Consider the following 115,343-nt stretch of genomic DNA (forward strand, 5'->3'; position numbering starts at 1 on the left):
TCACCGGCAGCACCAACCAGGGTGCATCTATCGAGACCTCCATCGACCCGAAACTGCAGCAGGTTGCCTACGATCAGCTCAGCTCGCGCGATGGTGCAGCTGTTGTTTCGGAAGTCAAAACCGGCCGTATTTTGGCGATGGTGAGCACGCCGAGCTATGACCCGAACCAGCTGGCCACGCATGATGCCACCGCTGCTGCCAAGGCGTACAACGATTTGGCAGCAGGCGAGAACAGCCCGCTGATTAATCGCGCCACATCTCAGCTGTACCCGCCGGGGTCCACGTTTAAAACCATCGTGGCATCCGCAGCATTGGAAACCGGCCAATACCAGACCGATACTGAGATTCCTGCAGGCTCAAGCTATACGCTTCCGGGCACCAATACGCAGCTACCGAACGCAGTATGGCAGGCCAACGGCACTGACGGCAAAATCACGTTGCAGAACGCTATCGCATACTCGTCCAACACCGCATTCGCACAGTTGGGTGTGGCGCTTGGCGAAGAGAAAATCAGCGATATGGCCACGTCTCTGGGCTTTGGCAGCACGATTACCATCGATGGCACCACTGCAACCGGCACTCCGATGACGGCTACGGCATCCACCTTCCCCTCGGGCACCACGCCTGACCGACTGGCTCTGGCATCTATCGGCCAAGGCGATACCAAGGCCACGCCATTGCAGATGGCTATGGTGGCCCAAGCTATCGCTAACGATGGCAAGCTACTGCGCCCCACGCTGGTTGATCGTGTACGAGCTTCGGATTTGTCGGTAATCAGCGAAACCAAGCCACAAACCATGGCTAAAGTGTTCAGCAAGGATACTGCTGATAAACTCACCACGATGATGGAAAGCGTGGTCACCGAAGCCAATCCATCATTGGCCATTGATGGCATCTCCATCGCGGCTAAAACTGGTACTGCACAAATCGGTGTGGATAACAGCAGCATCGATGGCTGGATCATCGGTTTTGCGCCTGCGGATGATCCGCAAATCGCCGTGGCTGTGATGGTGCACAACACTGATCTGCTTGGTTCGCTCGCAGCCGGCCCGATTATGCGCGCGATAATTCAGGAGGCACTGCAACAATGAAACTGATTGAAGGACAGCTTATTCATCGTCGCTACCGCCTCGACTCGCGGTTGGCTCAGGGCGGCATGGGCGAAGTGTGGAAGGGCTATGACATTCAGCTCGGACGCCCGGTTGCTATTAAGGCGCTGCGCTCAGACGCTACGAATGCGGAAGCTAAGTTGCGCCGACTTCGTGCGGAAGCTCATAATTCCGCGAATCTTGCGCACCCGAATATCGCCGCATTGTTTGAATACTATGAGCATGATGGCATCGGCTTCCTCATTATGGAATATGTTCCGTCAAAATCATTGGCGGACTTGTTCCACGACAAAGGTGCGATGGATCCGACTGAACTGCTGCCGATTCTTATTCAGACTGCGCGCGGCTTGTTTATCGCTCATTCTCACGGTGTGATTCATCGCGATGTCAAGCCTGCCAACATTATGGTTTCAGACACTGGCGAGGTGAAAATCACTGATTTCGGCGTGAGCTATTCCACCGGTCAGGGTCAGATTACTCAAGATGGCATGGTGGTGGGAACCGCACAATACATTTCCCCAGAGCAGGCTCAGGGCAAGCAGGCCACACCGCAATCTGATATTTATTCACTGGGTGTGGTGGCATACGAGGGATTGTCTGGGCATCGCCCGTTCACTGGCGCAACCCCTGTGGATATTGCGGCCGCTCATGTGAACAATCCGGTGCCGCCGCTGCCGGATTCAGTAGACGTACAGCTTCGTGAATTCATAATGTCCATGCTGGCTAAGGATCCACTCGACCGTCCGAAAGACGCGCTCGTAGTATCCCGTACGCTGGCCCGTATTGAACGCCGTCTGCTTGATCAGCAGACTGAAATGGCGGATCAGACCATGGTGACTTCCGGAATGCGTGTGCCTCGCCGAGTGATGAGCACGCCACGCATCGTTTTGGAGACTCCTGTCTCAAGATTGGGAGGAAATAAGCAATGAGCAGCATGCCTAACGCACTGGCCGGTGGCCGTTACCAGCTGGGCCAGCTCATCGGACGCGGCGGCATGGCCGAGGTCCGTATCGCTCTCGATACTCGTTTGGGCCGTACCGTAGCCGTGAAGATTATGCGCGCGGAACTCGCCAATGACGAAATCTTCCTCGCACGTTTCCGCCGCGAAGCTCGTTCTGTCGCGCAAATGAACAACCCGAATATCGTCAACATCTACGATTCGGGCGAAGAAACCATTACCACGGACGCCGGCGATACCGAACGTCTGCCCTATATCGTGATGGAATACGTGAAGGGCCAGACCCTGCGCGACATCATCAAGGTGAATGGCGCGTTGAGCCAGCGCGATTGCGAACAGGTGATGCTCGGCGTGCTGAGCGCGCTTGATTATTCGCATCGCATGGGCATTATTCACCGCGATATCAAGCCCGGCAACATTATGATTTCCGAGCAGGGCGTGGTCAAGGTCATGGACTTTGGTATCGCTCGTGCACTGGATGATTCCGCCGCCACGATGACGCAGTCGCAGGGCGTGGTGGGCACTGCCCAGTATCTCTCCCCCGAGCAGGCGCGTGGTGAGACCGTAGACATGCGCTCCGACCTGTATTCCGCAGGCTGCGTGCTCTATGAAATGCTGACCGGCCGCCCGCCGTTCACTGGTGACTCTGCTGTAGCCATCGCCTACCAGCATGTGTCTGAAGTGGCAACGCCACCGAGTGCCGTGGTGCCCGGCTTGCCGAAGATGTGGGATTCCATCGTGGCCAAGGCTATGGCGAAGGATCGCCAGAACCGTTATGCCACCGCTGGCGAATTCAAGAACGATATCTTGACCTATATGAACGGTGGCGTGCCTGTGGCCGCTGCGTTCAATCCGTTGACGGATCTTTCCAATGTGAAGGCCCGCAAGGAGGCCGAGCGCGAACAGCCTACCGTGGCGGTACAGCAGCCCACTCAGGCGTTCAACCCGGTAACTGGTCAGTTCGAGCAGGTGCCGCCGAATGTGGCCGCGCAGAACGCCTTGAAGACGCGTGCTGAGCAGCGTGCTGCAGCAGCTAAAGCCAAAAAGAAGAAGCAGATTATTATCGGCTCGATTATTGGTGTTATCGCTGCTATTGCCATTGTGGTCGGCGTGGTGTTCGCTATGAACAATGCGCAGAAGAACGCTGTGGAAATGGTGACTGTGCCAGCTTGCACGGCTACTACGTCGAAGGATGGCTTAGAAGCTAAGCTCAACGCGCTTGGTCTGGAAATGGTGGAGAAGCAGGATACTGACTCCACTGAAGCTGCAGGCACGTGCACCAAGATGAGTCCGAAGGCTGGTTCTAAGGTGGCCAAAGGCTCCAAGGTGACTGTCTGGTTCTCTGCTGGACCGCAGTCGGTACCAGTGCCGGACGTGAAGAATATGAGCCAGGATGAGGCTCGTACCGAGCTTGAGGATGCTGGCTTCAAGGTCAGTTCCACGGTGAAGACCGAAGACAGTGCTGATATTGAGAAGGATATGGTGACCCGCACTGATCCTGCAGCTGGTTCACCAACGCCGAAGGGCACTACGATTACGATTTACGTGTCTTCTGGTATGACCAGCATGCCGAATCTGGTGGGTCAATCCAAGGATGCGGTTATTTCGCAGTACAGCAGCATGTTCAACTTTGTTGTGGAAACAGAGTCGTCTGATACGGTGGATGCCGGTTCCATTACCCGTACCGATCCTGTAGCTGGCTCGAATATCGAACAGGGCAGAACGATTACGATCTGGGTGTCCACAGGCAAAGAAAAGGTCACTGTGCCTTCTATTAGCGCAGGAACCGATTACGCTACTGCCAAATTGCAGCTGGAAGCCGTAGGCTTGGTGGCCGCTGCTAACGGCCCCACTGATAGTTCTGCCGTAGTGGTCAGCATTGATCCCGCTGCCGGCACTCAAGTGGATAAGGGCTCTACAGTCACCATCACCACCAAAGATGCAGGCACGAACGGCAACAACGGCAGCACTACGCCAGGTACCGACGAATAATCACATCAATCTCTCATAATCTAAGGGGCTCTGTGCGTCACAGTAACGCACAGAGCCCCTGTTTTTACTCCTGACTGAGAGGAGTACAAGTGTCGTTTACTTCGTCACCTTAGGCTGCAATCCAGCAGACTTGGCCACGGCATTATCCTGACCGCAAACCTTAAGCCAATTAGCGAGCAGACGATAGCCGTCCTGCGTCATCACCGATTCCGGATGGAATTGCACCGCGTACATGGGCTTATCCTTCACCTTCACACCCTGCACAATATGGTCACCCTGAGTCCATGCGGTTACCACCAAAGTATCCGGCACAGAATCAGGTTCCACAGCCAGCGAATGGTAGCGGGTAGCGGTCATCGGATTAGCGACGCCTTCAAAGATTTCATCATCAATATGCTCAACCAAACTGGTCTTGCCATGCATAATCGTGGGCGCATGATCCACTGTGCAGCCATACACTTCAGCGAGCGCCTGCAAACCAAGGCAAACACCAAACATAGGCACGTCATTGGCCGCGCACAGTCGAATCATATCTTCGCTGGCACCGGAATCAGCCGGAGCACCCGGGCCAGGGGAAATCAACACGCCGTCGTAGCCGTCAAGCACTCCCTGCGCGGCAGGATCAATGGCGTCGTTGCGTACCACGTCTACCGTGGCACCCAGCGTCTTTAAATATCCCACAATCGTGTAGACGAATGAATCGTAGTTATCCACCACCAGAATGTGCGCGGAATCGGTCATGCTGCTCTCCTTGAAGTCGACTTGCATGCCATACTACTTCAGCTTGGCCGGCTTTACTCCGGTACGGCCACGAAGTTCGACATCTGTTGCAGGAATGGGATATTTGCCGCGGCCCATGGGAAGGTCCATTGGAAGAGTGCGGCAGCAGCAGCAAGCAGCAGTAACAGCAACAACAGCCAGCGAATAGGCATAACGCCCGGTTGCAGTCGGAGCAGGGTGCCGTAGATGCTGGCGTCCGGGCGGCGGCGTTCGCCTAAGCGAATCGCACGCAGTACCGGCCAGCGCCAAGCTACTGCAGCAGCGATGAACAGAATCACCCATGCCACTAGAGCCAAATACACCACTTTGTCCAAAGAACCAATGCGCGAGGCGACGGACGGGGTTTCGGAAATGGCGAATTTCACAGCGCCAGAAGAATCAGTGGTCGCCAATTCCTTCGGTACGCCATCAGACACTTTGGCCCAGTACGAGAATTCGCCGTAGCTAATCCAACGATGAGTCGGCGTGGAGTACTTCGGCTCGCACGTGGTCATCGTAATCATGCGCTTGGTGGGTTCCACACTGGAATTCTCCGGGTTTGGCGCAATCACCCAAATATCCGTGGGCAGCACGATCTCGTAGCGCGTGTAATGGTATACGTACCAATAATCCTGCGTACGAACGATAATCGCATCGCCTTCTTGGAGCTTATCCACATCGCCAAGCGGCTGGCCATAACCATTACGGTGACCGGCGAGCGCAAAATTACCAACCTGACCCGGCATTTGCGAGCTCTGATAGTGGCCAAGGCCATGGCGGTTAATCTGCTCGAGCGTAGTGCCTTCCACCAGATTGCGGTGCCACTGGCTGCCGAATCGTGGAATGTATACCTGAGCGATCAAATCGCCGTATTTCGGATTTTCCGGCTGGACGGGCGGCTCGCCATCTTGGGCTTTGGCGATTTTCACCGTGCCGCCGTCAGCAGCAGGATCGGACCAGTTCACTGACTTCGTGGTTGCTTCCTGCGTTTGTTCCGCTTCCACGCCGGTCCACCACATCTGCCAGACGATGTACAGAGCGCAGATAGCGGCAGCGGTGAGCAGGATTTCGGCCACAATACCAAGTGCTTGCCACACTGGGCCACGGCGAGCGGCAACCGTACCGGAACCGCGTGTATATGCGGCGGACGAGGAGCGAGCGTGGCGGCTCCTACGCCGGCGCGGCTCGCTGGACTCATAGCCGGATTCATAGCCGCTCGGCTGCTGGGGTTCCTCAGGAACCGCAAAATCGTTTAAGCTGACCTCAGACTGAGTATTCGCATTCTCGCTGCTAGTATGTCTCATTGCTGATTCTGCTCCTCGTCTTTGGCCTTCGACGTATCGACTGTGGCGTATTTGAACTGCTGCAGCAAAGCCGTAGTGGCCTCGAACTGAAGATTATCCTTGTTTTCCACCTTATATCCGATGCCGAATGCACTGACGTACTGCTTCAGAATAGTGATGGCATTCGAATCGTTTAACGCCTTGCGCATCGAAGATTGATCTCCGATAGCGGAAATAGTGAACGGTGGTGCGTATTTCTTACCGTGAATGGATAGCACATTGCCTGAGCAAATCACGGCAGAATTGAACAGCACGCGCTGATCCATAATTTTCATGGCTTCAGCTCCGCCCGCCCACAATGCGTTCACCACAGATTCCACATCCTGCTGATGAATCACATAATCATTGATATTGGCTGTTGTGCCATTATCGTTCACCGCGTTTTCCCAAAGCGGCGAATCATCCAGGGTGACTGTAATGCCTTCTCCGGAAACAGCAGGAAGCATCAAACTGGAATCGCCACCGTCTGCCGCATCACTGCTATCGGTTGAATTATCCGAAGAATCCTTGGAATTGAGCGCATCAGTAAGATTATTGACCTGCTTCTGCAAATCATTGACGTCGCTTTGCAGCTGGGAAACCTCAGCCACACTGTGCTCCACAAGGTCGGCAGTGTCATTGTTGACTGTGGTGGTGCGGTTTACGCGCACATTGGTGCTCAGCAGGAAGCCAGTCAAGGCAATAAGCACAAACGCGGCGACTCCGCTGAGCAGAGAGCGACGTGCGCTATGTTTTCCTTGGTGCTTGGCCATAAAAATCCCGTCTTTTTACACGGTGTGTTCACCAGTTTCGAGTGTAGCCACTATTATGACTTTTAGCCTATTGAATGGAGAATACGCTGATGGCTGACGAAGAGCTGCACGAAAACGACTCGAAGGACCAGAAGGACTGGCAGGATGAGGTTGCATCCGATGATGCAAAGACCTCTGACACTGCTGAAAACGCTGAGACCACCGCTGAGGAGACCGCCGAAGAAGACGAGACCTACGGTGTGGATATGGATCAGGTGCAGGCTGTGCTGAACGCCACTGCCGACAAGGCCACGCTGACCCCGCAGATGCAGCGCATGATGAGTCGTCAGGCAGAGAATACGAAGCGCGTTGAGGAAACCATTAAGGGCACCAAGTCCAACCCACGTTGGTTTGTGCCGGTGTTCTGCGCGTTCATGATTATTGGTCTGATTTGGTGCGTGGTGTACTACCTCTCCCCGTCCGGCGCTTGGCCGATTCCGAACATTGGCGCCTGGAACTTGGCAATTGGTTTCGCTCTGATTATGATCGGCTTCCTTATGACTATGGGATGGCGCTGAGTTAGCGCGCTATTGCTGATTGTCTAAGGCCGGCTTCCTACTTCGGGAGCCGGCCTTTTTGTATTCGCTGCTGATATGGACACCGCACTTACCCACAGCTATCCACCACTTATCCACGAGTTATCCACACGCTTATCCACACGATGTGGATGAATTACATCGCTGTAGTTTTCCACAAAATGTGGAAAACCTTGTGGATAAGTAGTGGATAACCCGTGGATAAAGAGTATTCAGCGGTGTATAAGTCGTGGATAACCGTGAATTAGTGCAATCGAAGCGGCGATTGCACACAATTCGGCGCATAGAATGTCGAGTTATCCACAATGCACCGTCAATGACTTGTGCACAGTTATCGACATGAGTTCGTGAGTTATCCACATCGGCGTTGAGTTATCCACCGTCTTTTCCACAATTGTGCACAACTATCCACGAGCGTTTAGGGGAGACTTGCAGGCACCCCTATATATAGCGCCCGAGCTCTTCAACAGTTCCCATATCTCGTCCACAGCAGCAAGAGGACTGTGGATAACCCTAATGGCGGTAATAACTCAGCGGCGTATTTTCACGAACTCAAGGTTTATTTCGAGAAAAGAAGCCGCTCACACAGAGCGGCTCAACAAATAGGCTAAGAAAAAGCAGTTACATGGCGTATGGATTTGCCATATTGCACAGCAGAATGCCAGCCACTACCAGAACAGTGACGGACCAGCCATACACCTGCATACGCCAAGCGAGGCTTTTATGCCGCCAAACCGGCAGTCCACTCGTCAACAACCATGTCAGCAATGCTCCGACCACGAATCCGCCGACATGCGCCTGCCACGCTACGCCACCAACCACAAACGGCAACGCGAAATTAATCACCATCCACACCAGCATCGAACGAATATCCGCACCAATACGGCGATACACCACCAAAATCGCAGCAAACAAGCCAAAAATAGCGCCCGAAGCACCATACACAGCCATCTGCCAACCATTATTCGGCGATGCCACAGCCCACACCATAAGGCCCAGAGAACCTCCCAGGCCTGAAATCACATACAAGCCAAGGAATCGCCAGTGGCCCATCATCCGCTCCAGCGCCGCGCCAACCGAATACAGACCAATCATGTTGAACAGAATGTGCATGATCGTGTTCGGCGCATGCAAGAACATTGAGGTAATAGCAGTCCAAGGGCGATGCACTAACGTCATCGGGGAGAGCATGCCCTGATACACCAGCAATGACTGCAACAGCGGCGAAATGAAGCCCAGCAGCACTTCAATCAGCCATATCACCGTGCACACAGCAATCAGCGCCCACGTGATAACCGGACCGCCACGCTCCCACTCATATTTGATTTCTCGTTTTGTCGGCATATGCATGCAGACCACTGTATCGAAAGTTCTGGCATACGAGCGTCCCGGCAAATCGCCCGGGCAATTCAATCCACCCAATCGTCACAATCATCGGCATAGAATAGGGTGCAGGGTCGGTCGTGAATGGGCATGCCGACCAGACGATCCCTCACAGAAAGGAGCCGTCATGGAGAATCGCTCTTCTAACGGTTGGAAGTTCTTCGCGCTGCTGTTTGGCGCGGCGCTGGCTGCAGTCATCGGCCTGTACATCTACAAGCAGCAGAACCCGGATTATGATCCGTGGGAGGAGCCGTGGGAGAACAGCTCTTCGCCGGTGGATTTGGGTCTGAACAAGGCCGAGGATAAGGGCGATGAGGAGGAGCCCGAAGCCTCCCCAGCTGAAGCCTGATTCCCCCAACTGGTAGACATACGTAAAAAGCCTCTGTAACCGAAGTAGTTACAGAGGCTTTTTGCGTATTAAGCTGCTGACGCTGGAGGGTGGGGAGTACGGTACGCATCCCGACACACTCAAGGCCGTTCGGCCAAGCTTACGGTCGGGATGCGCACTCCCCACCCTCCAGCTGCGTTCTGGACCCGTCAGTCAGCGAGCGGACCGGTGTGCCAGATTCGCTCGAGATAATCCTCCATGGAGCGATCGGAGCTGAAGAAGCCGGAGTTGGCCACGTTGAGCAGGGCCTTGCGGTTCCACTCGAGCGGATCGCGGTAAAGCTTCTCGATTTCAGCCTGGATATCGGCGTAAGCGGAGAAGTCAGCCAGGGTCATGAACCAATCCTTGGTCAGCCAGTCGGCGACGAGCGGAGCGTAAGCGTTGCGGTCACCGTTGGAGAAGGTGCCGTTGGCAACCAGATCGATGGCCTGCTTCAGGCGAGGATCGGCCTCGTAGTACTTAGCCGGATCGTAACCGTCGGCGTACAGCTTATCGACCTCTTCCACAGTCATGCCGAAGAGGAAGAAGTTCTCAGCACCAACGCGCTCACGAATCTCAACATTGGCGCCGTCAAGGGTACCAACGGTCAGGGCACCGTTGAGAGCGAACTTCATGTTGCCGGTACCGGAAGCTTCCTTACCAGCCTGAGAAATCTGCTCGTCAAGTTCGGTGGCCGGAATCAGGTTCTGAGCCATCTCGATGTTGTAGTTCGGCAGCATGTGGACGGCCAGCTTGCCCTTGACGTCCGGATCGTTGTTGACCACGCGGGAGACGTTGTTGATGAGCTGAATGGTCATCTTGGCCAGGTAGTAACCCGGAGCAGCCTTAGCGCCGAAGAACACGGTGCGCGGCAGGATCTCGTCAGCGGAAACGGTGCCGTTCTTGATGGCAGCGTACTTGGAGATCACGGCCAGGATCTTCAGGCTCTGGCGCTTGTACTCGTGCAGACGCTTGACCATGGTGTTGAACATGGTGTTCTCGTCGATGTCGAGGCCGTAGTGATCCTTGGCGAAGCCCACGAAAGCGTGCTTGTTGGCGGCCTTGACGGCAGCGAACTTCTTGACGAACTCGTCATCCTTGGCCAGCGGAACCAGGCCCTCGAGCATTTCGAGGTCGGAGATCCACTTGTCAGTGCCGAGGCCCTCGGTGATGAGGTCGGAGAGAGCCGGGTTGGCGAGCTTGACGAAACGACGCGGGGTCACGCCGTTGGTCACGTTGGTGAACTTGGTCGGGTAGACGTCGGAGAAGTCCTTGAGGGTGACGTCCTTCAGCAGCTGCGAGTGCAGGGCGGCCACGCCATTGACGTGGGAGCCGCCGTAGGTGGCGAGGTAAGCCATGCGGACGGAGTCGCCAGTGTAGATGCGCATGCGTTCGATGGTCTCGTCGGCAACACCCTTGCCCTTGAGCTCGTCTTCAAACTGCTCGTTGATCTTCTCGATGATCTCGAGGTGACGCGGCAGCAGTTCGCCGATGAGGCTGGCCGGCCAAACCTCGAGGGCTTCCGGCAGCAGGGTGTGGCAGGTGTAGTTGAAGGTCTTGACGGTGATGTTCCAAGCGGTATCCCAGTCGTAGTCGTACTCATCGATGAGGATGCGCATGAGCTCCGGGATGCCGATCACCGGGTGGGTGTCGTTGAGCTGGAAGGTGATCTTGTCCGGGAAGGTGGTCAGATCAGGCTTGTCCTGGCCCGGGTAGAAGACGCGGATGGCGTCGTGCAGGGATGCGGAGACGAAGAAGTACTGCTGCTCGAGGCGCAGCTCCTTGCCGACCTTGGTGGAGTCTTCCGGGTAGAGGATCTTGGAGATGTTCTCAGCCTTGACCTGCGGCTTGACGGCTTCCATGTACTCGGAGCGGTTGAAGGCGAGCAGATCGAACTCGTCGTAGCTCTTGGCGGTCCACAGACGCAGAGTGTTCACGCGCTGGGACTTGTAGCCCGGGACCAGGTAGTCCACCGGGACGGCGCGCACGGACCAAGCCGGCTTCCACACCTTCTTGCCGTTCTCCTCAACGACTTCGCCGCCGAAGGAGACCTTCTGGTCGCGGTTGTAGTCGATGTGGCCCCACGGCTCTTCGTTGGTCAGCCAGTAATCAGGGGTTTCAACCTGCTTGCCGTTCTCATCGAAGGTCTGCTTGAAGATGCCGTACTTGTACTGGATGCCGTAGCCGAATGCCGGCACGCCCAGGGAGGCGAGGGAGTCGATGAAGCAGGCGGCGAGACGGCCCAGACCACCGTTACCGAGGCCCGGCTCGTATTCGGCGTCAATGATGTCCTTCGGCTGGAAGCCCAGAGCTTCAACAGCCTTGTCGAACTGCTCGGTCAGGCCTGCGTTCAGCAGTGCGTTCTCCAGCTGCTTGCCCATCAGGAACTCAGCGGAGAAGTAGCCGACGGCCTTAGTGTTGCCGTTGACGGTATCGGCCTGAGTCTTGAACCAAGAGTCGGCGAGGTGGTTACGCACAGCCTTGGATGCAGCCACGTACACGTCGGCAGCAGTTGCCTGCTCGGCGGTGACGTTCTGAGTGTATTTGAGTTGTTCACGAATCTCGTCGGCGAACTGGTCCGCCGTAACGGGAGACTTTGGTGCGGTAATTTCGGTCATTCTGACTTTCCTTCCGGGATAAGTGCCCGAGATTATTATGCCGCGCACTCGGTATCGCGGCATAAACGTAAGCATGAACTCTCCGTAACGTCATTGAGATCAGCGCGTGCATACGTTCTCATACTGAGGGTATCACACCGCCATACAGTACGCATACAACGGCGTATGTCATCGTTATCATCCTATGGTCAAGAGCTATCAAGTGCCATGATTGAAGACATGGCAGTCATACTTGAACGAGATTTAGAACGCGGTCGCATCGCGTTTCAACAATGGCATACAGCCGCGCAGCAATCATTGCAAACAGCGGCAGCAATCACCATTAATCCAACCTTGCCGCGCAGCACGTGGGCCATGGCCGTACGCTACTCACTGTTTCTATTGGAGCGGCGGGCTCCCGGCCCCGGTGTAGAAGTGCGCGTTGCCCCATGGGGCGCAGTCAAAATTTTGGACGGGCCGGAATCTGACCCGCATAATCTGACTCCGCCGGACGTCATCGAACTTGAGCCAGACGTTTGGCTACGGCTTGCCTGCGGCATCACCACGTGGAATCAGGAGAAGGATGCCGGCCACATCAGTGCAGTCGGCGAACGCGACGATTTGAGCGACCTATTGCCGCTCACGCGTTAGCGGCAGTCGACGGCAAAATAGCAAATAAAAAGGCACCTGTTATGCAACAGGTGCCTTATAAGGCTGTATTGCCACCGATCACTGCTTAGGCTTGAGGGCGCTCGGAATCGGGCGAGGCTTTGGCATCGGGATTGGCTTATGCGGAACTGCCGGCTTAGCCGCAGTCTTCGGGAATTCGCCACTGGTCGCCTTGGCTGCAGCTTCGGCAGCCCACTTGGCGTACTCATCCAAGTCATCGTCCGCAACAGGAGCAGCAGCGGAATCACTAGATTTCTCATCAGTGTCCACATACTGGTCTTCAACGTCGGCAAACGGGTCAACAGACCCTGTTCCCGGCTCCTGCTCGCTTAGCTCTTTGGCCAGCTCATCGTAATCAGTGTCGGTGGTCAGATACTTCAGCTTACGGGCAATTTTCTGCTGTTTTGCTTTCTGACGTCCGCGGCCCATCTGACCCCCTGAAATTACTGTGCTGTTCGATTCATCAACTTAAGAGAGTACCACCTAATATGTGCATGTTCGTTGTCGGCTCACACTTTTACCATAAAAGCGTTTATTTTACGGCTATTTCAAAGGAATCCGCATGACCGACGAGCAGAAACTGACAGCGGCAGGCAATGAAATGAGCGCGAGCTTCCTCGCAGCAAAGAAGCGTTCCGACGAGACGCTTGCCAAGCTCGAGTCGAATCCCTCGTCCTTCACCATGCTGACCGGCGATCGCCCGACCGGCCGCCTGCACTTGGGACACTACTTCGGCTCCATCAAAGAGCGTGTCGCCATGCAGGAGCGTGGCGTGAACACGAACATCATCATCGCGGATTACCAGGTCATCACCGACCGCGACACCACCGAGCATATTCAAGACAACGTGCTGAACTTGGTGCTCGACTACATGGCCGCGGGCATCGACCCGAACAAGACCATGATGTTCACCCACTCTGCAGTGCCGGCCGAGAACCAGCTGCTGCTGCCGTTCCTCTCCCTGGTCACCGAGGCTGAGCTGCACCGCAACCCGACCGTGAAGTCCGAAATGGAGGCTTCCGGCCACGCGCTGACTGGCCTGCTGCTCACCTACCCAGTGCATCAGGCGTGCGACATTCTCTTCTGCAAGGCCAATGTGGTGCCGATCGGCAAGGACAACCTGCCGCACGTGGAGATTACCCGCACGATTGCCCGTCGTTTCAACGAGCGTTACGCCAAGAAGAACCCGGTGTTCCCGGAGCCGGCCGCCATTCTGTCTGACGCTCCTGAGATTCCGGGTCTCGACGGCCGCAAGATGAGCAAGTCCTACGGCAACTCCATCATGCTGGGCGCCACCGCTGAGGAAACCGCCAAGCTCATTAAGAAGAGCCCCACCGATTCCGAGCGTCGCATCACCTTCGATCCGATCGCACGCCCGCAGGTCTCCGCACTGCTGACCACCGCAGGCCTCGTGACCGGCCGCGACCCGAAGGATATCGCCGAGGAAATCGGCGATGCCGGTGCAGGCGCACTGAAGGCTTACGTGATCGAGTCCGTGAACTCGTTCCTCGCTCCGCACCGCGAGCGCCGCGCCGAGCTGGCCAAGGACATGGATTCCATTCGCGACATTCTGCATGACGGCAACAAGCGCGCCAACGCCATCGCCGAGGAAACCCTCGACCAGGTGCGCGAAGCCATGGGCATGAAGTACTGAAACACTCAACGCATCAACGCACTGAGCGCCAAGGCCTGGGATTGTGAACACACAATCCCAGGCCTTTTGCATTCAGTATGTGCGCTTGCCGGCCAAGAACGTCATCTTGATGTGCTTCGGCATGGCACGCATGACTTCGGGTGTGGCAGCGGCATAGGGATCGGCATCGATAAGCACCAAATCTGCCGGGTCGCCAGTTTCGACGCGGTCTCTTCCCACTGCAGTAGAAGCAGCCAACGCCGTTCGCACGTCCAGGCACTGTTCGGGCTGGAATGGTTCGCGCGCGGAGCTCTCTGTGCCAAACACGGCGGCGGAGATGGCCAACCATGGGTCAAGCGGGGCAACAGGGGCGTCCGAGCCCATGCGCAGCTTGGCGCCCGCGTCATGCAGCGAGCGGAACGGATAGGGAATGCCAGCAGGATTAGCCCAGAAGCGGGTAATAACGTCGCGGTCATCCATGGCATGCTGCGGCTGAATGCTTGCGGTAAGCCCCAACTCGGCAAATCGTGGGATATCCACGGGTTTAAGCATTTGCGCATGCTCAATAGAACCATGGGCATGCGTGGCGGCAGCGGCGTTCAGCACAATGGTGTTCGCCTCATCGCCGATGGCATGGCAAGCAATATCAAAGCCATGTTCAGTGGCCAACCGCATATAATCCTCGATTTGCTGCGGCGTATAGCTCAACGTGCCGTAGGTCGGCGGCTCGATACCGGAATAGGGGGTGGAGCAATAGGCGGAGCGCGTGTTCAGCGAACCGTCCGAAATAAGCTTCATAGCCCCGACATGACCAAGCCCGTTACTCCCGGGCAGAGGCTTGCCGGTGTGCCAGCCTGCATCGATGGCGTCATGCAGACGCTCGGGATATACGCCGGCCTCCACACGCAGTCCATTGATGCCAGCGGCAAAGCGACTGATCCACGTGTTGATATTTTCGGCCATCTCATAGTCGTGAATGCCCGCAATGCCCTTGGACGCAGCATCTCGCTCGGCCTCACGCAGCAACCGGTCGGTTTCTTCGGCTGCGCCAGGAGCCTTATCGAACTGGGTATAAGCGTTGAACCATTCCAGCTCTCCTACAAGCCCAGTGCGCTCATCCACATGCACGCCAAGGCGGCGGGCGGCAGCAGAATTCACCCAACCGCAGTGCATATCCGCGCTGGAGAGCGCCACCGGCTGCTCGCCGGTTACCGCATCGATGGCAGCAAGCGTGGGCTGCTCGTCGTCAGTCCACAGCGAATGCCGGAAGCGCATACCCACTACGAACGTGTTCGGGTCGAGTGTCCCGGCCGCGCGGCGTTCCTCCAAATGGGCGCGCAACATGGCCATCGCCTCGCTGGCCGAACGAGCGTTAATCAAATCCAGTCGGCCCAGCGTTTTAGCCCATTGCGTGAAATGCGTATGACAATCCCACAAACCAGGGATAACCCATAACCCATCGGCATCGATGACAGTTGTATCTGTCGTATCCACATCTTCCGGCAAGACACGCGTTGCATCAACGGCGGCGTCAGTACCCGCGGGGGTTACGGAAGCAATAACGCCATCTCGCACAACGATATCAACACGGTCTTCAGACCCAGGAATGCCTGCATTGTCAATACGTACCAAGCTACTCATACCGCCATCATGCCACTGTTGTGTGAATGGCACCGCGCGCAATCTGCTCCAATGCAGCCATATGCCCCTCAAATGCGTGCCGTCCGGCCGGCAGCAGCATCACTTCAATCACCTTGTGTTTATTGAGCGCGCTATCGACCTTGCGCAACGCCACATATCCATGCTCCTGCAATGCTCTGAGCTGTTTGGAGCAGGCTGCGTCGCTGATGCCCAATGTGTCTCGGATAACAGCAAACTGCATGCAGGTCGTCGTCATCAGCAATCCACATATGCGCAATCGGATCGAGGAGTGGATAAATTCGTCAAAATGTGCTTCAGTCATGGCTGTGGCGCCTTTGCATCGCGTTCTGCGCTGTCCACGCCGCCGCTGATTCGCGATGAAGTTGTCTGAGGAACCACAGTGGACCACAATGCCGCGTTGCGTGCTGCCGCTGCAGACAGTGCAGTATCATGCATAGCCCTCACCATGCGATCCAAGGCGCGTTGATATAGCCAGCCAGCGAGGAACATGCCAATGCCCACAGCAATCGATAGCAATGCATGCCGCGCGATATCAATCAGCACAGACTCTGTTGGCAGGTAAGAAAATGTATAGTTCAGGGCAGCTCCCAGCACGATGATCACAGTTTGTACGCCTAGCAATGCCTGCATTTCACGATTACGCGGCATTGAGTCTATGTGACTGCCCCGCTGTTTGCGCGATGCAATATAGGCGGCAATCATGCATACGGCAAACAATGCCAGTAATACCAATGTCAGCGCATTGATTTCCTCGCCAAATAGGTTGACGGCAAGCCCCCAGCCGATTGCATAGATGATTTGACCCCACAGCGGCAGCGTGACCCTTGTGCTCAATTGAGTTCGGTCTGCACGCAACTGGTGCAGTGCGGCTGCGGCGTCGGAGGTTGACGGAATTGAGGATGGCGATACATGTGACTGCTTCATGATTGTTCCTTTCTTGGCTTATCGCTGCGTTGCGTAAACCATGGCCGATGAAGTACGAAGAAGATATAAGAAATGCAGTAAGGGCCGGAACAAACAAACTTTCCGTATGGAAAGCATAACAGTTTCCACATGGAAAGTAAATGACTCGGATCGGCGAAATTCAGCCTCGCATACTAGTGCTTTTCAATGGTCCTCTTGGTGCTTATCCACCGAGTTATCCACATTTATCCACTGAAAAATGGGGACTGTAGACAGTCTGTGGTTTAGCACCGTAGACTCCCGATATGCATGCTGCATCACGAAGGGGTGATTGGATGAACGCATCATATGCATTAACGGAATTGACCATGCTGAAATATCAACGAATGGATGTCTGCGCGGCAATACAACAACGAAGTAGTTGGCGACCGCCGTATGCTTTGACGACGGCACTTGAGTTACTGTCCGTCGAACTTCCGCGTATACCGAATAAGTATCGTCGGATCACTCAATCGGTAATGGTTGCTGTTCCTCATGCCAATGCCAAACGTCATATATCAGGAGTGGAGGCGGTCGTATGGCCGTTTCCAATCGATACGGTCATGGTTGAGGGGCAATTCTTATGCACGTCAGCGCCGTGTACTTGGGCGATGTTTTCAGCATATTTGGATCTTGAAGAGCTTGTCGTCCTGGCAGATTCCATGATGCGACGAGACAGGCGGCTACGCCGGACCACGCTAGAAGAACTCTCAGCGTATTTGGATCGTGCATACGGTCAAGTACAGGAAGCCAAGGCGATGGGGCGCAATGCGCGCCTTTTCCGCGGATACGAAAATTGCCGGCTGGCGTTACGTTTAGCCCGTGAGGGAACGGACTCTTCCATGGAAACGCGCACACGTTTTGTTCCGCCCCGGTATGGGCTTGACATGCCACAAGTCAACTATCCTATCTTTGTGGGCAACAGTGTCAGACCTCTTTACCTTGATCTCGCATATCCCGAATATCGTATCTGCATAGAGTATGAAGGCTCGCACCATGCAGGGCAGTGGCTCAATGACGTTAAGCGGCGGCAAGCCATTGAGGATGCCAAATGGAAGCATATCCAGGTCACGAAGCTGGACTTACGAAGTGCTGCAGACGAAGAGGCCCTCGCTCAACGCATTGCAGACCGAATCGAAGAAGTCACCGGCAAAACCGTACAGCTTATGGCGCGACGAACTATTCGACAAATAGCCGATGCCCGTACATTGCGGCGTGCGCCACTGTATGAACGATTATGTTTTGCGCCTCTTTCGCCGGTTGTTCCTCAGCTGTGATGTGCCGCGACATGGCACCTCATAGCCGAGAGGGATGCGTCGCACACTTCATGCGCGTTTTTTCGTTGAAAATAGACCTTGCTAAGGGCGGTTTCTTATTACGAAGAGGTGATTTGGGCCAGCGGAAAGGTGTTTCTGCGTTACGAGGGGCTGATTTGGACGGCTGGGGAGGTCTATCTGCCTTACGAGGGGCTGCTCACTGTGGTACATCACCCCAAAAATCGTGTCACGCCAACGTCATTTCGCCATTTCGGAGCACGGCTACTGTGACAGCCAGCCCCTCGTAAGGCAGATAGACCTCCCCGACCACGGAAATCAGCCCCTTGTAACGAAGAAAGCGCGCACAGAAACCGGCGAACGCAGCTTTCTGCGCCCAGAGCGCATCAAAGCACGCTACCTCGCATTATTTCTCGCCGCGAACTTCGGCCTCCATGGCTTCCATCGGCTCATCCACCAGTACTGAGCCGGAGGGCAGGGTGCCGGGCAGCGGATCGTCCATGTAGCGATCGAATTCGTAGAGCATCTGCTCGTTGGGGTTCTCGGTGAGCAGCGACACCACCACAATGAACAGCAGTGAAATCAAGAATGCCGGCAACAGCTCGTAAATGGCGAAAACACCGCCCAAAGGCTTCATGAGATTATGCCAAATCAGCACCGTTGCGGTGCCGGAAAGCATACCCGCCACAGCACCTGCCTTATTGGCGCGACGCCAATACAGCGAGCACAGCATCAACGGGCCGAAGGACGCGCCCAAGCCGGCCCACGCGTATGAAACCACTTGGAAAATCGAAGAGTTCTGATCGTATGCCACGAGAATGCCGAACAGGAACATCACCACCAGCGTGGCACGGGCCACAATCATCACCTGACGGTCCGTGGCCTTCTTGTGGAACAGGCCGCGGAAGATGTTCTCGCCCATGGCGGAAGCGCCAATGATCATGTAAGAGGAGCTGGAGCTCATCGAGGCGGCGAAAATACCAGACACTACCACACCGCACATGAAGCTTGGCAGCAGAGTCTGCGCCAGCACAATGAAAATCGTTTCCGCGTCTGTGGAGGTCAACAGTTCGGTCGGCATCATTGCGCGGCCGACCAAACCGATGCACACGGCGCTGGCCAGCGACAGCACGCACCACAGCGTGGCGATAATACGAGACTTGCGCACTTCCTCAACGCTGCGAATGGAAAGGAATCGCACCAGCACCTGCGGCATACCGAAGTATCCCAAACCCCATGCCAGCATGGACACGATGGTGATAATGCCGTAATCGCTCGGGGCACCGAATACCGCGCGGCCAGCCTCTACGAGTTGCTGACCCGTTGATGGGTCGAGCTTGGGAGCGGCCACCTGCACACCGGAAAGGTAACCAGGAATGGACTGCAGGAAGGCCACTGTATTATCAACGCCACCGGCATTGGCAACCGTGCCGATGAATACCACAGCGAGTGCGAAGAACATCAGCAAGCCCTGAATAAAGTCGGTCATAACCACGGACAGGTAGCCGCCCACAACGGTGTAGACGAACACCACCAGCGCGCCCAAAATCATCATCAGGTGATAGTCAAAACCGAACAAAGTGGCGAACAGTTTGCCCACGGTCACGAAGCAGCTGCCCACGTACACGCTGAAGAACACGAGGATGATGATGGCGGCGATAGTGGAAATCACGCCTTTGGTGTCATGGAATCGCTTGGCGAAAAAGTCTGGAATGGTGATGGCGTCGCCGGCCACGACTGAGTAGCGGCGAAGGCGGCGGGCCACGATTTTCCAGTTCATATAGGTACCGATGGCAAGGCCCAGCGCGGTCCACATCGGGTCAGCAGCACCGGTGAAGTAGGCGAGGCCCGGCAAACCCATGAGCAGCCAGCCGGACATGTCCGAGGCCTCAGCGGAAAGCGCAGTCAGCCACGGACCGACGCCACGACCGCCCGCGAAGTACTCCTTGGACGAGGAGTTGGAACGCTTGGAGTACACGAATCCGATGGACAGCATGGCCGCAAAATAGAGGACCATGGCCAAGAGAATCCAGAAATCGTTCGCCACGCTAACCGCCTTAAGCCGTAATTGATGGCCCTCCCCTATCGTGATTCCCCTGGAATAGGGAATTCCCAGCAATATGCCGTCTTATAGGGGCAGTCATGGAAAGATTGCCATGCACAAAGAGCCTTGAAAAACTTTCTCTTTGGCTGACCTTCGCGGAACGCACGGACAAAGCGCCACAAATGAGACGGTAATGTCTCATAGTGTGGCGCTTATTGTCGAATCGCTGGTGCCACCAGCAACCAAGTCGGCCCAAGCAGGCCTGCAAGCCGCTAAATGTCGTACCGCCAGGACTTATCGGTAATCACGCGCGCCATCGCCAAACCGATGGGCAGGCAGATAATCACCATGAACGCGCGGAATGCCCAGTCGAGCGCGGACTGCGTATCGAACGAACCCAAGTGGAACATGGCCTGGTACATATACATGCCCGGCACCATGATCACAATCGACGGCACGGTCAGGCAAATACGCGGGTAGCCCAAATGCGGGGCAAGCCACCCCTTGCGCACGGAGGAGCGCCAAGCCGTAGCCAACAGGCCGGCCAGTAGAGCGCCGATAAACGCGCCGGCCTCTGGCGGCACGCCTTGATCCACGATTTCCAGACGCAGCGTATCGGTGATAGCGCCAATCACAGCCGCCACCAAGCACATGCGCTGCGGCGAGTTGAACATCACGGAGAAGCCCCACACACCAAGGAACGCGAAGACGAATCGCAGACCGCCGTTCACCCACACGTTCAGGCCGAGCGGCTCGAATCCTTCTGGGTTCAAGTGCACAATAACTGCAACCATCCAGCCTGCGAGCGTAGCCATCAGCACAATGCACAGGAAGTACGCGAGGCGCTGAATGCCGGAGGGGAAGTCGATTTTCGCCATATCCAAGCCGCTGGTAATCAGCGGGAATCCGGGGATGACGAACAGCATGGCGCCAATGTACGCCGTGTCATGCTGCAGCGCCACAGGATCGAACAGGCCAATCAAGCGCAGAGTTCCAGTGCATGCCAGAGCCGCCAACGCCACGCACACAAAGGTGACGAAGAACTGGTTCAAATGATGCGCGAACAGCTTGCGCCGCAGCCAATGGCCCAAGCCGGCGCCCACGAATGCGCCGACCATGTCGTACGGGCCGCCGCCGAGCAGGAACACGAAGGATGCGCAGGCAATGGCGGAGGCCAAGCCTGCGAAGGCCGGCGAATACAGCGGCTTGCGATGCTCGATCATATCGAGTCGCTCGTGAGCCTGGCGCACGGTGATGCCTGGGGAATTCTTTGACTGCTGTTCAGCGCCGATGTAGTCGAAATGCTCGGCATATTCCTTGGGTGGTTTGCGGTCGGCAAGTTTGCGTTTGCGCGGCGCGGCATCTGTTTGGTTCGAATGTGATTGATTCGACTGATACGACTGTGCAGAAGGTGCCGCAGCAGCTTCTTGCTGATGCAGCTCAGCATCCGGGAAGTCGCTTTCCATAGCATCCGGATGCGCCTGCGCTTCAGCTTCGACTGCAGCTGATTGCGCGGCCTGCTCAGCCTCGCGCTCCTGCTCATCGGCGGCACGTGCTGCCAATGATTGCGCCATTGCCGACTGCGACCAGTCCGTTTCGTGCACGTGCAGTTGATGCGCGCGAGGGTCGCCTGGATCGCTATGCTCGCTGGCTACTTCAAGCGCATCAAGCACTGCGTCTTGCCCAGCCTGATGCGTTTCTTTTTCCTTTTCCTCTTCGCGCAGTTTCTTGGAAAGGTTCGCAGAAACTTGGGAGGCATCTTTGGTGTCGAGATGCTGCATCAGGCCTTGCGATACCTCAGGCTGGACGTGATACATCGACTCCTCGCCGAGATTCACGCTAAACCAGTCGGCGTAATGCTCAAGCAGCCAGATGCGCTCGGTGTTCACGCCGGTGGTGGGCAAATCGATGACTTCGGTAATGCGGTCCTTGCCGTCCGTGCAGGCAGCTTCGATGTCCGTCAGATTCACATCGGCGCGCACGTGCACACCCAGCGGATAGGCGATGCGATGCATCATTTCGCGCACGCGGAAGGAACCGGTACCAGCACTCAAGTCAAGCAGACCAACGCGCACAATCACGCTGGCTTTGGCTGCAATACCAGCTTCCGCGATGGGCTTGTCCCAATCGCGTTCGATGTCTTCCATATCCAGAGGAATGGAGTGGGTATGGAAATGCTGAACGGCAATAGCACCATGTTCATTGGGCTTATGGTGCTCCTGATGTGGTTCAGTATGGTTCGTCTGCTGTTCCATGTGATTCCCAATCCGGTTTGTACGGCATCTGCCGCAGATTGTGTTGATTGACGAGATTTCCCGAGGATTCAAGGTAGCGCGCCGCCTTCCCCGCGCACCCCAGCACACACTTCCATGTCCATTTTTCGGACATAAGTCAGTCGATATTTGAGCAATCTGTCGGCTGAAAATGGACTTCGTAACGTAAATGGCGAATACCCGGCGATACACTATTGCCCACACAACAACCACGTTGAATATGGGCTGTGGGCTCGCAACGATTGGCCTCAACAACCGCGGAGGAGCCGCGGACGACCAATAGACCGAGCAACCTAATATTCGGCAAAGGAGGTTATATGGCAACATCCGAAGAACAGATCACTCCGGCTGACGCTGCCATCGTCACCACCGGGACCGGCCGAAAGGGCCCGGAGGAGCATGATCTTCCCAAAAACCTCAAGTACGACATGGATTTGTGCTTGCGAATCCTGCGCGACGTACTGGGCGAATACAACCCTGAACTGCTCTCCACCTTCGATACCGTGCGCAACTATGCGGTCGAGGCCAGCGCTGAGCACTTCGGCGGCGTTGAGGATCCGAACCCCGGCCATGATGGGCTGAAGGCCGCCGTTGAGGTCATCGACAAGATGAACCTGCACGACGCCCAGCTGCTGGCCCGCGCGTTCGCCACCTACTTCCATCTGGCCAACCTTTCCGAGGAGAACTACCGCGTCTCCGTGCTGCGCCAGCGTGAAAACGAAGTCACCGACGATCAGGCCTTCGACCCGGTCAACGAAATGACTTCCGCCTACCACCAGCTCATCAACGAGATGGGCCCGGCCAAGGCCAAGGAGCTGCTCGACAGGCTCGAGTTCCACCCGGTCTTCACCGCCCACCCCACCGAGGCTCGCCGTAAGGCAGTGGAAGGCAAGATTCGCCGTATTTCCGAGCTGCTCGAAGAGCACAAGACGCTTGGTGGATCGGATAAGAAGGAGAACTGCCGCCGTCTCTACAACGAGATCGACGCCCTGTTCCGCACTTCCCCGATCGCATTGAAGAAGCCGACTCCTGTTGAGGAAGCTGACACCATTCTTGACATCTTCGACAACACGCTGTTCCACACCATCCCCAAGGTGTACCGTCGCTTCGACGACTGGGTCTTGGGCGATAAGGCTGGCTTAGTGCCGCCCGTGTGCCCGGCATTCTTCCACCCTGGTAGCTGGATTGGTTCCGACCGCGATGGCAACCCGAACGTGACCGCTAAGGTCAGCCGTCAGGTGGCCCGCAAGTTCTCCGATCATGTGCTCGCCGCTCTCGAGGAAGCCACCCGCACTGTGGGTCGCAACCTCACGATGGAGGCTGAGACCACACCGCCGAGCTCTGCACTGCGCATCCTGTGGAGCCACCAGAAGGAAATGAGCGAGCGTCTGACCGATAAGGCCGCCCTGATTTCCACCAAGGAACTGCACCGCGCAGTCATGCTGGTGATTGCCGATCGTCTGCACTACACCATCGAGCGTGACGCCGATCTGATGTATCACACTTGCGATGACTACATCGCCGATCTGAAGACCGTGCAGCAGTCCTTGGCCGATGCAGGCGCCAAGCGCTCCGCCTATGGCCCGCTGCAGGACTTGATCTGGCAGGCCGAGACCTTCGGCTTCCACATGGTCGAGATGGAGTTCCGTCAGCATTCCGTGGTGCACTCCCGTGCCCTTGCGGATATTCGCGAGCACGGCCTGCACGGCGAACGCGGCGAACTGCAACCGATGACCCACGAGGTGCTCGACACCTTCCGTGCCCTCGGTTCCATCCAGAAGCGCAATGGCACCAAGGCCGCACGCCGCTACATCATCTCCTTCACCAAGAGCGCGCAGAACATCAAGGATGTTTACGAGCTCAACCGTCTGGCCTTCGCTCACCCGGAGGACGTGCCCACCATCGATGTGATTCCGCTGTTCGAACAGCTTGAGGATTTGCAGAACTCGGTGGACGTGCTCGAGGAAATGATCAAGATCCCCGAGGTCCAGGCTCGCCTGAAGGCTACCGGCAACAAGCTCGAGGTCATGCTCGGCTACTCCGATTCCTCGAAGGATGCAGGCCCGACTTCCGCAACGCTGGCTCTGCATTCCGCTCAGGAGCGTATTGCCAAGTGGGCTGAATCGCACGATATCGACCTGACCCTGTTCCATGGCCGCGGCGGCGCCGTTGGTCGTGGTGGTGGCCCTGCCAACCGTGCAGTGCTGGCCCAGCCGGTCGGCTCCGTGAAGTGCCGTTTCAAGCTCACCGAGCAGGGCGAGGTCATCTTCGCCCGTTACGGCAACCCGGTGCTGGCCATCCGCCACGTCGAGTCCGTGGCTGCGGCGACCCTGCTGCAGTCCGCTCCGAGCGTGGAGAAGACCAACACCGACATGACCAAGAAGTACGCCGACATGGCTGCTCAGCTCGACGAGGCCGCGCACAACCGCTTCCTCGACCTGCTGAACACCGATGGCTTCGCCCCGTGGTTCTCGATCGTCACGCCGCTGACCGAAATCGGTCTGCTGCCGATTGGCTCCCGCCCGGCCAAGCGCGGCCTTGGCGCCAAGTCCCTAGACGATTTGCGTACGATTCCGTGGATCTTCTCCTGGGCTCAGGCACGCATCAACCTGGCCGCTTGGTACGGTCTCGGCACTGCATGCGAGAAGTTCGGCGATCTGGAGACCATGCGTCAGGCTTACGAGGAATGGCCGCTGTTCTCCACGTTCATCGACAACATCGAGATGTCCATCGCCAAGACGGATGAGCGCATCGCCAGGATGTACCTTGCCCTCGGCGACCGCGAGGACCTCAATGAGAAGGTGCTCAACGAGATGGAGCTCACCCGCAAGTGGGTTCTGGCCATCGTGGGCGACAAGTGGCCGCTGCAGCACCGCCACGTGCTCGGCCAGGCCATCCGCATCCGCTCCCCGTACGTGGACGCGCTGTCCGTCACTCAGGTGCTGGCGCTCAAGTCGCTACGCAAGAAGGTGGACAAGGAAGAGCTCTCGCAAAGCCAGCAGGCAGGATTCATCTATCTGATCCTCTGCACCGTTTCAGGTGTTGCTGCCGGCCTGCAGAACACAGGCTGATCTACACACCAGCGCATATGGGGAAGCCCCGCTCACATCGAGCGGGGCTTCCCCGTTTTGTGTGCATCTTTCATCATCTTGCAATAATTCTTACATGTAAACAGAGAGTTCTTACATGTAAGAATTATTGCAAGATGGTGAAAGGGGTAAAGAGCAATCCATCCTGTCATCTCCAGCAACTTAAATCCGATCATCGCTGCTTTCGGCATATCTGATATCAGCCGCTGGTGCCAGTCCAATCACCCAATTGAAGCTCAACACGGCCAAAGACTCTACGCCGCAGTGGATTCGCGCTCGATGAGCTTATAGCCCACATTCACGGTCTGCGGGAAGAACTCGTCGTCCAGGTTCTCGATACGCCGCATAAGCAAGGTCAGCGCGGTATCCGCCATGCCCTTGAAATCGGTGGCCACGGTGGTCAAAGTCGGCACGCTGTACATGCTCTGGCTCAGGCCGTCGAAGCCGATAACGCGCACATCGCCCGGCACACTTACGCCATCGTCCGCCAGACCACGCAGAATACCGAGCGCAATACCGTCGTTCAGGCAGTACAGACCGTCGTACTTGCACTTGCCTTTCTTGGCCAAGCCGCGCCCGGCCTCGATACCGCCGTCAATCGACCACGAGGATTTGATGAAATCACGGCGCTCGTCAAACGGCAGTCCGGCCGCGAGAATCGTCTCCTTGGCGGCCCGCATACGAATATCACGCGAGCCGGGAATGATGCTGGGATTGTTGGGATCGTGATTGTCGCCGACGATGCCGATGCGCGCACAGCCACGCGCGATAAGGTGTTCGATTGCCGCCCGTGAGCCGGCGTCGCTCGGCGCGTTCACGGTGTCGATAGGCAGGCTGGTGTCGTAGTTTTCCAGCATGACGGCCGGATGCCGCTTCAGGATATCGACCGCACGTGGCGCATTGATGGCGATGATGCCGTCCGAAAACGTGTACGACAGATCGTTGTCGTCGGTAAGATACCGGGACAGTTCGATGAGCATGTGCGAGTCGCGCTTGTGCACTTCCTCAGCCACACACATGGCCAGATGGGAGAAATAGTCGCCCTCGAGGCCCGAGGTAAGGAAGGTGATGGTATCGGACCGCCCAGAACGCAGGGACCGGCCAGACAGGTTGATTTTGTAGCCGAGTTTGCGGGCGGCGTCACGCACGCGTTGCGTGGTTTCGGGCTTGACGTAATCCTTGCCTCGCAGGGCCGCGGAGGCGGTGGTGGCGGTCACTCCGGCCAGTTCGCCGACATCCTTTAAGGTCACCATCGTTACCATCTCCGCATATCACGAACCTTATCGATAAGAATCCATAGTACCGCCCACATCTCAGCCGAGGATGAGACCCTCGGTCGAGGCCCTGCCCGGCGACTCGAACGCCGCGGTCACCGTGGTGAGCACCGACGCTGCAAACGAAAACATGTCAAACCAAGAAATGGACATGACGGAGTCATTGTTTTCCGAGAGGGATATGCCGCGTCCACGGGCAGACGTCACGTATCAATCACGCCGATACCGTCATATAACTGTTTTCGATGTGAGAAAGCTCATAGCTTCCGACCACAGAAATCAGCCATGGCAACCCCGTAACAGCGTTATAGTGCTGTTTGTCGGCGTCGACAAGAGCCAGCAGCGCCGATGAAATGCACACCAAGGATGTTTAGCGAATTGTTCGCAGTTCGCACGATTCGATTTGATTCGATTCGTGCAGCCCGGACGGTTCACGGGGCATGCCGCCGTGATGTGCGTGGATATGGGCGAGGCGACTCTCGTTCGGGCCGGCAGGCCATCGTACACCAGTTACGAAAGGATCCGCCCATATATGGCAAGGTTTACCGAGAATCGTTGGACCAGCGCGATTATCCCTGCACTGCTGATTCATATCCCAATCGGAACCGTCTATTGCTGGAGCGTGTTCAAGCAGCTTATCGCTGACCGTCTCCACGCCAGCCCCGCCTCCGTGGAATGGGGCTTCTCACTCGCCATCTTCTTCCTCGGCATGTCCGCCGCGTTTGCCGGGCCGATGGTGGAGAAAAACATCAAGAAATCCGCACTCGTCTCCATGGTCTGCTTCGTGGTCGGCTTCGCCGGCACGGGCGTGAGCATCGCCCTGAACTTCCTGCCGGGCGTGTTCATCTGCTATGGCGCGATCATGGGCATCGGCCTGGGCGTCGGTTATCTGACTCCGGTCAAGAACCTGATGCTTTGGTTCGCCGACAACAAGGGCCTCGCCACCGGCATCGCCGTCGCCGGTTTCGGCCTGGCCAAGGCCATTGCCAGCCCACTGATGGAATATCTCATCGGCACGGTTGGCCTGGTCAGCATGTTCTTCATCCTCGCCGCGGTCTACGCGGTGATGATGTTCGTCGGCTTCCTGCTCATCAAGCGTCCGGCCGGCTGGGTGTATGATCCCGCGACCTCACACGTCAGCCGCAAGACAATCCTCAAGAAGCCCGTGTTCTGGGGCATCTGGATAGCCTTCTATATCAACATCACCTGTGGCCTGGCCCTCATCAGCCAAGAGAAGGACATCCTGCACGATGTGCTCAAGGCCTTCCCGCAGTATGCCAACCTGAACCCCGCCAAGTTTGCCGCCGCCATCTCCGGCATCATCGGACTGGTGCTCGCCGTGGACTCCGTGTTCAACACGGCTGGCCGCGTGGGCTTCTCCACACTCTCCGACCACCTGAAGCGCCGCGAGACCGTCTATCAGGTAATCTTCATCATGTCGATTGCCGTGTGCTTGCTGCAGATCTTCACCAACAGCATCGGCAACGCTCTGCTGTGGGCCGTGCTGGCGATGCTGTTCCTCGTCAACGCGGGCTATGGTGGCGGTTTCTCGACGCTGCCCGTGCTGCTTGATCAGCACTTCGGCACCAAAACCGTCTCCACCACGCACGGTCTGACGCTGAGCGCCTGGGCGTTCGCCGGTCTGTCCGGCAACCAGTTGGCCTCGTTCGTAGTTGCCCACGCGCCTGATCAGGCCCACCGCTACGCCGCACTCATCCCGGTGCTCACCGGCCTGTTCGTTGTGGCCCTGATCAGCATCAGCCTGGTCAAGTACCTCGGCGACAGAAACGTCACGAAGGCCGTCGAAGACCGAGGCTGAGCTGCCGCAAAACAACGATTCTGCCGGAGTCGGGCGCATCGATCGCATCAATCGATGTACGTCACGATTTTGGCAGAATCGTTGTTGTTGCTGTTGAGTACCTGAGGCCGTGCGGCTTACGCGCCGACCAGTTCGAGCATTTGGGGGATGCTCTTTTTGCCGAATTCGACTTGCTGGGTGCCGTCGGCGTGGGTGATGACGATGCAGGGCACGCTCATCGCGCCGTACTGGTCCTTAAGTTCGGGGAAGTGCGAGACGTCGTAGGCTTCGGCGCGCACGGCCTGGCTCAGGGAGGCAATGCGCTGGGAAGCAAGCACGGTTTCCGGGCACATCGTGCAGGTGAGCGAGACGAGGATCATGATGTTCAGCGGGCCCGTGATGGACTTCGCGCGTTCGACCAGGTCATCGCCCAGCGGCTGGCCGGGACCGGCCGCGTTGTACAGGCCAAGCACGAACGAGTTGAACTCGTGGCCGGAAGGTACGCCGTGGAAGGCCAGACCGGTGAAGACCAGTGAACCATTGCCGTCCTTGCCGGCCTTGCCGTCGCCCTCAGCCGGCACGCAGATGCGCACAGTTGGGCGGGCGAGCGGCAGGACGCCGGCGACGTCGAATGTGGCGCGGCCGGAATCGTCCAACGAACCATAAGTGGGCAGTTCGGTGCCGTCCGGCAAAGTGACGGCCAATGGCTCGCCAACCACCAAAGAAGTAGGCGCAGAAGCACCATCCACCGCCGTGATCAGCCCTGCGGCATCGACGGCGACCGAGTTCAGCTTGCCATTCGACAACGCGACCATCTCGCCGATGAACCCCTGCAATTCCGCCGAAAGCGGGGTGCTGTCCAGCTCAAGGGCAAGGGTGACCGGGCGGGCCATGCGGCCGAAGACCACGCCAAGCTGCTGCTTGATGGCGGCGGAAAACAGTTCGCCGGACTTCTTGGCGGCGCTGGATGCGGCATCGGCACTGCGCTTGGCGGGAGCCGGGGTGGGCGTCGTGCCAGCGGCCGAGGCGGCGGAGGCGGCTTTGGCCTCGGACTCCTCATAAGCGGAAGCAGTGGGACGCGGCGGCACCAAGCCGGTTTTCTCGCTCATCTGCTTGGCATAACGCTCCAGTTCCACGGCGGCAATCGCGCCGTCGGCGGTGGCGGTGACCACCTGGCGCAGGTTCTTGACGCGCAGATCGCCGGCCGCGTATACGCCCGGCACCGAGGTTTCGAGGTAGTCGTGCGTGACCACGTAACCGTGATCATCGAGCTCCACTACGCCGCGCACCAGATCGGTGGCGGGCACATAGCCGGCGAACACGAAGACGCCGAAGGTGCCGGCGTCGGCGGGCTTCCACGTTTCGGTCTGGCCGGTGGCAAGGTTCAGGATCGAGGCTTCTCGCAGGCCGCCTTGGCCGGCGGTGACGCCCTTCAGCTCGACCTGATAACGCACGTCGATCTTCGGGTTGTTCTTGGCTTCGGCGGCCACTGCGGCGTCGCATGTAAAGTCCGGTTCGCGCACGAGCACGGTGACTTTGGAGGCGTATTTGGTCAGGAACACGGATTCCTCGGCCGCGGCGAATCCGCCGCCGACCACCAGCACTTCCTTGCCGGTGAAGAACTCACCGTCGCAGGTGGCACAGTAGGCCACGCCACGGCCGGCGTATTCGGCCTCGCCCTCGAAGCCCAGCTTGCGCGGGCTGGCGCCGGTGGCGATGAGGATGCCGAACGTCTTGAGGTCGCCGCGTGAGGTGTGCACGGTTTTGATGTCACCATCCACGTCGAGACCGGTGGCTTCGGCGGAGAGGAATTCGGCACCAAAGTCCTGAGCCTGCTGACGCATGGTTTGGGTGAGCGCGCGGCCCGTGGTGCGGCCCACGCCCGGATAGTTGACGACTTCGTTGGTGATGGTGATCTGGCCGCCGAAATCATCTTTTTCAAGAATCAGCACACGGTAGCGAGCGCGGGCCAGGTACAGGCCGGCCGTAAGGCCAGCAGGACCACCGCCGATAACCACAACATCGTAGAGGTTGTTTTGAGATTCACTCATGAAAAGTTCCTTACCGATAAAAGGCTCCCTCTGACGAGGGAGCTGTCGAACGGAGTGAGACTGAGGGAGAGACCGCGGCGCATTCGCCGAGCATATCGAATCGGCTTTTAGCCGATACCTTATTCAGCGGCTACGCCGCAGCTTCTCTCCCTCAGTCAGCTTCGCTGACAGCTCCCTCATCAGAGGGAGCCACGAAAAAACGTATTGATCACAGCTGGCCGACGAGGTCGAGGCTCGGCTCGATGGTTTCCTCACCCGGGGTCCAATTGGCCGGGCAGACCTGGTCGCCGTGCTCATAGACGAACTGGGAGGCCTGCACGCGGCGCAGCAGCTCCTCAGCGTTGCGGCCCACGTTGGAGGAAATGACCTCGTAGGCCACGACCTTGCCCTCGGGGCTCACGATGAAGTCACCGCGCTCGGCCATGCCATCGGCCTCGTTGTAGGTGTCGAGATCCTTGGCCAGCAGGGCGGTCGGGTCGGCAAGCATCGGGTACTCGATCTTGGCGATCTTCTCGTTGGCGTCGTGCCAAGCCTTGTGCACGAAGTGGGTGTCGCAGGAGACGGAGTAGATCTCGCAGCCGATTTCCTTGAACTTGGCGTAGTTCTTGGCCAGGTCTTCAAGCTCGGTGGGGCACACGAAGGTGAAGTCGGCCGGGTAGAAGAAGAACAGGGACCAGTGGCCCAGCACGTCTTCCTTGGTCACCTCATGGAAGTCGTTGTTTTGGAAAGCGTTCACCTTGAAATCGGTCAGTTCATGCTGCAGAAGAGTCATCATCGGTCCTTTCGGGAATCCGTTAGCATTGCCAATCTCTATCGTAACGTGGAGGTTTCGGTAGCGTATCGAAATTCCCTATGAGCCTTATCACAGCGCGCTTATGATTTTGCTCGATAGATATCGCCGGTTTCAGCGACCTATTTTCACGAACGTAGGCCAAATCTCGAAAAAATAAGCCGGTACCACCTCCCCCGCTACTATGAAGAGCTAGCAATAAGCCGATTATGGAGGTTTTATGACACAGTCGGACTTTGAACAGAACATGCAGGATATACAGAACAAGAACGAGAACGAACAGACGGCACCAGCCGCACCGGAGCAGCAGGCAGCACAGGAATCCCAGGCACAGCAGCCAGCACAGCAGGAACCGCCAACACCGCAACCCGCTGAGTCGGTTCCGCCAACCTCTCCCCTGCCCAGCGAATTGCACGAGTCCACCGCCAACGCCACGTGGAGCCGCATGCTCCAGGGCAACAAGCGCTTCGCCGAAGGCAAGGCCGAGCACCCTTGGCAGGATAAGGAAACCCGCCACATGCTCACTGACGGCCAGAAGCCGGATGCAGCCGTACTGTCTTGCTCGGATTCGCGCGTGCCTCCGGAGATCATTTTCGATCAGGGCTTAGGTGACTTGTTCACCGTGCGTACCGCTGGCCAGATGATTGATGACGCCGTCATCGCTTCACTGGAATACGCGGTGAAGAAGCTGCACGTCAGCCTGCTGTGCGTGCTGGGCCATGGCCGCTGCGGCGCGCTGGAAGTTGCCGAGCGCGAATACAACGAGCTACTGCGCACGATCACCGCCGAAGCCGAAGATTCCTCGGAAACTGCGGACATTATGGATGATTTGGACGAGCGCATCGCCCAGTCCGACTCCATTGTGCTGCGCCAGGCCGGCATTTCCGTTTGGCAGGCACGCGAGGCTGAGCTCGATTGCCTCGACGACATCGAGCGCGTGCATGTGGCGCATACCATTGAAACGCTGGTGGACCGCTCCCCCGTGATTCAGCAGGCGCTGGCTTCCGAACAGCTCATGATTGTGGGCGCCCGTTATCAGCTCGACACCGGCCGCATCGAAGTGCTGAGCTTCTAACGTTGCCACCGTTGCTACAAGCGCCGGCTCGACTCCGATGAATTGATCGTCCGGCGCTACAATGACTGCAAATACTGGCCTAAATGCGGCACTGTGAATTCCAACTGACCATGACCGGACGAGCGGATGAGTTTGTCTTTAATAAGGATTGCCCGATATTTGCTCACCCAGCTTCGACTTCTACGCGTACGGCCCACAATATCGCCCACCTGTGTAGGATTCGGAGCATCCTGAGCCATAGCCATAAGGAATAGCTTTTCTGCGCCGGTAATGCCATCCAGTGCCGGCGCACATACTGCATCGTCAAAGGCCAGTAATGCATCCGAAAAACCTACTGCCACATCATCGGCAGTAATCACACGTGAGCCTTGGCGCTGAGCCGATTGCCACATGTAGTAACCGATAAGCTGCACCATATACGGGTACCCCTCAGATTTTCGAGCGGCTTCAAGTGCATCTTCTTCGCTTATGGTCTTGCCTGAAGCGGCAACGGTCTCCAAAAACGCATTCTTCACGTCTGGCAATGGCACATTATCAAGCTCTCGACGTAGCGCGCGGCGTAGGAATGTGGTCACTTCGTTATCTAATAAGTCATTGACCATATACGGTAAACCAGCAAAAACAATAGCCACGCCTTTTTTATCGGCATCAGGAGTGTCACTTTCATCAGCATCCGTGATGATATGTTGCACAGCCGTGGCAATCGCCACCAAATCATCATGTGAGGCCGCCTGCGTCTCATCGATAGTGATGAGTATTCCTTTGCCCTTGCTGATTTTCTTGCTGGCAAGCCGCTTGTTCAATGCATTACGCAACGTTAATGGATTGGATTCCGCCGCAAAATGCATCTGACCAAGACTCGCTGTGGCGATACCAGAGACTCCAATAGAAGGGCTGATATTAGCTTGGTCCAAGTGAATTCCCGAAGGCGATAACGCGGCTATTAGTCTCGTCACTAGGCCAGTCGATGCGGTCTCCCCAATAACCTCCCAATGTTGCGCCTTAGCAATACGCCGAAACTCCGTCAACATGACCGTTTTTCCAAAACCACGTTGACCAGTAACCAACATGATGCGACCAGGAGCACCTACACCATTGGTCAACGCCTCGGAAAAATCATCGATGATGGACTGACGACCAATAAGAATCGGCGGCATTTTACCGGCAGTCGGTTTGAACGGGTTTACTACCATGACCATGCTCCTAGCCACAACGCATACTATGTGTCACGATTGCACACCATATTACACGAAATTACACTAATTTACACCAATGCATACTGTTGAGTATTGCTCATGGTCTAACCAGCAAATTGACTCCCCACTCCCCTAGAGTTGGAGTCATGTCACTTGGTTTGAACATCCTCCTGATTTTCGTTTTTCTCATCATCGGCTCCGTGTTTTCCGGCACCGAGTTAGCTTTGGTCTCACTACGAGGCTCGCAGATCGAGCAGATGGAACAGGAGGATGCACGCGGTGCCAAAGTCGCTAAAATCGCGCGCGATCCGAACACCTTCCTCTCCACTGTGCAGATTGGTGTGACGCTTTCCGGCTTCCTGTCCGCCTCGTTCGGCGCTTCCTCCATCGCCCCATATTTGATTCCTACGGTGGAAAACTGGGGTGTGCCGGTGGGTATTGCCGGCGGCTTGGTGAACATTGTGCTCACCTTGATTATTTCTTACTGCTCCATCGTGATTTCCGAAATGGTGCCAAAGCGTATCGCAATGCAGCGCACTGAGCAGATTGCGCGCGCGGTAGTGCCGGCTATTGATGCGTTCGCCACGATCTGCCGCCCGATTATTTGGCTGATTGGTAAGAATACGAACGGTATTGTTCGCTTGCTTGGTTTCGATCCGCAGCAAACTGAATCTGAGGTGTCCGATGACGAGCTGCGCGTGCTGGTGAGCTCCAATACCAATCTTTCCAAGGATGAGCGCACGATTCTGGACGATGTATTTGATGCGTCTGAAACTATTGTGGCTGAAGTGATGCGCCCGCGCGCTGATGTGGTGTTCATTGAGGGCGATCAGCCGCTGGCCGAAGCCGCCGCTTTCGTGCGTGATCAGCCGTACTCCCGTTACCCGGTGACTGGTAAGGATTTCGATGATGTGATTGGCTTTGTGCACGTGCGCGATTTGCTGGATGTGCGCGATCCGAACGCCAAGACCGTACGCGATGTGGTGCGCGAAGGCATTTCGCTGCCTGGCACGTCCAAACTGTTGCCTTCTTTGGAGCTGCTGCGTAAGCGCGGTATTCATTTGGCTGTGGTCATCGATGAGTATGGCGGCACGGATGGCATTGTGACGCTTGAGGATATGACTGAGGAGCTCGTGGGCGATATTCGCGACGAGTACGATCTGCCGAGTGAGAAGGGCGGCGAGCGCAAACCTCGTACAGTGTTCGTTGATGGTGTGGCCACAATTGATGCCAGCATGACCATTGAGGACTTCGCTGATCTGACCGGCATTGAACTGGAAGACGGACCGTATGAGACGGTGGCCGGCTACTTCTTAGCGCATACCGGCAAGATGGGTGCTGTGGGCGATGTGCTGCATTCGGACGACGGCTACGACATGGTGGTCACCAAGGTGGACGGCCGCCGCATCGAAACCATTGATGTGCGGAAAGCGGCCGAGGCGTGATGGATAGTCCGGTGGACTATCCATAGCGAGGCCTGAGCAAGGCGACAGCCGAGCGAAGGCAATGTTGAGTCTCGCCGCAGGCGAGTCAGTAATTGCTGCCCGACCATGCTCCGCTGAAGGATGATTCAGTCAAGGAGTGATTCTTCCCACGCTGGCTCCGGGCTTGTGGCAGCCTTAAAACGCCTATACTGGAATGACTGTTCCCAAGTAAGAAAGGAAGGAACATTATGACACTTGCATTTGTGGTCCCGGGCCTCGATGAGGCAATCAGCGAGAAGGCCATTGCTATTCTGCAGAATCGTCTGAGCCAGGAGCAGGAGGCTGCACAGGTTCTCAAGCACGCCCACTGGAATGTGACCGGCCCGAACTTCATTGCCGTGCACGAAATGCTCGACCCGGAGGTCGAATCCGTGCTGGCTCAGGCTGATGAGACCGCCGAGCGCATCGCCACTTTGGGCGGCACTCCTGATGGTCGCCCGGATGCCATTGTGCGCAATCGTACGTGGAAGCCGTTCGATGTGGACGGCCGCGCAGGCACTGAGAAGTATCTTGAGGCTTTGATTGAGTACTACGATGCCTTCATCGCTGATGACCGCAAGGCCATTGCCGAGCTGGACGAACTGGACTTCGTCAGCTCCAACATCATTCAGGACCACGTTCAGCAGCTCGAAAAGTTCCAGTGGTTCATGCGCTCTCACCTGGCGTAGGTAAGAGCTCTATGCTTTGGCTCACCTCGTTGAGGGGAGCTGGCCGCGAAGCTGACTGAGGGGAGTTACCAGCTCAATTGCCGGTAACTCCCCTCAGTCGTCTACGACGGAAGTCCGTTCCTTAATCCATACCAACTCAGTGGGTGGCGATTTCGTCTACCTTGGTGACGTGGCCGCCGAACTGGGCGCGCAGGGCGGTGACAACGCGCAGAATGTCATCGGCACCACCGCGGGAGGTCTGGCGCTGCCAGAGAGCTGCAGCCGTAGTTGGAACCGGCACGCCCAACTCGAGTGCCGCTTCGATCATCCACTTGGCCTCGCCAGATTCATTGGCCACAGCTGGAACGCTCTTCAGCTCAGGATCTTCCTTAGTGGCGTTATCCAGCAAATCGAGCAGCCAGCTGGCAACCACAGAACCGGTACGCCAGGAAGTCATGGTTTCGGCCGGGTTGGTGACGTATTCGCTGCGCAGCATGGTGGCGAAGCCTTCGCCGAATGCCTGCATCATGCCGTATTCGATGCCGTTATGCACCATCTTGGCGAAGTGGCCGCCGCCCACTGGGCCGGCATGAACCAGGCCGTACTCGCCTTCCGGCTTGAGACTCTGGAAGATCGGCAGCACGGTCTCATAATCCTTATCGGAACCGCCAATCATCAGCGCATAGCCACGCTCAGCACCCCATACGCCGCCAGAAACGCCGCAATCCAGGAAGCCAATGCCCTTTTCAGCCAGGGCGGCGGCATGGTCGCGGTCTTCGGTGTACTTGGAATTGCCGCCGTCGACCACGATGTCGCCTGGCTCAAGCAGATCACCCAGCTGCTCCACGGTGGAATCGGTGGGAGCGCCCGCCGGAACCATAATCCATACCACGCGCGGGGCGTCAAGAGCCGCCACCAGCGCTTCCAGAGAATCGACGTCACGGCCGGATTCCGGATTCATATCGAAGCCTACGATCTTGTGGCCGTCTTCACGCAGGCGCTTGACCATGTTGCCGCCCATTCGGCCGAGGCCGATCATTCCCATCTGCATTGTGTTGCCTTCTTTCAATGAAACGAATAACGAGTTGAGGTTAGGGGGATTGCTTACAGGTTCAGAGCCTCAGCCACGGCCATGGCTTCCTGGTCGGGATCGGCCAAACCGATGTGAACGTTGACGTGCACTTCGTCATCGCCCGGTTCTTCCAGGATGTCGAACTGGCTCTTGAGCATGCTCGGCTTCATGAAGTGGCCTTCACGGTGAGACAGGCGGTCCATCACTTCGTCGAAGGTGCCCTGCATGTACACGAACACCACACCCGGGCGGCGCAACTTGTCACGGTAAACCTTCTTCAGGGCGGAGCAGGTCACTACGGCGGCTTCGCCTGCAGCCACGCGCTCGTCAATCCAAGACGCGAGCGTGTCCAGCCACGGCCAGCGGTCTTCGTCGGTCAGGGGGATGCCGGCTGCCATCTTGTCGATGTTGGCCTGCGGGTGGAAGTCGTCAGCTTCGGCGTACTTCAGGCCGTAGCGTTCGGTCAGGTGAGTAGCCACAGTGCTTTTGCCGCAACCACACACGCCCATCAGCACGATGATTGGCTTGGTCTTGGCGAAGTAGTCTGCGGGGATGGTGTTGGCGGTGATGATGTCAGTAAGTTCGGCGGTAGCGATGGTCATGATGAGTTCCTTGAGTTAGCGATATGAGTGACAAGATATTGCGGTGGGTCTCTCCCCCAGTCAGCTTTCCAGCTGACAGCCCGAACGCAATTATGGACGGCCTCCGGCCGGCATCATCATTGCTCGCGGCTGCTCGCCTTCGCCTACAAACAGCCCACTGGGTTGTTTGCTTAACGGCTCAGCTCTTCAGAGGGAGGCCAACAGGAGCGGGGACTAGACCAGCGGCACGAAGATGCTGCAGACCATGACGAGGGCGAGCACCACGACGGACAGCAGGCATTCGAGCACGGTCCAGGTCTTGAAGGTTTCCCCAACCTCGAGGCCGAAGTATTCCTTGATGAGCCAGAAGCCAGCGTCGTTGACGTGGGAGAGGAACACGGAGCCTGCGCCGATGGCGATTACCAGCAGAGCGATAGCCGGAGCGGTGACGCCCATCTGATCGACCACCGGGCCGAGAATGCCGGCCGTAGTGATGATCGCGACGGTAGCGGAACCAGTGGCCACGCGAACGAAGGCGGCGATAAGCCATGCGAGCAGGAAGATGGAGATGGCGGAGCTTTCCACAAACTTGCCGATGATGTCACCGATACCGGTATCCACCAGCACACCCTTGTAGCCGCCACCTGCGCCGACGATCAGCAGGATGCCTGCGATAGGCGGCAGAGCAGCCTTAAGAGAATCGTTCACGGTCTTCCAAGACATGTGAGTGGTGCGGCCGAGCACAATCATCGCAAAGATCACGGCGGTGGCCAGTGCAATGGCAGGCTTGCCGAAGAAGGCGAGCACCTGAGCGTAAATAGCCTTGGAATCAGCCTGATCAGGAGCCACAATCTCGAAAATGGCGTTGGCGAGCATCAGGATGGCCGGCACGAGGATGCACAGCACGGACAGGGCGAACGGAGGCTTGGAGGTTACCAGGTTGCCATCGGCGTCGACGCGGCCCTTTCCGGTGTCGAAGTTCTCAGGAGCGCCGACCGGCACCCACTTGGCGGCAAACTTGGAGAACAGCGGGCCAACCAGAGCGGCGGTGATTACGGCGATCGGCAGGCCGAACATCATGGTGATGCCCACGGAACCGTTCTTGAAGCAGCTCAGTGCGGCGAGCGGGCCAGGCTGAGGAGGCATGCAGGCGTGCATCACGGACAGGCCGGCCAAGGTAGGAATGGCCACGCGCATCAGCGGGAGCTTGGAGCGGCGGGTGATAAGGATAATCACCGGCACGAGCACCACCAGGCCGACCTCGAAGAACATCGGCAGACCGATCAGGGCGCCGATCAAGGCCATAGTCCACGGAATCATCTTGGTGGAGGTCTTGGCAAGCAGGGTATCGACGATGCTATCTGCAGCGCCGGTGTCCATCAGCACACGGCCGAGCATGGCGCCGAGGCCGACGAGAATGCCCACGGATGCCATTGTGGAGCCGAAGGTGGTGGAGAAGCTTTCCACGGTGGCCACCGGGCCGTAACCGGAGCCGATACCGACCACGAGGGAGGAAATCAGCAGGGAGACGAACGGGTGCAGCTTCGCAACGGTAACCAGCAGAATCAGCACGACGATGCTGGCCACCACACTGATGCCGAGCTGGGTGCTGTTGAGCTGGACTGCGTTCGCGGCTTCAGCCAAAACAAGCGTATTCATAATCCATCTCTTCTTTGAGTAGTTGTATTTGAATGACGTTTCATTGTCACCGCATACATTTCGTATGTTGTTATCTAATATAACGACTGATTATGTAATACGCAATACTTTTTCACGCCGGCGTGTTGAATATGTATGCCATAACGGATCAAACGTGCCATACTTGTCTTATGACTTCTGCGACTTCTCCGAATACTGCAGCGACCGGCGCAACTACCGCCGACAACGCCGGCAATACTGCCGAGCTCTCCCTGCATGACCGACTCCTCGACGAATGGGGCATGGCCGTGGTCAGCGGGGCAGTAGCCACGGGGGAGCGACTGCCCGAGCCGAATATGGATGGCGACGTCACTCCCTCGCGCACGGTGACGCGCGAGGTGACGCGCGTATTGGAATCGATGGGATTGGTCAGCGTCAAGCGCAAGGCCGGCGCCACCGCGAACCCGATCGAGCAGTGGAACATTCTGGATCCACAGGTGATTCAGTGGCGACTGCGCGGGCCGCATCGCATTTCCGCGCTACACGAGCTCTCACAACTGCGCGCCGCCGTAGAACCTGTGGCCGCTCGACTTTCCGCCTCGCACGCCACTGCGGAGCACTGGGCTACGCTCACACGCGCGGCCATTGAGATGGTGGCACATTCCGATCACGCAGACGAAGCCGAGTATTTGGAGGCTGATATTCTCTTCCACCGCACGCTGCTGGAGGCTTCCGGAAATCTGATGTTCGCGGCCCTTGGCGATGTCATCGCCTCTACACTTACCGGCCGTACGCAGCATGAGTTGATGCCCAAGGTGGCTGATCAGACGGCATTGAGCTGGCACACCGAAGTCGCCGCTCTGATTCGCAAGGGCGATGGCGCAGCGGCCGAAGCCACCATGCGGCAGATCGTCGACGAATCCGATCAAGCCATCAGCCACATCGCCGGCAATAGCGAGCAATAGCTACAGCACCACGCGACGATTAAGTTCCCGGCGCAGCTCGCGCCAATTCGGCAGATAAGAGCCGATACGCCGCTGGAAGCCCACACCATGACCACGCTCCCATAAGTGCGTCATTTCGTGCACGAGCACGTACTCCAGGAACCGCGGCTCCATCAAACCCAGTTGCAGATTCAAACGAATCCGTCCGGTTTTCGGCGTACACGACCCCCAGCGCGTAGTCATCAATCGCAGTGTGATATGCGTGGGAGTGCGGCCAATCACCGGCCCCCACTTGGCCAATAGCCCCGGCAGCTGCGCATTGATATTGGCCGCAGCTTGCTTGCGCAAAACATCAGTCCAGACAAATCCAGTATGTTCCGGTTCAGATACCAATGACTGCTGCCTTGCACGCCGCATTTTGCGCACATTGCCGTCAACCCACGCCCTGCGCCCGCGCACAAAATCGATAATCGTCCGATCACTCATGCGCCGTGGAGCCGATACCACCACGTCTCCATTCGGCGGTTTGATGCGCAAATACATGTTCTTAATGGGCTTGCGCACCACCGTAATCGACAATCCGTCAACATTGAGATTGCTGCTGATGCCAGCTGCTGCGGAACTGCGGCGAGAGCGAGATGATGGACGATACGGCATGTGCGCCATTGTCACGCACGGAACCGACAGTCAGCCTACTCGCGCAGCAAATCGGCACAGCGCCAAACCACATCGGCAATGCGGCGCAACTCCGATTCGGCACTGACCGTACGCCATACTGCCGCATAGGTTTCAACCCATTGTTCAAGACCGCGAGCAACCCGCTGCGGCATCGAATCACTCGTAGCTTCAGCTTCAGTAATGACTCCATCGCGCAGCGCCAAGCACAAGCCCAGCTCATTGAACAAACATTGTCCCTCTGCCGCAATCAGCACCGGCTGCAGCACACTGCCCCGAACAGTGTCCACATCATGCGTTGTCATCTGTGCGGCAATAGCGCCAAGCCGAGCAATATCTGCACGCAGCGCCTTGTTGGCCTCAGCCCAGCGCAGTATGTCAGGTTTCAGCCAAGCGAGCAGATTCATGCGCGCTTCGCTCACAGTTTCGCTGGAATGGATGAGTTCGGCATGATTGACACCACTAGCACCATCGTGCGCGTCAGTGCGAATCGAATTACGCACATCAATGTTCAGCGAACCGTCGCCATAGTCAAGCTCCAGGTATCGGACGATATTCATCCAGTCAAACGTCACCCGATGGCTGGCATCGCGCAGCATGGCAACGAATTCGCCAGTGCTATCGCCATACTCAACCATTGAAATACGGCAATCGAGCTCAGCATGCGCATCATCACCCACCCTTGCGGCCCACTGTGGATCCCACGCACATTGCGCGCCATACATCATGCCCGGAATCGCCATACGCGGATCATTGACATGCCCAAAGTCACCCCAGTCGGTCACCAGGAATCCGGCAGCACGATAGCGCTGGCCATATTGCGCCAAACGAGAGATGTTTCCCCAAGCCCAGTCCAGTCGGGGCAGCAGCGCATTCCAGCACCATACTGCCGGACACACGTATTGCGTGGCACCGGATTCAGCCACAAGCCGCACTTTCTCATCGGTAATGTCTGGCTCATACAGCCAGTTGAGCAGCGTTACATCCTTCGGCAGGCGCTGAAGAATCTCGGGCATTTCTATCGCAATATCGCCCCAGAACAGTGGCTCTCGACCTTGTTCGGACAGGTGCTCGCACAGCCGGGACACATAATCGGCGTACATGGCGGCCACTCCGCGCTTATCAGCCTCCGGCTTTGAGCGGCCTTTGCCAAGATCGAACGTCTCGTCACCGCAGATGTTGAATTTACGACTGCGGAACAGCTGCAGATAGTCATCGATAAGCGTGCAGGAGAGCGCGAATGCGTCTGCTTCGGTGATGTTCAGCGTGTGATGCTCCATACGCTCGATCAGGCTGTACGGGCGATCGGCCTGCTCAGGGAATTCACCCAAATGGCGCAGTTCGCGTGTGCGCAATGCCATGTAGAGGTGACCGAATGTGGATACCGATGGTACGAGTTCGATGCCGCGCGCTGCACAGTATTCATCGAACGCAATGATGTCGGCTGGCTTGAGCGGGCTGGTTCCACGCCAGGTTTCGCTCATATTGTCGAAGGCGAAGGTGTGCTCAACGTAGAGCTGCAGCTGATTGTATTTGTAAAGGCACAGTTTGTCGGCCCAACGCTTCAACCAATCGAGCGTAGGCACACGGCCACGCGTGGCATCAAGATAATAGCCGCGGGTTTGGTAGGCAGGTTTGTCTGCGATAGTGAGCTCAGGCAGCACCGGGGCACATTGGCGGATGATTTGCCGCAATGTTTGGATGCCATCGCGCAGGCTGACTGCGTCACCGCCGACAACAGTGATGCCATCTTGCGCTATCGTTAGGCGATATTCATCCTGCCCCAGAACATCATCAGAGTCGATGGACAGCGTAATGAATGACTGCCACCGATCACCTTTCGCAATATCCCATCGCAGGCCAGTGGCTGCTTCGATATCGTCGGCAATCTGATTGGCCCACACATTGGCAATATCGGCCTTGCCCGCGTTTTCAACAATTCGGCCGACATATGGCAACACGACCGTTGCATTGGGATGAATATCAATCGCACAAGGCTCGGGAATCAGCTCGAACTCTTTCGTTTTGCCCTCGACGCAATACTGCATGACGCTCCTTTACCTCGTGCCGTGCTTGTAGTCGTTCCCTATTATGGTTCTTCCACTGCGACACGCCGAAACATGTTTCCGTTGACACCATCACATTCAGTGGTATTGTAATCACTTGTGCGCTTTTGAAGCGTGCGGATCGGGCCCATAGCTCAGCTGGTTAGAGCGCATCCCTGATAAGGATGAGGTCGGAGGTTCAAGTCCTCCTGGGCCCACGGAAAAATGAAGCGGCTCGCGAGCCGCTCTTTTTTTCAACAACTCAACATGGGGCTATAGCGCAGCTGGTAGCGCATCTGCTTTGCAAGCAGAGGGTCGCCGGTTCGAACCCGGCTAGCTCCACCATCAAACCCTTGGAATCAAGCCGATTTCAAGGGTTTTTTGTTTTCGTCTACCACGGCGCACAGCTCACCGCACAGCCTCGAATACAAGCCCTCCCCAGCGGCTACAATGCACCCCAGAGAGAACAGGCAGTTTGCAGAAAAGTGGTTCATCAATGACGAATCCTCGTCCGACGCGTATCGCATCATCGTCGCAGCATCATTCCGACAGCGAACCCAAGCCGGCCAGCACCCATTTTACCGCCATCGATGGCCTGCGAGCATTGGCCATCCTCGGCGTGGTCGACTACCACACTCGCCCCTCGCTATTACAGGGCGGATTCCTTGGCGTCACCATCTTCTTCGTCATCAGCGGTTTCCTCATCACCCGCAGCATTACCGGCGAGCTCAGCCGCACCGGCAGCATCTCCTATGGCACGTACCTAGCCAAGCGACTGAAGCGACTCGTGCCGCCAGCAGTCGTCATTATTGCACTCACCGCTCTAGCCGCATATCTCACGTCGCCGAGCCTCCTGCCCAAAGTTCAAGCCGACGCACTGCCGTCACTGTTCTTCGTCAGCAACTGGGTGAATATCTTCCGGCATGTTTCCTATTTCGCGGCCGCCGGCTTGCCTTCGCCGCTGACCCATCTGTGGTTCCTCGGCGTACTGATGCAGTTCTATCTACTGTGGCCATTGGTATTGTTGGCGCTTCACCGTGCCAAACTGTCACGCAAAGCGCAGCTTGGCATCATCGCCGCGCTTATACTCGCCTCCACGCTCGCTATGGCATTCCTCTTCGATCCGAATGCCACGGGCAGCCGTTCATACTATGGCTTGGATACTCGTGCCGCAGAGCTGCTGGCCGGCGCACTCTTAGCACTGCTCATCACCGGCAATCAGCAAGCGGCGTCAGACAGTTCCCAGCCTCACCATCTCAACTTCGGCGATGCGCTGGCACTAGTGCCTTTGATGCTGCTGATTGTGGCCTTTGTCGCTGCCAAATCAAGTTGGACTGTGCTCTACCGCGGCGGCTACCTGATTGTGGCGCTACTCACCGCGCTACTGCTGGCAGCGGCCATCGTGCCCGGCAATATGGTGGGCCAAGCACTCTCCGCGCGCCCGCTCAGGTACATCGGCTCGCGTTCGTTCTCGCTGTACCTAGTGCATTATCCGCTGCTGGAGATGATGAATCCGGCCACGCGCACTACCAAACTGGCATGGTGGGAGTGGATTGTGCAGGCCATCGTACTGTGGATTGCCACGGAAGTGTTCTATCAGCTAATTGAGCGCACGATTCGCTTGGGTGCCACAGCTGCGCAAATCAAGTACCGGCACCGCGCTCAGGCCAAGCATAATGCGCGCGCTATCGCTCTTCGTGTGCTGCAACTTTGCCGTCGAATCATTATCGTGCTGTGCGCGGTCGGCACTGTGCTGCTGTGTGTATTACCGCTTGACTGGGGTGCGATTGCACAGGCTCGATCCGTGCAGCTGCGTCCGGTAACCGCCAAAGTCGAGGCAACGCCAGCGCAAACCAAGTCGGCGCCAAAGCCAGCGCAGCAGTCAGATGAATCCGCGCAACAAGCCGACCAACAAACCCAAGATGCCAACAAGCTGGTACCAGTGGCCGAAAAAGTACCGAATAATTTGGATACTTCCGGCTGGACCTACGACGCATCCACCGGTGTATGCAGTGCGGATCCGCTGATTATCAGCGATTCTGTGGAGATGGGCGCACAGCGCGTGCTAGTGAACACTATGCCGAACGCCATTCAGGACAATGAAATCGGCCGTAGTTTGGTTGCCTTCCCGTCCACCTACCAGCAGCATCTGGCGGCCGGCGACGATAAGCGCGTGGTGATTGCGGCACTGGGCACCAATAGCGCCGGAGCGAATCCGGAACAGTCATTTGAGGATGCAGTGACCGCGGTGAATGGCAAAGCCTTGTATTTCATTACGATTCGCAACCCCGCGATGGATGCCGAGGGCGTGAATGCAGCCATGCGTGCGGTGGCCGCTCGACATAAGAATGTGGGCATCATGGATTGGTATGGGCTGAGCGAGGGGCATAGCGAGTACTTCTATGATGACGGCGTGCATCTGACCATCGGTGAGGGATTGGGGCGTGAGGCCTATTCGCATATGGTCATTCAGGCTTTGTGCGGCCAGTGATTTCCTCAGCAAACACCCTCTTTTGACACAGCGTCAAAAGAGGGTTTACAATATGCTGCGAGAGAAATTGACGCTTCGTCAACAATGCTCGTTCCGCAATGATTGCAGGACACAGCACCTCGAGCCAAGCGCCAACAGCCCAGGCCCCGGCATCCAACGAGGGATGACGAGCACAGGGCACAGCAACTAGGACACTCGGAAAGGACCGTTATGCTGTTTCAGGTCTACGGCGACAATGCCGTCTATCAATGGATTGGATGGATTCTCGTCTTCTGCTGCCTTATCGGCGCCAACGAGCTCGCTCGTCGCACCAAAACTGGTGGCGTGGTGGCGTTCCTCGTCATTCCCGCAATCCTGACCGTCTACTTCATTACCATCTACACGGCCGCCGCTATGGGTGCTGAGTGGGCTCTGAACAACCCCACCTACGTGCACATGACGAGCTGGTTCCATTACGCCAAGCTGTACGCGGCCACCATCGGCTGCATCGGCTTCATGGCCCTCAAATACAAGTGGGGCTCCATCGGCAAATCGCACTGGTTCAAGTGCTTCCCGTTCGTCATCGTGGCCATCAACATCCTGATCGCCGTGGTCTCCGACTTTGAATCCGCCATCCGCGGCTGGGGCGGCACCTGGGTTTCCACCGAAGGCGTGACCCTGTACGGTGGCTGGCACAACGTGTTCAACGGCTTGGCCGGCATCCTCAACATTTTCTGCATGACCGGCTGGTTCGGCATCTACGCTTCCAAGAAGAAGGACGATATGCTCTGGCCGGACATGACTTGGGTGTTCATCGTGGCCTACGACCTGTGGAACTTCTGCTACACCTACAACTGCCTGCCCACCCACTCCTGGTACTGCGGCCTCGCACTGCTGCTCGCTCCAACCGTGGCCAACTTCTTCTGGAACAAGGGTGGCTGGATTCAGAACCGCGCCTTTACGCTGGCCATCTGGTGCATGTTCGCCCAGGTGTTCCCGATGTTCCAGGATTACTCCGTGTTCTCCACCCAGTCCGTGAACAACCCGAACGTGAACCTCGTGGTTTCGCTGATCGCACTCGTGGCCAACGTGCTGGCTTTGGGCTACATCCTCATCCGCGCCAAGAAGCAGGGCATCAACCCGTGGATGCAGGAAGCCTTCAAGGGCACCAAGGACTTCGAACAGGCCATCGCCCGCGCTGCGTGATTGCTACATAATTGCTGCATAAACGCTACATAACATATGCGCTGACGTCTCATTCGTGGGACATCAGCGCATTTTCATTTGATTTGCGATGTTGTACTGCTGTGCCGTGGTACAACATCGTAGAACCTTGTGATTCCCTGCATTGCGGCAAGGAAAATGGCTTATCATCGTCGCTTGGGAACATGCGTACCGAACAACGAATGGTACGATCCCGCATTTTCACCCATTGCGCAATTTCGTACCATACATCCTTTGGCGATCACCCACCACAAGCCCCCTGCGGTGTCCACCTAGTGAGGAATCTCGCAGGCACCTCTTGAGCGTTTCCAGAGTTCACGCCTACAATCGGAAGCGTCTTATTTGATAGTCCAACCCAAAGGGGAGTTTCACTATGCTCACTAACGAGTACGTCAAGCGCGTCTATGATCAGGTGCAGAAGCGCGACGGCGATCAGCCCGAATTCCTGCAGGCCGTCTACGAGGTGCTGGACACTTTGCAGCCTGTTGTCGCCAAGCATCCTGAATACGAGGCCAACGGCGTGCTGGAGCGCCTCGTCGAGCCTGAGCGCGTGGTGAAGTTCCGCGTGGCTTGGGTTGACGATGCCGGCAAGGTGCAGGTCAACCGCGGCTACCGCGTGCAGTTCAACTCCGCCATCGGCCCGTACAAGGGCGGTCTGCGCTTCCACCCGACCGTGAACGAGGGCGTCATCAAGTTCCTCGGCTTTGAGCAGATCCTGAAGAACTCCCTGACCACGCTGCCGATGGGTGGCGGCAAGGGCGGCTCCGACTTCGACCCGAAGGGCAAGTCCGACGCTGAAGTCATGCGCTTCTGCCAGGCCTTTATGACCGAGCTGAGCCGTCACATCGGCCAGTTCACCGACGTTCCGGCCGGCGATATCAACGTCGGCGCCCGTGAAATCGGCTACCTGTTCGGCCAGTACAAGCGCATTCGTGACGAATACTCCGGCGTGCTGACCGGCAAGGGTCTGGAATTCGGCGGCTCCCTGGCCCGTACCGAGGCCACCGGTTATGGCCTGTGCTACTACACCGCAGAAGCTCTGCGCGTACTCAAGAACGATTCCTTCGAAGGCAAGACCGTGGTGATCTCCGGCTCCGGTAACGTGGCCATCTTCGCCACCGAGAAGGCTCAGGAGCTGGGTGCCAAGGTCGTGACCGCTTCCGATTCCAACGGCTACGTCTACGATCCGGATGGCATCAAGCTGGATATCGTCAAGGACATCAAGCTGGGCCACCGCGGCCGCATCAAGGAATACGCCGAGCGCGTGCCGGGCGCTGAGTACCACGAGGGTTGCTCTGGCGTGTGGACCGTGCCGTGTGACATCGCTCTGCCGTGTGCCACGCAGAACGAAATCGACGAGGCTTCTGCCGAGGCTCTGGTCAAGAACGGCTGCAAGGTGGTGTGCGAGGGCGCTAACATGCCGTCCACTCCAGAAGCCATCGCCGTCTACCAGAAGAACGGCCTGCTGTACGGCCCGGCCAAGGCTGCCAACGCCGGTGGCGTGGCCGTCTCCGGCCTGGAGATGAGCCAGAACAGCTACCGTCTGTCTTGGACCTTCGAGGAGACCGACGCCAAGCTGAAGTCCATCATGGAATCCATCGTTGCCGAGTCTCTGGCCGCCGCCAAGGAATACGGCGAGGAAGGCGACCTGATGGCTGGCGCCAACATCGCAGGCTTCGTCAAGGTGGCCAACGCAATGGTCGCCCAGGGCATTCTGTAAATCTGGGTTGTAACCCTCAGAGCTAAGTACAACAAGAAAACCGGTGTTTGGAGCGAATATGTGCTCCAAACACCGGTTTTTCATTGTGCTCAAGCAATCATCTAAGCGCTACTGCCGCTTATGACGCACAACAACCAAAACAACGCCGGCTGCCACCAGCAGCAGCACAACCACAGCGATAGCGGCTACGGATGAACCAGTGTTGGCAATCTGCTTGGCCTTAGGGCGATGACGGGAAACAGTGCCCGCCTGGCTATCAGTACCTGGCTGTGAAGCCGTGGTGTCAGTGCCGGTTGAGTACTTCTGATCGAACGCAAACGGCCATGCGCCATCAGGTGCAGCCCACTGACCAGCTTCCGTACCAAAGCCCATGTCAGCAAGCAGTTCCGCACGCTTGGCCTGTACTTGGGCCGCATCCAAAGCTTCCATCTTGCCGAGCACAATCTTCGAATAATCGGCGGGATTCAGCAGCGCTCCGGACTCGTCATGGCTAGCGTATTCAGCAAAGCGCACATCAGGGTGGAAGGTCACGTCCACGCTCTTGCCACTCTTATCCTTGCCGGTCCACACATTCCAACGGTCCTTGATGACCTTGCTGGAAATAGTGCTGTCGAGGTACGTCACAGCGGACGAAATATCCGCATATGTATCGTTCTTCGCATTCAAATTCACATCGGTCACGTAGCTGCTGCCGTCAGCCGTGCGCACCTGCGAATACTTCGCAAATGTCTGCCACGGGCGACCCAGCGAAAGCTTCGCATTATCACCGTAAGCATCGGAAACGGTCAGGCGGCAGCGGTCAATCACCAGACCAACGCCGGACTTCTTCGTATTGGCAGCGGTGAAATAACCGTTGTTCTTGCCGGGGAACGCGGCCATATGCAGTTCAGTGCCGGTGAAGTATGCATTCGCGTCGCCGAACACGAAGTCCACCGTGCCTTCAATGTATCCGCCATCCACGTATACGCGATTGCCGGCCCCCTGCACGTACAACGTGTCCTGACGGCCGATAATGCGGCTGTTCTTGAGGTATACCTTGTCTGCCTGAGTGTTCAGGGCAACGGCTGGAGTCTGCTGGCCTTCAGCGGTGTGATCCACCACGTTGTAATCATTTTGGAAGGTGATGCCGTAGGCTGCGAAACCGGTAGCACCCGCGCCAATGGTCACAGTGGCGCACTTATTGGTGCCCAGATCGAATGCATCCTGCGGCACGAAGTTGCCCGCAGCATCGAATGTGTTGGAGGAATAGTAGCTGGCGCGAATCGTCACCGCGCGCTTGGCAGTCACGTCAGCGTTGGCAAAGGTGACGCCCGGCTTGGTTACCGTCACCTTTTCGCGGTAATCTCCAGGAGCGATTTTCAGCACCAGTCGATTGGTCTCGGAAGAATCATTCGCGTCCAATGCAGCCTGAATGCTCTGGTACTGCTCGTTCGGACCAACGGTGACGATATGGCTGGCAACAGCGGGGGAGTCGGCAGCATAATCGATGGCGATGCCGGTCAGGTAGAGGCTACCGGCACCTGCAACGGTAAGTGGCACATAACGCGTGGAGTCGGTACTGACCACGCTTGCGGCACCGGTGGCAATATCCGCATCATTGAGCTTGAGCGTGGCCCCATATGCCTGGCCCTGCACGGTGATGCTGGCACCGCCTTCGGCTTGGGCGACAGGAATGTACAGAATAGTTCCGGCGTTTACCTGAGTATCACTACCGCCGCTGGCTGCTGTGGTACGCGGGCTGAACTTGGCACCTTGTACTCGAGCATCAATGGCGATGCCGTGGTAGTCGGCAGTGCCACCTTGCACAGTTGGTCGATCGGTTGCAGCTTCGGTGAAATCCCAGCTGGTATCTGTAGCCGACACGGCAGCAGGGGTACCGGGGAACGCTGGTTCCGGCTTCTGTTCGGCAAGAACGATGCTGTTGAGGTACGACGAAGGAGCTGTAAATGTGATGTTGACGGTAACGTCAGTATCCGATGCGGGCACGGTGATGACATTGTCTTTTACCTCGCCCGCAGATGCAGTGACCGCAGTGGTGCCGCCTGAAAGCGACAGGGTGATGGTCGCTGGATTGGTATGAGCCGGTACCGGGACGCCAATGATGGTTCCCGCGTTGATTTGGGTGTCGTTGGTGCGCGGTGCGAATTTGGCTCCGACTGCAGTGGCGTCAATGGTTAGGCCATCGAAAGTTTGCGATGCACCTTGCACTGTGCCCAATGCGGCAAGAGCGGCATTGGTTGATGCATCCAAAGACCAGGTATGGTCGATAGCTGATGCAGCAGTAGTATTTACTGAGCTTGATGATTGCGATGCAGTTGGATTGCTAACTTCTGTAGCTGATGCGGTGGCCGCGGCCCCGCCGAATATCATGCCGGCAGCCAGTAGTATGCCAGCAGCGCGAAGAATGGTTTTCTTCATGGGAATCTCTCTTATGCTGTGAATTGGATGTAGCACAGTGGATAACAGGGAGAAATCCCAATACACCACAACCTGAGCAAATCCCCCTGCCTATGCTCGCGCTCAACATAGCACTGGAGAAAGTGCTATCGGAACCCCCGAACCGCATTCAGAAAAAGGGTGCACCCTTTGTGACCAAATGTACATATGGCAGTACATATCGGTTATGCGCGCAACAAAAATGCCTGCAACCAAGATGGCAGCAGGCATTCTGTACTTAATTGTGATGATCTCAAATCAGCTCAAGCGTCACGTCGAGCTTCAGGGGCTTATCGGCGGGCAGCTGGAACTCCGGGTGCACGGGTGCGCCCCAGGTGTCGTCGCCGCCAATACCCATCTGGGCAGCCAGCAGACGCAGGAACGTGTGGCGCACTGGCGGCAGTTCGTCAGCATGCAGCGCGTCCTCCAGCATCAGCGAGCTGTACGGCAGCAGGCTCACGGCGAACGGCTGCGCATCGGTTCCGGCTGCGGTCACGCGCATACCATGTCCTTCGGCGTCGGTGATTTCCGCCCAGCGCACGCCCTCATGATTGCCGGTTTCCTGCGGCACCAGATATGGCGCGAAGTCCTCGTCCGCCGTGCGGGAGAAGATGCCCAGCTTGCCGCCGTGCAGGCGGTCACGATACGTCTCTTCAGGGCCAAGACCGTAGAAACGCAGGTGATCGTACTGGGACGGCAACGCCCATTCGAGACCGAATGCCGGCAGGGTGGCGGCATCCGCCTCGCCCGGGAATTCGGCAGTCAGATGGATGCGCAGGGCGGCATCAATCTCATAACGAACAGTAACCGGCGTATGCGCCGCATCAGCCAGCTCATAGATGTACGTGCCAGTCAGACCCTCGACGTTCTGCTCGATGGCAGTGCCGACCACGCGCGCATAGCGTCCGGCTGCGAACCATTGTGCGCGATTGAATCCGGACTGGTTGCCGCGATCGTTATCCACCAGCGCACGGAAGGTGGTCAGCGAAGGCCGGCGAATCACCATTTCACGGTCGGCTTCACCATTCGTACCGAATCGCTTGAAGGAGACCAATCCGCCTGCGCTCTTGGAGAGCAGCGCCTCGGCGGCATCATTGTGAATGCCGGCATTAAACGGATCCTCAGCCACCACAGCCAGAGAAGCAGCCGCAGCGGAATCAACCTCAGCATCGCCAAAGTCCACGCTGGCCACATACTGCCCGAACGTCAGCTCATACCCGGCCGGCGCCCAGTCGGTGGCCGAAGCCAGTCGCTGATCGACTTCGTACACGACTTCCGCACGACCGCTCAGCGGCACCAGATCGGTGACGCGTGGGAAGGCAATCGGCAGTCGCTGCGTGTCTCCTGCCGGCACATCAAAGCGATAATCCGCATGCCAACGCTCAACACCGTTCACCAGCACGCGCGCGGCGAACACATAATCAGCGGTGGAGATGAACAGGTTGTCGTTGATGATGGTCACGCCGGACTCGTCCGGAGTTAGGCGCACGTTGGCATACAGTTGCTTGACTTCCTGTGCCTTAGGCGTGGGCGTGCGGTCCGCGAAGACGATGCCATTGCCGCTGAATTCGTAGTCGGTTGGGCGGTCGTAGAAGTCACCACCGTAGGCGAGGCGCTCGGTGCCGTCACCGAGAGTCTGGAACAGTGCCTGATCCACGTAATCCCAGATGAATCCACCTTGGTACTTCGGGTATTGCTCGAGTGCGGTGTACAGGTGCAGGCCACCGGTGGAGTTGCCCATCGAATGCGAGTATTCGCAGGAGATGTATGGCTTCTGATCGTCGCCGAACAGGTACAAGTTCTTGATTTCGTCAGGTTTGGCGTACATGCGGCTCATGATGTCCGTCACGTCGCTGTATTCCGGCTCGTTGAACACGCTCTCATAATGCACCGGACGATCAGGGTCGTTGGCATGCACGAAGTCGCGCATGGTACGGAACACATCGCCACCGAAGGACTCGTTGCCCAACGACCAAATCACCACGCTTGGATGGTTCCAGTCGCGGTGCATCATGCTGTTGAGACGGTCCACGCAGGCCGCACGCCATTCGTCACGGCTGCCCGGCACGGCGGTTTCCGGATGGAAGGTACCGTCCGCGTAGGTCCACGTGCCGTGGGTTTCGAGATTCGTTTCGTCGATCATGTAGATGCCGTATTCGTCGCACAGCTCGTACCAGCGGGTCTGGTTCGGGTAGTGGCAAGTGCGCACGGCGTTGATGTTCAAGCGCTTGAATTCGCGGATATCCTTAAGCATCACAGCTTCGGAAACCGCGCGGCCAGTGCGTGCATCGAACTCGTGGCGGTTCACGCCCCTGAACACAATGCGTTTGCCGTTGATCTTCATCAAGCCGTCTTCGATGGCGAAGTGGCGGAAGCCAATGCGCTGCGGCACGGCTTCGATCACCTGACCGTTCTCATCCAACGCAGTGATGGTCAGGGTGTACAGGGTCGGCTCTTCCGAACTCCACGCGTCCACATGGCCAACGTTCACCTTCCAACTAACGGCGATGGGGGAGTCGTCAAAGTTTTCAATAACCGGCACGTCAGCAATGCTGTTGCGCCACACTTCCGCACCAGAAGCGTCTGTCAGCACGGCCTCAAAAGCATTGGCACCGGAGGCGTTGCGCACGAATGCATCAACGCTCAGCTCACCCTCTCCAGCAGCGACATCGTAATCGGCGGTGACGCGCAGATCCTGAACATGGACGGCTGGCTGAGCGGTGAGTTCCACCGAGCGGAACAGGCCGTGCATGCGCCAGAAGTCCTGATCTTCAAGCCAGCTGGCGGATGTGTACTGGAAGCAGGCCACGGCAAGCACGTTCTCGCCCGGCTGCAGTGCGGCGGTCACATCGAATTCACTGGGCGTAAAGGAGTCCTCAGAGTAACCGATAAATACACCGTTGAGCCACACGGCGATGGCGGTGGAGGCACCTTCAAAGGTCACGGTAATAGGACGCACAGGAGTCTCACCGGCCGCCAACGCCTGCACATTTGCAGACACGGCTGCGGCAACCTTGTATTCCGGCGTAAAGGCGCGGCGGTAAAACGCCACATAATTATGCTCGGGGATGCCCGGTGCCTCGGGAGCCTCGTGACCAGACCACGGGTATTGCTGGTTCACATACTTATGCGGCAGGAATCCCTTGACTTCCAAGCAGGACGGCACATCGATGGTTTCGAATGCAGAGTCGTCGAAACTGGGAGCAGCAAAATCAGCAGCAGTCAGCGTATCAGTACCGAGGTCAGACAGATCAGCGAGCGACACTACCCATTCGCCGTCCAAGCTTTGCTGCAGATCCATCGATTCGCCCGCAGCCGGAGCATGGTCATAGAAACGATGGCTTGAATGCGCAGCCACTCTGTTCACTGCGAACACTCGTGGATCCGTAAGCCATGCCGGATTGAATTGTTCGGCAATCATCGAATCAGTCATGTGATTATCGCCTTCCTGAATTATGTTGCACACCACCATGTGATTAGTAAATAAACTGTTTACTAAACAGCATACTTCATATTGCATATCCACACGCACATGAATTCAATGCATTACGATGGATAATAAGTAAACGCATTACTGTTGCGCATTAATGCAGCACATGGAAAGAACTCATCGGGAATCATTATGGTCACTATCAGGCAAATAGCACAGCAAGCCGGATTCTCCCCGGCAACCGTTTCCCGCCTGCTCAATGGCGACCCCACGTTTTCCGTCAAAGAGGAAACCCGGCGCAAGATTCTTCAGGTGAGCAGAGAACTCGGGTACGAGGTGCAGGAAAGGCATTTCCTAGCCCCGCATGATATCGCCGTACTGGATGCCATCGATAGCGACGAGGAACTGCTGAACGCCTACTACAGCGAATTGCGCAACGCCTTGCTTGCCACCGCAGAAGATATGCACATTACCTTGTCGTTCTTCAAAGATGTGCAGTCGCTGACGGCAAACGCCGATCAATACGATGGTTTTGTGTCTATCGGCCCGGAAGTGCACAGTCAAGCAGAATTGCAGCAGCTGCATGATGTGCTGCCTCACGGCGTATTCATCGATGTGAATCCCGCGCCCAACCTGTTCGATTCAGTGCAGCCGGATCTGGCGCAAACCGTATTGGATGCCTTGAGCGAGGCCACGGCCCGCGGCATGAATCGCATTGGATTCATCGGCTGCAAAGGCCACATCATGGGTACATACGAGTATCCGGAAGATGTCCGCACTTTGGCTTTCCGCAACTGGTGCGAGCGTCTCAACGTGAACAATGACGGGCTGATTTTCATCAGCGAGCAGGTGAGCGTGGAGAGCGGCCGCAAACTCGGCGAACAGGTGGTCAAAGCACTTGACGGCAACCTGCCGGATTGTTTCATCGTGGCCACTGATGCTTTGGCCGTGGGCATGTTGCAGGCGTTCAATCAGGCCGGCATTATTGTGCCGCGGGATGTGAGCCTGATCAGCATTAATAATCAGACCATCGCACAGTATGTGTCGCCTCCGCTGACCACGTACGACATCAACCAGCAGGATCTGGCGAGAACCGCGCTGCTGGTACTGTCCCAGTCGCTGAATTACGACTCCGCCACCCACACGCATACGCTGCTTTCCACCACGCTGGTGCCGCGCGAAAGCTTCGTGTCACAAGCACGGAGCTGATATATCGCCATCAATGCCTTTTGTTCACACATCTTGCCGTAACCGGTTACCATTATGTACTGCAATGAAGCAATTCACTAAGGAAAGCGGATATCCACATGTCTCGCACAGCAATAGCGACCAAAAAAGTGACCATTAGAGATGTGGCCCGCTTAGCCGAAGTGTCCTACGGCACTGTTTCCAGATACCTTAACGGCAATGAGCATGTTTCCACCGATGCCGCGCGCCGCATCGCCAAGGCCATCGAAGAATCTCATTACACGCCGAACAAAGCGGCTCGCTCACTGGCTCAGCAGCGTACCTCAACTGTTGCCTTCATCGTGCAGGTCGAATCCATAGCCACCCTGCTGCAAGCAAGTACTGCCGCCGCTATGGCGGAAGCCAATCAAACCTTGGGCGATGCCGGCTATCAGATGGTCACGCTCATCGCCAATTCCGAGGATTCCACACAGCGCATAGCACAGCTGGTACAAAGCGACTTCGCCGATGGGTATCTGTTGTTCTCCTTAAGTGAGGATGATTCGCTGATCAATATTTTCCGCACTGCGCATCGTCCGGTGGTATTGTCCGAAGCCAGCGATCGCAGTACCGCAGTTTCCTACCCAGCCGTGGATTTCGCTAACGCCGACGGTCAGTGCAGTATTACCCGGTATTTGCTGGACCAAGGGAAAATCAGGCTGGCCTATGTGTGCGGGCCTGGTTACTCGCCATCGTCAAGCAAGCGACTGCACGGCTTCAAACAAGCTATGGGAGCATATTTCGATGACAGTCATGTGTATTACGCCGACGATTGGGAAATCGCCAGCGGTGAGATGGCGGCAGTTGAATTCCAGCCGATGCTTCATGACCTCGACGGTATCGTATGCGCCAACGACAATATCGCCATTGGCGTGATTAATCAGCTGCGTCGATTCGGCTATCGGGTGCCCGAAGATATTGCGGTCACTGGTTTTGATGATTCCCCGATTGCCACGATGATGGATCCAAAGCTCACTACAGTGCGACAGGATTCGTGGCTGCATGGCCGTGTGATGTCGCAGCTGTTGCTCCGTATGCTGCACGGCGAGGTAGTGGATCATCAAACCGTCAAACTACTGCCCACCGAGATTGTGACTCGGCAGTCAGCGTAGGTTTGCCGCGCTGATTCGTTTGTATGTTCACGCAATCCACGACCCCTGCGCGAACTTACAAACGATTTGCACGACAAAAGCCTTTGTATGTTCGCGCACCATACGTGACTTGCGCGAACACACAAAGGCTTTCCGGCCAAACAGCCGTTCGTCAATGATTAGTGACGCTTACGGTTGATGAGCAGAACACCTCCCACAATCACCAGAGCAACCACCACACCAGCGATAATCGTCACCGACGAACCGGTATCGGTCAGCTTGTCGCCCTTTTGAGTGCTGGGCTTGTTTTGATTGCTGTTGCCCTTAGCCTTGACGGTCACGGTAAACGTGGCGGTCTTGGTAGTGTCGGACTTCAGCGTCACCACAACATTGAACTCGCCGGCCGTGGTGAACGGCTTGGTCAAGTCAACCGGGTTATCGGAGGCATCGAAGGCAGTCAACTTGTATTCGCTTGCGCCAAGTTCGCGTGTGGTGCCGTCAGACAGCGCCGCATTCACCTTCAAGCCGTCTGCAGAGAACTGGCCACCGACCGTATATGTGGTCTTGGTCGGGTTCTGCGCCACAGCAATACTCGTAATCGTCAGTTCAGGCTCCGGTTCCGGCTGCTTGTGAGCAACCGTTACCGTAAATGTGGCCTTGGCTTCAGCATTGTCAGCAGAAGTGACTGTGATGGTCAGGTCACCGGCTGGCAGCGGCTGGTCAAGGTCCACTGCTTCACCGGCAGCATTGGTGGCTGCCAGCGTGTATTCGCCAGACGACAGCTCATCGGTGCTGCCATCCGACCACGTACCCTGCACCTTGAGTCCGGATGCGGAGAACATGTCACCCTCCGTGTATTCGGTCTGGCTCGGTTCGGCTGCAATCTTCAGCGAATCGAGCGTCGGCAGCGGGTCGGCAGCCTGGAAGATCTTCACCTCAGCCACCTTGGAGTATGGGTAGTCACTGCCATAGTTGGCAGGAGTGATGATCAGGCTAATGGCCTTGGTTGCCGGCAGACTGTTCAGATCCACGGTAGTTGGCGTGGACGGGTTACTGGCATCAGGTTTTCCGATGATGTCGGTATCCACCCAACTGCCATCGTCGGCAAGATACTGCACCTTGAACTGCTCAGGTGCCGCCTCGGCCTTGGTTTGGTCGAGATAGAATTCCAGCTTGCTCAGCTCATACTTCTGATCGAAGGTCCAGTTCAACCATGATGGGTTGGCTGGAGCGGTTTCGGACGAGTCCTTCCAATTCGACCAGTTGGTCGACAGGTTGTTATCGCAAGTGTACTTTGCGCTCGACGTGCCCCACTTGGTTTGCACATCGGAAGCAGCTGCAGACGAGCAGAACTTGTTCGCCAAGTTGGTCACGTTCTGCACTCGCACGCGGAATCGTGCCACCTTGCTGCCATCAACGTTAAGCTTGACCGTCACCGGCACCACGCCGGCCTTGGAGGAGTCGAAGCCCAGCAATGTGTATTCGGATGCATCGAGCACGCGCGTAGTACCGTCAGCCAAGGTAGCAGTGACTTCCAAACCAGCTGTATCCAGCGACTCACCAATTTGGTAATCAGCCTTGGATGGCTGCTTGGTCACAGCAATGGATTCGATATCCGTAGCTGGAGCAGCAGCCTCAACCAACGTGACGTTATCCACGTATGCAGCGGACGAGTCAGCCAAATCCGGCTGCTGAATATTGACCCACAGCGCGCTATCGGCAGCAGCATCCCACGGCACAGTGAATGTTCCGGATACGTAGACTTTCTCGCCGCCCTTTGCGGTTTCGGCATCCACGGTCTTATTCAGCAGTGCGGTGGAGTACTGGCTGAAGTTGCCGCCTGCGCCGGAGCCTTCCTTGCGATAGCGCACGGTGGCGCTCACCGTAGAAGGTGTCTCATCATTGCTGGCACCGGTGGTGATCCAGAAGCCAAGCTCATAGGTCTTGCCAGGCTCAGCCGGAATATTACGCTGGTCAATCTGCGTGAATGAGACGCCATCACTCTTGCCCAACTTGGCAGCACGCTCACCGGAAACAACAGCATCAGTCTGGTTCAGATCAGAGCGGTAACGCTTGAATCTGGAATCCTTGTACGTGTCGCGGTTCTTGGAACGGTCTCGGTTCGCCGGCGTCCAAGGCGAAATGCCGTTCCACGGCTCACTGTTGGTGCCGAGATTAATGTTCTCGAATGAACCATCCCACAGCTGGTCGTACACGGTTTTGACGCTGATGCCAGTAATCTCACCGGACTTTCCGGCATTGGTCAACGTCACCTTGGACACATCAGACGACGTGCGCACATGCAATACCTGCTCGCCTGCACCTGAGGTCTTCTGCACATAATCACGGTCATTGGCCAAGCCGGCTTCAAGCACGGCATCGCTTGCAGTAGTGGCCTTGATTTCCAAGGTGGCATTGCCCGGAGCGTCAATAGTCACCGACTTGCCGGCAGCCAGATCAGCCACATCACCGGTTTCAGTGGTGTCGGATCCTTGGAAGGCTCCTACTGCTGGAGCAGACCAGCCAGACACCACATGCTGGGTGCCGTAGGTCTGCTTGGCGTGATTGAAGCCGTGAGGGAAGTCACGAGTCTTCAGAGCATTGTCACCAGTCAGATAGGTGTTGCTGATGGCGAATGGGAAGTTGTCCGTGGCCATTGCACGCCCCTTGCCGGCCGCATATGCCGTGGCTTTGGCGGAGTACAGCGTGCTCAGATCGCCCTTGGCCACAGCCTCAAGATCAAGACCAGTGGCAGCAATGTAATCGGCAAGAGCAACGTACTTGTTGCCGTTTTCGTTCACCTTAGCCCACATGTTTTTGTCTCCGCCAACATACAGGTTGTTGCCGTAGTTGATTTGGAAGCCATCGGAGTTGAGCTTGTCGTTCTGGTCGGCCATAGCGGTGCCGTCCTGAGCGATAATCACATTGTTGTTGTAGGTAACGCCCGCGTTCTGCGCATTATTCGAGAACGTGACGTTGGTTCCCTTGGGCAGAATGGTTGTGTTGTTGTAATAGTTCATATCGGTGATGCCGTCGAGCGTCACGGTGCGGTAGGTGTTGGATGAGCCGTCGCAAGGTTTGCTTGCCACACCATCGTTGACGGACAGGTTGTAACGGAAGGTGCCGCCCAGCGCTGTGCCAATCAGTTCAGCATTGTTGTTCTGCCACTTGTACCAGTCGGTGCAGGCGCATACGAGCGTGGCACCACCGGCGTTGTCATGGCTGTAATTGTATTGGAATACGGTGTTACGGGTGCCGTAATCGAAGTCCCATGCAGTGCCATCGTTGTTACCGCTGGTCTTTTGCGTATTGGTCACTTCGTTGTACTGGAACAGTGTGTTATCCGAATTCCAATTCCAGATACCGGCGTTGGAACCTTGTCCAGATACGCTTGCCGCGTTTTCCAGATAGTTCTTTTCCACAACTGTGCCGTCAGACATCTGCACGACGATACCGTCGCCGCCAATATTCTTCAGCGTGTTTTCGGCAATGTACAGGTTGGTGTTCGGAGTCCACGCATATTGGTCACGCAGCGATCCGGAAACACCACACTCCCAAGCCACGTCTTCACGGCAACGGAAGTCGGACGACATATTGATGCCAGAGCGGTTCACATCGGTGATCGTATTGCCCACAATCTGTACATCATTGAACCAGGAAGGGGTCTTGCGGGACGTATCGGATTTAATGCTGCCTTTGGTTTGCGTTGCGCCATCAACCGGAATGGAACGACCGTAATTTTCCAGTTGGATTGCGGCCGAACCGCCCAGATCCTTCTGCTTTTCGCCGTAAATATCATGGATGGCATTGTTGCGAATCACGATGCCGCTCAGTTCGCCGGCATTATCGTTTTCTGCCGTAATACCGCGACGCATGTATTTATAGTGGTCCGCTTCAGGATCGGTGTTGCTGATATCAAGATTCTGCACAGTGATGTATTCGCTATTGCGCAGCAGTACCACATCGGCCACGCCATCGCCAGCGAGCTTTGGCGCGTCCGCGTTAGCGTCACCGTAATCACTGATGATGACGGGAGCTTCGGCAGTACCTTTTACGTTCACGATGCGCAGTGCAGCTTTGATGGTAGCGCCATCAACGGTTTGACTGTCACCGGTGCAGGTAGTGCCACGCTTGAACAGTAGCTGATCGCCAGCCTGCAGCGTCACACTGTTCGCTGCAGCGAATGAGTTCAGCGGACTATTTTGATCAGTTCCGTTACCGTTCTCTTTCGCGGAACAATCCACATAGTATGTGGTTCCCGTAGCTGGCACAGGATTATCTGTGTCTTCTGCGTATGCCGCCGGAACTACTAATATTCCGGCGCATAGTGTCGCCGCAGCGACCACTCCTCCAAATATTTTCTGCACATTGCTTGCAGCCATAGAGGAGACCTCCTCGTCCTTCCGTCAGCCGTCTCGCAGTCACCGATGACCGACTATCGCTACCGTAGCGATTCCTAACCGTTAGTGAGCCTAACGGCATTGATTAATGCCTGTGATGACGATCGATAAGAGACGCCATCATCACGCACTTACCAAGCATACACAACTTACGTAACCGGTCACAAAAATGACAAAAGAGGGGTGTCACGATACTGAACAGCACCACGATTGTTGGACTGAAGTAATTCAGATTCGATGATCGGAGGTGCGGTTCAAAACGAGCAATGTAACGATAAACCACCTTGTTTTGTATATTGGTGAACAGCAAAGGGGTTTCTATGGTCACCATGAAAGATGTCGGGCGCGAGGCCGGAGTCTCCGCAATGACGGTTTCCAACGTGCTGCGCGGCAATACGAACGTCACGCCGGAGACGGCACAACGCGTCCGTGAAGCTGCCGACAAGCTTCATTACCGACTCAACACCACCAGCCTGTCTGCCCGCAGCCTGCGCGTTTCCACCAGCCGTGGCAGTCGTAATTTCGGCACCATTGGGCTCGCTATTTTCGAGCTGGACCGACCATACCCTTCCCAGCTTGCTTCGCTCATCTCCCAAGCAGCGGAAAAACGCGGCTACCAGACCGTGGTGCAGGAGACCCGAATCAATGCGGATAATGAGCGTTCCATTATCGAACGAGTCTCCAATCAGTTCTGCGATGGCCTGATTTTCAGCTCCAGCAGGCTATCCGCAGCGGAAATCGAGCAGCTGTCCAATCATCGACCGACCGTGCTGTTGGATGATGATCGACCGCAGCAGGATATCGATACGATCTTGACACCGAGCGAAGCTGGAGCACGGGCTGCTATCGAATACTTGTGGAGTACCGGAAAACGGCACATTGGCATCGTTGGTGGTGTGTACGAGAGTGCTGACAATAATGAGATGTCCGATTCCAATGACACCCGTCACCGTCGTTTGAGGGGCTGCCGTAACGCTTTTGCACAGTTTGGCGTGGATTGGGCGGATGTGCCGATGATTGACGCGCCTTGGAATGATGCGGATGCATGCAAGGCCATTGCCGCAAATGCGGACTTGGTGCGCTCCTGCGATGCCCTGTTCTGTATGACTGATACCACCGCATTCGGCGTGATTCGCGGACTGAAGGATATTGGTCTAAGCGTGCCCGACGATATTGCGGTAATGGGCTTCGATGGCATCGAAATGGGAGCCATTATGACGCCCTCGCTGACCACGGTGGCCGTGGATATCCCAATGGTGGCGCAAAAGGCCGTCGACATGCTCATCGAACGTATAGACGATGAATCCGACCGCAAACGCCAACGCATCGTAGCCAACTTCCACATCGCCCACCGCGAATCCGCCTAGGAATCGGCCTAGGAATCGGCTTCCAGCCGATGCTGATAATAGAAAAGCGGCTCCGGGGAGCCGCTTTTCTATAGCTTGTGTTGGACGCGAATCAGTCGTCGCCCAGGGTCAGGTGCACGCCGCCGACCAGGGAGCTGACCACGTTGTAGATCAGCGCGATGATGGTGGTCAGCAGGGTGAAGAGCACCACTTCCACGATGGAGAAGATGGTCATACCGGAGACCACGGTGGTCAGGGACAGCACGTTCTTCAGATCGAAGTCAGCGTTCAAACCGGTGGCGGACACGATCTGGGTGAGCTGGTTGAACACGCCAACGGCATCCAGCAGCAGCCACACAATCGCGGCAGCCACAATCTGAATGATGGCACCAGCAATGGAAAGCATGAACGACACCTTGGCCACGGACCAAGCGTCCACGCGGGTCAGAGACAGGCTCATACGGCGGGCGCGCGGAGTGCGGCGCACATTCGGGCGCGAGGTGGTTGGAGTGCTGCCGTTCGGCAGAGCGGACTCCTCCGGATCGCTGGATACAGAACGTGCCACACGCGGAGCACCCTGATGAGAGCCGATCAGCGGCTCGACGGGTTCGTTCGCTGGGGTTACGGCTGCGGGCTGAATAACCGGCTCGTTGCCTTCGAGATTCTCGCTCATCGTTTCTCCTTAAACAGGCTATTGGTAGCCTCTGCTGTTAGAGAGGCTACCAGCTTTTCAGGACGCGGCTCACGCCTCGTCCGTGTTGTTCACATTCTCGCCGGATTGCGGGGTTTCAGCGGCTTCACCGGACTGTGCAGCCTCAGTGGATTCCTCTTCCGGCTCGTCCTTTTCCTCGTTACGAGCGATGGAGAGGATTCCGTCGCCCTTGTCTGGCTTGGCGAAGGTTACGCCCTGCGTGGTGCGGCCAGTGCGGTTGACTTCGTTCACGTTGGAGCGAATCACCTTGCCGGACTTCATGATGGCCATAACCTGATCGTCTTCGGAAACCACCAGAGCACCCACCAGGGAGCCACGGCCTTCAACCAGCTGAACTGCCTTCACACCAAGGCCATTACGGCCCTGCAGACGGTATTCCGAAATGGCGGTGCGCTTGGCGAAGCCTTCGTTGGTGACCACGAACAGGTCCTTGTCGGAATCGTTCGGCACCACATCCATAGCCAGCAGGTTGTCGCCTTCACGGAACTTCATGCCCTGCACGCCTGCGGTCTGGCGGCCCATCGGTCGCAGCTGATCGTCATCAGCCTGGAACTTCAGGCTCATGCCGAGCTTGGAGACCAGGATGATGTCATCCTCGGCGTTGCACAGTGCGGCACCGATCAGCTCGTCAGCGTTCTCGCCGTTTTCGTCGGCCATCAGACGCACGGCGATCAGACCGCCCTGACGTGGGGAGTCGTATTCGGCCAGCGGCGTCTTCTTGACCTTGCCGGAGCGGGTGGCGAGCACCAAGTACTTAGCCACCTCGTAGTTCGGGATGGACAGCACGGCCTGAATCTGCTCGTCCGGAGCGAACTGCAGTAGGTTGGCCACATGCTGGCCCTTGGAATCACGAGAGCCCTCGGGCAGCTCGTATGCCTTGATGCGGTACACGCGACCCTTGTTGGTGAAGAACAGCAGCCAGTTGTGCGTGGAGGTCAGGAAGAAGTGATCGACCACGTCATCCTCGCGCAGCTTGGTGCCCTTGATGCCCTTGCCGCCGCGGTGCTGGGCGCGGTATTCGTCGGCCTTGGTGCGCTTGATGAAACCGGAGTGGGTTACGGTAACCACCACGTTCTCTTCAGCGATCAGGTCTTCAACGTTCATCTCGCCGGAGAACGGCAGGATCTTGGTGCGGCGTTCGTCGCCGTACTTGGCCACAATCTCATCGAGCTCGTCGCCGATGATCTTGCGCTGGCGTTCCGGACGGGCCAGGATATCGATGTAATCGGCGATCTTGCGCTGCAGTTCCTCATGCTCGTTGACGATCTTGTCGCGGTTCATGCGGGTCAGCGTGCGCAGCTGCATGGCCAGAATGGCATCGGCCTGTACCTGATCGATGTCGAGCAGCTGCATCAAGCCGGTACGAGCGGTATCCGTGTCTTCAGAGGCTCGAATCAAGGCAATGACCTCGTCGAGCATGTCAAGGGCCTTCAGATAGCCCTGCAGGATGTGATCGCGCTCTTCAGCCTCACGCTTCAGGTATGCGGTACGGCGAGCAATCACGTCAAGCTGGTGATCCACCCAGTGACGAATGAATGCATCCAGAGACAGCGTACGCGGCACACCGTCGACCAATGCCAGCATGTTGGCACCAAAGGTCTGCTGCAGCTGGGAGTGCTTGTACAGGTTGTTCAGCACCACCTTCGGCACAGCATCGCGCTTCAGCACAAGCACAAGGCGCTGGCCGGTACGACCGGAGGTTTCATCGCGCATGTCGGCGATGCCCTGAATCTTGCCATCACGCACAGCCTCGCGAATGGAGACGACCAAGCGGTCCGGATTCACCTGATACGGCAGCTCGGTGACCACCAGGCACATACGGCCGTTGATTTCCTCAGTGTTGACCACGGCACGCATGGTGATGAGGCCACGGCCTGTACGGTAGGCCTGTTCGATGCCCTTGTGGCCGAGAATGGTGGCTCCAGTGGGGAAGTCCGGTCCCTTGATGATGCGGATCAAGTTCTCCAGCAGCTCTTCACGGCTGGCATCCGGATGCTCCAGCGCCCAATGCACGCCTTCAGCCACTTCGCGCATGTTGTGCGGCGGAATGTTGGTGGCCATACCGACTGCGATACCTGCGGAACCGTTGACCAGCAGGTTCGGGAAGCGGGCCGGCAGCACGGTCGGCTCTTGGGTCTTGCCATCGTAGTTCGGCACGAAATCGACGGTGTCCTTGTCGATGTCGCGCACCATTTCCATAGCCAGCGGAGCCATACGGCATTCGGTGTAACGCATGGCTGCTGCGGGATCGTCACCGGGGGAGCCGAAGTTGCCCTGACCATCGACCAGCAGGTAGCGCATCGACCAGGACTGTGCCATACGCACGAGGGTGTCGTAGATGGCGGCATCACCGTGCGGGTGGTACTTACCCATCACATCGCCCACGACACGGGAGCACTTGTTGTAGCCACGGTCCGGGCGGTAGCCGCCGTCGTACATGGCGTACACCACACGGCGGTGCACCGGCTTCATACCGTCGCGCACATCCGGCAGTGCACGCTCCACGATCACGGAGAGTGCGTAGGCCAGGTAGGATTCACGCATTTCCTGCTGCAGATCCTTGCGCTGGATGCGTTCTCCAGTCATCAGACCGTAATCGGTGTTGTCCGCTTCCTGCGGGCTCAACGGCTCCATAGAGCCGTCCGGAACGAACTGCTCGTCGGCGCCGTCGGTGTTGTCGTTGACACCGCCCGGGGTGTTATTTGTTTCGTCTGCCACTTATTACCATTCCTTTGGTGTTTTAAAAAGCTCAAACGTGGTCTCTCCCCGTCACCGCTTCACGGTGACATTTCCCTCATCAGAGGGAGACTGGAGATTCCGTCAGGCGTCAATCCAGCGGACGTTCTTGGCGTTGCGTTGGATGAAGAGTCGGCGGGGTTCCACTTCGTCGCCCATCAGCATGGAGAAGGTCTCGTCAGCGGCTGCGGCGTCTTCGATGTGCACCTGCTTGAGGATGCGGTGTTCAGGGTCCATAGTGGTTTCCCACAGCTCCTGGTAGCTCATCTCGCCCAGACCCTTGTAGCGCTGGATGCCTTCGCCCTTGGGCAGCTGACGACCAGCGGCCTTGCCTTCGGCGAGCACGCGGTCGCGCTCGGCATCGGTGTAGACGAAGTCGTGCGGGCCCTTGGTCCACTTCAGTCGGTACAGCGGCGGCATGGCCACGTACACGTAGCCTGCGGTGATCATCGGGCGCATGTAGCGGAAGAACAGGGTCAGATTCAGCGTGGCGATGTGGGCACCATCCACATCAGCATCGGCCATGATGATGACCTTGTGATAGCGAACCTTGGAGATGTCGAAGTCCTCACCATAGCCGCCGCCGACCGCGGTGATCAGCGATTCAATGGTGTCGGACTTCATCATGCGGTCCAGGCTGGCACGCTCGGTGTTCAAAATCTTGCCTCGAAGCGGCAGAATGGCCTGGGTGATCGGGTTACGGCCCTGAATGGCGGAGCCACCTGCGGAATCACCCTCCACGATGAACAGCTCGCACTCCTCAGGATTCGAGGACTGGCAGTCCTTGAGCTTGTCCGGCATGCCGGCGGACTCGAAGATGGACTTGCGACGAGTGTTCTCACGAGCCTTCTTCGCGGCCAGACGGGCGCGAGAGGCCTCGATGGCCTTCTGGATGATGTTCTTGGCCTCAGCCGGGTGGGAGTCGAACCAATCGCCGAGCTTGTCGGTCATCACGCGCTGCACGAAGGTCTTTGCTTCGGAGTTGCCGAGCTTGGTCTTGGTCTGGCCTTCGAACTGCGGGTTGGTGAGCTTGACGGAGATTACGGCGGTCAGGCCTTCGCGCACATCGTCACCGGAGAGGTTCTCGTCCTTGTCTTTGAGGATGCTCTTCTCGCGTGCGTAACGGTTGACCAGCGAAGTCAGCGCTGCACGGAAGCCTTCCTCGTGGGTGCCGCCTTCGGTGGTGGAGATGGTGTTGGCGAAGGTGTGCACAGCCTCGGAGTAGGCGGTGGTCCACTGCATAGCCAGTTCGGCGGAAATGCCGAGCTTCAGATCCTCGGCTTCAAAGCTGATGACTTCTTCCTCAACCGGGTTGGCCTTGCGGGACTTGACCAGATAATCCACGTAATCCTTGATACCGTTCAGGTACTGGTAGGTCACGGTCTGGTGGGTTTCGCCGGCTTCCGGCGCATTGTCTCCAGCCACTTCATCGCCGGCCTGATCAGGTTCACGCAGGTCGGTCAGGCTGATCTTCAGGCCCTTGTTCAGGAAGGCCATCTGCTGGAAGCGGGAACGCAACGTTTCGAAGTCATAGACCGTGGTCTCAAAGATCTTCGGATCGGCCCAGAAGGTCACGGAAGTACCGGTGGACTCGCCTTCAGCCATCGGCTCACCCTGCTTCAGCGGAGCGGTGGGGTGCTGGTCGATGTAGGTCTGGGTCCAGTGGAAGCCCTGGCGGCGCACTTCGATGTCCACGCGAGTGGAGAGTGCGTTCACCACGGAGATGCCCACGCCGTGCAGACCACCGGAGACTGCATAGCCGCCACCGCCGAACTTGCCGCCGGCGTGCAGCTTGGTCATCACGGTTTCCACACCGGAGACGCCTTCGCCGGGCACTTCGTCAACCGGGATGCCTCGGCCGTCGTCGACTACGCGAATGCCGTTGTCCGGCAGAATGGTGACTTCAATGTGGCTGGCGTATCCGGCCAATGCTTCATCAACTGAGTTGTCGACGATCTCATAGACCAAGTGGTGCAGGCCTCGCGGGCCAGTGGAGCCGATGTACATACCCGGGCGGATACGCACGGCTTCCAAGCCTTCCAACACCCTTAGATCAGAGGCCTCATAATGTTCGGGGGCCATAGATTCGTCGAGTTCGCCTTCAGTGAGTTCCGCATTATTGATATGCTCTGCAGCCGCCTTCAGCTGCTCCTCTTTGCTGGTTTCGTCTGCCAACAGGCTTCCTTCCGTAACTACCAGGTCAGCCTTGCAAATTTCGTCTTTTGCAGGGGCGATATGGCTTAAGAAGCCCATAAAGGGCTCTTCTAGCCTTTTGACCATACTGCATGTGATTTTACTCGTTTAGCACGACGAGCGCCATAGCGAGGCTTTTATTGCCTTCTACTTCCTTCTGGCCCATTTGCGCGAATATCCCACGGCCGGACCGGTCACGCGTATCTCGTTGATGGTCAATCCTTTGAGATTGCCGTGGATGGTTTCAGTCAGCTGTGGAATCAGATACGTCAGCTGAGTGGCCCAGACCGTGGATTCGGCACGAATGGTCAGCACACCGCCGCTGAAGTCGGCCACAGCTGAATGCGCAGCGACGCCTGGGCCTACTACTTGGTCCCAATGGTTGCGCAACTGCGCCAGTTTCAGGTTCGTACTCCACACACCATTGCCGGCGATGGTAGACATCACATTGCCGAGTTCAGTGGGATCGCGCCCGGGCTTACCGAAGTTTTCGATGGCTTCTTCACGTCTCTGCTGAAGATGCTGACGATCATTCAGTAGTGCTCCACGTCGTGAGATTCGTTCAAAGACTTCGCGGGCCAGCTTGGTCTGGTCAAGATGCAGGCGAAAAGCCACTGGCGGAATCATGCTCGCACCTGCTGTACCAAATCAGCGAATGGATCTTTGAATGCATCCTTGAGTGCGGCCACATCAATCACATGAGCCTTCTCACCCAGCATGGTGTGCGCGGATTCCGGCACATCACCTTCGGATGCCACGGTAATCAGCACCTGCTCTTGCTGGGCTGCGAAATCAAGAATCTGGCTGCGGCGGCTATCGTCCAGCTGGGCAAACACATCATCGAGAATCACAATCGGACGCATGCCCAGCTGCTCTCGAATCACTTGGAACAAAGCCATTTTCAGCGCCAATGCCATAGTCCACATTTCACCGTTGGACGCAAATTCCTTGGCGGGAATATCGAAGAGTTCCAGGCTGAGATCATCACGCTGCGGGCCGATAAGATTCACACCGCGGGCCACTTCTCCTGGGTAGATGCGCTGGAAATGCTCACTGATGGCGTTATGAGGCTCGTCAAAGAGCAGTACTTCGTCGAATGAGGGCACGTAGCTGAGTGTCACCTGTTCGGTTTCGCCGGCAAGTTCACGATAGATTGCAGCAAATGGTTCAGCGAGCAGATCAATGATGCGTTTGCGCATACGAGTCAAGGCAATGCCAGCTTCGATGAACTGCCCAGTCCAGATTTCCAGCCCGCTTAAGACAGCGTCTACCGGCTGCCCGGTATTGGAACTGGCGTTGAGCTGTTTCAGCAAGGTGGCACGCTGCTTGGCGATGCGTGTGAACTGCTGCAATGCTTCGGGGTAGCCGCGTTCGAGCAATGCACCGGCTTGATTCAGCAGGGTTCGCCGGGCAGCTGGATCTCCTGAAACGAGACGCTGGTCCTCGGGTGTGAAGGCCACTGAGGGGATCTGGCCGACGATGTCGCGTAGATAGAGCGATGAACCGGAGTTGATGCGGGCTCGGTTGGCGCCGCGTGCATGAATGGATGCCTCGTAGGTGGTGACTTGGTCGGTACCGTCCGCTGATTCAGCGCCTACCACGTTCGCGCGAATCGTAGCGGTGGATTGCCCCCGTTCGATAAGAGGCAAGGTGCTGGAGGTGCGGTGGCTGGCTCCGGTAGAGAGGATTTCCACGGCTTCTACCAGGTTGGTTTTACCAAGCCCATTTTTCCCCACTATGAGATTCACGCCTGGTACGAAATCGACCACTACCTGGCTCCAGGAGCGGTAGTGGTCGAGTGCGAGACGCGAAACGTACATCAGTATGTGAACGATTTCTTCTTGATATCTGGTCGGTTGCCTCAGCTGTTGAAGCGCATCGGCACCAGCAAGTAGCGGTAATCCATCGACTCGTCGGAGTCGGCTTCCTGCTGGCCGTTGAACTCAACCGGCTTGACCGGGGTGGTCATCTTGATGCGGACGAATGGTTCGGCGATGGCAGAAAGGCCTTCCTTCAGGTAGGAGGGGTTGAACGCCACGGTGATGTCATCGCCATCCATGTCGATGTCCAAGGTTTCGTTGGCCTGAGCCTCATCAGCGGAACCAGCGGACAGTGCTACTTCCTGACCGGTGAAGGACATGCGAATCGGAGCATTGCGTTCGGCAACCAGTGCCACACGGCTGATGGCATCGAGCAAATCCTGCTTGTTCACCACAGCCTGAATCGGGTATTCGTCTGCAAACAGGCGATCGACTGCCGGGAATTCGCCATCGATGAGCTGGGAAGTGGAGACACGGCCAGCATTCTCGAAGCCCAGAAGCGTCGGGTTATCGGCATCGAAGTCGAGGCGGATGTTCTGGTGCTCATCCAGAGAACGGGCCACATCCTTGAGCAAGGAGCCGCGAACCAGCGTGGTGGTTTCCACGGCTGGGTCCTGCGGAGTCCAAGTGAAGGTGGCACGAGCCAAACGGAAGCGGTCAGTGGAGGTCATAACAACCTTGTCGCCCTGGAATTGCATGCGAACACCAGTCAAAACCGGGCGGTTCTCTTCGCGAGACACTGCCACGGAAGCCTGATTCACTGCCTGTACGAAAGTCGGGGCATCAACCTGGCCAAGTGCCGGAGGCACGGTGGGCAGATCCGGGTATTCGGTATCCGGCATGAGCTGCAAAGTGAACGTGGATTTGCCAGCGGTGATGGTCAGCGTGGAATCGCTGGTGCTCAGATAGGTCTTCTCGGAACGCAGCGACTTGGTGATATCTGCTAACAGCTTGCCCAGAACCAGAACGGAACCTGCTTCGTCCACACCAGCTTCGATGTGGTGGCGAGCGGAAATCTCGTAGTTGAAAGCTGAGAACTGGAGCGTGCCATCGATGGCTTCAAGGCGAACGCCAGCCAAAATTGGGTTGGAGGGTCGAGCGTCGATGACGCGAGACGTCCAGGCTACGGCATCGGCCAAGGCCGCGGTATCGATTTCGACTTTCATGTGGGTTTTCCCTTCGTCTGAATTTGCTGAAGAACATTCTAGCCGTTAGGCGGCGAAGTTGATTCGGGTAAAGCTCGGGCAGTTACTGTGGTGACGATGCTTTTCTAAGTACCTCGTAAGTAATCTACATAATAAGCGCGGTGGATAGTGTGGATAAGTGGGGAAAAGTATTCTGCGAGAACGCGTCACGAGAGATTTTCAAATGTGGATAACTTCTGCATAACGGTGGATAAATAGCCAAGTTATCCACAGGAATTTTGATGCTTTTCAGATTTCCACATCAAAACGCGATTTATACACGAGTTTTCCACCGAAAATAAGTGGGTAATCCACGAGTTATCCGCAGACTTTACCCACATTTGTGAATAACTATGTGGATAACTTTGATGCTTTTTCGCCGGTCGCACGGCGTGTTGAACCCGAATATCATCGAGGAGAATCGATTCTGGAGACCGATTTTGACGTTTTTTCTGGTGCCTGCGGAAAAAGTGACGAAAACGGTTTGTCAAACGGCTTCTCCTGAATATGGAGTGCAAAGTGATTTGAAGCTGCTGCTACCGAGGCGAAACTACTACGAATTCGAATGCGCGCCCGCGGCGATGAATGGTTTTACACGCGCAACGAGTGCAAAGCAAATACGCGAACGGTATGGCTCGTTCCACGTCCGGTACAACGCGTTTGAGCGACGAAAAATGCATGTTTTGACCGTCCGGCGACGAAAATCGCCGAAAACGGTCTGTCAAACGGCTTGTGTCATTCAGCGTTATTTTGCTTCAGACGCACAGTGAGCTCCGTAACGTAGGTATAGATCTCCTGCTTCTGCTGCATTTCATCGCTGACACGCGTATATGCGTGCATTACGGTGGTGTGATCGCGTCCACCGAACACTTCACCGATATCCAGCAAGCTCATACTGGTCATTTCACGGGCAAGATACATGGCGATTTGGCGAGCCAAAGCCACATTCTTGGTACGGGAACGGCCAACCAGATCATCAAACGTCAAATGGAAGTACTTGGCCACCTGCCCGATGATGTCCGTGGGCTTGATTTCCACGTCGGTAGTGAAGAAATCCTGCAACGTTTGCTCGGCAAGAGCACGGGTGACCGGCTGATTGCTCAGTGAAGCCACTGCGGTGACGCGGGTAAGCGCACCTTCCAGCTCTCGAATGTTCTCCGTGAAACGTTCGGCAATCAAATCCAGCACGTCGCTTGGAATCTTGGAGCCGTTCATTGAGGCGATCATCCTCAAAATAGCGATACGGGTTTCCAAATCCGGTGGCTTGACGTCTACGGTCAGACCGGATTCGAAGCGGGAAATCAGTCGAGCCTCGAAGCCCTTCAAGTTCTTTGGCGCCACATCAGATGCGATGACAATGCGCTTATTCGCCTGGTGCAAGGAATTGAACGTATGGAAGAACTGATCCAACGTTGCTTCCTTGCCGCCAAGGAACTGAATATCGTCAATCAGAAGCACGTCGACCTGACGGTAACGGCGGTTGAATGCCGCAATCTGGCCTTGGCTTTGGTTCGGGTTCTGCAACGCATCGATGAATTCGTTGGTGAATTCCTCACTGGTTACATAACGAACCTTCAGATTCGGATCCTTGACCAGCGCATAGTTGCCGATGGCGTTGAGCAAATGGGTTTTGCCCAAACCGGATCCGCCATAAATACACAACGGATTGAAGTCCTGGCCTGATCCCTCGGCCACCGCCAGTGCCACGGTACGGGCGAAACGGTTGGAATCGCCGGGCACGAAGGAATCAAACGTAAAGTTCTTATTGAGATGAGTCTCCGGATCGAGATTCATCTTCTGCCCGCCGACCGGATACTGCTGCGGTTCGGAAGCCGGCACCGGCGAATACTTCGGTTCGGGCTTCGCCACTGGCTCAGGTTGTTTGAGACCATAGGGGTCGCGACCGAACTCGGCAACCGTGGGTGCGCTTTCCCGAGGATACGATTCCTTCGGCTGGGCTGGTGCTGCAGGCGCAGACTTGCTGGGTTTCGGCGCAACCTTGAAGGCCGGGAACATCGTGATGCCGGTTACGGTTTGCAAAGTGCGCAGCAGTTGCTCATTGAGATTGCCTTGAATGGCCTGCAACGTGTCATTGGACTCCACGCACAGCACAATGGTGGAACCGAATACGCCTTCGGGAACCACACCTTCGAGCCAACCCTTCTCTCTCGGGGTCAGCGAATTGCTGTGTTTGAGCATGGTGAGCGCATCCGACCAGATGCGGGCTGCCTCGACCGCGGGGTCGGCAGATGAACTAGCCATAAAGACCCCTTCTTCTTGCTCGTACGTACATGGATACAATAGGTAATGTTTACTACTATCCACGGAAGTTATCCACCGTGTTGCGTGTTGGAAATGCTGGATTGTGAATAACATCAATGTAGTTTGTGGATAACTTTTGGGTTGAAATGGTTGATATTACGCCACTTCTCAGGTCCTCGGCGTGTTGCGGGCGCCGTGTCGAAATGTGAAAACTCGTGCTTTATTTTGACTTGTGACCAGGGTTGAGAGTACGTTGGTATAGCTTGACTCACGTGAGGGCAGCGCGAAGCGTTGCCAAATAGACCTAGGAGCATTGATATGAAGAGGACGTTCCAGCCGAACAACCGTCGTCGTCACATGAAGCATGGCTTCCGCCTGCGTATGCGCACCCGTTCCGGCCGCGCGGTGATCAACCGCCGTCGCGCCAAGGGCCGCAAGAATCTGTCCGCCTGATCTCAGCGATCATTACCACAGCGGCATAGTCGAGGTGGAGAGGCTTCAAAGCCATCGTGATTTTGTCGGCGTATTGAAACGTCGGCGAAAGGTCGGTGGCAGAGACATCGTCGTGCATTATCTGGTGCTCGACGAACAGCATGACGACCAGGCGAATCATCGTCGCCTGGGTTTAGCCGTCTCCAAATCCGTAGGTAAAGCGGTTACCCGTAACACGGTGAAGCGCAGGTTCCGAGTCCTGGCCAGGATGCATGAGCACCAACTCCCGGAACATTGCGACATTGTGTTGCGCGCCAAGCCGAGCGCAGCTTCCGCTTCGTTCGAGTCCTTGGACCACCAAATTGCCAAATGCTTTGCTGCCGTGGCGAACAAGGCGAAGTGATATGTCTACTTCCATCAAGGCGGTGATGATTCGCGGAGTGCGCTGGTACCAGCGTCACATTTCCGCGAATACACCGCCTTGTTGTAAGTATTATCCGTCATGCTCAAATTACGCCATTGAGGCTTTCGAACGGTATGGCGCTTTCAAAGGGGGAGTGCTCGCCGTATTGCGATTGCTTCGTTGCCGGCCGTGGAGTCGCGGGGGAATAGACGACGTGCCGCAACACTATTCAATTTTTTATAGATTTTCTTGGTCGAAGGCTCATGAGGAACCTCGACTGACACCATTGGCCACGACCCAAGGAGAGGCCCATCGATGACTAATCCAAACCAATTCCTTCTCGATAGCGGATTCTGGGGATTCTTCTATAAGCTCCTGACTCCGGTCGAGTGGCTCCAGACTTGGATTCTGAAGCTTGTGCATGATTTCTTCGTGCTGCTTGGCATGAATGAGATCGGCGTTTCATGGGTCCTTGCCATTATCTGCCTGGTGCTGGTGGTGCAGATCTGTATCTTCCCGCTGTTCTACAAGCAGATTAAGTCGATGCGTAAGATGCAGGCACTTGCTCCGAAGATGCAGCGCATCCAGAACAAGTACAAGGGCAAGACGGATCAGGCTTCCAAGGAAGCCCAGAGCCGCGAAATGATGAAGCTCTACCAGGACAACAACGCCAATCCGGCCGGATCCTGCTTGCCGATGCTGATTCAGGGCCCTGTGTTCATGGCCATGTTCTACACGCTGTCCGCCATTCCGTACATCGCCAACGGTGTGCGTAAGGAACCGCTGGGTGCATTCGATGTGGCCACTGCCAAGCAGTTCACCCAGACCGATGTATTCGGCATCGTGAGCGTCACCGACAACTTCACTTCCGCTGCTTTTGCCGGCAAGATCGTCATTGGCATCTTCGTTGCATTGATGTGCTTCTGCCTGTGGTTCGTGCAGTACTTCAGCATGAAGCGTAACATGGCCGCTGCTTCTATGAATAAGCAGGCCGAGTCCATGCAGAAGATGATGCTGTGGATCTTCCCGATCATGTACATCTTCTCCGGCATCACCATGCCATTCGCTGTGCTGGTCTACTGGCTGACCAACAACGTCTGCAACTTGATCCGCACGGTCTGGCAGGTCACGTACTTCCCGACTCCGGGCTCTCCGGCTGCCGAGGATAAGGAGAAGCGCGATCACCGCCGCGAGAACGCTCGCCGTGAAAAGGCTGGTCTGCCGTCTCTGGAAGAAGAGGAGCTGATCAAGGCCAAGGAAGCAGCTGAGCACAAGGACAACAAGGGCTATCAGCGAGTCCAGCCTCAGCGTAAGCGCAAGCGCAAGTAAAACCATCTGTTGATTGAATGTGCTCCATGTTTCACGTGAAACATGGAGCACATTCGACACTTTGGACCTTGTTCATGGGAACAGGGCCTAGACTTGAAACTTAGCATTTGTTAGAAGGAGTACCGCATGGCACAGGATGACGAGAAGTCAATCGACCAGCTCAACGAAGAGGCTGACATCGCTGCCGATTACCTCGAGGGCTTGCTTGATATTGCTGACTATGAAGGCGATATCGAAATGGGAATTCGCAACAACCGTCCGACCGTTCAGATTGTTGCGGATGATGATACCGACATCAAGCATCTGATTGGTCGCAATGGTGAAGTAGTCGATGCTCTGCAGCAGCTGACTCGTCTTGCCGTGCAGCAGAAGACTGGTGAGCGTTCCCACCTGATTGTCGATGTGGATGGCTTCCTGAAGCGCAAGCGTCAGCACTTGCGTGATATCGCTCTTGATGCCGTTGATGCCGTGAAGGAATCCGGCGAGCCATATGATTTGAAACCGATGAACTCCTTCGAGCGCAAGGTTGTGCACGATGTGGTTCGTGAGGAAGGTCTGAAATCCCGCTCTCATGGTGAAGAACCTCATCGTTATGTGACCGTCTACCTGCGCAATAAGAGCGAGGATTCTGAAGACGCTGAGGATTTCGACCAGGAGTGATTTCGGATGCTGTTGAGATAAAGCCGAGCTTAACGGTAGTTCCACATCTCAGCAGCATGTGATTGCATTTGGTTTCATATCTATGAGGCGTCGTACCAGCGGCGCCTCATTCCATGTGTGATGTTTCACGTGAAACACAAGAGGGGAGTGACCATGACAGACGCTTTGGAAGGATCTCCGGTTCTGTCCGAGATTCTTAGGGATACGCTGCCTCAACTCGAATTGTTCCATAAGAAACTCGAGAGCGAAGGCGAACCTCGGGGTCTTATCGGTCCGCGTGACGTGGATATCATCTGGGAACGTCATATTCTGAATTCAGCAGCCATCGTGCCGTATGTACAGCAGTCGACCGCTGGTGCTCGATTTAAAACGGTGGCCGATGTTGGCAGTGGCGGTGGTTTCCCGGGATTGGTTGCTGCGGCTTGCCTTCCGGATCATCAATTTACGTTGATTGAGCCAATGGAACGTCGTATCGACTGGCTGACCGAGTGTGTGGACCTGATGGGTCTGAATAACGTGACGTTGGTTCGCGGTCGTTCTGATGAAGTCATCGCTCAGGTGCGTAAGCATAAGATTCATCCATTTGCCGTGGTCACCTGTCGAGCTGTTGCCCCCATGACTAAATTGTCGGGGTGGACGTTGCCGTTGCTTAAGCCGTCTGGTCAACTCATTGCTCTGAAGGGTCGTTCCGCACAGGTAGAGCTCGATAAGGCAAAGGATCAGATAGGGCGTTTCGGTGGACGTAATGCGCGAGTAGTGGAGGCCCCCGTGGGTCCGGATCTGGAACCGACGCATGTGGTCATTGTTGATAAGCGGTGATGAGCGTGGCTGTATTCACTATCCACTTATCCACATTTTGCACATGCCACTTAAGTTATCCACATTGGTAGTGCAAAAACGTGGATAAGCTCGAAATCGTTCAAAAATCAAGGATTTTTGGCAAGGAAAAACGTAAAAGACAGCGGTGAAGACACCTACTTATCCACAGTTATCCACATTGTGTTCTGAAAAAGTGGATAACCTCGCACCCTGTCCATGCGAATAGGAAGACTTGAAACTATATCAGTGCAAGGAGAAGCGATGGCCACGAAGGATCATCAAGAGGAAGTGATTGAGTCTGCTTCCGAAACCCTTCATCGTATTTTTGGTGGGGATAATTCTGGGTTGGGTAGCCAGATGGCCGATGAAAATTCACGGTACGAGGCTCTGCAGCAGGCTGTATTTACGAAGCCGAAGCGTACTCGACTGATTGCCGTCGCCAATCAGAAGGGTGGTGTAGGTAAGACTACTTCCACCGTGAATCTTGCTGCTGCAATGGCACAGTTTGGCGCTCAGGTTCTGGTCATCGACATGGATCCTCAGGGCAATGCCTCCACGGCACTGGGTGTTCCTCATGCTTCTGGTGATCCTTCTACATACGATGTGCTCGAAGGCCGTTCTTCTATTGAAGATGTCATCAGCGTTTGCCCTGATTTCCCGACGCTTGATGTGGTGCCGGCATCCATCGATTTGAGTGGTGCCGAACTTGAGGTTGCGGATTTGCCGAATCGTAATATCTTGTTGAAGGAAGCGCTTGAGCAGTATCTGCGCCAGTCTGACAAGCATTATGATTACGTCTTCATTGACTGCCCGCCGAGCCTTGGTCTGTTGGTAATTAATGCCATGTGCGCGGTGACGGAGATGTTGATTCCGATTCAGGCTGAATACTATGCATTGGAAGGTCTGGGACAGCTGATTAACACCATCGGTCTGGTTCAGGATCATTTCAATCCTGTGCTGCTGGTGTCTACTATGCTGGTCACGATGTTCGATCGTCGTACCCTGCTCAGTAGGGAAGTGTACAACGAGGTCAAGGGGCACTATCCTAATATCGTGCTGGATACTACGATTCCTCGCTCGGTCAAGATTTCCGAAGCTCCGAGCTTCTCGCAATCGGTTATCTCTTATGATCCTCGCGGTTTGGGTGCTATTGCTTATGGTGAAGCCGCTCTGGAAATCGCTGGACGCTCTCAGAATGTACTCGACGCTCTTGATTCGAGGAGGAAATAATGGCATCGAAATCACGATTGGGCAAGGGACTCGGCGCACTATTTCCTGATTTGCCAGGGGATGAGACTGTCGAGAAGAAAGTAAAGTCTCCTGAGAATGCCAAAAAGGTGGAGGAAACGAAGTCGGCAACCAAGGTGCTGGCCTCTGCTGCTACTTCAGTGGCGACTCCCGGTAAGGCATCGAACAATGTGAAGAAGAACATGGCCAAACGCGCGGCCATGCCAGCATTGGATGATATTGCTCACCCGAGTGATTTGTTCTTCGGTTCGGATTCACCTCAACCGCAGCTTCCGGTTGCCGACCTTCCGAAGGCGACGAGCAAGGATGTTTCACGTGAAACATCGAAGGCCGCTAAGACCGCTAAATCCGGTAAGGACGAAGAGAAGGTTGAGCTAAAGCCTGTGCAGGGCGGCTATCTTGCAGAGTTGAAGCTCAGCGACATTGGCCCGAACGTACATCAACCGCGTACCATCTTTGATGAGGATGAGCTCAACGAGCTATCTGCCTCTATCAAAGAAGTCGGTGTTTTGCAGCCGATTGTGGTGCGCAAGCGCCCGGCCGATCAGATTGCCGAAGCGAAAGCCAAGAAGGACGATCAGGAATCGTCTGCCAATCCGTTCGCTGGCCATCTGGACAGCCCGTATGAATTGATTATGGGTGAACGCCGTTGGCGTGCGTCTCAGCTGGCTGGTTTGGAAACCATTCCCGCCATTGTCAAGACCACTGCTGACGATGACATGCTACGTGACGCGTTGCTGGAAAACTTGCATCGCGTGGCATTGAACCCTCTTGAAGAGGCGGCTGCCTACCAGCAGATGATTGATGAGTTCGGTCTGACTCAAGCGCAGCTCTCCAAGTCGGTTTCCAAGTCCCGCCCGCAGATTGCCAACATGCTGCGTTTGCTGAACCTTCCCGCGGCAGTACAGAAGAAGGTAGCTGCTGGCGTGCTGTCTTCTGGTCATGCTCGCGCTCTGCTGGGCTTGAGCGATCCTGAGGAAATGGACAAGCTGGCATCTCGCATTATCTCCGAAGGTCTTTCTGTGCGCAGCACCGAAGAGATCGTGGCGATGAAGATTGCGTCGGGGGAGCAGCCGAAGAAGCCGAAGAAGTCCAAGACCAATCCGTGGGTTGGCTCGGCTGTGCAGCAGAGCCTGGAAAATCATTTCGATACCAAGGTGTCCATTAAGGGCACACAGAAGCACGGTCGCATCGAAATCGTGTTCTCTTCCCCGGAAGACATGGATCGCATCCTGAAGCTCCTGGTACCGAATCAGCCAAGCAGTGGCGATTCGGAATCCAAGTGGGTGTGATTGGCATGCTGCGATAGACTGAACTAGTCGGCAAAGTGCTGACGTGGGTTCGATTCTATCAATCGCATAAAGGCTGGCTTCTATGGATAGGAAGCCAGCCCTATTACTTTGCGCTAAATGCTCCGTACGGCAGGGTGAGCGACGCTGAGTTATAGCTCGAACAAATCATGGATGCCAATAAGCCTCACATCAGATTCGCTTGATGTAGCATCATCAATCAATGGTTGTTCGAAGCCACCAAGCGAGAATAGGTAGTACGACCGTTGATTGATACCAGTGCGAGACGCACGATCACGTAGTAGATTCAATACGGAACGATCTACAGGGGTATTACGGAATTTACATTCACCCGCAATGGCTGATGAGCCGGTAGCATTAATCGCCATTACATCAATTTCATCATGGCGATTCCACCATCGTCCAACCTCGCGAGCGTGGAATGGGAGTCGTCCAGCAGTGCTTTCACGCCATAGCCATGCTCGGCAAAGTTCTTCAAATGGTTTGCCAGCAAAATCATGAAGCATTGGCTTGATATGGTGTTTGTATACGCCCTCTATATCGCTTTGTTCCAATTCTGATCGGTAGGGGAAGAGGAACGTGTACCAGAATCTGAAGAAGTTGTCACTCAACTGGTAGAGTCCACGTGCACCTTTGGCTTGCTCTTTGAGTTTGGCGGTGACGGGGAACTCACGTTCCACGATGCCGAGTTCCATCAGGTTGTTGAGATAGGAAGGCACTGTTGCATTAGGCATCATTGCTTGTGTAGATATTTCGTTGAGTGATGTTGCTCCGAGGGCTATCGCTCGTATGATGCTGTTGTATTTTGAGGTTTCGCGCAATTCTTCGTGAAGAAGAAACTCAACTTCACTGTACAGGGGAGCAATGCGACGCAGGATATGCTGCTTGATGTTGACCTCGATGGATTCATCGGGGTCAAATTCTTCAAGATAGCGTGGGATGCCCCCTAATATCGCATACGCTAGAGCCTTGTCTTCATCGCTGTATTGCGGGAAGAAACGTGTTGCATCCCAGTATGGCATGGGTAGCATTTTGAGGATGCCGGTCGCACGACCGTAGAGTGGGGACTTTTCTCCAAGCAGGTCTTTTTCGATAAAGCTCATGGCACTGCCGCAGATTACTATCATCACATTGGCATTGCGTAAGGTGTGATCCCACAGATTCTGCAATACCGATGGGAGTGAGGGGTCCGATTTGACTAGATACGGGAATTCGTCAAAGATAATGAGTTTTCGCCGACCATTGCTGGCATTTGGCAAGCGTGTTATTTCGGTTAATGCACTTTCCCAGGAAGGATATTGCTGGAGATAATCTTTTCCGGGTGCACCTGCTTCGAACATGACGCGAGAGAATGAGGCTAGTTGCTCTTCTTTCGTGGCATGTTGCGCTGCGAAGAATATTGTGTCTTTGTCCTTGGCAAAGTGAATGAGCGTTTCAGTTTTTCCGACGCGCCTACGGCCATATACAAACACGAGCTGGGCTTTATGGGCAGCATAGCATTCTTCAAGCTGCTTCAGATCTTGTTCTCTACCAATGAATGTCATGCTGCCCATTCCATGCTGTGTGAGGTTTGTCTAACGTTGTTTTTCAAGGAAACAATTGTTAATTGGTTTACGATTTATATTATCACGATAATAATTATCACGATAATATAAATCGTAATCATATAAGGTGCAGCAATCGGTTGCGGCGATAGATGACCGTTGAATGATTCATACAAGCTGCAATGTTTCACGTGAAACAATAAGCCCCCATAGGTCAACGTTATGTGATTGGCGTATGGGATGAGGTGCCTGAGTGACGTTGAGATGAAGAGCAGCATCACCAATGATCTGAACGATTGCAGTGATAATCCACGCTGCATCGTGGACTTGGTCGAGTGCGTCATTCGCGATAGTGATGCCTTGGAGCGCGTCATCCGGTATGTTATCGGCGAGGAAGGGCATCTGATTACTGCCGCCAATATTGCCGCATACATGAAAAGCGAGCAGCGCAAAGTATCGCCTGAAACTATCGCCAATTATCTTAATGCCGCAGGCAAAGCGTTCCTTATCTACCGTGCGCCCCGCGAGGATTCCATCGGCAAACGCACGCTGAAAATTAACGAGAAATATTACGTGGTCGATCAGGGTTTGCGCCATGCCGTTGGCCTGAGCAACGCCAATGCCATCGATCAGGTGCTGGAAGGCATCGTGTACATGGAGTTGAAGCGGCGCGGCTATGACGTGCACGTGGGCAAAGTGGGGGATAAGGAAATAGACTTCATCGCCAGACGCGGTGACACGGTTTCCTACTATCAGGTCACGTACTTGCTTGGTTCACAGCAGACGGTGGACCGTGAGTTCGGCGTGTTTGATGCCGTGCGAGACAACTGGCCGAAGTACGTGCTCAGTATGGATGAATTCCCGCAAACGCACAACGGCATACGTGGCATAAACATTATCGATTGGCTGCTCGCCAAAGAGTAAAACGTGATTACTGTTATGTGCGCTATTCGCTCAGGTACTCCTGCGCATCCAAGGCGGCACGGCAGCCCATGCCTGCGGCGCTGATGGCCTGGCGGTAGACGCGGTCCACGCAGTCGCCTGCAGCGAAGATTCCCGGGGTGCTGGTGCGCGTGCTGGCACCGTCCACAAGAATGTACCCATCCTCATCGCGATCAACCACAGAAGCGGCAAAATCGGTGGCAGGCGTGTGGCCGATAGCCACGAACACGGCAGCGGTTTCCAACTCACTGGTCTCGCCGGTAACCGTATTCTTCAGTGAAACACTGCTCACATTCACCTGTGGCTTGGGCTTAAGGCCAATGCCGGGCAGCGAAGCAGGAATAGCAGCCGGTGCAGTTTCCTTGCCATGAATTTCAGTGACCACAGTATTGGTGAGCAAATTGAGCTTCGGATTTTCCTTTGCTCGATCCACCATGATTTGCGAGGCTCGGAACTCATCGCGGCGATGAATCAACGTCACAGAAGAGCCGAAGCGGGTCAGGAACAGGGCCTCTTCAAAAGCGGAATCGCCACCGCCAACCACTACAATCGGCTTGTTGCGGAAGAAGAAACCATCGCAAGTGGCACAGTAGGAAACACCGTGTCCGGAAAGCTCCACTTCACCGGGAACACCCAGCTTACGGAACTTGGAACCGGTGGCGATAATCACCGCACGAGTTTCCAACACCTCGTCATCGGACAGTTCCAAACGATACAGCGGCGCATTATCCGTGCCCACGGAAGCAATAGCAGTCACATCGTCGGCAACGAATTCAGTGCCGAAACGCTTGGCCTGCTCGCGCATGTTGTCCATCAAATCAGGGCCGAGAATACCTTCCGGGAAGCCGGGGAAATTCTCCACCTCAGTGGTGTTCACCAGCTGGCCACCCGGAGCCAAAGCGCCGGTAATCATCAGCGGATTCAATCCCGCACGGCCGAGGTAAATAGCCGCAGTGTAGCCGGCCGGACCAGAGCCGATAATAACAACGTTGTGTGCCATAGTCTCTCCCCACATAAAAGTCTTCGGTATTCCTAGGTTCACCATCATACGGGTGATACGTCAGCCTTCCCGTAATTTCGGCCCAAAGCCACAATGCCCTCCACGAGGGAGGGCATTGTGTGCGTGCAATGGAAGCGCGGGTTAGAAGACTTCTACCTTCTGAATGTAGAGCTGGTTCTGAGGCAGGCTATCCATCGGCACCCACAGCATCAGATCCTGAGTGGTGACCGACTTGCTGAACTTCACTTCAGTGGTACCACCTTCAGCGAAGGTGAAGGAAGCCATCTCCTCGCCCTCAGACGGATTGCCGGTTGTGTTGGCGCGAATGTATCCCTTACCACCCGAGCTACGGATGGAGATGATCATGCGAGACACATCATGTGGCTGATCAAGATGCAGGGTGTAGCCATAACCAGACTGTCCACCAGGGTTGGAAACGAAGTTGGCGCTTGAAATGGTGTATGCCGTAGTGTTCACCACGTGCGGCTGCGGTACGGACTTGACCGACCTATCTTCCACAACCTTCTTCACAGTGGACTTCTTCTGAGCCTTAGCGTTGCTCGAAGAAGAGGAGGAAGAGTTGGACTTCTCTGAATCCTGCGTACCGGAATTGGAAGAGTCAGAAGAAGAGTTCGAACTCGAGTTCGAGGACTGAGAGGAATCCGTGGAGTTGGAATCGTCAGCAGAACCGGAATCAGAAGATTTCTGATCGCCGAACGGAACCTCGTTCATGTTCACATCCGGCCAATCGCCGGTGGAAGACTTGGTGGTATCCGTGGCATCGGCCGGGTCCACACCGCTCTTCTGGAATGCGCTCCATGCCCAGAATCCAGCGGCAACCACAACAACAAGTGCCACAATCAGAGCCACTACCTTGGTGGTAAAGCTACCAAACAGGTTCTCGTTAGGCAGATGATCGTCTTCGCCAGTCTTTTTCACAGGCGGATTCTTCGGATCATAGCTCGGCGGAATGGCCGCAACCTCAGCAATACGAGCCTGCTCTTCTTCCAACGCGCGCAATGACTCTTCACCCGGCTGAATCTCACGGCCGCCAGCGTCATAGACCGGAATACGGCTCGTAGTCTCGCCATAACCATCCGTAGAAATCGGAACGGTTGGGTGAGAGTTGCCAGCAAAGGCACCGGCAGCAGGAGCGTTGAAATCATTGAACCAATCGGCCGTATCATCGCCGGAAAGATTCTCAGCATTCCAAGCATCAGAGAACTTGAAATCGAACAGGTGACGGCCAGGTTCCTCCACTGCCGCACCATTCGGACCTGGAACAGCTGCGACAGGGCCGGCCTGAGTAATCGCCAGATCGGGCAGCTGCTTGCTGGTAATCAGCGAAGCAGGAATTTCACCAAGCTCCGCAGCAGTATCAGCCTTATTCAGCAGCATACGAATAATGGAGGGATCGCCAGCAACATTCGGCAAAGCAATCTCAGTATCGTCGAGCTCCTGCAGCGGCTTCCAATCGCCCAGCAGTGCATCCAATTCAGCCAAGGAAGCCATTGGCAGCGTAAGCTCATCGCCGCTGAACAGCTCCAAGCCACGCTTGCAGATAACCTGGAACTCACCAGGGGTATCCTGCGGCAAAGCAGCCAAAGTAAAGGCAGGCTGCTGAGGATTACGCTTCCTGGTCAGCAAGGCATACAGCAGTGCCGCCAGCTGGCGAACGGCATGACGTTCTGCGCCATCCTCCTCCAGTGATGCGCCGGAAGTATCGGCCAGCAGCGGAGCGAAAGGTGCGCCCGTGATTTCAATGCCAGCGCTGGAAATACGAACCGTATCCGTGGTGAGCACGATGCTTGCGGTAGCGTCTCCGTGCAACATCGGGCGAATGGCTTCAGACAATTCGCCGATGATCGAGCGCATCGCATTAAAACTCAGCGGGCTGCTGGAATGCAAGCTGATGTATTCAGTCAGCGATTTGCCGCTATCCACCGGCGTGATAACCAGCATGGAATCACCCTGACGGCGATACTTCTGCACCGGCACAAAATGCTCAGGGCGGGTAGCCGTAATCGTGCCCGCGATTTCGTTAATGGTATTGAGCTGGCGGCGGTCAGTGACCAAATACAGCTGGCAGTCCTTGGCCAGAATACGGTCATTCGCCTTCCAAGCTTCAATGCCGGGTTCCTCACGCAGTGCTGACACCAGTGTGTATCGGTTAAGAATGGTATCGCCCAATTGCGGTTTCATATGCGTGTCCGGCTCCATACGATTGTTACTAATACTGCTTGGGATTGTCTTTGACATTCTATCCGTGGGGCTAGCCTGAGAGAAGTCCTCCTCAGGGGTGATTTCTTGGCCCGTTTCACTAGGTGAAATTCCCTGAGCGCTATCGGGAGTGTCGCTTGGCTGATCATCAGCAGTAGCCGCAACCATGTTGCGACCCAACCCCAATCGCGCCAGCATAGGGCCCGCAATAGCCTTCAATTCCTGCGTGCGCAGCAGCCACAGTACGGCCACATACACCACAGCCAGAACGATGGTAAGCACTACGCAGATGCCCACAGCGGAAAGCCAGCCCATATGACCGCCGCCAGGATTGGCTGCCGGACCATTGGGATCAGGCCTATGGAAGATGCCGCCATCCATATGCTTGGCCGGCTGAATATCAGCCTTGAACAAATCCACTATCGGATTCTTGAGCAAGCGAACTGCAACGCCAGCCACCACTGCGGCAGCCAGCGCCTTGCCATAGGCCACGCCTACCACCTTCAGACCAAGGTGCCCATTGAATTTCTTACGCAGCATCATCAACGTAGGCGGCAAGGCAATAATCGAACCAATCGGTGCGGAACAGGCGATGCCCACCACCCAATACTGCGGCGGCAGCAGTACCATACTGGCCACCATCAGTGCGATGACGCACGCATAGTCGATGAGATTGCACAGGAACGGATGCCAACCATCCTCAAACGCGTAGAACGTGCGCTGAATCAGCAGGAATCCAGAAACCAGCGGAATACCGAAGCTCAACGGAATCAGCGCATATGAGATCAGCATCGTTTCGTTCATCGATACAGACGGCAGCAGCGCGCGAATAATCGGCTCTGGGAACACAATCATTGCCGCAGCGAAGAACATGATGACCAAGCCCACATTGTTCAATGCACTGCTCAGATCAGTGCGCGCCTCATCCAGGTTATGTTCGGCAATGGAGCGCGAAATCTTCGGGAACATGGCTGTGGATACAGACACCGCAATCAGCGAATACGGCAGGATAAACAGCGTGTAAGCGTTCTGATAAGTGGCGTTGCCGGCAATATCGAACAGGCTGGCGCCAACCATCTCATGTGCGCGAAGCGGTGCCAGTGTGGCGATACGGGTTTGAATGATGCCGGAAATTTCGGTGATAACCACCACACCCAGTGAGCCTAAGGCCACTGGGCCCATCGCCTTCAAACCGAAGCCGGTCAAACCGAACTGCGGGCGGTATTTGAAGCCGAGTCGCATCAGAGGAATAAAAAGAATCAACGCTTGGAAGGCCACGCCCAGCGTCCAAGTGCCTGCGGTAAGCGCAATTTTGCCGCCTGTCCAGAAATCGAGCGGCTGCTCATTGGCTTTACCGAACAGCAGAATGAACGCGGTGAAGCCAGCGCAGCTGATGACATTCGCACCGGTGGAACTCCACGCATAGGCGGTGAAATGGTCTTTAGCGGCCAAGATCTGGCCCAGCACGGTGTAAAGGCCATAGAAGAAGATCTGCGGCATGCACCATAGCGTGAACGCCGTGGTGAGCGCAATCATCTGAGAATCATTGCCGCCAACGTATAGACGCGTCAGCAGAGGAGAGGCGGCACCCATCAGAACCGTAACCGCCAGCAGGATGACGATAGCCAACGTAATCAGGCGATTCAGACGTTCCTGGGCGTCTTTTTCCTTAAGCGTGCGCACAATCTGCGGCACCAGCACGGCATTGAAAATACCGCCGGTCACCAGCGTGAAAATGGCCTGCGGAATCATTGAGCCGGCCTGATAGGCGTTTGCGGCGAGCCCGGTGGTGCCCATAGCCGCAGCCAACAGAATCGTACGAATTTGACCGGTCACACGGGAAGCCGCAGTGCCGGAAGCCATGATGAGTGAATTACGGCCTACGGTAGAACTCATTCGTCGGGATCCTTCTTACGGTTGAACTGGCGCCACAATCCCACCACGCCCAGCAGCACGGCGAAACCGATAATGACGAAGCCGCTGGCATCGCTGATACGCAGCACGCTGGTTATCACAGTGTCCTGCGTGTTGCCGAACGCATTGCCGTGGCGGTCGGCCAGTGAGATATGCGCGGTGGTGGAGCCGGAAGTAGAGACACGAATGGTGAATGCCACTTGGGCTTCACTGTGAGCGGGAATCACAATGGTGTTGGATCGTGACGTGACGATCTGCATGGAATCAGTAATCGAATTCACCTGCACATTAACTGCATACGGCAGATTATTGCTCACGGTTACCGGCATTTTTGCTGATTCGCTGAACACGGAAATTGATTCGGAAGGCGTGATGCTCACGCTGTTCAGCAGCGTATTCGCCATGTTCTGTGCGGCATCCGCCATACGCTGATGGCTTTCGGTTGGCTCGGAGCCGGTGAGGGCGCGCAAGGCCATGCTGTCATGGAGGGCAAGCAGGTCGCTGATCCACTGCTTGGGATTATTGCTATGGCTTGCAGTGGAATCCGCGTCACGACGGGCCAGAGCCTGAGTGTCCAACGTATCGATATCGCTGGAATTCACACTGTTCTTAAGAATCGAACTGGCCAAGCGCGTCATGTTCTGCCTGCTGCCGGCAAGCTGGTTCAGGATTGACTGCGTTGCCGAGGTATCAGGTGCGTCTGCATTCTGATTGACCGAATCATTCACCTGATATGGATCCATGCTGGCCATCGTGTTCAAATCGGTGAGATTGAGCCAAGATGCCTGTTCGAGCGCGCTCATCACCTGATTGATCCAATCTGCCGAACTCGAACGAGTGAACGTCATCAACAGGTTGCGCGTGGTATACGGCTGTTCCATTTGGTAGAAGGCGCTTTGGGCGAGCAGACGGGCTAAGCGGCCGGCATCGCTGGTTTCAGCAGTGGCTTCCTTGCTGGTGGCATGACCATGCGCCAGCGTGCCTAATTCAGACTGCTCCTTGAGCACGGTCACATCGCCGGCTGACGTGTTGACCGTATATGTGCCAGTGTGCACGGTATCAGTCTGCTCGGCATCAAACGAGGAGCCGGCAATAACCGTGGTATAGCCTTGCGCACGAGCTTTGGTGAGCGCATCCAACGTCCAGTCGGCCGAACCCTGCCAAGCATAGGCATTCGGCGTATCCGTGGTTTTAGTGGCCACTGCATACAGCGTCTGTGTACTCTTCGCAGTCCACTGAGCATCCGAAACACCGGCACTGGTATACGCCGAAGCATTATTGACTGCAGCATATGCGGTGATATCAAAATCCGCTGGCTGCATCACACCGGCTACAGTCGGCTTGCTGCCCGATTCCTGCAAATACAGCGGATCGGCCACGACCTGCAGCTTAGGATGCTTGGCCACAGCCTGTTCCACTGCCTTGGTCTGCGCAATGCTCTGCGTGCTCAGCAGCAGCGGTTCGGTGCTGTTCGTGCTGACGGAAGAATCCGCATCATCGGAAGCATCATCATTATCAGTGTCGTTGTCGGATGAGGAACCGTTACTGTTGGCGGTTTCCTTCGACTGGCTACCGGATGCCTGCGCAGCCGACGAGGACGACGACGTATCATTTTCCTCAATCAGATCGGTGATTGCCGTCTCATTGGTTTGCCAGTCGCTAGACGTTAACGGCATGGCCACAGTAAGACCCATAGCCGGCGTTTGCGCGGTATTAAGCCCGTCTGCAGAGCGGGTCAGGAAGCTGTGCAATTCCTCATGCGTATCGCCTGCCACATAGTACAGGTTGAGCGGCTTGGGACCCCAGCTGCGCATCGATGTCAGCGTCTGCTGGTCTGCCGTCACATCAATGGCCACGGTTGCCGTACTGCCTGCGGTGATTGCCGGCACATCTACGGTTGCGAGATTGTTCGGCGTGGGAATATTGGTACCGTTCTCTGCCCATGCCTGCATATCGGAGCGCGACGCAAAGGTGAACAACGCATTGGTGTTGACGGTAAGCGAGCCGGCAGGTAGGTCAGCGTCGCTGCGATTGGCCACCACAATCTGCATGTGGAAACCAGAGGAAGCGGTGACGATAGGCGTGCTCTGTGCGATGGTCAACGTTTCCGCTGGCTGGTTTTGCGCGGATGAGGCTTCGGATGTTGTCTGGCTATCCGTTGCGCCATTCGTTGTGGTTGTTGTGGTATCCGCCCATGCGGTCGGTGCAAACAGCATCGCTCCAGCCACCAAAGCTGCAGCGACGGCATGTGCAAAACGCCCGCCATGATGCGGGCGGTGTTGGATTGCGGGTAGGGTCACTCGTTTGCCTGCCTGTTCTTCTTCCTGGCGTACAGCCACGCGATTTTGCGTTCGTTCGGGTAGCTCAGTACATCATCCAAATCATCAAAACGCACCCAAATAGCGTCCTCGGCCTCATGATCCGGGTCGCCTTCTACGGTCAGTTCGCCACCAGTCTGGCGCAATGCAAAATGATGCACCAGCTTATGCACACGCTGCGTGGTTCCGGTGAACCAGTAGTCAATAGTGGCGATGGAATCAATCACCTCACCCAAGATGCCGGTCTCCTCATGCACCTCGCGTACAGCTGTCTGCTGCGGTGTCTCGCCCTTTTCGATATGTCCCTTAGGCAAGCACCATTCCAGATGACCGGAACGTGAATGGCGGGCGATAATAGCCACGCGGTTCTGATTGTCGAAAATCAGACCACCAGCCGAATATTCGCGTACCACGGGCAATTCCTGAGCATCCAATGAGGCGAACGTAGTGGGTCCATCGGAAGTGCGCTTCTGCGGCATCATGGCCGGGGTCGGGCCGGTTGGAACAGTCGGTGTGGCTGCTGGCGCTGCAGCGGATTGTGCTGTGGTTTGCTTGGCGGATTGTGCAGCGTTCGACACAGCGCGCAGCACATCCGCAGGCGTCGGTATGACGGGTGCGGGGGCTGCTTCTGGCACAGTTGGCTCAGGCGCAGTCGGCGAAACAGGTGAGTCCGTTGACGGTGTTACTGCAGGTTCTGCATCTGACTGGGCAGCTGGAGCGGTGAAATGCAAGGTTGCGGCTGCAATAGCGCGCATGGCCGCTGCGGCAGACAATGGTGCCTTGGTATGCTCAACACTCTCAGCATCTGCTGTAACAGAAGCGCTCGGGCCATCCGCAACAGTGTGTGCGGCATCCTGATTGCCTGCCGAATCCACTGAAATAAAGGATTCTGATGCGTTCTGAGGAGCTTCAGTAGTGGGTGAACCAGCGAACTTCCGTCCGAACACCGTGGCCGGTGTAGGAGCAGAAGTCTCAATTGGCGGAGCTGGCGCAGCCGATGCTGCAATGGCGATGCTGGCCATCGTCTCCGCTCCAGCTTCGGCGGCTATGCCATCGGTTTGCCCTGCGATGGTTTCGTTCGGCGTGGCGATGGTCACCGTGGCTTTCATGCCGAACACGGTGGCCGGAGTTGGCGCAACGGGCTGCTGCTCATCGTTGCTCACAACCGGGGTAGAATCCTCCAAATCCGCAGAATTCTGCGGTGTTTGCGAGGTATACAGCAGCTGATCTTGGGTATGGTTGCCCGCAGCATTGGGTGTTTGCCCAATCATGTGGGCAAGGTCGGCGGGCGTAATCATGGTTCCCACCTTACTCAATCCCGTGTGCAGGTGGGGTAACGGTATGCTAGGAGGGCAGAAAAACGTCCACATAGGGGAAGGTGCCCATTGGATTTCGAAGTGTGGCCCGAGGCGATTGAACTTGGCCGACTGTTCAAGGAACAGGGGTATGAGCTGGCATTGGTCGGCGGTCCGGTTAGGGACCTGCTCCTGCATAGGCGTAGCCATGACCTTGACTTCTGTTCGTCCGCCAGACCCGAGCAATTCGAACCGATTCTGCGCCGTTGGGGGCATGACGGATTCTGGGATATGGGTCGTAAATTCGGCACGCTGGGAGCTATGCGCCGGCGCGCGGACGGTACCGAAGTCAAGGTGGAAGTCACCACCTATCGTTCGGATACGTATGACCCGGATTCACGCAAACCGGAAGTCAATTATGGCGACACGCTCGAAGGTGATCTGTCGCGCCGTGATTTCACCGTCAACGCAATGGCATTGCGCGTGCCCGATCTGGAATTCGTGGATCCGTTCGGTGGCGCCAGCGACTTGGCCAAGGGCGTGTTGCGCACGCCGGTCGATCCTCGCCAGTCATTTGACGATGATCCGTTGCGTATGATGCGCGCGGTGCGATTCGTGGCACAGCTGGGCTTCAGCATCGCGCCCGATGCCGCCGAAGCGATTACTTCTATGCGCGACCGCATTGAAATCGTCTCCGCTGAGCGCGTGCGCGACGAACTGACCAAACTATTGCTTTCCGACCGCCCGCGCGCGGGTCTTGAAGCATTGGTGGATTCCGGTCTTGCAGACATTGTGTTCCCGGAGATTCCGGCTTTGCAGCTGCAGATTGACGAGCACCACCGCCATAAGGATGTGTTCGAGCATACGATGATGGTACTGGAGCGTGCAATTGCTTTGGAAACCGGTCCGGACGGCCCGGTGCCTGCTCCAGATTTGACGCTGCGCTTGGCTGCGGTGATGCATGACATCGGCAAGCCGAAGACCCGTCGATTCGAGCCAGGCGGCAAGGTGAGCTTCCACCATCATGATGCCGTAGGCGCCAAGATGACCCGCAAACGTTTGAAGGCATTGCGTTTCGACCATCATCTTGTGGAAGACGTCTCCGAGCTGGTCAACCTGCACCTGCGCTTCCACGGGTATGTGGATGAGCCGTGGACTGATTCCGCGGTGCGCCGCTACGTGAAGGATTCCGGCCATCTGTATGAGCGTTTGAACCGTTTGACCCGTGCCGACGCCACTACGCAGAACAAGCGTAAGGCGGCGATTTTCGCGCATGCGATGGATGAGATGGAAGAGCGCGTGCGCGAGTTGAAGAAGAAGGAAGACTTCGACGCGATTCGTCCTGACCTGGACGGCAATGAGATGATGGCGCTTTTGGGCTTGGAACCTGGTCCGATGATTGGCCGAGCTTACAAGCACATGCTCGAATATCGCCTTGATAATGGCCCAGTCGAGCATGATGTGGCCGTAGCCGAACTCAAACGCTGGTACGCCGAAATTCAGCAGTGATCTTTTTTCTGGCTCCCTCTGATGAGGGAGCTGTCAGCGGAGCTGACTGAGGGAGAGAAGCAAGCGGGCATACGCCTGCAGAAAGATCTATCGGCCGTAGGCCGATTCTGATAATCAGGCCAGATACTAAAAAGAGGCAGCCCTGAGGCTGCCTCTTTTCGTAGTCACACGACTAGCAAATCATTGTGCAGGATACGCGTCATGCTGAGTATCTGCCGGAAGATTGGTCATCTTATCGGCGGCCTTGCAGCCTTCGATGCTGGTGATTTCCTTACCTTCCTGTGGGGACTGCTTCTCATCCTTCAAATCGTTGAACGTAGCGCCGAGCACCACATCAATGAGCTGATCTTCGCGGGCGTTCATAATCATCGTGGCATCAGTGAAGTTGCCTGCCACGGTGTACGCCTGATTGATGGCGTTCTTGCCGAAGTAAATCGTAGTGCGTTCCACATTGGTGGAGGAGAAGTTGCCGGCTTCCTGCATGGCGAATCCGCGAACACCCAACGCGTTGCTCACAGCGGCAGCGAACTGGGAGTGAGAGGTGCCGTTCAACACGCGAACACCAATCGAAGTATTGGACACATACTTGGCCTTGCCGTCGTCACCCTTTACGGCGCACGGCGCAGGGTTACCATAATTCGGCTCCGCCAACGGCGTGGAAACCAAGCCCAAGCCGCCCACATGGAAATTGAATAGCAGCGAAATCACCAGTGCAACCACCATCACCGCGCCACTGATGGAAAATACGACGGTCTGGCGGCGGCGTACGTATCGTTTACGGGCCTGACGTTCGTCAATCTGTTGCGGCATCGTTAACTTCCTTCACTCACAAGTGGCTTGTTGCTACATTAGCGTCACTGGGTGACGCGATGACTGGGGTCGCCGGTGCCTGAGCCCTGATAATGCGGTCAGCGGCATTCTGCTCGACCCAAGTATCGATAACGCGTTGTGCTGTTGCGGCATCAGGCACAAAAGCCACCACAGAGGGGCCCGAGCCAGAGACAAAAGCGTGACGCGCTCCAGCCTGTAACGCGGCTTCGATGGCCTGACCGCTGCGCGGGTGCAGACTAATGGCGGCGGCCTGCAAATGATTACGGTCGCCGGCTCCTGCGCCCACCACATCGAACGTGTGATACACCTCGGGAGTGCTTAACTGTGATTGATAAGCACCAATCAACACTTCGCCGGTAAACCCTTGATCATGCAGATCCTGAGCCCATGCGCTGTTCGGATCGATGTCTTCGATCCGCTCGCCAAAACCGGTGCCATGCGCAAGCCCGCCCGTCAAGCAGAACGGCATATCCGCACCCAACGTGGCGGCTATGGCGCGCAGCCGCTCCATAGGCCAATGAAGATCCCACAGCCGGTCAATAGCAAGGATTGCGGCGGCCGCATCCGCAGAGCCACCGCCCAAGCCTGCGCCAACCGGAATGCGCTTGGTGATAGTCAGAGCTACATCCGGTTCGCGGCCAGCCTCCTGGGCCATAGCGAACAAAGCCAAAACGGCATGATTGCGGCGCATATCGCTGCTTGATGAAGCCAGATCGCCGAGGTGGGCGCCTTCAAGTTCCAGCGAGAACCCAGTGCCGGGTTCTTTCGCCGCTGCGGTGACCGTGTCGTACACGCCAACTGCGCAATACACCGTATCTAAAGCATGGCGACCGCCCCACTCCTCATGGGTGGGACCCACTTCCAATGTGAGATTGGTTTTCGCCGGGCAATCCACTCGCACGGCAGGAGCATATGCAGTAGTCATTATGCCGCCTTGTTGTGAGCGGAAACTGCAGAAGCCAGCGCGGCGAATTCACTGATGGTAAGCGTCTCGCCACGACGGGTCGGATTAATACCTGCGGCCGTGAAGGCTTCCGCAGGCACCATATGCTTCAATGCTGCGTGCAGCGTTTTGCGGCGTTGGCCGAATGCGGCATCAATCAGCTGGAACACCTGTTCGCGGTCAGGTGCTGCATCTCCCGTAGCGGGATTGCTTGCGTCATCAGCGGCGTATCGAGTGAACTTCACCAAAGCGGAATCCACGTTAGGTGCCGGCCAGAATACGTTGCGGCCAATCGTGCCCACACGTTCCGCAGTGCCATACCATGCGAGCTTCACACTCGGAGTGCCGTAAATCTTAGAACCAGGCTTGGCGGCAAGCCTATCGGCCACTTCCTTCTGCACCATAACCAGGAACGAACCCAGATGGTCAAAGCGCTCCAGCAAGGTCAGCAGAATCGGCGTGGCCACGTTATACGGCAGATTGGCCACCAGTGTGAAGGAATCATCACCATTGAAATCCGGCACATTTTCAGGAGTCACAGTCAACGCATCACGGTTGACCACTTTCAAACGGTCCGCGGCTTCAGGCATGAACTCAGCCACCGTGCCGGGCAGACGTTCGGCCAGCGGCGGGTCGATTTCCACTGCGGTCATCGAAGCGCCGGTTTCCAGAATCGCCAAAGTCAGGGAACCCAAGCCTGGGCCAACTTCCATCACATGATCAGTGCTGGTAACACCTGCTTCGCGCACAATGCGGCGCACGGTGCCAGGGTCAATCACAAAATTCTGGCCGAACTTCTTGGTCGGGCTCACGCCGGCGTCAGCGGCGATACGGCGAATATCAGCGGCTCCCAGCAGATGGCCGGCAGCGGTGTTTGCGGTTTCAGTCATAACGGTTGTTCCTTGCAATCTTTAATACCAGCCGGTTTGTTCGGAATGCTGCCATGCCACGGACGGGCTGCCGTATCGTTGCGCGATGTACCACAGGCCCCAATCGATTTGCACAGCACCATCATCACGGTAGTTATCGCCGAACGCCGCCATTTTGCTGGCAGGCAACGACTGAGGAATACCGTAGGCGCCGGATGATTTGTTTTCGGCATACCATTTCCAGCCGGATTCGCGATTCCACAGCTTCACCAGCGCATCCCAGTCAGCTCCAGTCCAGCCTCGCTGTGCTGCGGCACCTGCTGCATAGGATTGCGCTTGGGCAACGGTCGGGTGCCACAGTCTGCCGGACGGTGTGGTGTCCGTTGAGCTGTTGTTATTGCTGTTGTTGTTTGAATTATTGGAATTGTTCCCGGAATTATTCGAATTGTTATTGGAATTATTGTTACCGGAATTTCCGTTATCGGTGCTGCCGCTGTTGGAATTATTACCGCTATTGGAGTTGTTGGAATTACTCCCGGAATTGTTGTTAGCGGACGAATCGTTCTTGCTGGAGTCGTTCGACCCAGAGTCAGCCTTAGTGTCGGAATCCTTGGAACTATCAGAATCGGAAGAACCAGTGCTAGATGAGTCGCTATCGGTTTTCGGCTTAGCCGGGCCTACAGCGATAATCTGATCGATAGCCATCTTCGTAATGGTTTCGGATTTCAACGTTTCCGATTCAGCCACGCCATCAACATAAGTGACGCTGTATACCTGAGTTTTCTCACCGTTCTCACCCTGCTGACGAATCTCAGTCTGGCCTTCATCAAGATTCGGGTCAATGATGGTTTGGGTCTCGAACGGGATGGCAACAGTGCGGGTTTCCTCGCCGTGGGTGACGCGCTTGACGCGCAAAATCGTCTGATCGCCATCCTTCTCTACACTGACGCGGTCTTCCTTACCCAGCACAATGCCCTTGGAATCCAGGATGGAAGCGGCCGGCAGCTTGCCGTTTGGTGCCACGGAGCTTTTACCATCGGCGATAACCGTAACCGGGCCTTCCTGGTTGATGACCAGGCCACCGGTGAGCTGGTTGTAGACATTATCAATGTCGACTGTGATTTTCTTTGCCTGAGCGTTGTTCTCTTTGAAGAATCCGAGCAGCTGGTCGGCGCTGGTGGCCACGGTCCAGAATGGAACTTCCGTGCCATCGATGTTGATGGTGGTCTGGTAGGCGGAGCGTACGGTCACTACGGAATGATTGGTGAGCTGGTTGCCGGAAGACGTCTGAACAATGTCATGAGACTTAACGTCGATGCCCTGCTCTTCCAGCAGTCGCGTAGCAGTCATTGCATACGTGGTGACTTGGGTGGTTTTTCCATTGACGTTGAGAGCCACTGATTTGCGCGCGGTAAACGCGAACGAGCCAACCATTGATGCGGTAAGCGCCACAATGCAAGCAATTACGCGGATGCGACGCAGTGTAACAAACCGCTGCGGGGTCCAACGCCGTGCCATGTCCATCTCTTCCTGATCGCGAATAGTTACCGCCCACCATCGTAACGGCTGGACTGGTTCGTTCTGCGCGTTGGCAGACCACCGTTACCATACCTGCTCGGATGTGGGTGCGATGAAGACAAAGAAAAAAGGGGGGGCGGGAGAGAAGGGGATGTCCCGCCCCCCTTGGAAGGCGCGGAGCTGGTTGGGGGACGCTCCGCCCTCATTCCAGAAGCCATAAGTTGGGGGAAGGCTCCTGGAGAACTTACTCAAAGTAAGACTTAATTATTACGTGGGAAGCAACTGCGCATCCCTGTTACCATGATACGCTTTTTTCCCGCGCAACGAGCCTCTTGTCGGGATCGAACCGACGACCTGCCGCTTACAAGGCGGCCGCTCTGGCCATCTGAGCTAAAGAGGCATGTTCAAAACACAACACTGTACATGAAACGTTTTGGACAAATGAATAGCATACCAGCAGTTGCGGAACGTGTGGTACTTGGTGTCGAAGCGGTTCGAAACGCAGATGGCGCTGTTTCGGCCGCATTTTGCCCATTCATATGAGAAATCCCTCCATCGGCGGAACCGAATGGAGGGATTCGTGGCATTGAGCCTGATCTCAGGCGGTGATGTCGATCGGCTTCTTATTGGCGCCGATGGAGGGCAGCTGGCCTTCCACACCCACCTGATCGGACTTCAAGCCCACAGCCTTCAAGAAGCCATCAACCATCGTGGTGTTCGCCAGCGTGATGTTGTTCAGGCTCCAGTACGTATCGTTGATGGTCAGCGTGGGGGAGGAGAAGGCTCCGGACGAAGAGAAGAGCTCAGGGCGGCTAATCGTGTAATCGTTGGAGGCGGACAACCATTCCACATACTCGTTCTTGCCGCTGAACGCAGCCTTGGCCACATCCTCGCTCACGCCAGCCTTCACGGCCTGTTCTTCGAGCTTGCTGTTCTTTACCGACACATAGTTATCCAGCTCGCCGGGCTGGAAGTCCTCGGCGTAAATGTTGGACAGGTAGTTCATCAGATGATTCGGGTCGCTATCATGCTCAGCAATGTAGATAGCGCCATTGAATGCACGGTTGGAATAATTATCCGAGCTCTTATTGTCTTGGAAGTTCAGGAAGTGCAGTTCCAAGTTAAGCTGGCCGGCGTTCATCATCTTGACCAGCGTGGGGTCGAGCTGACGGTTCACCGAAGCACAGCCTGGGCACAGCGGCTCCATGTAGATGCCAACAGTGGGCACCTTGGCGGTTTTCTTGCCGTAACCATCCTTGGAAATCAGGAAGCCGCCCTTATCGTTGGCCTTGGCAGGCTGTGTTTCCACCGACTGCATCTTGCTGTAGGCGGTAGCGTTATCCGTGGCGCTGGTGCTGCTCTTAGTGACATTGCGGTAAATCACCACGCCAATCACTGCCACCAGCACTACCACGATGGCCACTACGATAATGCCGATAATGGTCTGCTGTTTACGTTCCTTAGCCGCCTGAGCTGCCTGCGCCTGCAATGCGGCTTCTTCGGCTGCGCGGCGTTCAGCGCGGGTGGCGCGCTTGGCCTGACGCTTGGAATCGACCATAATAATCCCCCTGAAATAACTTGCGGATGCTGGGGCCAATCATAATGACCAGTGCTGAGCAAGACTGTGCTGAGAGCTGATATGAGATGAATTCCATGTGAAAGCCGAGGTCTGCCAGCGATGTTAGCAGCCTGCGCAAGTTCGGCTGCGCAGGATTTAATCCGCCTGATAAGCTTTCACAAGCCCAGTCATACCAACGGAATCCAGCTGATTGGCATACCAAGCAGCGGCAGTGCAGCCAACGCTAGGGTAACGATGAGCCATATGGTGAACATCACAGTACTGCGGTGGCCACGAATCGGAGCTGCCACCGGTTGTGCCGGCTGACCGAATGCGTTGAGACCAATAGCCGCACCCGGCTGTTGCGCTGATAAACCGCGCAAGACGCCGGCTCCCAAGCGCATCATCATGGCTTGCGGGCCAAATACCGTAATCAACCAGCCTACAGCCATAAAACCGCCAAGTGCCAACCCTGAAGAGGAATAAGGCACATCAATCAGCAGCGGTACCGGAACCGACCAGTCAGCGGTGAAACTCCAGATAATAGGAGCCTCGATGGGTAGGGATAATGCCAACGCAGCCACCGCTGTGCCGGCAATATAGATGATGACGAGTAGTGCCAAGCGAGGTAGCGAAAGCAGCAGGCCTTTGATGAGATGCCAGGGGAGCGAAGCCGCGCGAATCCATGCATCGGAACTTTTGCGCTCGCCGCCGCGCCGGCCCTCGCGCTCAAGCTGAGATTCCATGTTATAAGCCAACGTCAGCACCAGCCATAGCAGGATTGCCGCCGCGCCTATGGCAATCAGTGGGAAGCTGGCGGCCAGCAGTGCTAATGGCATGGTCAGCAAGCACAGTGGCAATGTACCGCGCTGCAAGTATGCGCCACGGCGAACATCAGCAGGATTAGGTGCAGCCGGATTCTGCACCAACGCTTCGGTGGGCGCAGCCTGAGCGGTCTGGTCAATCATATGCTGCACAGCAGGGCGCACAGCCGGATTTACAGGCGGCTGGACTGCCGTGGCCTGTGCGTCGTGAGAAGCATATGGCACCGGAGATAGGAAAGACGGGACCGCCGGTGGGAATGAAGGCGCAGCCTGAGCTGAGTCATCCACCTGAGGGAACACAGCGGTTGCTGCATCCTCAGTCTGCAGTGTTCTGGTGCGAATAGCGTCGGCAGCACGCCATAATGTGCGCGGATTACTCTCGTCGGGCTCGTCAGCGTTGGCGCCAAAAGGGGGCATCACCTCGGTTGCCTCAGTGGGAGCGGCCACAATCGCAGTAGGTGTGCCTGCTATAGCTCCAGCTCCAAACGGGCTGGCAGGAGCACCTTGCCATGCACTCGGGTTAAGCGCATCGAGCGAAATCGCATGCAACAGTTCATCCGGCGTGCAGCGCTGGGAACGATCAGGATTCAACGCCGAGCGGAAAGCCGCCAACGTGCCGGCCGGCAGGCCTGTAAGATTCGCGTTGCCGGCTGCCGCACGCTCAAGCACCGCCATCATCGGCTTGGTACCGAACACCGGAGCGCCAGTGGCTGCAAAAGCCAGCACCGAAGCCACCGACCACCAGTCAGTCATATCATCGGCCTCAGCGCCATCAATGATTTCCGGAGCAATGAAGCCAGGCGTACCCATCACCAAGCCGGTACGCGTCACATGGCTCTCGCCCTCACCCATTGCGATGCCGAAATCCACCAGCACCGGGCCGGTGGCCGAAACCATCACATTCGTGGGCTTGATATCGCGGTGGATAATGCCGGCAGCATGTACAGCTTTCGTAGCCTCAATGAGCTTACGAGCCAAACGTTCCAAATCATCGCCAATATAGCGGCCATTAATGGCCACATCATCCTTAAGATTCTTGCCTTCGATTAACTCGGTAACGATGAACGCGAGCGTATCATCCAGCTCCATATCCACAATGCCGCAGACACCAGGATGATTGACCTTCTTTAACGCCATCGCTTCGCGGCGCAGGCGCTCGCGGGGGGTCACGTCTTCCTTGAGATTTGGGTCGTGAAGAGCCGGGTTGCCGGCGTTAGCGCCTGGCGTGCTCGCGTTACCGGGAGCGGAATCATCGGCCAAGGAGTCGCGCAGAATTTTCATCGCATACGTTTGGCCGCCGTCATCGCGCACGCGCCATACCGAACCCATAGCGCCAGAGCCCAAGCGGTCTATCAACGTGTAGCCGCCTACCACTTCGCCAGATTCCAGATTCAACGCGTTCAAATCGCTCATGCTCCCCATCCTAGCCGCGGGTAGGTGAGAGCGGCGTGATGCTTGGTTTGTGCAGTGTGGAGTAGTTGTTGGGAGTGCTGCCATTCACGTACTGAAAACTGCGGTTTGCGTATTTTCGGTGTGTAATTCGAGTGGCGCGTGCTAGCAGATTATGCGCTCGAAATGACAGGATAGGTTGAACGATGTTCGCGGCAGGGGCGAATCTGCGATTCTAGAGTCATCGGCATCAAGGACGTGTCAGCATAGCAACCCAATGGAGTGCCAAGCGGACACATTCAGCGGCCAACGTGGACAGGGCAGGTCCACAAGGCTGTGGTTCGAATCGATAACGGTATCGAATTCGAGCAAACATGCCGCGCAAAGGTAAGAATCAAGGAGGAGAACCCATGCTGCAGATCAACATGGCCGACGTTATGAACGTCATCGGTTCGCTTACGCCATATCTCATTGCTGTTGGCGTGTTGCTGGTGTTGGCTCTGATTATCACGTTCGCCGTCAACAAGAAGACGGTGAAGGCTGTGGCCAACCGCAAGCTTATTCATTCTGAGTCTTGGCTCGTAGCCCTCGTGGGCATCGTCGTGGCGATTTCCATGATGCTGTCCGGCCCGCTCGCCACGCTGCTCAACAACGCCACCATCACCAAGTACATGCTGTCCGACAGCACTGTTTCCGCAGCAAACAAGCTGGCCAAGGAAGTGCAGTCCGAGGCAGTGACCCTGCTGAAGAATGATGATTCCAACCTGCCGCTCGCCAACAAGAAGGTGAACGTGTTCGGTTGGGGTTCCACCAACCCGGTATACGGCGGCACCGGTTCCGGTTCCATGTCCGACCAGTACGAGACCGTTTCTCTGCTCGACGGCATGAAGGAAGCCGGTATCGAAACCAACGCCGACCTGACCAAGCTGTACACCGACTACCGCGCTGATCGCCCGGTGGTGGGCATGTTCCAGCAGGATTGGACCCTGCCTGAAGTGCCGGCAGCCCAGTACTCCGATTCTCTGATTTCCAGCGCCAAGTCCTACTCCGATGAGGCTGTGGTGGTCATCACCCGCGTTGGCGGTGAAGGCGCCGATCTGCCAATGGATATGACCGCTGATGGCATCACCTACACCAATAATTCCAAGGATTACGACGACTTCCAGAAGGGTGAAAGCTTCCTGCAGCTCTCCAAGACCGAGCGCGACATGATCGACTTGGTCACCAAGAACTTCGACAAGGTGACGCTGGTCTACAACGGTGCCAACACCTTCCAGTTCGACTTCCTGGCCAACTATCCGCAGATCAAGTCCGTGGTGTGGTGCCCGCCTGCAGGCCAGACCGGCTTCTCCGCTCTCGGTGAAGTGCTCGCCGGCGATGTGAACCCGTCCGGCAAGACCTCCGACACCTTCCTCAAGGACCTCACCAAGTCCGTCTCCTACAACAACTTCGGCAACTTCGCTTACGACAATGCCGATGATCTGTCCGTCAGCTACACCGGCTTCACCGGCGACGTGACCGTTTCCCCGAACTTTGTGAACTACGTGGAAGGCATCTACGTGGGCTACAAGTTCTACGAGACCGCCGACGACGAAGGCCTGATTAACTACGACGATTACGTTCAGTACCCGTTCGGCTACGGTCTGAGCTACACCACCTTCGATCAGAAGATGGGTGACGTCTCCTACAAGAACGGCAAGGTGTCCTTCGATGTGACCGTGACCAACACCGGCGACAAGGCCGGCAAGGACGTGGTCGAGGCCTACTTCAATCCGCCGTACACCGATGGTGGCATTGAGAAGGCTTCCGTGAACCTGGTCGCTTTCGAGAAGACCAAGGAGCTGAAGCCGGGCGAATCCGAAACCGTCAAGATCGAGTTCGACGATGATGACATGGCCTCCTACGATTCCAAGGATGCTAAGGCCTACGTGCTGGAATCCGGCGACTATGACATCTCTATTCAGTCCGATTCCCACACGGTGATCGATTCCGCCACCGTGAACGTGCCGAAGACCATTACCTACAACACCGAAGACAACACTCACAACGGTGACAAGACCGTGGCCACCAACCAGTTCGACGATGCCTCTGGCGACGTGACCTACCTGTCCCGTGCCGATCACTTCGCCAACTTCGCCGAGGCCACCGCGGCTCCGACCAACTTCTCGATGTCCGACGAGCAAAAGGCCTCCTTCGTCAACAACGACAACTACAACCCGGCTGATCACGACGATTCTTCCGATGAGATGCCGACCACTGGCGCCAAGAACGGCGTGCGACTGGCCGACCTTCACGGCAAGGATTATGACGATCCGCAGTGGGATAAGTTGCTCGACGAACTCACCTTCGACGACATGGACAACCTGATCGCCAACGCTGGCTACGGTTCTCAGGCCGTGACCTCTGTCGGCAAGATTCAGGTCACCGATGCTGACGGCCCTGCATCTCTGAACAACAACTTCACCGGCGTGGGCTCCATCGGCTTCCCGGCCTCCACCGCATTCGCCTGCACCTGGAACAAGGATCTCGCCAAGCAGTTCGGTGAGATGATCGGCCAGATGGCTCACGACATGCATGTGGCTGGCTGGTACGCGCCGGCCATGAACATCCACCGCAACGCTTTCTCCGGACGTACCTTCGAGTACTTCTCCGAAGACGGCCTGCTCTCCGGCGTGATGGCTTCCAACCAGATTGCTGGTGCTCGCGAAAAGGGCGTGTACTCCTTCATGAAGCACTTCGCTCTGAACGACCAGGAAACCAACCGTAACAACATGCTGGCTACCTGGGCCAATGAGCAGTCCATCCGCGAAATCTACCTGAAGCCGTTCGAAATGTCGGTGAAGGAAGGCGGCGCACAGGCTGTGATGAGCGCCTTCAACTACATCGGCACCACCTACGCTGGCGCTTACGCTCCGCTCCAGCAGAACGTGCTGCGCGACGAATGGGGCTTCCGTGGCTTCGTGCTCACCGATTACTTCGGTGGCTACGGCTACCAGAACGCCGACCAGCTCATCCGCAACGGTAACGATGCAATGCTGGCAACCACCAAGATCACCAACCATGTGACCGACAAGTCCGCCACCTCAGTGAAGGCCATGCGTACCGCCGCTCACAACATTCTCTACACTGTGGCCAATGGCTGGCAGTACGCGAATGGTGAGCCCGAGGTGGATACCCCGGCTTGGAGGACCGCCATGTACGTGGTCTGGGGTGTGACCGCAGTCCTCGTGATTGGTCTTGAGGCTCTGACCATCATGAAGTACCTCAAGCGCCGCAAGGCTGCTGCTGTGACCGCAGCTGAAGCTCCGGCTGCCAAGGCCTGAAGGTCAATCAATAACTGAATATTGAAGTGGTCTGTACTTGTATTTGCTATAAGTACAGACCACTTTTCGTATAGGTATGTCTCGATACATCAACAGTGCCCAAAATGCGCTACCGTGACATGCAGATGAAGGGAGACGAGATGATCCGCATTGCCATCGTCGATGACGACGATACTGATGCCGCGCGCACCAGCGAGATGATCGCGCAATATTATGCCGAGCATGCAGACGCCGAAGGCAGTGCCGCGCACACTAGGACGGGCGATTCTGCGCCCGCCTACATCATCACCCGCTTTGCCGACGGTGAATCCTTCCTGGACGACTACAAAGCCGAGTTCGACGCCATGTTCCTCGATGTGGAAATGCCCGGCATCGACGGCCTCGAAACCGCCCACCGACTACGCGAAATCGACAGCCATGTCGTACTCGTCTTCACCACTAAAATGGCCCAATATGCGGCCGTCGGCTACGACGTGGATGCTATCGGCTACCTCGTCAAACCACTCGAATACTTCAGTTTCGCGCTCAAAATGCGCAAAGTGGAAGACCTCGTGGCCAAACGCCAAGGCGTCACCATTCCACTCACCGTTGGAACCGGCACTCAGTACCTCTCCTCACATGACGTGCGCTATGTGGAGGTGCTCGGCCACGAAGTCATCTACCACACCGAGAAAGTCGCCTACAAAGTCTGGTCCAGTCTCAAAGAAGCTGCCGCACTATTGGAGCCTGTGCACTTCGCCACCGCCAGCCGTTACTGCCTCGTCAACCTCGAATGGGTCAAAGCCGTCACCAACGACAGCGTAGTAGTAGACCGTCAAACCCTGCCCGTCTCCCGCTCCAAGCGCAAACCCCTCATGCAGGCGCTCGCCGAGTATTACGGAGGCTGATATGAGTCTGGTCACCATCGAACTCTTCTTCGGCATGCTGGTGTTCTGTGCGCAGGTAACCTGGCGCAAACGGTGGTACCTAGTATTCGCCGCTGCAGTCGCATTTGCATACGATTGGATGTACTTTCCACTCATCGGAGCGATTGACAACGACTCTGTTTCCGCGCTTACCATTACCCTCAAATCTCTGTATTATTTTGGCAGCTTTGCGCTGATGGTAATAGCCCTGCATTGGTGTGCGTACGTGACATGGCTGGAATCATTGGTGATTGCTGTAGCTGGATATGCGGTGCAGCATTTGTCGTACAACGTGTACGCATTAATGATGAATGTGCTGGACTTTGATCGTTTTGGGCCTTTCGCTGTTTGGTGTGGGTGAGTGGGTCGGGGGGGGTGGTGGTGCTGGTCGGGTAGTTTGGGGGTATGGATACCACGTCGTTGTTCACCGCCGCCCTGCAACTGCCTGACCCGTGGAGGGTGTCGGGCGTGGAGTTCCGTGACGAGGAGGACGGCAGACGGGAACTGCATATCGCGATCGGGTTCGCGGCGGGTTCGCGGTTCCCCTGCCCGGAACCGGGGTGCGGCGAGGCCGCGTGTCCGGTGCATGACGCGAGGGAGCGCGTGTGGCGGCATCTGAACTTCTTCCAGTACAAGGCGTTCATTCACGCGGGCGTGCCGCGCGTGACGTGCCCCGCCCACGGCGTGCACGCGGTCCCGGTGCCGTGGGCGAGGCCGGGAAGCGGGTTCACGCTCCTGTTCGAGGCGATGGTCGTGGAGCTGGCCAAAAGCCAGCCGGTCGCGGACATCGCCGAGCAGGTCGGCGAACATGACACCCGCCTGTGGCGGTTCATCCGCCATTACGTGGACGAGGCGAGGCTTTACGAGGACTACACGGGCGTGGAGGCCATAGGCATCGACGAGACCAGCCGGAAGGGCCACCGGTACATCACCGTGGTCGCCGACCTGGTGGAGCGCAACGTAATCTGCGTGGTCCCGGGCAAGGACTCGACCACGATCAAACGGTTCGCGCGGGATTTCATGGATCACAACGGCGATCCCGACCGGGTGCGTCTGGTTACCTGCGACATGAGCCTGGGGTTCGCCAAGGGCATCCGCGAGCGGCTGCCCAACGCGGCGAGAATCATCGACAAGTTCCACGTGATCAAACACGCCAACGAGGCCGTCGACAAGGTCCGCAAACAGGAGGCCCGCGGCAACGCGCTGCTCAAGCGGACCAAGTACCTGTGGTTGAGGAACGAATCGAACCTGACCGGCCTGCAATTGGAAACCAAGCGCAGCCTGCAACGGCGACGATTGAAAACCGGACGCGCCTGTCAGATGCGCGAGACCCTCCAGGACATCTACGACACCAGCGCCGATCGAGCCGAGGCCGAGACGGCCCTCAAGCGTCTGTGCTCGTGGATGACGCGCTCCCGGCTCGAACCCATGAAAGAGTTCGCCCGCCAGATACGCCGCCACTGGCGGGACATCCTCGCCTACTTCGACCACCCCTACACCAACGCGATCCTCGAAGGACTCAACAGCGTCATCCAGAACGTCAAGACCCGAGCCCGCGGATTCAAGAACATGGGCTACTTCAGCACCATGATCTACCTGACCTGCGGCAAACTCGACCTCAGCACCGTCACCACCTGACAGACCCCACCCACACCAAACAGCGAAAGGCCAATTTTTATGATATTTCCGAGCCGAAACTACGTGCTACGGCTACTATTATCTGAGTCCCCCACGTTGTATTGAGAGGAAGAGCACATGGCGGGTCTATTTCAGGATGCCACTAAACAGACCAACCCTCTAGGAACAGCCATTCGCACGCAAGGTTCCGGTAAATACACCTTCGGCTTGGCTCTGAGCGCTGGTCTCGCTGGTCTTCTGTACGGCTACGACACTGTGTCTATTTCCGGCGCCATTGAATTCCTTCGCATCCGTTACGAACTCAGTACCGTCATGCAAGGGTTCGTTATCTCCTCAATCATGATTGGCGCCATAGTGGGCGCTGCGGCGGCAGGCTTCCTTTCCGACAAATTCGGCAGACGACGCATTCTTATCATCGGCGGAATGTTCTTCTTCGTTGCCGCCATTTGGAGCTCGCTCACGGTAGGTCCCATCGATCTGATTGTGTCTCGCGTCATCGGAGGCTATGGCATTGGCCTTACCGCGGCACTAGCGGTCACGTATATTACGGAGTCGGCGCCTACTCATATTCGAGGCTTGCTCTCGTTCTCTTACCAAATGCTCGCCGTCTGCGGCGTATTCCTTACCAATGTAATTAACTACATCATCGCCTCATATGGCACGGATTTTTGGGATGTGACTACCGGCTGGCGTTGGATGCTGGGCTTGGGTGCCATTCCAGCCGCCGCTTTTCTGTTCGCTATGCTGCGCGCCCCGGAAAGCCCACGATTCCTGATTCAAGTAGGTAAAACCGATGAAGGCTTCGCCGTGCTCGAGCATATTCTCGGCACCGAGCGGGCACGTCTGCGCGTGGATGACATCAACGCTTCGGTGCGCTTGGAAAACGAGATGTCCAACGAATTCCATGATCTTTTCCGCCCGGGCTTGCGCAAGGCATTGGGCATCGGCATTTTTCTGGCCGTGTTCAACCAGCTGGTCGGCATGAACGCTATTTCCTATTACGGCCCGGTGATGTTCGCGGATTTGGGCTTCGGCGGTGATACGGAATTCCTGACGGCCGCTTGCGTTGGCGGCGTGGAACTGGTCTCCACGGTTGTGGGATTGTATTTGATTGACACGTTCGGCCGTAAGCGCCTTATGGAGGTCGGCGCCGGCATGATGTGCGCGTTCGCATTATGCATCGCCATTTCCTATGCCATCGGCAGCCCGCTGTTAACGCTCATATTCGTGATGGCGTTCACCGTGTCTTTCGCTTTCTCGATGGGCCCGATTCCGTGGATTGTGATTCCCGAACTGTTCCCCACGTATTTGCGCGGGCGTGCAACCGGCTTGTGCGTGATGTGTCTGCTGTCCGCCAATTGGCTGATCGCACAGTTCACACCAATGATGATTGACGGCTGGGGCGGCGGCATCTCCTTCGCTATCTTCAGCATGCTGAATCTCATTTGCCTGCTTGGCATTATCACACTCGTACCGGAAACTATGGGCCGCACGTTGGAGGAAATCGACCATTTGTGGCAGCCGAAAACCGAGATGGCGGCCGCAAAGTATGCGCTAAGTTCCGCTGATGCGAATATTCGCCATGCTGAGGCGACACTGCGACGCGTGGAAAACGAGCGATTGCAGGCATTGGGCATTATGGCTTCGGCTGAACGAGCGCGCGTTACCGCACAGCAGAAAGTGTTCGCATTGGAAGCCCAGCAACGCGCTGCGGCAGTACGCCGCGAAACCGCGCAGCATGATGCGGCGGAACAGTTGAGAGCTGAGCAATTACGGCACACGCTAGATCAAAACGTGACTCGCGCGCATGGCAATACGCTTGCAGCCGCTCATTCCGCTATCGTCTCAGCCGCGGTCACAACCACCAATCATCCAGTTGATTATGCTGCCGGCAACGCCAATGCCATTGCCGCAGAGAATCATGCCATCGTTGATGAATCAATCAATATTGATGATGCGACTGCGTTCGCCGCTGCACATGCTGCAGCAAACGCAAGTACGATGACTCAGCCGGTTCCTATGCCGCTGCCTGATCAGGGCACAGTGCCTGAGCCGCCGAAGGTTGTGAACGCAGTCGATTCAATCTCAGCTACTAGCGGCAATGTTTCGATTTCCGCACTGGAAAGGGCTCATGACAACGAGCTTGCACAAGGCGTGATTCTGTCTGATGCCACGTCTCCGGCTTATGATGCAGCCGAAGACGCACGCGAAACTAAGGCGATCAATCGGGCGCTTGACTCACTGGATGCGCTGATCAAGGCTTAACTCAGCGCTTAGAGACTGAGAGTCGCGTCCGCAATGCGCATGGCGGATTCTCGATGAGAGACAAGCACCACGGCCGTATTCCGGCTTGCAGCAGCTTCCTGAATTGACCGCAGAATTATCGCCTCGTTCAACGCGTCAAGACGGCTGGTGGGCTCATCAAAGAGGATGAGATCGGCATTGCGAAGGAATACGCGGGCCAGTCCGATGCGCTGGCGTTCGCCTTCCGAAAGGCGATCGCCGAGCTCGCCCACTTCGGTATCGATACCGTTCGGCAAGGAATCGATCAGTTCCAATACCGAGGCTTTGGCGAGCGCGTCTCGCAGATGAGCGTCAGACACTGTAGCGACTTCCGCTTCCGGCAATGCGATCAGCAGATTATCGCGAATAGTACCGTCGAACAGATGTGTATCCTGACTCATCATGGTTTGCACATGACGACGGTAATGGGCGTTGATTTCAGGCAGCGGTGTGCTGGAGAACAGGACCTGGCCGGATTGCGGATCCCAGTAGCGCATCAGCAGTTTCAGCATGGTGGACTTGCCGCGGCCGGACGGTCCTTGCACTCCGAGAATGCCGTGGCGCGGAATATCAAGGCTAAAGTCCTTCAAAATTGGCAGTGCCGTGGCCGATTGTTCGGCACCAGCATTGGGGTAGGTGAAGGTGACACGGTTGAGCTGCATGCCCTCGTATTGAGGAGCTGCGGTACCGGTTTCGGTAACGGCCGGAGATTCGTCCATGATGCCGAAGAGTCGGCGGGCTGCGGCGAACGTCTGGGTGAGGTTTGCCGGCAACGCGCTCAATGCCAGAGTGGGACCGAACGAGCTGGTGAACAGCACAAAAGCGGTGACCAGTGCTGGAATGCTGATGGGTTCGGCCGTGGCAAGCTTAAGCACTATGGCAATAGCCGCAGTATTGAGCAGGAAGACCAGCAGGCCTCCAATGCCGGCAAAACGACCATTAACTCGGCTGAGTTTGGCATGTTCACGCCAAAGCGCACGAGTACGATCTTCGATAGCGCGGGCTCGATCTTCACCACGACCGAAGCGGATGATTTCATCGATGCCGCGCATATCGTCGAGCATCACATCATCGAGCTGGCCTGCGGCTCCACGGATGGCCGGGCCAAGATTGTGCACACCGGTGGCGAAGAATTTTGGAATGATTACACCGATAACCAGATGCGCGATAATCAGCGCAAGTGCCATATACGGGTTCAAGGTTGCTGCGATAATCGCATACACGATGGTGGTGGTTACTGCGATGGCTACCGGGCTGATGGTGTGCGCGAAGAAAATTTCCAGCAGTTCCACATCAGTGGTGAGCATTGCGATGAGATTGCCCTTGCCTTTGCCGGTGAGCTTGGCCGGAGCCAGGCGGCGAAGAGCTGCGAACGCTTTGGAGCGGAAGAGCGCGAGCAGGTGGAAAGCCACATTATGGTTGAGATATTGCTCGATGTATCGGGTGATGCCTCTCAGGAGCGCACAAATGATCATGCCGATGATGGCAGGAGCTGCTCCCATGCCCCACACCGGATGGCCGGCAATAGCGAATGCCGCCACAATGCCGAATACCGGGAGGAATGTTGCGGCCAAGTGGCCGATGGAGCCGGAGATGGTGGCGGCAACCATCAGGCGGGTTAGCGGTGCGGCCACGTTGAGCAAGCGCTTGACTGTTTGGAATGTGGTGAGCGAGGTGGCGTGCGTTGCGGGAGGATCGGATGTGGCTGAAACTGAAGAGAATTCAAGCAACGATGTAGGTTGTGTGTTCTCATCGCGGGAGGTCTCTCCCCCACCCGGTCTACGACCGGGAGCCCCCTCGTCAGAGGGGGCCGCAGCAGTTGGCTGTCCTTGATTGCGTTCGAGGTGGCTCGGCGTAGCCGAGACGGAGGGAGAGACTGCCGTATGTGCGTCGGCGAAGTGTTCGATGTTGGCTTGGGTGGTGAAGAGTTCAGCGTAGCGACTGTTCGCAGCCATAAGCGAAGCATGGGTGCCGGTTTCCACGGCATGAGCATGGTCAAACACCACAATCTGATCGGCATGCTCGGCATTAGCCATGCGGTGCGTAATCATAATGACTGTTTTGCCGCGAGATTCCGCCAATTCGCGAATAGTGGCGAGAATCAACTCCTCGGATTCCACATCCACACTGCTGGTGGCTTCATCGAATACAAACACCGGTGAATCATGCAGCAGCGCGCGAGCAATGGCGATACGCTGGCGCTGGCCACCTGACAGGTTGGCAGCATCCGGCTCAATCACCATGTCAAGACCATTCGGCTGACTGCGCACAAAGTCAGCAATACGCGCCTGCCCGAGAGCTTGCCACAGTCGGTTGCTCACCGCAGAATCGGAACGTTCAGCATTATCAGGCAGTGCCATCATCAGATTGTCACGCAGCGTACCTGCGAACAGATGGCTACTGGCGCCAATCAACGTAACATTGCGCGCAAGCGTTTCACCGGTGAGTTCACGGGCTTCGCAGCCACTGAGTGTCAGCGAACCTTGGTATCCGGTCAATGTGCCGGCAAGCAATGCTGCGGCAGTGGATTTGCCGGAACCAGAGACGCCCACAACGGCAGTGAGCTTGCCGGGGTGCGCGGTAAAGGACACGTCAGTAAGCGCCAGAATCGCGCGTTCGCTGTGCTGTCCTGCGGCATTCTGCGCCGCAGATGCTGAATCATACGAATAACTGACATGATTAAACGCCACGGCAATGCCGTCAACCGCTGATGCTGCCGGCAGTACAGCGGTACCATGTGCTGGTTCAGGAGCATCAAGCAGTGCGAAAATGCGCTTGGTGGAGGTCATACCATTCATGGCCACATGGAAGAACGAGCCGAGCTGGCGCATCGGGATAAAGAATTCGGCGGATAGCAGCACAATGAACAGCAGGCCGGTCAAGGTCAGGGGGAATCCGATGCCGAAGGGCAGTAGGTACTGCAAACCATAGGCAACATACTTCAACGGATTGGGCAGTTCGTCGGCAAGGAATGCCATCGACAAGCCAGAATCAAACACGCGGGCATGCGCATAGCGCCAAAGTGCCACGCCAATGCCGGCCGCCGCACCGCCATAAGCCACCACATCCATAGCGGTCAAGGAGCGCAACTGGATTTGCAGCACACGCATGGTCATTACGCGGAAGTTTTCGGCCTTATTGTCCATTTCAGCCGCGGCACGGTCGTCCGTGTCGAAGTTCTTCAGGGTTTCAAGGCCTTGAAGATTGTCGAGGAAAGCCGCACCCATGTCAGTGTAGCGACCCCAGTATTTCTTGAAGGCGCGGGCGGCGGTCATCGAGACCATGCCAGTCACGATGATAATCAGCGGCGCGCAGAGCAACATCGTCAGCGCGGAGGGCATATCGATAGGCGCAATCGCCACGAACAGGGTGAGCGGTGCGAGAATCGCATAAAACAGTTGTGGCAGGAACAGTTCGAAGAAACTTTGAATCTGTTCCACGCCCTCGCCGGCAGACTGCACCACATCCGAGGTTTTGACCCGGCTGGCATAGGAGGGGCCAAGCGCCAGCATCTTACGGTACAGTTTGGAGCGCAGGGCCAGTTTCACGCGTTCGGCGGCTTCAGTGCCGAGTCGAGTGGCGTGCGTGGTAGTGGTGTATCGCACTGCGGCGCATAGGAGCGCGAGCAATACGTAAAACATGATGTCGCCAGCCATTGGAAGCACGCTGCTACCGGCTACTTCTTGCAGCGGTGTGGGGCACGGCCACGCGTCAGGTGACGTGTCATCACATTGGTAGAGCGGCGGATCGACCGCCGTCAGCGCATTGCTCAGCAGCATGACCAACGAGAGTACGAAGCCGATATTGGCGAGTAATCCTACCCACATCAAAGCCACTTTGCCGGCCACGAGCTTTCCGAGCCCCGGCGTCAGTTGAAATAGTCGCTTATCGAACATGCTTCCCCTCAATGTACGTCACCAGTCTTTTTCACCGTAATGGAAAAGCCCTGCACACGCCAGCCTTGCCCGTAGCGAAATAGGTCACACCGATTGGGGCGTGATGCTGACGCTGCTGGCTGCGGCAAGAAGATCTTGCGCGTATTGAGGGCCTGGATCGGCGAAAAACTCTTCTGTTGATTTGTGGACTACGCTTGTGCCGCCGCGCATGACCATAATGTCGTCGCACAAGGCATTGGCCACGCCTAAATCATGAGTGATGAGCATGAGACTCAAGCCTTGGGTTTGGCGCAACGCTGCCAGCAGGTCCAAAATCTCGTGCTGTACGGAGACGTCCAAGGCGCTAGTGGGTTCGTCGGCAATCAACACGTCCGGATTCACGGCGAGTGTGCGGGCGATGGCGATACGCTGGCGTTGACCGCCCGAGAAGGCTTGCGGACGGCGCGAGAGGATGTCGGCATCTGACAGCCCAACCATGTTCAGCAGCTCGAGGCATCGCTGGGTAATAGCTGCGCGGGAAGGCCTCACTCCACTGGCTCCAAGTGTGCGATGCAGCAGCATGCCTTCGGAAAGAATGCGATAGATACTGTGACTCGGATTCAGTGAGGAATCGGGATTCTGGAACACCATTTGAATACGGCGGTGTTGCTCGCGTGTGCGATGGATCGGTGCCAGCGGCTCCCCATCAAGCAGCACTTGACCTGTTGCCGGCGTGATCAACCCGGCTGCCACACGTGCGAGCGTGGATTTGCCCGCACCGGACTCCCCCACGATGCCAATGGCTTCGCCCCTCGCAGGCTCAGCGATACATGATCCACTGCGGTGAAATCGCCATATTCCACCGTGATATCGCGCAGTTCGAACAATGCTGGTGATGTATGTTGTGTCATCGATCTTGCGCTCCCGGAATCGGTAGAATCGCGCTAACCAAACGCTTCGTGTATTCCTGTTGCGGACTGTGCAATATCGATGCTGTGGGTCCAGTTTCCACAATGCGCCCGTGCTGCATCACGATCAGCCGGTCGCACAGATGAGCGGCGACGCCCAGATTATGGGTGACGAACAGCATGGTAAGGCCGAGACACTGCCGCAGGTCGGCAAGTAGGTCGAGAATTTGCAGCTGGACTGTAACATCCAGTGCGGTGGTTGGCTCGTCACAGAGCAGGATGTCTGGTTTGGTGGCGAGCGCGAGCGCGATGCCGACGCGTTGGCATTGGCCTCCGGAAAGCTGCCCTGGGTAACGGTCGGCAGTGCGCAAGGATTCCGGTAGACCAAGGCTGATTAAGAGGTCGGCAGCTTGGGTTTTTGCTTCTCGTCGATTGACGTGCTGGTTGTATCGCAGCACTTCGGCCACTTGCTTGACCACTCCGGTTAGTGGGTCGAGCGAGGACACCGGGTCCTGGAAAATCATGGCGATGCGCTTCTGCTCGGCTACGGTAATCGATTCCGTATCCGTAATGGCTACGCCTTCGGGCAGCAGTCCCATAATCGCGCGCAAAGTGAGGCTTTTGCCGGAGCCTGATTCGCCGATCAGTCCCACGGTTTCACCAGGGTGCACGTCAAAGGAGATGCCGTCAACGAGCGCACGACCACCGAACGAAGCATGAATATGGAGATTATTGACCTGAATAATCGGGGCGATATTGGAGTTGGCTGCACTCATGACTGCCTCCTCGCGTCGTTAAGGCCGTCGCCGATGAGTGCCAAGGCAATGCCGACCAGCACCACCGCGCAACCCGGCAGAGTGGACACCCACCAGCGGGTGGAGAGGAAGGATTGGCCGTCTGCGATCATCGTGCCCCAATCCGGAGTTGGCGGAGTGACGCCGAGGCCCAGATAGCCGAGCGTTACGATGGCCACAAGCAGTGCCACCATGTCGCTGACCAGCACAATCACCGCTTGCGAAAGTACATTCGGCAACATCTGATGGACCAGAATCGAAGCATCGGAGAATCCCATCACGCGTGCGCTTTCCACCCATTCCGCGCCGGCCAGTGAAGCTGTGGCACCTTTGACCGTGCGCGCGAAAATAATCCAGCCCATGATAAGGAAGGTGAGGAAAATACCGGTAATGCCGGTACCGGTGACGAATGCCACCACTGCCACCAGCAGGTAGAACGGGAAGGCAATCAGCGCATCGGACAGCAAAGTGATGACGCGGTTCGGCCAGCCGCCATAATAGCCAGCAATCAGGCCGGCAGCCGTGCCAATAATGAATGGCAGCAGTTCCACACCAACCATCAACGCCAAGTCGACTCGGCCCGCAGCTGCCACACGTACCAACAAATCACGGCCAAGCTGATCGGTACCGAACGGATGCGCGAATGACGGCGGCTGCAGCATGGAAGAGATATCTTCCGCAGTGGGGTCGTATGGAGAAACCAGCGGAATAATCAGCACCGCCAGCACGATGGCGATAAGTAACGCAACGCCGGCAACTAGCGTGCTGGGCAAGCGGTCATGCGATAGCTTCATGCCACTCCCCCAGCCGTCGTCTGTTCAGCCCCACCGCGCACACGGTAGTCAATAAGTCCGCCTGCAATCTCTACAATCACGGAAATCAGCACCACGCCGAGCGCACAGTAAATAGCAATGGCTTGAATCAGCGGAAAATCACGGGCGGTAATGGCACTGAACAAGAGCGAGCCCACGCCTTTCAATCCGAACACTTGCTCGACTACCAATGTGCCGCCAACAAGGAACGAGATTTTCATACCGTAGAGCTGCAGTGCTGGTAGCAGCGCATTGCGCAGCACATGCCGATGGATCACGCGCTCAGGTAGGTGAGCCGCGCGCAGGGTCACCACAAAATCAGATTGCAGTACATCCAAAATCCGCGTACGCAATGAGCGCACGATAAACGGGGTTTGCGCGAGCGCAATGGTCAACGATGGCAAAGCCATTGAATACAGCATGCCGTCAATACCGGGTTGTGTGCCGCCGACAGGGAAAACTTTGAGCGTCACCGCGAAAAGCAGCACGAACACCAATCCCACCCAGAATTCCGGCATACCGAGGGTGATGGTAGGCACAATGCGCACCAGTTGGTCAACCCAGCTGCCTTTGTGGAGGGCCGCGGTCATGGCGAGGGGCAGTGAAATCGCCACAACCAGTACTGCGGAGCAGCAAATCAGCCATAAGGAGACTGGAAGACGGTCGAGTACGAGCGCCCGCGAGGACACGTTGTACGCGATGGATTGGCCAGTGTCGCCGGTGGTGAGCAGTGTGCCGACGAATGAGGTGAACTGCTTGCCGATGGGCTGGTCGAGGCCGAGGCGATGATGCATATCCGCGATTTGTTCAGGGCGGGCTTTGAGCCCCAGCACCATTTGCGCGGGGTCGCCAGGCACGAGGCGCACAATCAGGAATACGCCGATAGTGACCAAAACCAGTACAAGGAGCATATGAACGACAATGCCGCCCAGCCATTTGGCTAAGGCGGCAGGTCGTGATGTTGTCATAGTGGTTATTGTACGGCTAG

At 56.4% G+C, this 115,343-nt stretch carries 82 protein-coding genes and 3 tRNA genes (1 of these 85 only partly in view); 38 read left to right on the forward strand and 47 right to left on the reverse strand.

The window, feature by feature from the left end:
- The 3 genes in view from BISA_RS08605 to pknB are tightly spaced (each overlapping or abutting the next) and all read left to right on the forward strand, a layout consistent with a single transcriptional unit that may run on beyond the window.
- Nucleotides 1–1,091 carry the 3' portion of a peptidoglycan D,D-transpeptidase FtsI family protein gene (locus BISA_RS08605; RefSeq protein WP_033891441.1) on the forward strand. It extends 376 nt beyond the left edge of the window, so 1,091 of the gene's 1,467 nt are visible here — the last part of the coding sequence; its start codon lies off the left edge, out of view; its stop codon occupies nt 1,089–1,091.
- Complete coding sequence (locus tag BISA_RS08610) at nt 1,088–2,038, forward strand: serine/threonine-protein kinase (protein ID WP_033891442.1); 951 nt, start codon at nt 1,088–1,090, stop codon at nt 2,036–2,038. The genes BISA_RS08605 and BISA_RS08610 overlap by 4 nt, the downstream gene beginning before the upstream one ends.
- A complete protein-coding gene (gene pknB, locus BISA_RS08615) occupies nt 2,035–4,059 on the forward strand; it encodes a Stk1 family PASTA domain-containing Ser/Thr kinase (protein WP_420308697.1) in 2,025 nt (674 codons plus the stop codon). Before BISA_RS08610 ends, pknB begins: the two co-directional genes overlap by 4 nt.
- Before the next feature lie 96 nt (nt 4,060–4,155).
- Here pknB and BISA_RS08620 read toward each other — a convergent pair whose 3' ends face one another.
- Genes BISA_RS08620 through BISA_RS08630 form a run of 3 tightly spaced genes read right to left on the reverse strand, consistent with a single transcriptional unit; the run spans nt 4,156 to nt 6,913 of the window.
- A complete protein-coding gene (locus BISA_RS08620) occupies nt 4,156–4,800 on the reverse strand; it encodes an anthranilate synthase component II (RefSeq protein WP_033891444.1) in 645 nt (214 codons plus the stop codon).
- A gap of 53 nt (nt 4,801–4,853) precedes the next feature.
- A complete protein-coding gene (locus tag BISA_RS08625) occupies nt 4,854–6,122 on the reverse strand; it encodes a class E sortase (RefSeq protein WP_237746128.1) in 1,269 nt (422 codons plus the stop codon).
- A complete protein-coding gene (locus BISA_RS08630) occupies nt 6,119–6,913 on the reverse strand; it encodes a DUF881 domain-containing protein (protein ID WP_033891446.1) in 795 nt (264 codons plus the stop codon). The genes BISA_RS08625 and BISA_RS08630 overlap by 4 nt, the downstream gene beginning before the upstream one ends.
- Before the next feature lie 89 nt (nt 6,914–7,002).
- On the opposite strand from BISA_RS08630, the gene crgA reads away from it, so the two are divergent.
- A complete protein-coding gene (crgA, locus tag BISA_RS08635) occupies nt 7,003–7,470 on the forward strand; it encodes a cell division protein CrgA (protein WP_033891447.1) in 468 nt (155 codons plus the stop codon).
- Between the two features lie 639 nt (nt 7,471–8,109).
- Here crgA and BISA_RS08640 read toward each other — a convergent pair.
- Entirely contained in the window at nt 8,110–8,838 is a 729-nt protein-coding gene (locus BISA_RS08640) for a rhomboid family intramembrane serine protease (RefSeq protein WP_033891448.1), read from the reverse strand.
- A 160-nt stretch (nt 8,839–8,998) separates the two neighbouring features.
- Here BISA_RS08640 and BISA_RS08645 point away from each other — a divergent pair, with 160 nt between their 5' ends.
- Nucleotides 8,999–9,220 carry a hypothetical protein gene (locus BISA_RS08645; RefSeq protein ID WP_033891449.1) on the forward strand — a complete coding sequence of 74 codons (222 nt, stop codon included), beginning with the start codon at nt 8,999–9,001 and terminating at the stop codon, nt 9,218–9,220.
- A 188-nt stretch (nt 9,221–9,408) separates the two neighbouring features.
- Here the strand turns inward: BISA_RS08645 and BISA_RS08650 are convergent, their stop codons facing one another.
- A complete protein-coding gene (locus tag BISA_RS08650; RefSeq protein WP_033891451.1) occupies nt 9,409–11,856 on the reverse strand; it encodes a glycogen/starch/alpha-glucan phosphorylase in 2,448 nt (815 codons plus the stop codon).
- A 219-nt stretch (nt 11,857–12,075) separates the two neighbouring features.
- Between BISA_RS08650 and BISA_RS08655 the strand changes: the two genes are divergently transcribed.
- On the forward strand, nt 12,076–12,486 hold the full coding sequence (locus BISA_RS08655) for a sterol carrier family protein (protein WP_033891634.1): 411 nt from the start codon (nt 12,076–12,078) through the stop codon (nt 12,484–12,486).
- 78 nt (nt 12,487–12,564) lie between these two features.
- On the opposite strand, the gene BISA_RS08660 is transcribed toward BISA_RS08655, so the two are convergent.
- Nucleotides 12,565–12,933, reverse strand: coding sequence for a DUF3073 domain-containing protein (locus tag BISA_RS08660; RefSeq protein WP_033891452.1), 369 nt, complete (start codon nt 12,931–12,933; stop codon nt 12,565–12,567).
- Between the two features lie 133 nt (nt 12,934–13,066).
- Here BISA_RS08660 and trpS point away from each other — a divergent pair, with 133 nt between their 5' ends.
- Nucleotides 13,067–14,158 (forward strand): tryptophan--tRNA ligase, encoded by a 1,092-nt coding sequence (gene trpS / locus BISA_RS08665; protein ID WP_033891453.1) that lies wholly within the window; start codon nt 13,067–13,069, stop codon nt 14,156–14,158.
- A gap of 72 nt (nt 14,159–14,230) precedes the next feature.
- Here trpS and BISA_RS08670 read toward each other — a convergent pair whose 3' ends face one another.
- Genes BISA_RS08670 through BISA_RS08680 form a run of 3 tightly spaced genes read right to left on the reverse strand, consistent with a single transcriptional unit; the run spans nt 14,231 to nt 16,723 of the window.
- A complete protein-coding gene (locus BISA_RS08670; RefSeq protein ID WP_033891455.1) occupies nt 14,231–15,778 on the reverse strand; it encodes an amidohydrolase in 1,548 nt (515 codons plus the stop codon).
- Nucleotides 15,779–15,785: 7 nt separating this feature from the next.
- Complete coding sequence (locus BISA_RS08675; protein WP_033891456.1) at nt 15,786–16,100, reverse strand: transcriptional regulator; 315 nt, start codon at nt 16,098–16,100, stop codon at nt 15,786–15,788.
- Nucleotides 16,097–16,723 carry an MFS transporter gene (locus BISA_RS08680; RefSeq protein ID WP_033891458.1) on the reverse strand — a complete coding sequence of 209 codons (627 nt, stop codon included), beginning with the start codon at nt 16,721–16,723 and terminating at the stop codon, nt 16,097–16,099. The genes BISA_RS08675 and BISA_RS08680 overlap by 4 nt, the downstream gene beginning before the upstream one ends.
- A gap of 314 nt (nt 16,724–17,037) precedes the next feature.
- Between BISA_RS08680 and BISA_RS08685 the strand changes: the two genes are divergently transcribed.
- A complete protein-coding gene (locus BISA_RS08685) occupies nt 17,038–18,018 on the forward strand; it encodes a hypothetical protein (protein WP_033891459.1) in 981 nt (326 codons plus the stop codon).
- Between the two features lie 403 nt (nt 18,019–18,421).
- On the opposite strand, the gene BISA_RS08690 is transcribed toward BISA_RS08685, so the two are convergent.
- Nucleotides 18,422–20,062, reverse strand: coding sequence for a sodium/proline symporter (locus BISA_RS08690; protein ID WP_152597245.1), 1,641 nt, complete (start codon nt 20,060–20,062; stop codon nt 18,422–18,424).
- Nucleotides 20,063–20,331: 269 nt separating this feature from the next.
- Nucleotides 20,332–22,314: a threonine/serine exporter family protein gene (locus BISA_RS08695; RefSeq protein ID WP_033891462.1), complete on the reverse strand. Its 1,983-nt coding sequence runs from the start codon at nt 22,312–22,314 to the stop codon at nt 20,332–20,334.
- A 335-nt stretch (nt 22,315–22,649) separates the two neighbouring features.
- On the opposite strand from BISA_RS08695, the gene BISA_RS08700 reads away from it, so the two are divergent.
- Nucleotides 22,650–25,403, forward strand: coding sequence for a phosphoenolpyruvate carboxylase (locus BISA_RS08700; protein WP_033891463.1), 2,754 nt, complete (start codon nt 22,650–22,652; stop codon nt 25,401–25,403).
- Nucleotides 25,404–25,675: 272 nt separating this feature from the next.
- Here BISA_RS08700 and BISA_RS08705 read toward each other — a convergent pair whose 3' ends face one another.
- Nucleotides 25,676–26,674 (reverse strand): LacI family DNA-binding transcriptional regulator, encoded by a 999-nt coding sequence (locus BISA_RS08705; protein ID WP_033891636.1) that lies wholly within the window; start codon nt 26,672–26,674, stop codon nt 25,676–25,678.
- A 553-nt stretch (nt 26,675–27,227) separates the two neighbouring features.
- On the opposite strand from BISA_RS08705, the gene BISA_RS08715 reads away from it, so the two are divergent.
- Nucleotides 27,228–28,514, forward strand: coding sequence for an OFA family MFS transporter (locus BISA_RS08715; RefSeq protein WP_033891464.1), 1,287 nt, complete (start codon nt 27,228–27,230; stop codon nt 28,512–28,514).
- Nucleotides 28,515–28,630: 116 nt separating this feature from the next.
- Here BISA_RS08715 and BISA_RS08720 read toward each other — a convergent pair whose 3' ends face one another.
- Both BISA_RS08720 and ahpC read right to left on the reverse strand, forming a co-directional pair.
- Nucleotides 28,631–30,544, reverse strand: a complete 1,914-nt coding sequence (locus BISA_RS08720) for an FAD-dependent oxidoreductase (RefSeq protein WP_033891465.1) — start codon at nt 30,542–30,544, stop codon at nt 28,631–28,633.
- A gap of 208 nt (nt 30,545–30,752) precedes the next feature.
- Complete coding sequence (gene ahpC, locus BISA_RS08725; RefSeq protein WP_033891466.1) at nt 30,753–31,316, reverse strand: alkyl hydroperoxide reductase subunit C; 564 nt, start codon at nt 31,314–31,316, stop codon at nt 30,753–30,755.
- Nucleotides 31,317–31,779: 463 nt separating this feature from the next.
- Between ahpC and BISA_RS08730 the strand changes: the two genes are divergently transcribed.
- Nucleotides 31,780–32,409, forward strand: coding sequence for a carbonic anhydrase (locus BISA_RS08730; RefSeq protein WP_051917477.1), 630 nt, complete (start codon nt 31,780–31,782; stop codon nt 32,407–32,409).
- 56 nt (nt 32,410–32,465) lie between these two features.
- Here the strand turns inward: BISA_RS08730 and BISA_RS08735 are convergent, their stop codons facing one another.
- Nucleotides 32,466–33,602 (reverse strand): ATP-binding protein, encoded by a 1,137-nt coding sequence (locus BISA_RS08735; protein ID WP_033891467.1) that lies wholly within the window; start codon nt 33,600–33,602, stop codon nt 32,466–32,468.
- 149 nt (nt 33,603–33,751) lie between these two features.
- Between BISA_RS08735 and BISA_RS08740 the strand changes: the two genes are divergently transcribed.
- On the forward strand, nt 33,752–35,050 hold the full coding sequence (locus BISA_RS08740) for a hemolysin family protein (protein WP_033891469.1): 1,299 nt from the start codon (nt 33,752–33,754) through the stop codon (nt 35,048–35,050).
- Nucleotides 35,051–35,277: 227 nt separating this feature from the next.
- The gene (locus BISA_RS08745; RefSeq protein ID WP_033891470.1) at nt 35,278–35,757 is read left to right on the forward strand and encodes a Dps family protein; all 480 of its coding nucleotides are present in this window, start codon (nt 35,278–35,280) and stop codon (nt 35,755–35,757) included.
- Between the two features lie 136 nt (nt 35,758–35,893).
- Here BISA_RS08745 and gnd read toward each other — a convergent pair whose 3' ends face one another.
- The 3 genes from gnd to BISA_RS08760 all read right to left on the reverse strand — a co-directional run bounded on the left by gnd (nt 35,894) and on the right by BISA_RS08760 (nt 39,048).
- The gene (gnd, locus tag BISA_RS08750; RefSeq protein WP_033891471.1) at nt 35,894–36,787 is read right to left on the reverse strand and encodes a phosphogluconate dehydrogenase (NAD(+)-dependent, decarboxylating); all 894 of its coding nucleotides are present in this window, start codon (nt 36,785–36,787) and stop codon (nt 35,894–35,896) included.
- Between the two features lie 53 nt (nt 36,788–36,840).
- Complete coding sequence (locus BISA_RS08755; protein ID WP_237746129.1) at nt 36,841–37,410, reverse strand: gluconokinase; 570 nt, start codon at nt 37,408–37,410, stop codon at nt 36,841–36,843.
- A 213-nt stretch (nt 37,411–37,623) separates the two neighbouring features.
- Nucleotides 37,624–39,048 (reverse strand): GntP family permease, encoded by a 1,425-nt coding sequence (locus BISA_RS08760; protein ID WP_033891473.1) that lies wholly within the window; start codon nt 39,046–39,048, stop codon nt 37,624–37,626.
- Nucleotides 39,049–39,218: 170 nt separating this feature from the next.
- Here BISA_RS08760 and BISA_RS08765 point away from each other — a divergent pair, with 170 nt between their 5' ends.
- A complete protein-coding gene (locus BISA_RS08765) occupies nt 39,219–39,992 on the forward strand; it encodes a FadR/GntR family transcriptional regulator (RefSeq protein WP_081890081.1) in 774 nt (257 codons plus the stop codon).
- Here BISA_RS08765 and BISA_RS08770 read toward each other — a convergent pair whose 3' ends face one another.
- Together BISA_RS08770 and BISA_RS08775 are read right to left on the reverse strand one after the other, a co-directional pair.
- The gene (locus tag BISA_RS08770; protein ID WP_033891475.1) at nt 39,993–40,628 is read right to left on the reverse strand and encodes a M48 family metallopeptidase; all 636 of its coding nucleotides are present in this window, start codon (nt 40,626–40,628) and stop codon (nt 39,993–39,995) included.
- 35 nt (nt 40,629–40,663) lie between these two features.
- Entirely contained in the window at nt 40,664–42,694 is a 2,031-nt protein-coding gene (locus BISA_RS08775) for a beta-N-acetylhexosaminidase (RefSeq protein WP_033891476.1), read from the reverse strand.
- A gap of 141 nt (nt 42,695–42,835) precedes the next feature.
- Between BISA_RS08775 and BISA_RS08780 the strand changes: the two genes are divergently transcribed.
- From BISA_RS08780 to gdhA, 5 genes are all read left to right on the forward strand, one after another.
- Nucleotides 42,836–42,909: transfer RNA gene (locus BISA_RS08780), tRNA-Ile, on the forward strand.
- 51 nt (nt 42,910–42,960) lie between these two features.
- A tRNA-Ala gene (locus BISA_RS08785) sits at nt 42,961–43,036 on the forward strand.
- A gap of 151 nt (nt 43,037–43,187) precedes the next feature.
- Nucleotides 43,188–45,182, forward strand: coding sequence for an acyltransferase family protein (locus BISA_RS08790; RefSeq protein ID WP_051917449.1), 1,995 nt, complete (start codon nt 43,188–43,190; stop codon nt 45,180–45,182).
- 210 nt (nt 45,183–45,392) lie between these two features.
- The gene (locus tag BISA_RS08795) at nt 45,393–46,367 is read left to right on the forward strand and encodes a DUF5692 family protein (protein ID WP_033891478.1); all 975 of its coding nucleotides are present in this window, start codon (nt 45,393–45,395) and stop codon (nt 46,365–46,367) included.
- A 391-nt stretch (nt 46,368–46,758) separates the two neighbouring features.
- Nucleotides 46,759–48,105, forward strand: a complete 1,347-nt coding sequence (gene gdhA, locus BISA_RS08800) for an NADP-specific glutamate dehydrogenase (protein ID WP_033891479.1) — start codon at nt 46,759–46,761, stop codon at nt 48,103–48,105.
- Between the two features lie 108 nt (nt 48,106–48,213).
- On the opposite strand, the gene BISA_RS08805 is transcribed toward gdhA, so the two are convergent.
- Together BISA_RS08805 and lacZ are read right to left on the reverse strand one after the other, a co-directional pair.
- On the reverse strand, nt 48,214–50,523 hold the full coding sequence (locus tag BISA_RS08805) for a pectinesterase family protein (protein ID WP_237746130.1): 2,310 nt from the start codon (nt 50,521–50,523) through the stop codon (nt 48,214–48,216).
- 271 nt (nt 50,524–50,794) lie between these two features.
- Nucleotides 50,795–53,974 carry a beta-galactosidase, LacZ type gene (lacZ, locus tag BISA_RS08815; RefSeq protein ID WP_033891481.1) on the reverse strand — a complete coding sequence of 1,060 codons (3,180 nt, stop codon included), beginning with the start codon at nt 53,972–53,974 and terminating at the stop codon, nt 50,795–50,797.
- A 189-nt stretch (nt 53,975–54,163) separates the two neighbouring features.
- On the opposite strand from lacZ, the gene BISA_RS08820 reads away from it, so the two are divergent.
- Together BISA_RS08820 and BISA_RS08825 are read left to right on the forward strand one after the other, a co-directional pair.
- Nucleotides 54,164–55,180 (forward strand): LacI family DNA-binding transcriptional regulator, encoded by a 1,017-nt coding sequence (locus tag BISA_RS08820; protein WP_033891483.1) that lies wholly within the window; start codon nt 54,164–54,166, stop codon nt 55,178–55,180.
- Between the two features lie 98 nt (nt 55,181–55,278).
- Nucleotides 55,279–56,310, forward strand: a complete 1,032-nt coding sequence (locus BISA_RS08825; protein WP_033891485.1) for a LacI family DNA-binding transcriptional regulator — start codon at nt 55,279–55,281, stop codon at nt 56,308–56,310.
- Between the two features lie 158 nt (nt 56,311–56,468).
- Here the strand turns inward: BISA_RS08825 and BISA_RS12615 are convergent, their stop codons facing one another.
- Nucleotides 56,469–60,671 (reverse strand): bacterial Ig-like domain-containing protein, encoded by a 4,203-nt coding sequence (locus BISA_RS12615; protein WP_081890082.1) that lies wholly within the window; start codon nt 60,669–60,671, stop codon nt 56,469–56,471.
- 338 nt (nt 60,672–61,009) lie between these two features.
- Here BISA_RS12615 and BISA_RS08840 point away from each other — a divergent pair, with 338 nt between their 5' ends.
- The gene (locus BISA_RS08840) at nt 61,010–62,056 is read left to right on the forward strand and encodes a LacI family DNA-binding transcriptional regulator (RefSeq protein ID WP_051917451.1); all 1,047 of its coding nucleotides are present in this window, start codon (nt 61,010–61,012) and stop codon (nt 62,054–62,056) included.
- Nucleotides 62,057–62,147: 91 nt separating this feature from the next.
- Here BISA_RS08840 and BISA_RS08845 read toward each other — a convergent pair whose 3' ends face one another.
- The 6 genes from BISA_RS08845 to dnaN form a co-directional block, all read right to left on the reverse strand.
- On the reverse strand, nt 62,148–62,708 hold the full coding sequence (locus BISA_RS08845) for a DUF3566 domain-containing protein (protein ID WP_033891487.1): 561 nt from the start codon (nt 62,706–62,708) through the stop codon (nt 62,148–62,150).
- A 69-nt stretch (nt 62,709–62,777) separates the two neighbouring features.
- Entirely contained in the window at nt 62,778–65,381 is a 2,604-nt protein-coding gene (gene gyrA, locus BISA_RS08850) for a DNA gyrase subunit A (RefSeq protein WP_152597250.1), read from the reverse strand.
- Nucleotides 65,382–65,567: 186 nt separating this feature from the next.
- Nucleotides 65,568–67,658: a DNA topoisomerase (ATP-hydrolyzing) subunit B gene (gyrB, locus tag BISA_RS08855; protein WP_033891644.1), complete on the reverse strand. Its 2,091-nt coding sequence runs from the start codon at nt 67,656–67,658 to the stop codon at nt 65,568–65,570.
- A gap of 165 nt (nt 67,659–67,823) precedes the next feature.
- Nucleotides 67,824–68,303 carry a DciA family protein gene (locus BISA_RS08860; protein ID WP_033891490.1) on the reverse strand — a complete coding sequence of 160 codons (480 nt, stop codon included), beginning with the start codon at nt 68,301–68,303 and terminating at the stop codon, nt 67,824–67,826.
- A complete protein-coding gene (gene recF, locus BISA_RS08865) occupies nt 68,300–69,496 on the reverse strand; it encodes a DNA replication/repair protein RecF (protein WP_033891491.1) in 1,197 nt (398 codons plus the stop codon). The genes BISA_RS08860 and recF overlap by 4 nt, the downstream gene beginning before the upstream one ends.
- A 41-nt stretch (nt 69,497–69,537) precedes the next feature.
- Nucleotides 69,538–70,662 carry a DNA polymerase III subunit beta gene (gene dnaN, locus BISA_RS08870; RefSeq protein ID WP_033891492.1) on the reverse strand — a complete coding sequence of 375 codons (1,125 nt, stop codon included), beginning with the start codon at nt 70,660–70,662 and terminating at the stop codon, nt 69,538–69,540.
- A gap of 373 nt (nt 70,663–71,035) precedes the next feature.
- Here dnaN and BISA_RS12895 point away from each other — a divergent pair, with 373 nt between their 5' ends.
- Complete coding sequence (locus BISA_RS12895) at nt 71,036–71,185, forward strand: hypothetical protein (RefSeq protein WP_156099595.1); 150 nt, start codon at nt 71,036–71,038, stop codon at nt 71,183–71,185.
- 230 nt (nt 71,186–71,415) lie between these two features.
- Here BISA_RS12895 and dnaA read toward each other — a convergent pair whose 3' ends face one another.
- Entirely contained in the window at nt 71,416–72,942 is a 1,527-nt protein-coding gene (dnaA, locus tag BISA_RS08875) for a chromosomal replication initiator protein DnaA (RefSeq protein WP_033891493.1), read from the reverse strand.
- A 318-nt stretch (nt 72,943–73,260) separates the two neighbouring features.
- Here dnaA and rpmH point away from each other — a divergent pair, with 318 nt between their 5' ends.
- The 8 genes from rpmH (at nt 73,261) to BISA_RS08910 (ending at nt 79,125) form a co-directional block, all read left to right on the forward strand.
- Nucleotides 73,261–73,395: a 50S ribosomal protein L34 gene (gene rpmH / locus BISA_RS08880; RefSeq protein WP_003825298.1), complete on the forward strand. Its 135-nt coding sequence runs from the start codon at nt 73,261–73,263 to the stop codon at nt 73,393–73,395.
- Between the two features lie 34 nt (nt 73,396–73,429).
- On the forward strand, nt 73,430–73,777 hold the full coding sequence (gene rnpA, locus BISA_RS08885; RefSeq protein WP_033891494.1) for a ribonuclease P protein component: 348 nt from the start codon (nt 73,430–73,432) through the stop codon (nt 73,775–73,777).
- A gap of 1 nt (nt 73,778) precedes the next feature.
- Complete coding sequence (gene yidD, locus BISA_RS12625) at nt 73,779–74,096, forward strand: membrane protein insertion efficiency factor YidD (RefSeq protein ID WP_081890083.1); 318 nt, start codon at nt 73,779–73,781, stop codon at nt 74,094–74,096.
- Complete coding sequence (gene yidC / locus BISA_RS08890; RefSeq protein ID WP_033891496.1) at nt 74,093–75,106, forward strand: membrane protein insertase YidC; 1,014 nt, start codon at nt 74,093–74,095, stop codon at nt 75,104–75,106. The genes yidD and yidC overlap by 4 nt, the downstream gene beginning before the upstream one ends.
- A gap of 126 nt (nt 75,107–75,232) precedes the next feature.
- Nucleotides 75,233–75,766: a Jag family protein gene (locus BISA_RS08895; RefSeq protein ID WP_033891497.1), complete on the forward strand. Its 534-nt coding sequence runs from the start codon at nt 75,233–75,235 to the stop codon at nt 75,764–75,766.
- Between the two features lie 153 nt (nt 75,767–75,919).
- Nucleotides 75,920–76,585, forward strand: a complete 666-nt coding sequence (gene rsmG / locus BISA_RS08900) for a 16S rRNA (guanine(527)-N(7))-methyltransferase RsmG (RefSeq protein WP_033891499.1) — start codon at nt 75,920–75,922, stop codon at nt 76,583–76,585.
- 261 nt (nt 76,586–76,846) lie between these two features.
- Nucleotides 76,847–77,815 (forward strand): ParA family protein, encoded by a 969-nt coding sequence (locus BISA_RS08905; protein ID WP_033891500.1) that lies wholly within the window; start codon nt 76,847–76,849, stop codon nt 77,813–77,815.
- The gene (locus BISA_RS08910; RefSeq protein ID WP_033891502.1) at nt 77,815–79,125 is read left to right on the forward strand and encodes a ParB/RepB/Spo0J family partition protein; all 1,311 of its coding nucleotides are present in this window, start codon (nt 77,815–77,817) and stop codon (nt 79,123–79,125) included. Before BISA_RS08905 ends, BISA_RS08910 begins: the two co-directional genes overlap by 1 nt.
- Nucleotides 79,126–79,274: 149 nt before the next feature.
- Here the strand turns inward: BISA_RS08910 and BISA_RS08915 are convergent, their stop codons facing one another.
- Nucleotides 79,275–80,687 (reverse strand): ATP-binding protein, encoded by a 1,413-nt coding sequence (locus BISA_RS08915; protein WP_033891503.1) that lies wholly within the window; start codon nt 80,685–80,687, stop codon nt 79,275–79,277.
- 264 nt (nt 80,688–80,951) lie between these two features.
- On the opposite strand from BISA_RS08915, the gene BISA_RS08920 reads away from it, so the two are divergent.
- The gene (locus BISA_RS08920; RefSeq protein ID WP_051917452.1) at nt 80,952–81,611 is read left to right on the forward strand and encodes an ATP-binding protein; all 660 of its coding nucleotides are present in this window, start codon (nt 80,952–80,954) and stop codon (nt 81,609–81,611) included.
- A 22-nt stretch (nt 81,612–81,633) separates the two neighbouring features.
- Here the strand turns inward: BISA_RS08920 and BISA_RS08925 are convergent, their stop codons facing one another.
- From BISA_RS08925 to BISA_RS13495, 4 genes are all read right to left on the reverse strand, one after another.
- Nucleotides 81,634–82,629: an NAD(P)/FAD-dependent oxidoreductase gene (locus BISA_RS08925; protein ID WP_033891504.1), complete on the reverse strand. Its 996-nt coding sequence runs from the start codon at nt 82,627–82,629 to the stop codon at nt 81,634–81,636.
- A 141-nt stretch (nt 82,630–82,770) separates the two neighbouring features.
- Nucleotides 82,771–86,745, reverse strand: coding sequence for a murein biosynthesis integral membrane protein MurJ (locus BISA_RS08930; RefSeq protein WP_033891505.1), 3,975 nt, complete (start codon nt 86,743–86,745; stop codon nt 82,771–82,773).
- Nucleotides 86,742–88,979: a DUF6049 family protein gene (locus tag BISA_RS08935; protein ID WP_033891506.1), complete on the reverse strand. Its 2,238-nt coding sequence runs from the start codon at nt 88,977–88,979 to the stop codon at nt 86,742–86,744. Before BISA_RS08935 ends, BISA_RS08930 begins: the two co-directional genes overlap by 4 nt.
- An 80-nt stretch (nt 88,980–89,059) precedes the next feature.
- Entirely contained in the window at nt 89,060–90,190 is a 1,131-nt protein-coding gene (locus BISA_RS13495; protein WP_420308725.1) for an NUDIX hydrolase, read from the reverse strand.
- Between the two features lie 276 nt (nt 90,191–90,466).
- Between BISA_RS13495 and BISA_RS08945 the strand changes: the two genes are divergently transcribed.
- Nucleotides 90,467–91,885 (forward strand): CCA tRNA nucleotidyltransferase, encoded by a 1,419-nt coding sequence (locus BISA_RS08945; RefSeq protein ID WP_033891507.1) that lies wholly within the window; start codon nt 90,467–90,469, stop codon nt 91,883–91,885.
- 180 nt (nt 91,886–92,065) lie between these two features.
- Here BISA_RS08945 and BISA_RS08950 read toward each other — a convergent pair whose 3' ends face one another.
- The 7 genes from BISA_RS08950 to BISA_RS08980 all read right to left on the reverse strand — a co-directional run bounded on the left by BISA_RS08950 (nt 92,066) and on the right by BISA_RS08980 (nt 99,850).
- Nucleotides 92,066–92,695 (reverse strand): LytR C-terminal domain-containing protein, encoded by a 630-nt coding sequence (locus BISA_RS08950; protein WP_033891508.1) that lies wholly within the window; start codon nt 92,693–92,695, stop codon nt 92,066–92,068.
- A 16-nt stretch (nt 92,696–92,711) separates the two neighbouring features.
- Nucleotides 92,712–93,641: a 4-(cytidine 5'-diphospho)-2-C-methyl-D-erythritol kinase gene (locus BISA_RS08955; protein ID WP_051917454.1), complete on the reverse strand. Its 930-nt coding sequence runs from the start codon at nt 93,639–93,641 to the stop codon at nt 92,712–92,714.
- Nucleotides 93,641–94,549 (reverse strand): 16S rRNA (adenine(1518)-N(6)/adenine(1519)-N(6))-dimethyltransferase RsmA, encoded by a 909-nt coding sequence (gene rsmA, locus BISA_RS08960; protein ID WP_033891509.1) that lies wholly within the window; start codon nt 94,547–94,549, stop codon nt 93,641–93,643. Before rsmA ends, BISA_RS08955 begins: the two co-directional genes overlap by 1 nt.
- Nucleotides 94,550–94,570: 21 nt before the next feature.
- Nucleotides 94,571–96,052, reverse strand: a complete 1,482-nt coding sequence (locus BISA_RS08965; protein ID WP_033891510.1) for an aggregation-promoting factor C-terminal-like domain-containing protein — start codon at nt 96,050–96,052, stop codon at nt 94,571–94,573.
- 320 nt (nt 96,053–96,372) lie between these two features.
- A tRNA-Thr gene (locus tag BISA_RS08970) sits at nt 96,373–96,446 on the reverse strand.
- A 198-nt stretch (nt 96,447–96,644) separates the two neighbouring features.
- Complete coding sequence (locus BISA_RS08975) at nt 96,645–97,604, reverse strand: DsbA family protein (protein ID WP_033891512.1); 960 nt, start codon at nt 97,602–97,604, stop codon at nt 96,645–96,647.
- Nucleotides 97,605–97,792: 188 nt separating this feature from the next.
- A complete protein-coding gene (locus tag BISA_RS08980; RefSeq protein ID WP_033891513.1) occupies nt 97,793–99,850 on the reverse strand; it encodes a serine/threonine-protein kinase in 2,058 nt (685 codons plus the stop codon).
- 377 nt (nt 99,851–100,227) lie between these two features.
- Here BISA_RS08980 and BISA_RS08985 point away from each other — a divergent pair, with 377 nt between their 5' ends.
- From BISA_RS08985 to BISA_RS09005, 5 genes are all read left to right on the forward strand, one after another.
- Nucleotides 100,228–103,140, forward strand: coding sequence for a glycoside hydrolase family 3 N-terminal domain-containing protein (locus BISA_RS08985; RefSeq protein ID WP_033891515.1), 2,913 nt, complete (start codon nt 100,228–100,230; stop codon nt 103,138–103,140).
- Between the two features lie 119 nt (nt 103,141–103,259).
- The gene (locus BISA_RS08990; RefSeq protein ID WP_161786518.1) at nt 103,260–104,027 is read left to right on the forward strand and encodes a LytR/AlgR family response regulator transcription factor; all 768 of its coding nucleotides are present in this window, start codon (nt 103,260–103,262) and stop codon (nt 104,025–104,027) included.
- 1 nt (nt 104,028) lies between these two features.
- A complete protein-coding gene (locus BISA_RS08995; RefSeq protein ID WP_033891516.1) occupies nt 104,029–104,406 on the forward strand; it encodes a hypothetical protein in 378 nt (125 codons plus the stop codon).
- A 44-nt stretch (nt 104,407–104,450) separates the two neighbouring features.
- Nucleotides 104,451–105,683 (forward strand): ISL3 family transposase, encoded by a 1,233-nt coding sequence (locus BISA_RS09000; RefSeq protein ID WP_065445495.1) that lies wholly within the window; start codon nt 104,451–104,453, stop codon nt 105,681–105,683.
- Nucleotides 105,684–105,800: 117 nt separating this feature from the next.
- On the forward strand, nt 105,801–107,948 hold the full coding sequence (locus BISA_RS09005) for a sugar porter family MFS transporter (protein WP_033891517.1): 2,148 nt from the start codon (nt 105,801–105,803) through the stop codon (nt 107,946–107,948).
- 8 nt (nt 107,949–107,956) lie between these two features.
- Here the strand turns inward: BISA_RS09005 and BISA_RS09010 are convergent, their stop codons facing one another.
- The 5 genes from BISA_RS09010 to BISA_RS09030 form a co-directional block, all read right to left on the reverse strand.
- A complete protein-coding gene (locus tag BISA_RS09010; RefSeq protein WP_033891518.1) occupies nt 107,957–111,862 on the reverse strand; it encodes a thiol reductant ABC exporter subunit CydD/CydC in 3,906 nt (1,301 codons plus the stop codon).
- An 84-nt stretch (nt 111,863–111,946) separates the two neighbouring features.
- Nucleotides 111,947–112,855, reverse strand: coding sequence for an ABC transporter ATP-binding protein (locus BISA_RS12035; protein WP_272945249.1), 909 nt, complete (start codon nt 112,853–112,855; stop codon nt 111,947–111,949).
- A complete protein-coding gene (locus BISA_RS09020) occupies nt 112,749–113,525 on the reverse strand; it encodes an ABC transporter ATP-binding protein (protein ID WP_033891519.1) in 777 nt (258 codons plus the stop codon). The genes BISA_RS12035 and BISA_RS09020 overlap by 107 nt, the downstream gene beginning before the upstream one ends.
- Nucleotides 113,522–114,337 (reverse strand): ABC transporter permease, encoded by an 816-nt coding sequence (locus BISA_RS09025; RefSeq protein ID WP_051917458.1) that lies wholly within the window; start codon nt 114,335–114,337, stop codon nt 113,522–113,524. The genes BISA_RS09020 and BISA_RS09025 overlap by 4 nt, the downstream gene beginning before the upstream one ends.
- Complete coding sequence (locus tag BISA_RS09030) at nt 114,334–115,323, reverse strand: ABC transporter permease (protein ID WP_202806964.1); 990 nt, start codon at nt 115,321–115,323, stop codon at nt 114,334–114,336. The genes BISA_RS09025 and BISA_RS09030 overlap by 4 nt, the downstream gene beginning before the upstream one ends.
- Nucleotides 115,324–115,343 lie beyond the last annotated feature (20 nt).

It is taken from the genome of Bifidobacterium saguini DSM 23967, from assembly GCF_000741715.1.
Lineage (GTDB): Bacteria > Actinomycetota > Actinomycetes > Actinomycetales > Bifidobacteriaceae > Bifidobacterium > Bifidobacterium saguini.

Excerpts from the sequence above, each read along its gene's own strand:
- BISA_RS08805 (WP_237746130.1), bottom strand. The coding sequence starts at position 50,523 with ATGAAGAAAACCATTCTTCGCGCTGCTGGCATACTACTGGCTGCCGGC.
- BISA_RS09020 (WP_033891519.1), bottom strand. The coding sequence starts at position 113,525 with ATGAGTGCAGCCAACTCCAATATCGCCCCGATTATTCAGGTCAATAAT.
- BISA_RS08975 (WP_033891512.1), bottom strand. The coding sequence starts at position 97,604 with ATGGTCGATTCCAAGCGTCAGGCCAAGCGCGCCACCCGCGCTGAACGC.
- BISA_RS08950 (WP_033891508.1), bottom strand. The coding sequence starts at position 92,695 with ATGCCGCAACAGATTGACGAACGTCAGGCCCGTAAACGATACGTACGC.
- BISA_RS09010 (WP_033891518.1), bottom strand. The coding sequence starts at position 111,862 with ATGTTCGATAAGCGACTATTTCAACTGACGCCGGGGCTCGGAAAGCTC.
- BISA_RS08745 (WP_033891470.1), top strand. The coding sequence starts at position 35,278 with ATGACACTTGCATTTGTGGTCCCGGGCCTCGATGAGGCAATCAGCGAG.
- BISA_RS08720 (WP_033891465.1), bottom strand. The coding sequence starts at position 30,544 with ATGAGTGAATCTCAAAACAACCTCTACGATGTTGTGGTTATCGGCGGT.
- BISA_RS08740 (WP_033891469.1), top strand. The coding sequence starts at position 33,752 with ATGTCACTTGGTTTGAACATCCTCCTGATTTTCGTTTTTCTCATCATC.
- BISA_RS08700 (WP_033891463.1), top strand. The coding sequence starts at position 22,650 with ATGGCAACATCCGAAGAACAGATCACTCCGGCTGACGCTGCCATCGTC.
- BISA_RS08990 (WP_161786518.1), top strand. The coding sequence starts at position 103,260 with ATGCAGATGAAGGGAGACGAGATGATCCGCATTGCCATCGTCGATGAC.
- BISA_RS08915 (WP_033891503.1), bottom strand. The coding sequence starts at position 80,687 with ATGACATTCATTGGTAGAGAACAAGATCTGAAGCAGCTTGAAGAATGC.
- BISA_RS08760 (WP_033891473.1), bottom strand. The coding sequence starts at position 39,048 with ATGAATACGCTTGTTTTGGCTGAAGCCGCGAACGCAGTCCAGCTCAAC.
- BISA_RS08670 (WP_033891455.1), bottom strand. The coding sequence starts at position 15,778 with ATGAGTAGCTTGGTACGTATTGACAATGCAGGCATTCCTGGGTCTGAA.
- BISA_RS08765 (WP_081890081.1), top strand. The coding sequence starts at position 39,219 with ATGACTTCTGCGACTTCTCCGAATACTGCAGCGACCGGCGCAACTACC.
- BISA_RS08905 (WP_033891500.1), top strand. The coding sequence starts at position 76,847 with ATGGCCACGAAGGATCATCAAGAGGAAGTGATTGAGTCTGCTTCCGAA.
- BISA_RS08630 (WP_033891446.1), bottom strand. The coding sequence starts at position 6,913 with ATGGCCAAGCACCAAGGAAAACATAGCGCACGTCGCTCTCTGCTCAGC.
- BISA_RS08795 (WP_033891478.1), top strand. The coding sequence starts at position 45,393 with ATGCTGTTTCAGGTCTACGGCGACAATGCCGTCTATCAATGGATTGGA.
- BISA_RS08840 (WP_051917451.1), top strand. The coding sequence starts at position 61,010 with ATGGTCACCATGAAAGATGTCGGGCGCGAGGCCGGAGTCTCCGCAATG.
- BISA_RS08680 (WP_033891458.1), bottom strand. The coding sequence starts at position 16,723 with ATGAAGCAGTCACATGTATCGCCATCCTCAATTCCGTCAACCTCCGAC.
- dnaA (WP_033891493.1), bottom strand. The coding sequence starts at position 72,942 with ATGGCTAGTTCATCTGCCGACCCCGCGGTCGAGGCAGCCCGCATCTGG.
- ahpC (WP_033891466.1), bottom strand. The coding sequence starts at position 31,316 with ATGACTCTTCTGCAGCATGAACTGACCGATTTCAAGGTGAACGCTTTC.
- BISA_RS08655 (WP_033891634.1), top strand. The coding sequence starts at position 12,076 with ATGGCAGTCATACTTGAACGAGATTTAGAACGCGGTCGCATCGCGTTT.
- gyrA (WP_152597250.1), bottom strand. The coding sequence starts at position 65,381 with ATGGAGCCGTTGAGCCCGCAGGAAGCGGACAACACCGATTACGGTCTG.
- BISA_RS08610 (WP_033891442.1), top strand. The coding sequence starts at position 1,088 with ATGAAACTGATTGAAGGACAGCTTATTCATCGTCGCTACCGCCTCGAC.
- BISA_RS08860 (WP_033891490.1), bottom strand. The coding sequence starts at position 68,303 with ATGATTCCGCCAGTGGCTTTTCGCCTGCATCTTGACCAGACCAAGCTG.
- gdhA (WP_033891479.1), top strand. The coding sequence starts at position 46,759 with ATGCTCACTAACGAGTACGTCAAGCGCGTCTATGATCAGGTGCAGAAG.
- BISA_RS09000 (WP_065445495.1), top strand. The coding sequence starts at position 104,451 with ATGGATACCACGTCGTTGTTCACCGCCGCCCTGCAACTGCCTGACCCG.
- BISA_RS08955 (WP_051917454.1), bottom strand. The coding sequence starts at position 93,641 with ATGACTACTGCATATGCTCCTGCCGTGCGAGTGGATTGCCCGGCGAAA.
- BISA_RS08770 (WP_033891475.1), bottom strand. The coding sequence starts at position 40,628 with ATGCCGTATCGTCCATCATCTCGCTCTCGCCGCAGTTCCGCAGCAGCT.
- BISA_RS08625 (WP_237746128.1), bottom strand. The coding sequence starts at position 6,122 with ATGAGACATACTAGCAGCGAGAATGCGAATACTCAGTCTGAGGTCAGC.
- BISA_RS08620 (WP_033891444.1), bottom strand. The coding sequence starts at position 4,800 with ATGACCGATTCCGCGCACATTCTGGTGGTGGATAACTACGATTCATTC.
- BISA_RS08820 (WP_033891483.1), top strand. The coding sequence starts at position 54,164 with ATGGTCACTATCAGGCAAATAGCACAGCAAGCCGGATTCTCCCCGGCA.
- BISA_RS08925 (WP_033891504.1), bottom strand. The coding sequence starts at position 82,629 with ATGGCACACAACGTTGTTATTATCGGCTCTGGTCCGGCCGGCTACACT.
- BISA_RS08730 (WP_051917477.1), top strand. The coding sequence starts at position 31,780 with ATGCTCCAGGGCAACAAGCGCTTCGCCGAAGGCAAGGCCGAGCACCCT.
- BISA_RS08995 (WP_033891516.1), top strand. The coding sequence starts at position 104,029 with ATGAGTCTGGTCACCATCGAACTCTTCTTCGGCATGCTGGTGTTCTGT.
- gnd (WP_033891471.1), bottom strand. The coding sequence starts at position 36,787 with ATGCAGATGGGAATGATCGGCCTCGGCCGAATGGGCGGCAACATGGTC.
- BISA_RS08930 (WP_033891505.1), bottom strand. The coding sequence starts at position 86,745 with ATGAGTTCTACCGTAGGCCGTAATTCACTCATCATGGCTTCCGGCACT.
- BISA_RS13495 (WP_420308725.1), bottom strand. The coding sequence starts at position 90,190 with ATGAAAGCCACGGTGACCATCGCCACGCCGAACGAAACCATCGCAGGG.
- yidD (WP_081890083.1), top strand. The coding sequence starts at position 73,779 with ATGTCTACTTCCATCAAGGCGGTGATGATTCGCGGAGTGCGCTGGTAC.
- BISA_RS08650 (WP_033891451.1), bottom strand. The coding sequence starts at position 11,856 with ATGACCGAAATTACCGCACCAAAGTCTCCCGTTACGGCGGACCAGTTC.
- BISA_RS08645 (WP_033891449.1), top strand. The coding sequence starts at position 8,999 with ATGGAGAATCGCTCTTCTAACGGTTGGAAGTTCTTCGCGCTGCTGTTT.
- trpS (WP_033891453.1), top strand. The coding sequence starts at position 13,067 with ATGACCGACGAGCAGAAACTGACAGCGGCAGGCAATGAAATGAGCGCG.
- BISA_RS08965 (WP_033891510.1), bottom strand. The coding sequence starts at position 96,052 with ATGGACATGGCACGGCGTTGGACCCCGCAGCGGTTTGTTACACTGCGT.
- rsmG (WP_033891499.1), top strand. The coding sequence starts at position 75,920 with ATGACAGACGCTTTGGAAGGATCTCCGGTTCTGTCCGAGATTCTTAGG.
- BISA_RS08825 (WP_033891485.1), top strand. The coding sequence starts at position 55,279 with ATGTCTCGCACAGCAATAGCGACCAAAAAAGTGACCATTAGAGATGTG.
- BISA_RS08895 (WP_033891497.1), top strand. The coding sequence starts at position 75,233 with ATGGCACAGGATGACGAGAAGTCAATCGACCAGCTCAACGAAGAGGCT.
- BISA_RS09030 (WP_202806964.1), bottom strand. The coding sequence starts at position 115,323 with ATGACAACATCACGACCTGCCGCCTTAGCCAAATGGCTGGGCGGCATT.
- rpmH (WP_003825298.1), top strand. The coding sequence starts at position 73,261 with ATGAAGAGGACGTTCCAGCCGAACAACCGTCGTCGTCACATGAAGCAT.
- BISA_RS08775 (WP_033891476.1), bottom strand. The coding sequence starts at position 42,694 with ATGCAGTATTGCGTCGAGGGCAAAACGAAAGAGTTCGAGCTGATTCCC.
- BISA_RS08675 (WP_033891456.1), bottom strand. The coding sequence starts at position 16,100 with ATGACTGAAGCACATTTTGACGAATTTATCCACTCCTCGATCCGATTG.
- pknB (WP_420308697.1), top strand. The coding sequence starts at position 2,035 with ATGAGCAGCATGCCTAACGCACTGGCCGGTGGCCGTTACCAGCTGGGC.
- lacZ (WP_033891481.1), bottom strand. The coding sequence starts at position 53,974 with ATGACTGATTCGATGATTGCCGAACAATTCAATCCGGCATGGCTTACG.
- BISA_RS09005 (WP_033891517.1), top strand. The coding sequence starts at position 105,801 with ATGGCGGGTCTATTTCAGGATGCCACTAAACAGACCAACCCTCTAGGA.
- recF (WP_033891491.1), bottom strand. The coding sequence starts at position 69,496 with ATGTACGTTTCGCGTCTCGCACTCGACCACTACCGCTCCTGGAGCCAG.
- dnaN (WP_033891492.1), bottom strand. The coding sequence starts at position 70,662 with ATGAAAGTCGAAATCGATACCGCGGCCTTGGCCGATGCCGTAGCCTGG.
- BISA_RS08980 (WP_033891513.1), bottom strand. The coding sequence starts at position 99,850 with ATGGGGAGCATGAGCGATTTGAACGCGTTGAATCTGGAATCTGGCGAA.
- BISA_RS08735 (WP_033891467.1), bottom strand. The coding sequence starts at position 33,602 with ATGGTAGTAAACCCGTTCAAACCGACTGCCGGTAAAATGCCGCCGATT.
- BISA_RS08695 (WP_033891462.1), bottom strand. The coding sequence starts at position 22,314 with ATGGAACAGCAGACGAACCATACTGAACCACATCAGGAGCACCATAAG.
- BISA_RS08985 (WP_033891515.1), top strand. The coding sequence starts at position 100,228 with ATGCTGCAGATCAACATGGCCGACGTTATGAACGTCATCGGTTCGCTT.
- BISA_RS08705 (WP_033891636.1), bottom strand. The coding sequence starts at position 26,674 with ATGGTGACCTTAAAGGATGTCGGCGAACTGGCCGGAGTGACCGCCACC.
- BISA_RS09025 (WP_051917458.1), bottom strand. The coding sequence starts at position 114,337 with ATGAAGCTATCGCATGACCGCTTGCCCAGCACGCTAGTTGCCGGCGTT.
- BISA_RS12615 (WP_081890082.1), bottom strand. The coding sequence starts at position 60,671 with ATGGCTGCAAGCAATGTGCAGAAAATATTTGGAGGAGTGGTCGCTGCG.
- BISA_RS08935 (WP_033891506.1), bottom strand. The coding sequence starts at position 88,979 with ATGCTGTTTGCACCGACCGCATGGGCGGATACCACAACAACCACAACG.
- yidC (WP_033891496.1), top strand. The coding sequence starts at position 74,093 with ATGACTAATCCAAACCAATTCCTTCTCGATAGCGGATTCTGGGGATTC.
- BISA_RS08660 (WP_033891452.1), bottom strand. The coding sequence starts at position 12,933 with ATGGGCCGCGGACGTCAGAAAGCAAAACAGCAGAAAATTGCCCGTAAG.
- BISA_RS08920 (WP_051917452.1), top strand. The coding sequence starts at position 80,952 with ATGAAGAGCAGCATCACCAATGATCTGAACGATTGCAGTGATAATCCA.
- BISA_RS08715 (WP_033891464.1), top strand. The coding sequence starts at position 27,228 with ATGGCAAGGTTTACCGAGAATCGTTGGACCAGCGCGATTATCCCTGCA.
- BISA_RS08755 (WP_237746129.1), bottom strand. The coding sequence starts at position 37,410 with ATGACCATCGCTACCGCCGAACTTACTGACATCATCACCGCCAACACC.
- rsmA (WP_033891509.1), bottom strand. The coding sequence starts at position 94,549 with ATGACTGAAACCGCAAACACCGCTGCCGGCCATCTGCTGGGAGCCGCT.
- BISA_RS08685 (WP_033891459.1), top strand. The coding sequence starts at position 17,038 with ATGAACGCATCATATGCATTAACGGAATTGACCATGCTGAAATATCAA.
- BISA_RS08910 (WP_033891502.1), top strand. The coding sequence starts at position 77,815 with ATGGCATCGAAATCACGATTGGGCAAGGGACTCGGCGCACTATTTCCT.
- BISA_RS08790 (WP_051917449.1), top strand. The coding sequence starts at position 43,188 with ATGACGAATCCTCGTCCGACGCGTATCGCATCATCGTCGCAGCATCAT.
- BISA_RS08640 (WP_033891448.1), bottom strand. The coding sequence starts at position 8,838 with ATGCATATGCCGACAAAACGAGAAATCAAATATGAGTGGGAGCGTGGC.
- crgA (WP_033891447.1), top strand. The coding sequence starts at position 7,003 with ATGGCTGACGAAGAGCTGCACGAAAACGACTCGAAGGACCAGAAGGAC.
- BISA_RS08845 (WP_033891487.1), bottom strand. The coding sequence starts at position 62,708 with ATGAGCGAGAATCTCGAAGGCAACGAGCCGGTTATTCAGCCCGCAGCC.